The sequence below is a fragment of the Mycolicibacterium nivoides genome, assembly GCF_003855255.1.
In the GTDB taxonomy this organism is placed as follows: Bacteria; Actinomycetota; Actinomycetes; order Mycobacteriales; family Mycobacteriaceae; genus Mycobacterium; species Mycobacterium nivoides.
The window spans coordinates 1,786,240-1,901,582 of record NZ_CP034072.1; the positions used below are offsets into that span (position 1 = coordinate 1,786,240).

Sequence of the window (115,343 nt, forward strand, 5' to 3'; positions counted from 1 at the left end):
CCTCCCAGATCTACGGGACCACACCGGCATTCGCCAGCGCCCTGCGCGCGCCCGAGCACGGCAAGCTGCGAATCGACGACTCGGGCCTGCCGCCACCCGAGGTCGAGGCGACCGCGGACCTGACCGGCACCGCGGGAAACTTCTGGGTGGGCCTGGCCCTGCTGCACTCACTGTTCATGCGTGAGCACAACGCCATCTGCGACCACCTGGCCCGGGCGTACCCCTACCTGACCGGCCAACAGCTCTACGACAAGGCACGCCTGGTCAATTCCGCATTGATGGCCAAGATCCACACCGTCGACTGGACGCCGGCGATCATCGCGCACCCGACAACGGTGACGGCCATGCGCGTCAACTGGTTCGGGCTGCTCGGCGAGCGGTTGGGCCCCCGATTCCGACGAAGCTGCGGACTCATCAGCACCAGTCCGCTGCTGCACGGCATCCCCGGCTCGCCCACCACACATCACGGCGTGCCGTACTCGTTGACCGAGGAGTTCGTCGCGGTGTACCGGATGCACCCGCTGATTCCCGACGAGTTCACCTTCCGCTCGCTGGCCGACGACAGTGTCACCGCACAGCACGAGCTACCCGAATTGTCGGTGCTCAATGTGCGTGCCCGGCTGGCCGAAAGCCCCATGGCGGACCTGTTGTACTCCTTCGGTCGCGCCCATCCCGGGGCGTTGTCGCTGCACAACTTCCCGCGGCACCTGCAGCACATGCATCGCGTCGACGGCACGCTGATGGATCTGGCCACCATCGACCTGATCCGATGCCGGGAACGGGGCGTGCCGCGCTACAACGAGTTCCGGGAGCTGTTCCGGCTCAAGCGGGTCAAGACGTTCGAGGAACTGACCGGTGAGACCGCGCTGGCGGCCGAGCTGCGCGAGGTCTACGACGACGACGTCGATCTCGTCGACCTGGTGATCGGACTGTACGCCGAGCCCAAACCACCCGGATTCGGCTTCAGCGACACCGCATTCCGGGTCTTCATCCTGATGGCCACCCGCCGGCTGGAAAGCGACCGCTTCTTCACCAGCGACTTCCGTGAGGAGACCTACACCGTGGCCGGCATGAAGTGGGTCCGGGACAACGACATGCGCTCGGTGTTGTTGCGCCACTTCCCCGAGCTGACGCCGGCCCTGGCCGGTGTGACCAACCCGTTCGCCCCTTGGAACGTCGTAGTCCCCCGCTGAATCAGAAAGGCATCCGTATGACCGAAGCCATGGCCCCCGCCGACGTACGTCGCATCGCCGCAAGCCTCGACCCGGTTCGTTACCGCGACGATCTCGAGCAACCCAAGCCCGGCGAGGCCAAGGACATCGAGAAGATCGTGAAGGCACTGCGCAAGAACAACGAACGGGCCTACAAGAAGTTCAAGCACGGCCTCCGTGACGCCCATGCCAAGAGCCACGCCATCCTGCGCGGCGAGCTCATCGTCAATCCGGACCTACCCGAGGTGCTCGCCCAGGGAGTGTTCGCCTCCGAGCGCAGCTTCCCGGTCATCGCCCGCATCTCGACCACCTCCGGGGTACTGCGCAGCGACAAGAACCGCGGCGTACGCGGACTCGGCATCAAGGCCATCGGCGTGCACGGCGAGCGCGCGATGAAGGACCCGCAGGACGCACGGAACGTCACGCAGGACTTCGTGCTGGTCACGCACGAAGAATTCCTGTTCGCCGACGCTCACGCGTACCGCAAGCTGGGGATGCTGAGCGCCACCCTGCTGGCCCGGCTGTCCGACGGCTCGATGTGGGCAGTCAGCGAACTGCTCGGCGCACTCAAGAAGATCCGCCTGCCGATACCGGAGAATCTGGCCGTGTTCGCCGCGCCCAACCGCCCCATCCTGGGCGAGACCTTCTACTCCTCCGCCCCGATCCGGTACGGCGACTACGTGGCCCGTTTCAAATACGAGCCGACCTCACCGGAGGTCAAAGTGCTTGCCGATCAGACCCTTCCGCGCAACCCCGGCCAGGACGAGCACCGCGACCTGATCATGGCGTTCTTCGAAAAGCACTCCGCGGAGTACACATTCAGCGTGCAACTGTGTCTCGACAAGGACAAGATGCCGATCGAGGACGCCACCAAGCCCTGGAAATCATCCCCGTACCTGCCGGTGGCCAAGGTGGTGTTCCCCAAGCAGAACCCGTACAGCGCACTGCGCCGCGCCTATGGCGACGACGTGCTGTCCTTCAACTCATGGCGAGGCCTCGAGGCACACCGGCCCCTGGGATCCATCAACCGGCTGAAGCTCAAGGTGTACGAGGCATCGAGCGACTTCCGGCACAAGATGAACCACATCGCCCGGCACGAGCCCTCCGACATCGCCGAACTTCCGGACTGACCCCAGCGAACGGGAAATACTTGCAATGGGAAGAACATTCGCCGCCACCCCCGACAAACACCCCCCCATCGACCCCCTGTTCGGCAGCGTTCCGGCCCCGGTGCCCCTAGACTCAGGATTCATGCCTGGTCAGTGGCAGCTTTTGGACCGGCCCGCCGAGCACGAGGCCATTCGGGCCGCCCTCAGCGGGACGGACAGCTGCGGCGTCGTCCTCGTCGGAGCCGCGGGAGTCGGCAAGACCACGTTGGCGCGCACCGTCACCGCATCGTTGAGCCGCAAGGTGCACTGGACGGCATGCACCGAGTCGTCTCGGAGCATCCCGCTCGGCGCGTTCGCCCACTGGGTGTCGTCGTCGGGATCGCGAGACCCGATTGCCCTCATCGGATCCGCACGCGAATCCCTTGTGGCCGATGGTGACACCATCGTCGGAATCGACGATGCGCATCTGCTGGACCAGTTGTCGGCGACACTGCTGCACCAGATCGCCGTGGAACGCTCCGGCCACGTGGTCGCCACCGTGCGCACCGGCGAGCCGGTACCCGACGCGGTCACCTCGCTGTGGAAAGACGGCTACCTCCAGCGCTTCGAACTCAGCCCGTTCACCAAGCAGCAGAGCATCGCCCTCATCGAAACCGTGCTCGGCGGAACCCTGGAAGGGCTCAGCGCCGACGTGATGTGGGAGACCTCGGGCGGCAACCCGCTGTTCCTGCGCAACATGGTCGAGGGCGCGGTCGACGCGGGCACGTTGACCAAGGTCAACGGAGTGTGGCAGTTCCGCGGGCCCACCGTCATTCCGTCCGGGCTGGTCGAACTGCTCGACGAGCGGCTGGCGCACGCCGGTGAGGATGTGCTGCACGCGCTGAAACTGCTGGCACTGTGCGAACCCCTGGACATCGATGCCCTGGCCGAATTGGCCGGAGAGGACGCGGTGGATGCGGCCGAGATGCGCGGCCTGATCCGGATCGTCGCCGACGACGGTCAGATCAACGTTCGTTTCAGCCACCCGCTGTTCGGCGAGGCGGTGCGCCGGCGGGTCGGCACCGCGTCGGCCCGCAAGTTGCGCGGCCGGATCGCCAAGATCCTGCACGAACGCAACCTCGACTCGCCCGCCAGCCGAATCAAGTTGGCCGAGTTGGCCATCGAGAGCGACCAGGGCACCGACATCGAACTGCTGATCACGGCCGCCAAGGACGCGGTGTTCCTGTCCAACCTTCCGCTCGGCGAGAAACTGGCCCGTGCGGCCTTCGCCCACGGCGGTGGCCTGAGCGCAGCCGCACTGCTGTCCCGGGCACTGTTGTGGCAGGGCCACCCGGTACAGGCCGACGCCATCCTCGAGCAGTTCTCCCCTGCCGACCTCAACGAGATGGAGCTCGTGCAGTGGGGCATTCCCCGGCTGTCCAACCTCTTCTGGTCCATGGGCGATGTGGCGCGCGCGGATCAGGTGCTGGCGCTCCTGCGGGAGCGGGTCACCCATCCCATCCTGAAGCTGATCGTCGATGCGACCGGAGCGGGCATGGCCGTTCACCGGAACAAGATCCCCGAGGGGCTGGAGATAGCCGAACGGGTGCTGGCAAACCCTGAGGCGCCCCGGCAGGCCGTGGATTTCGCGGCGTTCGCATCCGGCCTGTCGATGCCGTTGATCGGTCGCGGCAACGATTTCCTGCCGATCGCATCGCGGTGCCGCGCCGAGCGCAAGACCACCGACGGCATGGTCCGGATCATGGTGTTCTACGGCGAGGTGCTGGCCCTGGCCTACACCGGCCGGCTGGATCTGGCCCAGCAGCGGGCCACCGAGTACGCCGAGTTCTCCTCGGCCGGCCAGTTCGCCGGCTGGGCCATCGCCAAGATCATGGAAGGCGTGGCGGCCACGCACAGCGGTCGCTTCCGTGACGCCATCCTGGCGATCGAACAGGCCCTGGCCGCACTCAACGCCGAGAGCTCCCTGCCCTGGCAGCTGCCCGGCCGGTTGCTGCTGGCCCGCGCCTACGCCGGGGTGGGCAACCCCGCCGAGGCAGAGCGGGTACTCGACGACGCCAAGGAGCACTCGGGTGAGTTCATGGCGCTGCACGAGCCCCTTCGGATGCTCGCCAAGGCCTGGCTGGCCGCCGCCAAAGGCGGGCACCGGTCGGCCATCGACCAGGCCAGGGCGGCCGCCGATGCGGCGCACTCGTCAGGCCAGTTCGCGGTCGAGGCCGAGGCTCTGCACAGCGCGGCACGCTTCGGCGACCGCAGCGTAACCCGTCGTCTGCAGGACCTGGTCGAGCGGACGGACGGTCCACTGCCCGCCCTGTACGCCCGGCACGCCGCAGCCGTGGCCGCCGCCGACCCAGTCGAACTGGACAAGGTGGCCACCGCCTTCGAGGAAGCCGGCTTGCTGCTGTCTGCCGCCGACTCGGCCGCCCAGGCGGTGCCCCTGCACGACAAGGCCGGGCATCGCCGCAACAGCACCGAATCCGCCGCTCACGCACTGCAATTGGCGTCGAAGTGCGGTGGTGCCGCCACCCCGGCGATTCGATCGGCCGCCCGCCCACTGCCGGTGACGGCGCGCGAACGCGAGGTGGCCGGGCTGGTCGCCCAGGGGCTGTCGAACCGCGACATCGCCGAACGGCTGACCGTCTCGGTCCGCACCGTGGAGGGTCACATCTACCGGGCCTGCATCAAGCTTGGTGTGGCCGACCGTGATGAGCTCGCCAAGATCGTGTGGAACGACTTGGCTCAATGACGCGAGCTCAGTAGACGTCGCGCACGTACCGCTTCTGGGCCACCAGTTCCCGTTTGTAGTCGCGCGCGGCGTCCTCGGACATCCCGCCGTGGATGCGCAGGATCGTGGTCAGCGTCGTGTCCACGTCCTTGGCCATCCGGGAGGCGTCACCACAGACGTAGAAGTGGGCGCCGTCGTCCAGCCAGCGCCACACCTCGGCACCGCGGTCGAGCATCTTGTGCTGCACGTACACCCGGTCGGCCTGATCGCGGGAGAACGCCAGGTCCAGCCGGCTTAAGAACCCATCAGCAGCCATCTCCTCAAACTCGTCGCGATAGTAGAAGTTCTCGCTGCGGTGCTGATCACCGAAGAACAACCAGTTGCGGCCGCCGTGCCCCAGCGCCCGGCGCTCCTGCAGGAATCCCCGGAAGGGCGCCACGCCGGTGCCCGGGCCGACCATGATCATCGGCGTGCCCGCATCCTCTGGCGGCCGGAAATGCGGTGAGCGTTGCACAAACACCGGCGCGGCAGCGGCCCGGTCTGCCAGGAAGGTGGAACACACCCCGCCCCTGGCCGAGCCGCCGGCCCCGCGGTAGCGCACCACCGACACCGTCAGCTGGACCTCGTGCGGGCTGACCAGCGGGCTCGACGCGATCGAGTAGTTGCGCGGGGTCAATCGGACCAGGACCTCTTGCCACTGTTCGGGTTCGGCGCGCACCGCGAACTCGCTCACGACGTCGAGACCGTTGCGGTTACGCAGCCAATTGCTGCGCCGCTCACCCGAATTACGCAAGATCTTGGCCGCGGACTTGTCGGCGCAGGAGTCCGCGACGAACCGCAGCAGGTCCGGCGTCACCCGGCAGATGTCGTAGGAAGCGATGAGGGCATCGCGCAGCGACTGCTCGACACCGTCGACCTCGATCACCGAGTCAGGGTTGAGCGCGGTGGCCGCAAGCCAGGAGTCGACCATAGCCGGATCGTTGCTGGCATAGACACCCAGTGAGTCACCGACCGAATAGCTCACGTCGTACTCGGAGATGTCGAAGCCGAACTGGCGGACCTCCTTGGCCGCGCTCGCCGTCGTCAGCAGGTCGTTGCGCGCCAGCACGGCCAGAATCGGCTTGGCCCTGGTGAATTCGTCGGGTTCGGTGGGGATGACGGTGCGGGTGCCGCCGCCGGCGATGGCAGGGACCGGCGTGGCTCCGGTGAGCGCCGTGGTGACCGAATCGACCCAGCGTCGCAACGGCTCGTCGTCGTAGGCCTCGCAGTCGGCGCGCTCGAGCAGCTTGGTGGCACCCAGATCGGCCAGCCGCTGGTCCAGGGATTTCGCATGCCCGCAGAAGTTGTCGTAGGACTTGTCACCGATGCCGAGCACCGCATAGCGAACCCCGTGCAACTGCGGGGCGTCCCGGGCCTGCAGCCGGCTCCAGAAGTCGGCGCCGTTGTCCGGTGGGCCACCATCGCCGAAAGTACTGGTGACCACCAGGATGTCGCGTGCGGCGGCCAGGTCGGCCAGCGCGAGGTCATCCATGTTGACCAACGACGCACCGTCGATGCGGCCCGCCAGCCCGGCCGCGAACTCCTCGGCGGTGCCGGTCTGTGAAGCCCACAACACCAGCGGCCCGCCTGGCACCGAAAGCTCGCTCGGCACGCCGTCGCCGGCCCGCGAGTAGCGTCCGGCCAGCACCCCGTCCACCCAGAGCCGCACCTTGTTACTGATCGGCGCCACGTCCGGAAGTACCGGCACTCCCGCCGGATCTTGCGGAAGGCCGGTGAAAAATCCGGCCAGGTAGATCTTTTCGTCCTGGCTCAGGGCCGGCTTGTGCGCGGCACTCAATCCCATTTCCGCGGCCAGCGAATGCAGCGCCGGCGTGCCGTCGACCGACCGGACCGGACGCAGGCTGACCGCGCATACCTTGAACTCAGGCTGTAACGAGTCCGGGTCGACGGCGTCGTTGGTCACGGCGTTCACGGTCAGGTACTCACCGTGTTCGTCGTTCCAGTGAAACGGCGCAAAGCAGTTGCCGGGCCGCACCCGGTCCGACAGCACCGCGGGGAGCACCGCGCGCCCCCGCCGGGACGTCAACTCGACCGGTTGCCCCTCCACGATGTCGAGTTCCAGGGCGTCCAGCGGGTGGATTTCGACGAACGGCGCGGGGTTGAGCTTGTTGAGCTTGTCCACCTTGCCGGTCTTGGTCATGGTGTGCCATTGATGTTGCAGCCGACCGGTGTTGAGCACCATCGGATAGTCGTCATCGGGCAGTTCCGCGGCATCCATGTGCGGCCGGACGTGGAAGACGGCCCGCCGCGACGGCGTCGCGAAGGCCAGCCGGGGCCGGTGGCCGTCGGCGTCGACGAACAGCTCCTGGCTGATGCCGTCGTTGAGGTAGCGGATCGGGTGCCGGTCGTCCTCCCCACCGGGGCCGTCGACCGGTGGAACCGGCCACTGCAGAGGGCTCTGGCGCAGCCTCTCGTAATCGGCGCCGCGCAAGTCATATCCGGTCTTCGGGTTGGCGAACTCGCGGATCTCGGCGAAAATCTCTTCTGCGGACTGGTAATCGAAGTGTTCGGCGAACCCCAGATGCGCGGCCACCTGGCAGATCAGCTGCCAGTCCGGCCGGGCCTGCCCCAGCGGGGCGACCGACGGAGACAACAGCGTCAGGTTTCGTTCCGAATTGACCATGACGCCTTCGGATTCCGCCCACAACGCGGCGGGCAGCAGGATGTCCGCGTAGTGATTTGTGGCCGTGGACCGGTAGGCATCCTGGACGACGACCAGCTCGGCGGCCTCCAGACCGTTGATCACCGTCTTGCGGTTGGCCACGCTGGCAACGGGATTCGTGCAGATGATCCAGCAGGCCTTGATCAAGCCCTGCTCCATCTGCTCGAACATGCCGATGGTGCCGGGACCGACCTCGGAGCGGATGGTGCCGGGCGCAAGCCCCCACCGGGTTTCGACGAACGCCCGGTCATCGGCTGCGAATACCGCCCGCTGGCCGGGCAGACCCGGCCCCATGTACCCCATTTCACGGCCGCCCATGGCGTTGGGCTGACCGGTCAACGACATCGGCCCGCTGCCCGGGCGGCAGATGGCGCCGGTGGCCAGGTGCAGATTACAGATCGCGTTGGTGTTCCAGGTGCCGTGCGTGCTCTGGTTGAGCCCCATGGTCCAGCAACTCATCCACTCCCCTGCCTCGGCGATCATCGCTGCGGCAGTGCGGATGTCGGACTCGGGGATTCCGGTGATGTCGGCGACCCGGTCCGGTGGGTAGTCGGTCAGGAACTCCGGCATCGCCTCCCAGCCCGCGGTGTGCTCGGCGATGAACTCATGGTCGATGTCGCCGCTCTCCACCAACAGGTGCAGCAGGCCGTTGAGCAGGGCCAGATCGGTTCCCGGTTTGATCTGCAGGAACAGGTCGGCACGTTCGGCGGTCGCGTTCCGCCGCGGGTCCACCACGATCAGCTTGGCGCCGGCCTTGAGCCGATCGGCCATGCGCAGGAACAGGATCGGATGGCAGTCGGCCATGTTGGCACCGGTGACGAAGAACAGGTCGGCCCGGTCGAAGTCGGTGTAGGAGCCCGGCGGCCCGTCGGAGCCGAGCGACTGTTTGAACCCGGTCCCCGCACTCGCCATGCACAACCGGGAATTCGACTCGATGTGCACGGTACGCAGGAAACCCTTGGCGAGCTTGGTGGCCAGGTACTGCGCCTCCAGCGTCATCTGTCCGGACACATACAGGGCGACGGCGTCGGGGCCGTGCTCGTCGACGATGGCCCGCAGCCGGCGCCCCGCCTCGGCTACCGCGCCGTCCACCGGTCTCGGCAGCAGTTCATCGGCACGCGTGGGCCGCAGCAAAGCTGACGTGAGCCGGTCGTCGTCGGCGGCCATCATCTCGGCTTGCATCGCCCCCTTGGTGCACAGCCGGCCGAAATTCGTGGGGTGCAGCTTGTCGCCGCTCACCCGGGCGATCACCGTGCGGCCGTCATCGACCCTGGTAGTGACCTCGATACCGCAGCCGACGCCACAGTACGAACACGCAGTCCGGTGTGTCGTGTCCGGAACCGAACCCGGAGCCGCGCCGTCCGCCATGCCCCCATCGTGCGGTGAGGGTGTTGTCGGATCTTTCCAGCGACGTTATCGCCACGAAAACTGATCCTCACCGGGCGAAGATGCGCCGTGTGAGGAGAATAATCCCAGTTCAGACCATGTTAGTGATGCTCGGGTTTGACCGCCAGAACCGGTTTGGGGCATTCCAGCAGCAGTTGTTGCGACACGCTGCCCAGCAACAGCTTGCCCACCGGGCTGCGGTGCCGGATACCGATCACCAGCAACTCCGCATCGGCGGCGTCCATCGCATCGAGCAGTTCGGTGGCCGCATCGACCCCCACCGGCTGGCGCAACTCGAACGGCACGCCGCTCTCGCGTAGCCGTTCCTCGACATCGTGGACCTGACCGGAGCGGGCGAACCGGGAATCCACATAGGCCTCGCCCGAGGTCGCGTTGATCACCAGAAGGCCGGTGCCCCGCAGGGCGGCCTCGGCGATGGCGTGCTCGACAGCGGCGATGCCGAAGACGTCCGCGGTGTAGCCGACAACGATCATGAGTTCTCCTCGCGCAAGCGCTCGTCGGTTGTCATGCTTGGGTCGCCTTCTCCTGCTGATCCGCATCATCCTCGACGATCAACAGCGTCTCCTCACTGCGGTGCATCAGCTTGAGCACCAACGGCATCAACAACAAGATGGCCATGAGTACATAGGTGACGATCGCGACGGGCTCGGTGAACAGGCTGGTCCAGTCACCGCCGCCGAGCTGCAGGCTCTGGCGCAGTTGCCGTTCGATGCGGGGGCCGAGGATCACCCCGATGATCAACGGCAGCACCGGCAATCCGAATCGGCGCATCATCAAACCGAGCAGCCCGAACACCAGCAGCAGGACCAGATCCAGGGGTTGCACGTTGACAGCGAACGCCCCCAGCGTGGCGAAGAACAGGATGCCCGCGTACAGGTACGGCCGCGGCGTGCGGAGCAGCTTGGCCCACAGCGGCGCCAGCGGCAGGTTGAGCACCAGCAGCAGGAAGTTCCCGATGAACAGGCTGGCGATCAAGGTCCAGATCAGCAGCGGTTCCTTCTCGAAAAGCGTTGGACCGGGCTGAATCCCATAGGACACGAACGCCGTCAGCATCACCGCGGCGGTGGCGTTGGTGGGCAGCCCGAGCGACAGCATCGGCACCAGGGTGCCCGCCGCCGAGGCGTTGTTGGCCGCCTCGGGTCCGGCCACACCCTCGATGGCGCCCTTGCCGAACTCCTCGGGGTGCTTGGAGAGCCGCTTCTCGGTGATGTAGGACAGGAACGTCGGCAACTCGGCGCCTCCGGCCGGCAATGCGCCGAACGGGAACCCGTAGGCGGTGCCACGCAGCCACGGTTTCCATGACCGGCCGAAATCCTCGCGGCTCATCCACGGCCGCCCCACCGGAATCACGTCCGCGGGCCGGCGGCGCAGATGCGCCGCCACCCACAGCGCCTCGCCGAGTGCGAAGATCGCCACCGCGATCACCACGATGTCGATGCCGTCGGACAACTGGGGCAGGCCGAAGGTGGCGCGCGGCTGGCCGGTGAGGAAGTCGATGCCGACCACCCCGATCGCCAGCCCGAGGAACAGCGAGATCGCACCGCGCAGCTTGGAGGAACCGAGCACGGCGGTGACCGCGACCAGGGCGAACAGCATGATCGCCAGGTAGGACGGCGCACCGAGGGTCACCGCGAACCGCGAGATCGGCGGCGCGAAGGCGGCCAGCAGCGCGGTGCCGATCGCGCCCGCCACGAAGGAGCCGATCGCTGCGGTGGCCAGCGCCTGCGCGGCTCGGCCGGCCTTGGCCATCTTGTTGCCCTCGATCGCGGTGATCACCGACGAGGATTCACCCGGGGTGTTCAGCAGAATCGAGGTGGTCGACCCGCCGTACATCCCGCCGTAGAAGATCCCGGCGAACATGATGAAGGCGGCGCTGGGGCTGACGTTGTAGGTCACCGGCAGCAGCAGGGCCACCGTCATGGCCGGGCCGATGCCCGGCAGCACGCCGACCGCGGTACCCAGCAGCACGCCGATCACGGCGTACATCAGGTTCATCGGGGTCGCGGCCTCGGCGAACCCCTGAAGCAGCCATTCGAAGTTACCCATTTACAAAATCCCGTCCAGAATGCCTGCGGGCAGCGGGATTCCGAGCCCGGAGTAGAACGCGTAGAAGCTCCCCACCGACAGCACCGCGCCGATCGCGAGGTTCCGGATGTAGTGGCGATTGCCCAGAATCGTTGCCGCCCCGGCGAACAGCAGTGCACCGGTGATGGCCCATCCCAACGGCTTGACCAGGACGATCACCAGCACGAACAGTCCGACCAGCAGTCCCACCGTGCGCCAGTCCCCCGGCATGTTCGGGTCGACGTCCTCACCGGCGTCCGCCTCACCGACCGATCCGCGCGGTATCGCGATCGCCAGGATCATCGCGAGCACGATCAGGACGATCCCGATCCCCAGCGGAAATGCCCGCGGCCCAACGGGGTCGACCTTGGCGAACCCGCCGGTCAAGGTCAGCGCGTCATAGATCAGGAATCCGCCGACGGCCACCAGGACCGCACAGACCAGATACTGGGTCTTGTCGACCTTCACAACAACCCCAATTCGTTCAGCGTCGTCGAGACGCGCTTGTCCTGATCACGCAGGAACTGTTCGAAGTCCGCGCCCGTGCTGAACGCGTCACTCCAGCCGTTCTTCACCAGCGCGTCGCGCCACTGCTGGGTGCCGTGCAGATCGGTCAGGGCCTGCACCATCGCGTCCCTGGCCTCACCGGAAATTCCTGGCGGCGCGAGTATTCCGCGCCAGTTGGTGAACGTGAGGTCGATACCGGCCTCGGTCAGGGTGGGCGCATCGATCCCGTCCACGCGTTCGGCCCCCGACACCGCCAGCACCCGGACCTGGCCGGCCTCGATCTGGTCGACGAATTCGCCGAGTCCGGTGGTGCCCGCCGCGATCTTCTTGCCCAGCAGGGCCGTCAGCAGGTCACCGCCGCCGTCGTAGGTGATGTAGTTGACCTTGCTCGGGTCGACTCCGACCGCGCGTGCGGTTTCCATCGGGAACAGGTGATCGGGTCCGCCCGGCGACGATCCGCCACCGATCGTGACCTTGGCCGGATCGGCCTTCCACGCCGCGACCAGATCGCCGATGGTGCGGAACGGCGAATCCCCCGGCACCAGAATGCCTTCCTGCTCCTCGACCATCTTGGCCAGTGCGGTGGCGTCCGAGGCGCGCGCCGAGGAGCCGTTGGTGTACACGGCTCCCACCACGCCGAGCCCCATCATCATCATGAGGTCGTCGTTGCCCTTTTCGTTCATCAGCCGGGCCATCGCGACAGTGCCGCCGGCCCCGATGACGTTGAATACCTCGATGCGCCCGGTGATATCGGTGTCTTCCATGATCTTCACCGCGGTACGCGCCGTCAGGTCGTAGCCGCCACCGGGACTGTTGGGCACCATCATGCGCAGTCGGTGCAGGCCGCGGGATTGATCGCCGCGGGTGACACCGCACGCCGTCACCAGCATCAGTGCGACCACGGCCACCATCAGCGCGGCACCTAGACGTCGAAACCTCATGTTCAGCAATACTGGACCCACGACGTGACGTAGGTCACCCATTCGGACGCAAAGGAAGTTTTGTTCGTTGAGTTCACTGGTCGGGCGTTCATCAACGTCCGCGCGGACGCGGTCGCTGCGGGGCGGCAGCCTGGCCGGTCGGTTCCTCGTGTTCCAGCTGCTGGTGGTCGCGGTGGTGCTGATCGCGGTGGCCGCGGTGTCGGTGACGCAATCCACCCGTGAGTTCCGCGATGTGCGCGGGCAGCGGATGATCGCGGTCGCCGAGAACGTGGCGTCCACGCCGATCGTCCGGGACCGGTACGACGACCCGTTCGCCGCCCAGGTCCTGGCCCCCGAGGTCGACCGCGCGGTGGCACTGTCGGGCGCCGAGCTGGCCGAGATCACCGATCCGGCCGGAGCTGTGCGGGTGTCGTCGGATCCGGCCCGCGTCGGGCAACGACTCGACCTCAGTACCACCCGGGCCGACGAAGGCCGCGCCTGGTCCGGCGACTCCGACGTCGACGGCACGCATCGCCTGGTGGGACAGGTGCCGATTCTGGCCGCCGACGGGGCGGTACTCGCGATCGTCTCCGTCAGCGAGGGCTACCCGTCGGTGTGGGAATTGTTGGGCGGCGCCGGCGAACGCCTGCTGATCTACCTTGGACTGGGCGCGACACTCGGGATGCTCGCATCGTGGTTGTTGTCACGCCGCATCACCCGCCACACCCGTGGCCTGGACATCGCCGAGATCGCCAGCCTGGCCGATCACCGGGAAGCGCTGCTGCACAGCATCCGTGAGGGCGTGGTGGCCGTGAACAACGAGGGAGTCATCACGGTGGTCAACGACAGCGCATCCGATCTGCTGGGTATCAGCGCGGATGCGGTGGGCCGCCGTGCCGACGAGGTCGGACTGGAACCGGCCGTGGTGGCATTCCTGTTGTCCGGCGGAGGAACTCGCGCCGACGATTCCGATGTGGTGATCACCACCCGTACCCGGGTGCTGGCGCTCAACCGCCGTGCGGCACGCAGCCAGGGCCAGCGCATCGGTACGGTGACCACCATGCGCGACAGCACCGAGCTCGCCGCACTGCAGGCACAACTGTCCTCACACCGCAGCGTGACCGATACGCTGCGGGCGCAGACCCACGAGTTCTCCAATCAGCTGCACACCATCTCCGGGCTGGTTCAGCTGGGCGAGTTCGATGCGGTCCGCGATCTGGTGGGCACCCTGACCCGGCGCCGCGCCGAGATCAACGAGGCTGTCACCCAACATGTTTCCGATGCCGCGGTGGCGGCTCTGCTGATCGCCAAGACATCGCTGGCTGCCGAGAGCGGAGTCACCCTCGCCCTGACCGGCGACAGCCATCTCAGCGCGCTCGACCCGGCCCTGGCGACCGACGTGATCACGCTGCTGGGCAATCTGATCGACAACGCCGTCGATGCGTCCGTCGGCTCGGCGGCAGCACAGGTGACGGTCCGCATCGACGACTCGGCCGGGCTGCTGCTGTCCGTCTCGGATTCGGGACCCGGTGTGCCCGAACATCTTCGGGAATCCATCTTCTCGCGCGGCGTCACGTCCAAGGCCCACGTACCCGGCGGCAGGGGCATCGGACTGGCCCTGGTACGCCTGGTGACCGCCCAGCACGGGGGCGACGTCGAAGTCACCGACGCCCCCGGTGGCGGCGCCCTGTTCCTGGTGCGGCTCCATGCGTGACGTACTCGTCGTCGACGACGACTTCATGGTCGCCGAGATACATCGCCGCTTCGTCGACCGCATCGACGGATACCGCGCGGTGTCCGTGGCGCGCAACGGAACCGAGGCCCTGGTAGCAGCCGCCGATCTCCGTCCCGACCTCATCCTGCTCGATGTCTACCTGCCGGACATGACCGGGTTGGAGGTGCTGCGACGTCTCCGTGCCGAGGGCAACCCCGTGGGCGTCATCATGGTCACCGCCGCCCGCGAGCTCGACACGGTACGCGGCGCGTTGGACGGCGGGGCCGCCGACTACCTGATCAAACCGTTCGACTTCGATCAGTTGCAGGCGAAACTGGCGGCCTTCGCCGCGCGCGCGGAGGCGCTGGCCGCGGCAGGCGGCGCGGATCAATCGACCATCGACGCGCTGTTCGGCGCCCCGGCCGCTGCCGTCATGCCCAAGGGGCTCGGCGCGGAAACCGGCCGGCTGGTCATGGACGCGGTACGTGCGTCAGGCGAGGTATCTGCCACGGAATGCGCTGAACTGGTTGGTATTTCACGTGTCAGCGCGCGGCGCTACCTGGAGCATTACCTGAGCATCGGGGCGCTCGAGCTGCGCTTGCAGTACGGCGCGGGCCGACCCGCGCGACGCTATCGGGCCCGTTGAGGGGCCCCCCGGCGCCGAAACTACGGGTTATGCCGAGAATTCGGCGTTTCCGCATCAACAACCGTAGTCTCGGCGCGGCCAGAACTGGGGTAGCACGCTACTCACGACCCGACCTGGCCGGGCTCACCAACCCGGCCGGGACCCGGGTCGCGGTGACCTTCGAGGCGGCCTGAAGGTCCAATAACTGGACCTGAAGTGCGGGCCGCCTCGGGCGACCGAAATAATGGCGGCGTGACATCGAAGGTTCTGTTCCTGCGCAACGACCCAACGGCCACCGAGGCCATGCTGGCCGACGTCTTCACCGAATGCGGATTCGGCATCGACACGTTCGACGTCATCGCGCCCGGGCGGGACGACGACCCCACCGGCGACGTGGCGTTCCCCGACCCGACTGACTATGACGTGATCGTTCCGCTCGGCGCTCGTTGGGCGGTCTACGACGAATCCCTGGTCAACAGCTGGGTCGGCGCCCAGATGGCCATGGTGCGCCAGGCCGTCGACGCCGGGGTCGGCGTGCTCGGGGTGTGCTTCGGCGGACAACTCATCGCGCAAGCCTTCGGCGGATCGGTCAGCAGGTCGCCGGCGCCCGAGGTGGGCTGGTACGACGTGCTCACCGACGACGAGGGGCTGGTTCCGGGTGGCCGGTGGTTCCAGTGGCATTTCGACCGCTGGACACTTCCGCCCGGCGCCACAGAGATCGCCCGGACGCCCGATGCCTCACAGGCATTCGTCCTGGGCACGGCACTGGCGCTGCAGTTCCACCCCGAGCTCGATTCCGACCTGCTGGAAGTCTGGTTGGCCCACGACCGCGACGGCGACGCGGCTGGAATCGGGCGCACCCACGACGAATTGCGCTTGCAAACAAAGGAATTGAGCGAGGATGTGGGCGCCCGGCTGAACACGCTGGTCCGCGGCTTTCTGAACCGGGTGGTCCGGGCGCAGCCGTCGACGTAGGCTGACATCAGCCGGCGAAAATGTCCCGGCGACAGCGCTGATGAACGCCTGGAGTCTGCGAGCGAGCAGAGAACGCATCTACCAGGATCGCCACGAAGCGGGCCGGGTCCTGGCAGAACAGCTGGTGTCCTACCGGGATCAACCCGACGTCCTCGTCCTGGGCCTGGCCCGGGGCGGCGTCCCGATCGCCTGGGAAGTCGCCTCCCACCTGCACGCACCACTGGACGTCTTCGTGGTCCGCAAGCTGGGCGTACCGCAGTGGCAGGAACTCGCCATGGGCGCGGTGGCCTCCGGCGGCGGCTTGGTGATCAACGACGGCCTGGTGGATCGCCTCGGCATCGACCAGGACACCATCCTCGAGACGATCCGGCGCGAGACCGCCGAAATCGAGCGCCGGGAACAGGCCTACCGCGGAGGACGTCCCGCACCCGACCTGTCCGGCCGGACGGTGATCCTGGTCGATGACGGCATCGCCACGGGCGCCACCATGCTGGCCGCGGTCCGCGCCGTGCGGGCGGCCCGGCGGGTCGTGGTGGCCGTGCCGGTCGGGCCACCGACCCTGAGCAGCCAACTACGGGATGAGGCCGACGACGTGGTGTGCGCCAGTACCCCGCCCCAGTTCGACTCGGTGGGTCAGGCGTTCGTGGATTTCCACCAGGTCAGCGACGACGAGGTTCGCCGTCTGCTGGCCGAACCCACCACGGAGCCGGGCGAGAGTTAGTTCTTGTACTTCTCTGTGGAATCGTCGGCCTCGACGTCGACGTCTGCGGCGTCGGGCTCCACAACGACATCTGATTCAGGCTCGGCGACCAACTCGTCGGGATAGTCCACCGGCTCCTCGACCGCGTCGAAGGTCTCGGTCGTTTCGGTGGCGTCGGCATCAGGCTTATCCGAGGCCGCGACAGCGTCTTGGCCGTCGCCGGCCTTCGATCCGCGCGAGCGTTCCCGCAATGCGTCGACGATCAGCAGCAGCACGCCGATCACGCTGGCACCGATACAGACCCAGGCGATCAACTCGTTACTGGTCACCACCGCGGTCACCAGCGCGGCCAGGCCGATGACGGCAAGCACGAGCGCAATGATCAACATCGTTCAACCCTAAGTGTGGTGGCCCGGGATCGGGCCGGTTCACGACAGTGTGAGGAAGTCAGCCTTGCCGGCTAGTTGTTGCCGCGGTTGAACTGGCTGAAACCACCGGCCGAGTCGTTGTTGGCGCTGGAATCCACCGGTGCGGCCGAACCGCGCTGGCCCAGCTCTTCCAGCTGAGACTCCAGGTAGGTCTTCAGACGCGTCCGGTACTCACGCTCGAACGTCCGCAGCTGCTCCAGGCGGCCTTCCAGGACCGTGCGCTGCTGGTTGATCGTGCCCATGATCTCGGAGTGCTTGCGCTCGGCGTCGGCCTGCAGGGCGTCGGCCTTCTCCTGGGCCTGACGCAGCTGGGTCTCCGAGCGGGTCTGCGCGTCGGCCAGCATGGCGTCGGCACGCGTGCGGGCCTCCGAGACCGTGGTCTCGGCGGTCTTGCGGGCGTCGCTGACCATGGCGTCGGCCTGGGCGCGGGCATCCGAGAGCAGCTTCTCCGACTCGGCCTTGGCCGTGGAGGTCAGGCGATCGGCAGTGTCCTGCGCCAGGCTGAGCACCCGGGCGGCACGTACGGCGGTGTCCTCGCTGGGCGGCGCGGCAGGGGCAACCGGCGCCGGCGGGGCCTCGTACACCGGCTGGGGCGCCGGGGTCGGCTCGGGCTCCGGCTCGTAGAGCGGGATGGACTGAGTGGACTGGGCGCCACCGCCGGCCCGCGCCGATGCCAGCTCCTGATCGAGCTCGGACACCCGCTGCCGGAGATCGGCGTTCTCCTCGATGAGCCGAGTCAGCTCGTTCTCAACCAGATCGAGAAAGGCGTCGACCTCGTCCTCGTTGTAGCCACGTTTGCCGATGGGCGGCTTGCTGAACGCGACGTTATGGACGTCCGCTGGTGTGAGCGGCATTGTCTGCCCCCTTGAAGTCTTGGACCGTCAACCGATCTCAAAGTGTAAAGCCTTGCTTGATCGCAACTGGAGTCCATCCTGTCACACCAGACCCGGCGGTTGCAGTGGAGGCCTATTTTTAAGAACGAATTTCAATCTTCTTACGCAATTGTGGACCATCCGGCAAACGGCGAGATCGCGTCTCCCCCGCCTGCTCGCGTCGACGGTCTACATGGCCGCGTTGAACGCCAGCTGCATCCCGATGAACGCCGCGAGGAGCAGCACCATGATCGACAGATCGAAGCGCACGGCGCCTATCGTGAGCTGGGGAATGAGCCGCCTCAGCAGTTTCACGGGCGGATCGGTCACGGTCATGATGACCTCAAGCACGACGACGGTCAGACCCTTGGGGTGCCAGTCGCGGCTGAACGACCGGATGAACTCGACGACGACGCGCGCGATGAGCAGCAGCCAGAAGATGAACAGCGCGAAACCGAGAATTTCGAAGAACAGCGACAACTGAGCCGACCTCACTACAGCAGGATGTGTGACATTGGATACAGGCCGCCGTAAGGCCGGACACATCTCACACAGAAGACGTGGTCAGCCGATAGTGCGACGCCGCCAGCCTACCCGGGCCCCATCCTGGGGATCAGGTAGCGCGGCGGCGGCGCCGTGCCGCGACTGGCGTCGCGGCGCTACTGGTAGGCGTAGAACCCGGCCTCGGCGATCCGGCGCCGCTGTTCGGCACTGACATCGACGTCAGCCGGCGACAACAGGAAGACCTTCGTGGCCACCTTGTCGAACGAGCCGCGCAGCGCGAACGCCAGGCCGGCGGCGAAGTCGACCAGCCGCTTGGCGTCGGCGTTGTCCATCGACACCAGGTCCATGATCACCGGCGTGCCGTCGCGGAAGCGTTCGCCGATGGTGCGCGCCTCGCTGTAGTCCTTGGGCCGCAGCGTGGTGATCTTCGCCAGCGGGCTGCCCGCCTCGAACAGTTCGGCCATCCGGCGGGGATCCATCGCGAGCGAACCGCGGGTGGATCCGGCCAGTCCACCGAGACGCGGTGCGGGACGGTCGAATTCGCGGGGGCCCCGCATCCGGGCATCGAACCGCTGCTCGTCGGCGAAACCGCCCGAGTAGCCACCTCGGTAGGCCGGCCCCTCGTCGTACTCGGGAGCCTCGTAGCCGTAGCTGTCGTCCTCGAAACGCTCGTCACGGGGACGACGGGCGTAGCTGCGGGCAGCGCCACGGTCGTCGTCCTCGTAGTACTCGTCGTCGTAGTCCTCCATCGGCGCCATGCCGAAGTAGGCCTTGACCTTGTGCAGTGTGCTCATCTCGGCGACCCTTCTGCGGACGGTGGGGGTGGTGATGTCTGTGATGAAGATGTGACTGGAGTGACTACTGCGGGTGACGTTAGCGGGCGTTGCCCCATGAGCGCGGTACCGACACGCACACATGTCGATCCGTGTTTGACCGCGCTTTCGAGATCTCCGGACATCCCCGCCGACAGTTCGAGCCGGTGCTGGTAGTCGCGCTGCACCCGGTCCCGCTCGGCGGCCAGACGTGCGAACGCGTCGTCGGGATCCCATTCCAGCGGCGGGATTCCCATCAGTCCGACGAACTCCAATGCCTCCGCGGCGTTCGCTGACGCACAGATTTCGTCGACGAGGCCCGAGGCATTCACATCGACACCGCCCCGTTCGGTATCGCCGTCCAGACTGATCTGGATATAGACGCGCAACGGCTGGGGCCGGCGGCCGGCGGCCAATGCGTCGCCGGCGGCCCGGTCCAGCGCCGTCAGCAGGCGGGTGCTGTCGACCGAGTGCGCGGTGTGTGCCCACCCCGCGACGGCCCGCGCCTTCTTGCGCTGGATGCGCCCGACCATGTGCCAGCGAATCGGCACATCCGGCAATTCCGCGCGAACAGATTCGACTTTCTCGGCGGCTTCTTGTTCGCGGGATTCACCAAATGCGAGGCACCCTAATTGATTGAGAATAATGACATCGGAGGCCGGAAAGTATTTCGTGATCGGGAGTAATTCAATTTCATTGACATTTCGCCCGACAGATTCTGCGGCGCGCGCCAGGCGCGCCCGCGCCGCTCCGAGCGCAGCGGTCAACTCGGCCGTCCGATCCGCGTCACGCCCGCGCTGCACGGTGCTCATCTCACCCTCACTCCAGACCCATCCGGGGATCGTTCACCGGCGCTGCTCCATCCACACCACACTCGCCAGGCGCCCGGTCGGTGCATCACGGCGATGACTGAACAGCGCGCGGTCGGCGACGGTGCACCGCGGGTCGACGTCGATCGCGGTGACACCCAAAGCCGTTAACTGCCGGGCGATTCCGGCCCGAAGGTCCAAGCCCGGCGTGCCACGCGAGGTGCTGGTGCGCGAGCCGGGCAGCACCGCCTCCACTTCGGCCGCCATCTGTTCTGGCACCTCATAGTTGGCGCCGCTGACCGCGGGACCGAGCAGCACCGACACGTCCTCGGCACGTGCACCGGCGGCCTGCATCACCTCCAGGGTCCTGGCCACGATGCCTTTCTGGGCGCCGACCCGTCCGGCATGGACGGCCGCAATGACCCCGGCGCGCGCGTCGCCCATTAAAACCGGGACGCAATCGGCGGTCACGACGACCAATGCCAAACCCGGGGTCGTCGTCACCAATGCGTCGGCATTATCGACCGCGGTGTCGCGCGGGCCGTCCACGGTGACGACGTGATCGCTGTGAACCTGATTCATCCAGACCAGCGCGTCGGCCCCGACGGCGGCGGCCAGCCGCCTCCGATTCTGGGCCACGGCCGCAGGATTGTCGCCGACGTGGTCGCCGAGGTTGAACGAATCGAAGGGCGGTGCCGAGACGCCGCCGGCGCGGGTTGTCGTCACCCGCCGAATACGAACACTCACAATCCCAGTATCCGAACCCGCCGCCGGGCCCGGCTCAGTGCCGCATGAACGGCGGCACGTCGACATCGTCGTCGGCGATCCCGCCGTCTCCGTCGCCACCGACGCTCACGGTGGCGCCATTCGTGTGGGCCGGGACGCTCACCGCGTCCGTCGGCTCGAACAACGACGTGGTCACCTTGCCCGCCCGCGCCGAGGCGATCGGCTGGGTCTGCGCCGCGCTCGGGCCGACCACCGGCTTTCGGCTTGGCCCGGCGCTGTCGAAGCCCGCCGCGATGACCGTGACCCGAACCTCGTCGCCGAGTGAGTCGTCGATCACCGTGCCGAAGATGATGTTGGCCTCGGGATGGGCCGCATCCTGCACCAGCGAGGCGGCCTCATTGATCTCGAACAGGCCCAGGTCACTGCCGCCGGCCACCGACAGCAGCACGCCCTGCGCGCCTTCCATCGAGGCTTCCAGCAGTGGCGAGTTGATCGCGATCTCGGCCGCCTTGAGCGCGCGACCGTCGCCGCGGGCCGAGCCGATACCCATCAGCGCCGTGCCCGCCCCGCTCATCACGCCCTTGACGTCGGCGAAGTCGACGTTGATCAGGCCCGGTGTGGTGATCAGGTCGGTGATGCCCTGAACGCCGTTGAGCAGCACCTCGTCGGCGCTGCGGAAGGCGTCCATCAACGACACCGCGGCATCGCCCATCTGGAGCAGCCGGTCGTTGGGGATCACGATCAGGGTGTCGCAGCTCTCGCGCAGCGACTGAATACCGTTCTCGGCCTGGTTGCTTCGCCGCTTGCCCTCGAACGAGAACGGCCGCGTCACGACACCGACGGTGAGCGCTCCGAGCTTGCGTGCGATCGATGCGACGACGGGTGCGCCACCGGTTCCGGTGCCGCCGCCCTCACCTGCGGTGACGAACACCATGTCGGCGCCGCGCAGCAGCTCCTCGATGTCGTCCTTGGCATCCTCGGCGGCCTTGCGGCCCACCTCGGGGTCCGCGCCGGCGCCGAGTCCACGGGTGGAGTCGCGGCCGACATCGAGCTTGACGTCGGCGTCGCTCATCAGCAGTGCTTGTGCGTCGGTATTGATCGCGATGAACTCAACGCCCTTGAGGCCCTGTTCGATCATCCGGTTGACGGCGTTGACACCGCCGCCACCGATACCAACCACCTTGATTACCGCGAGGTAGTTATGCGGGGGGGTCATCGATCGTCTTCCTCCCAGGTTGGGTGTTCTCAGTGTTCCTGACGCCGAATCTCCCCGGGGCAAACTCTCAACCTCAACCATAGGCTTAGAGTTATGTCAAGTAGTTCCGCGCAAACAGAACGGTAGGGGGACAACGCCGGTGATCGCGGCAGGCGCGCCGACGCGCCGCGCGGCAATTTTTGCCGGATCTACTTGACAGTCGGCAGATCCGGGCTGGACACGTCATAGGTGTGACCCGGCTGGGTCAGCAGGGCCGCAAGCTTCAGCGCCTTCTCATCGGTCCGATCGTTGGTCCCCCACACCACAACCCGGCCATCGGCCAACGTCAGCGCGATCGAGGCCACCGAAGGCGCGGCGATCCGGCCCACCTGTGCGACGACATCCGGCGGCAGCGCCAGCATCACCTCGAGCGCGGCCTTGGTGGCCGGATCGGTCGGCCCCGGGTTGTCGGTATCCAGATACGGCAGCGTCGGCGGTGGCGGCTCGGTGGCGAAATCCACGCCGTCGCGGTCGAACAGATGGGGACCGTCGGGATAGTCCTTGACCACCACCGGCACTCGCTCGACGACCGTGATCCGGAGGGTCGAGGGATACTCGCGCTGAACCCGGGCGGTGGCGATGCGCCGGATCGTGGCCACCCGCTCGGCGACCGCGTCGGTGTTGACCTGCAGCAGCGGGGTGTCCGGGGCCACCGCGGCGGCCGCCAGCACCTGCTCCTGAGGCACCACCGCCGCACCGCTGACCGCCACGCTGCGTACCGACATCACCGGCGTGAAATACAGCACCAGACCCAACGCCACCGCGACCACGCTGGCCAGCGCAGACCACAGCAACACCTTCAGACCACGAATAGTGCTGCGGGCCACGGCGTTCGGGGCATCCGCGGACTGCCCCACCACCCGGCGCTTGGCCTCGCGGCGGGCATGTTCGATCGCCACCGCCCGGTCCCGCGCGGCCCGGCGTTCCTCGCGCTCGCGGCGGGCGCGACGGCGTGGACCCTCGTAGTCGGCTTCCGCCGCGGGCGGCAAATTCGACGCTGCCGCGGGCGGCACATCAGGTTCCGCCGCGGGCGGCACAACCGACTCGGGGTCGGTCGGCACATCCGACCCGCCGGACTCCTCAGGAGCCGGACCTGGCTCCTCGACAGCCTCGCCGGGGCGGTCAGGACCCGGATCGGTCACGGTGAATCCGCCGACGGTCGGCCCGGTGCAGTGCGATTCTCCTTGATGCCGAGCTCGGTCAGGATCTCCTTGCCCAGCATGGTCACGTCCCCGGCACCCATCGTGAGCACCACGTCGCCCGCGCGGGCGGCAGCCGCCACCACAGCGGCGACCGCCGAGAAATCGGGAACATAGGTGACCGCAGAGCTGACATGTTCGGCGACTGTGGCGCCGCTGATGCCGGGCAGCGGTTGCTCACGCGCACCGTAGACGTCGAGTACGAAGACCTCGTCCGCGGCGCTCAGCGCCGCTCCGAACTCGGTCGCGAAAGTCGCTGTGCGCGAGTACAAATGTGGCTGGAAGGCGACGATGACGCGGCCACCGGTCTGGTCCACCACCGTTCGGGCCGCCTCGAGGGTGGCCCGCACCTCGGTGGGATGGTGGGCGTAGTCATCGAACACGCGGATGCCGCCGAGTGCACCCACCAGCTCGAAACGCCTTCGCACACCCTCGAATCCGGCCAGCCCGTCGAGCACAGTCTCCGCCGGTGCCCCGACCTCGACCGCGGCCAGCAGGGCGGCCAGGGCGTTGAGCGCCATGTGCCGGCCGGGCACCGCCAGTCGCACCGCACGCGGATGGGGCTCACCGGCGAGCTGGATGTGAGCCACCGCTCCGGTCCCCTGCTGCTCCCAGCTCAGCAAGGTGCCGGCCAGACCGTCCGCAGGCGCGCTGCCGTACCGCAACACCCGGATGCCCAGTGAGTCAGTGTGTTCGGCGAGCGCGGCGGCACCCGGATCATCGGTGCACACCACCAGGGCCCCGCCCGGCGCGATGCGGTCGACGAACGCGGAGAACACCGCGGTGTAGGCCTCCTCGCTACCGAAGAAATCCAGGTGGTCGGCCTCGATGTTGGTGACCACCGCGACATTCGGCGTGTATTCCAGCAGAGAGCCGTCACTCTCGTCGGCCTCGGCGACGAAGCACTTCCCGCTGCCGTGATGGGCGTTGGTGCCTGCCTCGCCCAGTTCGCCGCCCACGGCGAACGACGGGTCGAAACCGCTGTGCTGCAACGCCACGATCAGCATCGAGGTGGTGGTGGTCTTTCCGTGGGTGCCCGTCACCATCAGCGTGGTGTAACCGGCCATGAGCTTGGCCAGTACCACCGGACGCAGGATCACCGGGATTCCGCGGCGCCGGGCCTCGACCAGTTCCGGATTGGTCTTGGGGATCGCGGCGTGGGTGGTGACGACCGCGGTCGGCCCGCCCGGCAGCAGATCCAGTGACGACGCATCGTGTCCGATCCTGACCTCGGCACCGCGAGCCCGCAGGGCCACCACGCCGCGCGACTCCTTGGCGTCCGAGCCGGACACCAGGCCACCCCGGTCGAGCAGGATCCGGGCCACGCCCGACATCCCGGCTCCCCCGATCCCGACCATGTGTACCCGCTGAAGTTCAGCCGGAAGTGAATTACCGTTCACTGCAGCTTCTTTCGTTGAGCACGGGCGATGTCGAGGGCGACCTGCGCCACCCGCCGTGCGGCATCGGGGTGACCCGACAACAACGCGGCGGCCGTCATCGCCGTCAACCGCGCGTCGTCGGTCATCAGGCCGGCAACCGTATCGGCCACGAATCCACCGGTGAGCTGGGCATCGTCGACGACGATGCCGCCACCGGCCGACACCACCGGCAGCGCGTTGAGCCGCTGCTCACCGTTGCCGATCGGCAGCGGGACGTACACCGCGGGCAATCCCACGGCGGTCACCTCGGCAACCGTCATCGCACCGGAACGGCATATCGCCAGATCGGCTGCGGCATATGCCAGGTCCATGCGGTCCAGATACGGCACCGCGACATACGGCGGTGCGCCCGCCGCGGCCGGCGGCAGGTCGAGGGTGTTCTTCGGTCCGTGCGCATGCAGAACCGAAATACCCGCAGCACCAAGCGCTTCGGCAGCCGAGGACACCGCCCGGTTGATCGACTGCGCCCCCTGCGAGCCGCCGAACACGAGCAGCACCTTGGCGTCGGGGGCGAAGCCGAAGAAAGCCCTGGCCTCGGCGCGCAAGGCGGCACGGTCCAGTGAGGTGATGGCCGCGCGCACGGGTACTCCGACCACCTCGACCCTGCGCAGTCCCGGTTCGGGTACCGCCGAGAGCACGCGCCGCGCCGATACCGCACCGACCCGGTTGGCCAGGCCTGCGCTGGCGTTGGCCTCGTGGACCACCACAGGGACGGCGCGCCGGCGACCGTGCAGGCCGAAGCCGCCCCGGGCGGCGAGGTAGGCGGGCAGCGCGACATAGCCGCCGAACCCGATCACCACATCGGCCTCGACGCCGGCCAGCACCGAACGGGCCTGGCGGATCGCGGTGCGGACGCGCAGCGGCAACCGCACCAGATCTCCCGACGGTTTGCGCGGCAAGGGCACCGGGGTGATCAGCTCGAGGTCATAGCCGCGTTGCGGAACCAGCCGGGTCTCCAGACCTCGGGCGGTTCCGAGAGCGGTGATCCGCACCTCCGGGTCGAGTTCACGCAGCGCATCGGCCACCGCCATGGCCGGCTCGACGTGACCTGCCGTGCCACCACCGGCGAGAACTACCGATATCCCCCGGTCGCTCCGCTCCTGCCCCCGAGGACCAGATATCCAGCGGTCCGTCTTACCGTCGCTCACCCGTAACGCTGACCTTCCAAAGTTCGGGCTCGTTGCCCCTGTTTGTGCTGGCCTGCAGGATATCGGACCGAGGACCTACCGCCCCCGGCCGGCTGCTGACCGGCAGCGTGCCCGGACCGGCGCACGGGCCGGTCCCCGCTGCGCGGCGCGCGGCGGGTCCCCGCTTGTTTGGCACCTGATTGTTTGGCCCTGGCCTGCTTGCCTGCCTGCTTGGCGGCGGGCTTGGCGGTGGGCTTGGCACCGGCCTTGCCGTTGGGCTTGCCCGCGGTGCGCGAGGGCGACTTGCGGCGGTCGTGCAGCCGGTTGCGGGCGACCTCCAACCGGGTCGGGACGTACGGCTCCGGCAGCGGCAGCCGCAGCAGCCGGTTCATCCGGTCGTCGCGCCCGGCCCGCAGCGCCGCCACTGCCTCCGGTTCGTGCCGGGCCGCGTTGGTGATCAGGCCCATCATCAGAAGTGTTGTGGCCTGCGAAGATCCACCAGCCGAGATCAGCGGGAGCTGGAGCCCGGTGACGGGCAGCAACCCCACCACGTAGCCGACGTTGATGAACATCTGGCCGACCACCCACAGCGTGGTGGTGGCCGTGAGCAGACGGAGGAACGGATCGGCCGAACGCCGGGCGATGCGCATCCCGGTGTAGGCGAACAACCCGAACAGGCCCAGCAGTCCGAGCGCACCGACGAATCCCAGCTCCTCGCCGATGATGGCGAAGATGAAGTCGTTGTGGGCGTTGGGCAGGTAGTTCCACTTGGCCGTGCCCTGGCCCAGCCCGTCGCCGAAGATGCCGCCATTGGCCAGGGCGAACCGGGCCTGCCGGGACTGGTAGCCGATCCCCTGCGAGTCTGCCGTCGGGTCCAGCCAGGACTGCACCCGGTCAGACCGGTAACCGGCGGACACCGCCAGCACCCCGGCCGCCACGATGGCGGCCGCCAGCGAGGACAGGAACACCCGCAGCGGCAGGCCCGCGTACCACAGCAGGCCCAGCAGGATGATGCTCAGCGACACGGTCTGCCCGAGGTCGGGCTGAGCGACGATCAACGCCAGTGCGATCACCGCGGCAGGCACCAGCGGGACGAGCATCTCGCGCAGCGAGGCCCGTTCCATCCGGCGGGCCGCCAGCAGGTGCGCGCCCCAGATGGCGAAGGCGATCTTGGCCAGCTCCGAGGGCTGCATCGAGAACCCCGCGACGACGAACCAGCCGCGAGAACCGTTGGCCACCTTGCCGATCCCGGGGATGAGCACCAGGATCAGCAGCACGATGGTGAAAGCGAACCCGGGGAACGCCAGCCGGCGCAGGGTCCGCACCGGCATCCGCAGCGCCAGGTAGAAGGCGACCAGTCCGACGACGGTCCACATCACCTGGCGGCCGAACACCGCCCAGGGCGACCCGTCGAAATCGTAGGAGTACACGCCCGACGCCGAGAGCACCATGATCAGGCCGAGGGTGGTGAGCAGCGCGGTGACCGCGATGATCAGGTGGAACGACGTCATCGGCCGGCCCAGCCACGCCCCGAAACGGGTGCGCGGCGCAGTGGAGGCAGCCGTCGACTCGGCGGAGCCACCCGCTGAACCCGCGGCGGAATCGGCGGTTTCGCCGGTTGCGTCGCCGTCACGGCCGCGCAACCGGGCCAGAATGCTGGCCACCTCGCCTACCCGATCGCGGCGCGGACGGCACCGGCGAACGCATCGCCGCGCTGGCCGTAGCCGCTGAACTGATCGAAGGACGCTCCTGCCGGGGCCAGCAACACGGTGTCACCCGAGGCCGCCAGGCCGCGCGCGACATCGACGACCGCCGTCATGACCGCGTCGGAGACCGGACGGTCTGCGACTTCGATCACACGAGTCACATGATCACCAATAGACTCATTTGTCTCAAGCACCCCAGAATCCTCCCCCGTCACAACCTCGACGACGGGGACATCCGGGGCGTGTCGCGATAACGCATCGGCAACCATCTGCCGATCCCGCCCGATCAACACCACCGCGACCAGCCGATTCGCCACCTGGCGCACCAGCTCGTCGACCGAAGCTCCCTTCAGCAAGCCCCCGGCGATCCAGATCACGCGGTCGAACGCGGTGATCGACGCCTGCGCGGCGTGCGGGTTGGTGGCCTTGGAATCGTCGACGTAACGCACCCCGCCGGCCTCCCCGACCAGCTCGGCGCGGTGCCTGCCGACCTGGAACGACGCCAATGCGGCCGCGATCGATTCGGGGGCCACCCCGACGGCGCGGGCCAGCGCCGCAGCCGCCAGCGCGTCGAGCAGGCCGACCGGCCCGGCCACACTGATCGTCGCGGCGTCAGCCAACTCGACGTCGGCGCCGAAGGCACGGTCGACGAGCTTGCCGGCACGGACACCGAGTTCACCGTCGGCCGGTTCGCCCAGCCGGAATCCGACCCGAACCGGAGCCTGTGAGGTGGGTAGCAGACCGGCCGCCACCGGATCGTCGAGGCCCACCACGGCGACCCGGCCGGCCAGCGCCCTGGCCTTGTCGGCGGCGTAGGCGGCCATCGAACCGTGCCAGTCCAGATGGTCCTCGGCGACGTTGAGCACCACACCGGCGTCCGGGCGCAGCGAAGGCGCCCAATGCAGCTGGAAGCTCGACAACTCGACCGCCAGCAACTCCGCGGGCTGATCGAGCACCGCCAGCACCGGATCACCGATATTGCCGCACAACAGGCTTCGCCGCCCGTCGGCCAGCAGCATCTCCTGCAGCATCGAGGTGGTCGTGGTCTTGCCGTTGGTACCGGTGACCACCAGCCACCGCCGAGGCGGACCGTAGCGGCCCGCGGCGTCCAGCCGCCAGGCCAGCTCCACATCGCCCCAGATCGGCACACCGGCCTCGGCCGCGGCGGCCAGCACAGCGGAGGTTGGCGGGAATCCCGGGCTGGTCACCACCAGCGTGTACTCGGCGATGCCGGCGATCGCCGAGGCGGGATCGATGACCGCGGTGCCCTGCTCGGCGTAGGCCCGCAGGGCTTCGGCACGGTCGTCGCACAGCGTCGCAGCGACGCCGAGGGGTGCCAGCGCCGCCAATACGGCGCGTCCGGTCACCCCCGCGCCGGTGACCAACACCGAAGCTCCCGGGGTCAGCAGCGACAACAGATTCTGGTCCTCCTCGCGTGCGGGAAGATGCTGGTCCTCCTCGCGTGCGGGAAGCCCCCGGTCGTCACCGTCCACCGGGCCGGTCACGTCAGGCCCCGACTGCAGTGAGCCACTCGCTGTAGAACAGGGCCACGCCCAGACCGCAGGCGATCGCCGTCAGCAGCCAGAACCGGATGATGACCGTGGTCTCGGCCCAACCCACCAACTCGAAATGGTGATGGAACGGCGCCATTCGGAACACCCGGCGGCCCGTGGTGCGGAAGGCCAGGATCTGCACCACCACCGAGGTCACCTCGGCGACGAACAATGCCCCAAGAACCACCGCGAGGATCTCGGTACGGCTCGTCACCGACAACCCGGCGATGATGCCGCCCAGGGCCAGCGAGCCGGTGTCACCCATGAAGATTTTGGCGGGCGCGGCATTCCACCACAGGAAGCCGATACACGCGCCCGCGGTGGCGGCCGCGATGATCGCCAGGTCCAGCGGGTCGCGCACGTTGTAACAGCCCAGGCCCGGGGCAGTCGCGCACGCATTGCGGTACTGCCAGAAGGTGATCAGCACGTAGGCCGCACACACCATCGCCATCGCGCCGGCCGCCAGCCCGTCCAGGCCGTCGGTGAAGTTCACCGCGTTGGACCATGCACTGACGATCACCACGCAGAACAACACGAACACCCACGACGCCAGCGTCACGGTGGCGATCTCGCGGACATAGGACAGCTCGGGACTGCCCGGGGTGAGCCCGTCGCCGTTGCGGAACTGCAGGGCCAGGACACCGAACAGCACCGCAGCAGTCAGCTGACCGACCGTCTTGGCGGTCTTGTTCAGCCCTAGGTTGCGGGAGCGCCGCAACTTGATCAGATCGTCGATGAATCCGACCAGGCCGAGCATCGTGGCCAGTCCCAGCACCAACAGGCCCGAAGCCGACGGGCCCTCTCCGCCCAGCGCCACCCCGACCAGATGGGTGCCCAGGTAGGCCGCCCAGATACCGGCCACGATCGCCACACCGCCCATCGACGGCGTGCCGCGCTTCTTGGCATGACTGGCCGGGCCATCCTCACGGATCTCATGGCCGAGCCCACGCTTGGTGAACAGCCGGATCAACGCGGGCGTGAGCAGGATCGAGACCGTCAGCGCGATGCCGACGGCAATCAGGATGAGTTTCATCGGTCGGAGTTCCGATCGTCGGCGTCTTCAGCGGCAACCAGCGCGTCCGCCAGCGGACCCAACCCGACCGAGTTGGATGCCTTCACCAGCACCACATCCCCCGGCTGCAACTCAGCCCGCAGCAGGGCCAGTGCGGCATCGGCGTCGTCGACCATCGTGGACTCAGATCCCCACGAACCCTCCATCACCGCGCCGTGGTGCATGGCGTTCATAGTCCTCCCGGTTCCGACGACGATTAACCGAGACACATCTAAGCGCACCGCGAAGCGTCCGATGGCGTCGTGCTCGGTTATGGCGTCGTCACCGAGTTCGGCCATCTCGCCCAACACGGCCCAGCTGCGCCGCTTTCCATGCAGGTCACCGGGGCTCTGCCGGGACATCCACGCCAGTGCCTTCAGCCCGGCGCGCATCGAATCCGGGTTGGCGTTGTAGGCGTCGTTGATCACCGTCACACCATCGGCACGGGTACCCACCTGCATCCGGTTCCGCGAGACGGGACCGGCCCCCGCCAGTGCCGCGGCCACCTGATCCAGGCCGGCGCCGCACTGCAGCGCGACCGCCGCCGCGCACAACGCGTTGCCGACCTGGTGATCGCCGTGCACCGCCAGCGCCACCTCGACTTCCCCACCGTCCGCGTGCAGGGTGAACCGCGGGCGGGCCAGATCGTCGAGGGCGACCGGTCCGGCCCACACGTCGACCTCGGAGCCGGGCTCGCGCGACACCCGCACCACACGTGCCGCGGTCTTGTCGGCCATGGCCGCCACCGCGGTGTCGTCGACATTGAGAATGACCACACCCGAGGCCGGAACAGCTTGCGGCAACTCGGCTTTGGTGTTGGCAATGGCCTCACGCGAGCCGAACTCGCCGAGGTGGGCGGTACCCACGTTGAGCACCACCGCGATCTGCGGCGGGGCGATCGCGGCCAGGGCGGCGATGTTGCCCGGATGCCGGGCCGACATCTCCAGGATCAGGTAGTCGGTGTCGGGCGTGGCACGCAGCACCGTCCACGGATGCCCCAGCTCGTTGTTGAACGAGCCCGGCGGCGCGATGACCTGCCCGAGCGGATCCAGCACCGCGGCAAGCAGATCCTTGGTCGAGGTCTTACCGGATGATCCGGTAACGCCGATGATCGTCAGGCCATCGGCGACGAGCTCGGCGGCCACCGCCGCGGCGAGCTTGGCCAGGGCGGCCAGCACGGCCGCACCGGAACCGTCGGTGTCGAATTCCAAAGCGCCAGAGGAGACATCGACACCCCCATCGGCGACACCGGGCTTCTTCACGATGATCGCGGGCACCCCGACCGGGCGTGCGGCCAGCACGGCCGCGGCCCCGGACGCCACCGCCGCGGCCGCGAAGTCATGGCCGTCGGAGCGGGCGCCGGGCAGCGCCAGGAACAATCCGCCGGGGCCGATCGCGCGGGAGTCGAATTCGACGGTGCCGGTGACGCGGGTCGAGGCGGCCTCTTCGGCAGTGATGTCGGCCAGCTCGCCGCCGACGATGTCGGCGATCCTGGCGATGGTCATCTCGATCACGAGCCCGATTCCCCTGCCTTGAGTGCCTCCAACGCCGCCGCGAGCTCGTCACGGTCATCGAACGGCCGGGTCTGGCCGCCACCGGTCTGCCCGCTCTCATGGCCCTTGCCCGCGATCAGCACGATGTCGCCGGGCCCCGCCCAGGCCACCGCATGGTCGATCGCCGCCCGCCGGTCGCCGACCTCCACGACCTCGGCGCCCCCGGACGCTTCGGCGGTTCCGGCCACGATCGCGGCCCGGATCAGTGCGGGGTCCTCGTCGCGGGGATTGTCATCGGTGACCACGACGAGATCCGCCAGTTCGGCCGCGACCCGCCCCATCGGCGCGCGCTTGCCCGTGTCCCGGTTGCCTCCGGCCCCGAACACCACCGCGATGCGACGCGGGCCGGAGCTGCGCAGGCCGTCCTGCCTCGTCGCTCCGCTCGCCCTCAACGTCTCGAGCACCGCCTGCAACGCCCCGGGCTTGTGCGCGTAGTCGACCAGAGCCAGGAACGGCTGGCCGCGGTCGATCGGCTGCAGCCGGCCCGGGACTGTCGCCGTACGCAGTCCAGGAGCGGCCTGCTCGGGCGACACCCCGGCCCCGTCCAGCAGCGCGATCGCAAGGGCGGCATTGGCGATGTTGTAGCCGCCGGTCAGCCCGATCCGGAGTTGGTGGGGCACCCCGGCCGGGTCGACGAGGGTGAATTCCTGGGATCCGACGCCGACCACCGAGATGTCCCGCGCCCGCCAGTCGGCCGGCGCGCCCGTGGCACTGACGGTCGTCGCCTTCCCGACCCGCCCGGCCATCGCGATGCCCGCCTCGTCGTCGACACAGACCACCGCGGCGGCGGCGTGGTTGCGCGACGCGGGATCGAAGAGCCGGGCCTTGGCCTCGAAGTAGTCCTCCATCGTGGGATGGAAATCCAGGTGGTCGCGCGACAGGTTGGTGAACCCACCGAGCGCGAACCGGATCCCGTCGACGCGGCCGAGCGTCAGCGCGTGGCTCGACACCTCCATGACGACGGTGTCGACGCCTTCCTCGACCATCACGGCCAGCAGTGCCTGCAGATCCGGCGCCTCGGGCGTGGTCAGCGCACTCGGCAGATCGCGTCCGGCGATCCGCACGCCCACGGTGCCGATCAGTCCGGCCACCCGGCCTGCGGCCCGCAACCCGGCCTCCACCAGATACGTCGTGGTGGTCTTGCCCGAGGTTCCGGTCACCCCGATCACCGTCAGCCGCTCCGACGGACGCCCGTACACCTCGGCCGCCACCTCACCGAGCACCGAACGAGGGTCGGGATGGATCAGGATCGGGACGTCGAGGCCTCCCGATTCGGCGGCGCCGGCGGCGTCTGTGAGCACTGCCACCGCACCGGCGGCGACCGCGTCTGCCGCATAGCGCGCGCCGTGCACCGCCGCGCCCGGGAGCGCGGCGAACAGATCCCCAGGCTGGGCATCCTGACCGCGCAGGGTGACGCCTGTTACCCGAAGTTCCGGCAGGGGATTTCCGCTAGCGGGTACCGCTTGGACCTGTTCGGCGAGCGGCAGAAGGTATTGGCCGGCGGGACGGCTGGGACGCAGCTTCATGGCCATGCCACAGTACCCATCTGCGGTCCGCCGACCGCACCACCCACGACTATCGCGGTCAGGTCGCCTGCAGGGTCAACCGCGGCCCCGGATCCGCCGACAACGGTACGTTGTGGCGTTGCAGCAGCCACGACGCGATGTTGTGGAACAGCGGCGCCGCCGAGGATCCCGGTGACCCGTCGGCCGCGCGGTGCGGTGCGTCCATCATGATCCCGACGACGTAGCGCGGATCGTCGGCAGGCGCCATGCCCGCGAAGGTGATCCAGTAGACGTCGTCGTAGTAGCAACCGCATGCCGGATTGATCTGCTGCGCCGTTCCGGTCTTCCCCGCGATCTGATAGCCCTCGACCGCGGCCTGCGGGCCCGTCCCCTGCTGTGCGCCCATCGGGTCCCGCTGCACGATGGCGCGGAACATGTTTCGCACTGTGCGGGCGGTCTCCGGTGTCACCACCCGAACGCCTTCCGGCCGCGGCTCATCGGTACGGGTGCCATCCGGCGCGATGGTGGACTTGATGATGCGGGGCGGCATGCGCACCCCGTCGTTGGCGATGGTCTGGTACATCCCGGTCATCTGCAGCAGCGTCATCGAAAGACCCTGCCCGATCGGCAGGTTGGAGAACGAGCTGCCCGACCACTGATCGATGGGCGGCACCAGGCCCCCGCTCTCACCGGGCAGGCCGACACCGGTGCGCTGACCGAGCCCGAACCGGCGGACCATGTCGTAGAACCGATCCGGGCCGACCCGCTGCGCCAGCATCAGGGTTCCGACGTTCGACGACTTCCCGAACACGCCGGTCATGGTGTACGGCATCACGCCGTGGTTCCACGCGTCGCGGACTGTGACCCCGCCCATGTCGATCGAGCCGGGCACCTGCAGCACCTCGTCTGGATTGGCCAGCCCGTACTCGATCGCAGCGGAGGCCGTGATGATCTTGTTCACCGAACCGGGCTCGAACGGCGAGGACACCGGCAGGTTGCCCATCTGCCGGTGCTCCTGCCGACCGATGTCCTGGCTCGGATCGAACGTGTTGTCGTTCGACATCGCCAGCACCTCACCGGTTTTGGCATCGAGCACCACCGCGGAGACGTTCTTGGCCCCCGAGGCATCCTTGGCCTGCTGCACCTGCTGCTGGACGTAGTACTGGATGTCGTCATCGAGCGTCAGCTGCACCGTGGACCCGTTGACCGCGTCGTGCCGGTTGCGGTAGCTGCCTGGGATCACCACGCCGTCCGAACCGCGGTCATAGGTGACCGAGCCGTCGGAGCCGGCCAACGCCGCGTCGAGCGAATCCTCCAGCCCGAGCAGGCCGTGACCGTCCCAGTCGATCCCGCCGACGATGTTGGCGGCCAGCGAGCCACCCGGATACTGCCGCAGATCCTGGCGCTCGGCACCGACCTCGGGGAACTTGTCCATGATCGCGCCGGCGATCGCGGGATCGACCGCACGGGCCAGGTACACGAAAGTCTCGTTGCTCCTGAGCTTCTTGAGCACGGTCTTGAAATCGGGCCGGTTGTCCAGCCGGGTGGCGATCTCCTTGGCGATCTCGGTGAGCCGGTGATCCGGATCAGGGGCCTCGCTGGACTTGGCCTTGGCCTCGGCGAGTTGCTTGCGGACCCGGACCGGCTGGAACGTCAGCGCCTTGGCCTCGATGGTGAACGCCAGCTTGTCATCGTTGCGGTCGACGATGCTGCCCCGCATGGCCGGGTTCACATCGGTGACCTTGAGCTGACTGGCCGCCTCGGCGCGCAAACCCGCCGCCCTCGGCACCTGAAGGCTGAACAACTGCACGGCCGCAATCACCAGCACCGACAACATCACCAGGTTTCCGGCGCGGTGCCGGAACACGAAAGACGAGCTGCGCAAACCGGTTTCGGCGGCAACCCTGGTACGGCGGACCCGGGCCTCGTGCCCCGGCCCGGGCGAGGCCTTCTTTGCCCCCTGCTGCTTCGGCGACTGACCCTGGCGGCCCGGGCGGCGATTCATGCCGCGGGCGCCGGGGCGTTGACGGCAACGGCAGGGACATGTGCGGCAGGCGCCGCGGGTGGGCTGAACTGCTCCAGCGGGACGACGGGTCCTGGCGCAGCCTGTGCCGGCGCGGCCGGCGCCGGAGCGGGAGCCACCGGTTCCGGCTGAGCCGGTTGCGCCTGTGCGACTACCGGACCGGGCGCGGTCGGCACACCGGGTAGATGCATCGGTGCCGTCGCCGGTTGCGCGGGGTCAGCTACCGCCGGGGCGGGAGCCGCGAGCACATCCGGCGCGGGCGCAGCCGCCGGTACGGGCCCGGGCACCGGCGGTACGGCTCCAGGCAGGCCGTGGAGGGCATCGGCCTGCGGGACCGGAATGCCCGGTACGACAGGGGAACCCGCGCGCGGCGTCCGCACAGTCAACTCGCGCGGATCGAGCACCCGGGGTGCCGGGGGCGCAGGCGGGGCCGGTGGGGCCTCCTCGGGCAGCGGCGTGTTCAGCGGGGGCGGCGGGACGCCTTCGGCGGGCTTCGGGGTGCCGACGACGGTCCAGTTGCCGGTCGCATCCTGCACCAGGTGCGCGGTGTCGCGCGACGGGATCATGCCCAGGTTGCGGGCGGATTCGGCCAGCGCCGGAGCGGCCTGCGCTTCGAGCACATCGCGCTCCAGCGCTTCTTTCTGTTGCAGCAGACCCTGATTGACCTGGCGAGCGTGACCCAGCTGGTAGGACCGCTCGGCCGAACCGGTGGACAGCCACAGGGTGACCGCGAGTCCGAGGCCCAACGCCGCGATCACCAGAACGACGAACGGGACCCGGGAGATCAGGACCCGCGGATTGAGCTCGATCGAGGCGAGCCGGACCAGCAGGCGTTCCCGCAACCGGACCCGCAATGGCGGGCGGACGACCTTGGGAGCCTTGGCCTTACGAGCTTTCGCTCGGGCCTTGGCCTGACTGGCGCTCTTGGGGCGGGCCGGACGGGTGCCCGGCCGCTGAATCGGTCCGGTACCCGGTGCGGTGCGCGCGGGGCGCTGCTCGGAACCCGGCCGACGCTTGCGCGGCGGAGCCTGTTCGGTGCGCCGCCCGCCGCCTCGCGCGGGTTGACGCACCGGACGCCTGCGATCTGACTCACGCAGCTGCTCGGGTCGTTTCACCTTCATGAGTTGCCCCCTTCCCCCACCTTTTCCAGTGCCCGCAGCCGCACCGGAGCGCTACGCGGATTGCGATCGATCTCAGCTTGGCGGGCCTTCTCGGCACCGCGGGTCAGCGTGACGAATTCGGGTTCGTGGCCTGGCAATTCGATGGGCAGGCCCGGCGGGGTCCGCGATGCGGTGGCCGCGGCGAACGCCTGCTTGACGATCCGGTCCTCAAGCGACTGATAGGACATCACCACAATCCGTCCGCCGTCGGTCAACGCGGCCAAAGCGGCGGGCAGCGCAGCGCGCAGCGAATCCAGTTCGCCGTTGACCGCGACCCGCAGCGCCTGGAAAGTGCGCTTGCCCGGATGCCCTCCGGTGCGGCGCGCCGGTGCCGGGATCGCCTCGTAGAGCAACTCCACCAGCTCTCCGGTGGTGGAAAACGGTTGCTGTGCACGCCGTTTCACGACCTTGTCGGCGATCCGGCCGGCGAAGCGCTCCTCGCCGTAATCCCGCAGAATCCGGGCGATCGACTTGGCGTCCCAGGTGTTGAGGATGTCAGCGGCAGTCAGCGGCGCGTCGGGATCCATCCGCATGTCCAGCGGTGCGTCCGCGGAGTAGGAGAAGCCGCGCTCGGTCTGATCCAGCTGCATCGAGGACACACCGAGGTCGAACAGCACACCGTCGATCTGACGGAAACCCGATTCCGCGATTGCCCCGGCAATTCCGTCATAGCGGGTCCGCACCAGCCGCATCCGGTCGCCGAACGGCGCCAGGCGGGCGCCGGCGATGCCGAGCGCATTGGGGTCACGGTCCAGGCCGATGACGTGCAGGCCGGGAAAGTCGGTCAGAAAACGTTCGGAGTGGCCGCCCGCACCGAGGGTGGCGTCCACCAGAACAGCGTCCGCCCCGTCGGCGTGGCGGCGGGTGAGTGCGGGGGCCAGCAGCTCGACGCAGCGGTCGAGGAGTACCGGGATGTGACCGTATTCGTGGGAGTCCGCGCTGTGCGATTCCTCGCGGTCCTGGGAGTCTGGCTGATCTGGGGAATCTGGCACCGCTGAAACACCTCCGCTCGGATTGGCCCCTGCACCGGGGTCTCTGTCCGAATTAACGGACCTGGCGTTGGGGAAGTACGCCAGGGCCAATTCGGGCAGAGGCCTCGCTGCACGGGCTAGGTCCAGGCCAGCCGCCGGTTGATGGGCCGCATCAGAGGATGTCGCGCAGAGCTTCATCGGTGGCCGCGGAGAAGTTCTCTTCGTGGTTCTGCTGGTACTCCTGCCAGGCTTCTGCGTCCCAGATCTCCAGGTAGTCGACCGACCCGATCACCACGCACTCCTTGGACAGGCTCGCGTAGCGACGGTGGTCCGCCGACAGGGTGATCCGGCCCTGTGCGTCGGGATGCTGCTCATCGGTGGCGGCCGCCAAGTTACGTAGGAACGCCCGAGCGTCGGGGTTCCTGCGCGATGCGTCAGCAGCGCGCCGGGCGACCTTTTCGAACTCGTCGCGCGGATACACGGCGAGGCTGTGATCTTGGCCCTTGGTGACCATCAACCCTCCTGCCAGTGCGTCGCGGAACTTGGCGGGCAGCGTGAGCCGCCCCTTGTCGTCGAGCTTGGGCGTGTAGGTACCCAGAAACATCTGGACACCTCCCGCCACCCGGTTCGGATCTCCGAGTCGCTTGCGAGATCCAGGCCAGGCCTTCTGCCCTCCGAACGGGGCTCCGATTTCCCCGTTGGCCGCCACTTTACCCCACGATCCCCCACTTTGCTCCATTTGAGCCGTCCAGTTTGGGGTTTCTCCCCACCAACGCCCCCCAGAACCACCCACACCAACCACTCAATCGCCGGTACTGGGCAGCAGAGAACAGAAAAACCGCAGGTAGGAACCTGCGGCGAGAAGGTGGGGCGTTGTGGGGCGAAATTCCCTGAGAATCTGCCGGTGTCACCCACACCGCCCCACACCCGTGCGCGGGCGAACGGCCCCGGCGTGTCGCTGGACGACTCCGACGTCGGGCCCGGACCGGCAGAAAACACAAAAAAGGGGCAGCCCGCTACGGGCTACCCCTTGATGCCGTCGAGCGGCTCAGTCGTCGAACCGGCGACGGAACCGATCTTCCATCCGAGTGGTGAACGACCCACCGCGCTGACGACGCTGGCGCGGCGCGTTGCCGGTTCCCTGCGCCGCACGGTCACGGCCCCCGGTGACACGCGGTCCGGTGACGGCGAACACCACGCCGCCGAACATCACCACGAAACCCACCACCGACAAGATCGGGAAACCACCGATCATGGTGGCCTTCACGGCCACCCCGACAACCAGTAGTGCCAGGCCCACCACGAACAGCAGCGCACCTTGAAGCCTGCGCCGAGCCGATGGCGCCCTCAAGGTCCCACCGCGCACGCTCGACGCGAACTTGGGATCCTCGGCATAGAGCGCGCTCTCGATCTGATCGAGCATGCGCTGCTCATGATCGGAGAGTGGCATTCGTCCCTCCTAGCCGACGCCGCCGTCGCTGTTCAACATTTCACATGCCCGCAATCACGGACACCTAAGCCTAATGATACGAGGTCGATCCGAGCCGTACCACCTTGTTCACCTTCGATTGTAAGTCGTTCCGAGATAGCCCCGGCCGCTGGGACCGACAGCGTCCCGGCCGGATAATGCTGAAGATAATGAGTTCGGCAGACACCGGCGGGCGAAAGGCGAAAGCATTGGCGACGTATCTCATAGATCTGTCGCCGGACGACATGAAGCGCCGGCTCCCCGAGGCGCTGCGCGTGTACGTCGACGCCATGCGTTATCCACGCGGAACCGAGGAGCAGCGCGCCGCCCTGTGGCTCGAACACACCCGGCGTGCGGGCTGGAAATGTGTGGCCGCTGTTGAGGTGGCCGAATCCAGCACCGGCGCGGGCGCCGAATCCAGCACCGGCGCGGGCGCCGAATCCAGCACCGGCGCGGGCGCCGAATCCAGCACCGGCGCGGGCACTGAATCCGGTGCGGACCTGATCGACGCCCCGCTGCTGGGAATCGCCTACGGCTACAGCGGGGCGCCCGACCAATGGTGGCAACAACAGGTCATCTCCGGCCTGCAGCGCGTGGGCGCGAGCCCCGGACGCATCGCCGAGCTCATGGCCAGTTACTTCGAACTCACCGAGCTGCACATCGAGCCCCGCGCCCAGGGCAAGGGCCTCGGCGAGGCCCTGACCAGGCGACTGTTGGCCGGCCGGGACGAGTCGCAGGTACTGTTGTCGACCCCTGAGATCAACGGCGAGGCCAATCGCGCATGGCAGTTGTACCGGCGGCTCGGCTTCACCGACGTGATCCGCGGGTACCACTTCGCCGGTGATCCCCGACCGTTCGCCATCCTCGGTCGCCCACTGCCGCTGTGAGATCTGGCACGATGACCAGCGTGCACGTCCGACCACCGAGCCGCCGCAGCCGGACCCGCCTGCTCACGTTGGTGATGTTGCTGCTGATCCTGCCCATGGCGGTGGGCTGCGTCCGAGTCCGCACGTCCATCACGGTTTCCCCCGACGACCGGGTGTCGGGCCAGATCATCGCAGCGGCAAAGCCGCGGGACGCCGACGACAAGGGCCCGCAGCTGCTGAACAACCTCCCGTTCGCCACGAAGGTCGCGGTCTCGGAGTACAGCCGCGACGACTTCGTCGGCTCCCAGGCGGTGTTCTCCGACCTCACGTTCGCCGAGCTGCCGCAGCTGGCCGGGATGAGCCGCGATGCCGCCGGGGTCGACATATCCCTGCGCCGCGCCGGTGACCTGGTGATCCTGGAGGGCCGGGTCGACCTCACCTCGCTGTCCGATCCGCAGGCCGACGTGCTGCTGACCGTGTCGTTCCCCGGCGAAGTGACATCGACCAATGGCGACCAGGTGAGCTCCTCGATCGTGGAATGGAAACTGCGGCCGGGAATCGTCAGCACCATGAACGCCCAGGCCCGCTACACCGATCCGAGTGCCCGGTCGTTCACCACCGCGACCATCTGGCTCATCATCGGGGCGTTTCTGGTTGCTGGAGTGATCGGAAGCCTGGCGTGGATGAGCCGTGACACCTCCCCCAAGCCGGGTGACCCGGTCGCCGGCAGCGACTGACCGGGAGCACGTCCGCGGCCGAGCTCACAGCTACGCCACACTCGCTTGGTACAAAAACCGTGGCACGCTCTACGCTGAGTGCACTCGGGGACACACCGTTGACACAGAAAGGGGCGGGCGCTGAGCGTGCAAACATCGGCACCGTCAACCGTCGAGCTGGCCGGAGCCGTCACCGACCAATTGCGCGACTACCTACGCGAGCGCCGCCGCGACTGCGAGTACATCGGAACCGACTACGCCGAGCTGACCGAGGCCCTCGAGGAATTCGTCCTGCGCGGCGGCAAGCGGCTGCGCCCGGCGTTCGCCTACTGGGGCTGGCGCGCGGTGATCGATCCGGCCGACCGCCCCGCCGAGCCCGGCGTACTGAGGCTGTTCGCCGCGCTGGAGTTGCTGCAGGCCTGCGCCCTGGTGCACGACGACGTCATCGACGACTCTGCCACCCGTCGTGGCCTGCCGACCGTGCACAGGACCTTCGCCGACCGGCACCGCGACCGCAACTGGCACGGCTCGTCCAAGCAGTTCGGCCTGTCGGCGGCCATCCTGGCCGGCGACCTGGCCCTGTCCTGGGCCGATGACATCGTCGCGAACGCCGACATCCCGACCGACGGGCAGCACCGCGTCCAGCAGGTATGGCGCCACATCCGCACCGAAGTGCTCGGTGGCCAGTACCTCGACATCGTCGCGGAGGCCAGCGGCGCCGAATCGGTGGCCTCGGCGATGAACGTCAACACCTACAAGACCGCGTCCTATACGGTTGCCCGGCCGCTGCAGCTGGGCGCTGCCGCTGCTGCCGACCGGCCCGACGTACAGCAGATCTTCCACCAGGTCGGCAACGATCTCGGCGTGGCCTTCCAGCTCCGCGACGACGTCCTCGGGGTGTTCGGCGATCCGGCCGTGACCGGTAAGCCCTCGGGTGACGACCTGCGGTCCGGCAAGCGCACGGTGCTGCTGGCCGAGGCACTCGAATTGGCCGACAAGTCCGACCCTCCTGCCGCCGAGCTTCTGCGCACGTCGGTGGGCACCGAGCTGTCCGACGCGCAGGTCGGCGAACTGTGCCGGGCCATCGAATCTGTCGGCGCCCTGGCGGCGGTCGAGGCGCACATCGAGCTGCTCACCCGCCGCGCGCTGGAGACGCTGGCCGCCGCACCGATCCACGAATCGGCGAAAACCGGCCTGGCCGAGATCGCCCGGTTCGCGACGAACCGGTCGGCGTAGAAGACCGTCACCGCAACATGACATCTCCCTCATGACACCCTTGCCAACCGAGACCCCGAGCACCGGGGTCGCGCAACACATCTCGCGTCTGGCCGCATTCGCGGTGTCCGCCGAAGCCCGACCGGCCCGGCTGGGTTGCCTGGGCGCGGCCCTGCTGACCATCGGCGGGCTCGGCGCGGGCAGCACCCGGCTGCACGACCCGCTCCTGGAGTCACTGCACCTGTCCTGGTTGCGGTTCGGGCACGGCCTGGTGCTGTCCTCGATCCTGCTGTGGGCCGGCGTCGCCGTGATGCTGATCGCCTGGATCTGGCTGGGCCGACGCGTGATCGACGGCACCGCGACCGAATACACCATGGTGGCCACCACCGGTTTCTGGCTCGCGCCGCTGCTGCTGAGCGTGCCGCTGTTCAGCCGCGACACCTACTCCTACCTGGCCCAGGGAGCGCTGCTGCGCGACGGCTTCGACCCCTATGTCGTGGGTCCGGTGGAGAATCCGAACTCCTTGCTGGACAACGTGAGTCCGATTTGGACGACCACAACCGCGCCCTACGGGCCGGCGTTCATCCTGGTGGCGAAGTTCGTCACGATCCTGGTGGGCGACGACGTAGTGGCCGGCACCATGCTGCTGCGGCTGTGCATGCTGCCCGGTCTGCTGTTGCTGATCTGGGCCGCGCCACGCGTGGCCCGCCATGTCGGCGCCAACGGGGCTGCGTCACTGTGGATCTGCGTGCTCAATCCGCTGGTGATCGTGCACCTGATGGGCGGCGTGCACAACGAGATGCTGATGGTCGGCCTGATGATGGCCGCGATCGCACTGACCTTCGCCGGCCGGCCGGTGATCGGAGTCAGCCTCATCGCGATAGCCGTCGCGGTCAAAGCGACCGCCGGGCTTGCGTTGCCGTTCCTGGTCTGGGTGTGGATGCGCCAACTGCGGGAACAGCGGGACATGCCTGCGGTGCGCGCATTCGCGGCCGCCACCGCCGCTTCGGTTCTGATCTTCGTGGCGGTGTTCGCGGTCATCTCCGTGCTTGCGGGCGTTGGTCTGGGCTGGCTGACGGCGCTGGCCGGCTCGGTCAAGATCATCAACTGGCTGACAGTGCCCACCGCGGCCGCCAACCTCATCAATGCCATTGGCGGCCTGCTTTTTCCGGTCAATTTCTACGCTGTGCTCGAGGTCGCCCGCATCATCGGCATCCTCACCATCGTCATCGCGTTGCCGTTGCTGTGGTGGCGCTACCGGCACACCGACCGCGAAGCCCTGACCGGTATCACCCTGGCCATGGTGGTGGTCGTGCTGTTCGTACCGGCCGCGCTGCCCTGGTACTACACCTGGCCGCTGGCGGTGGCCGCCGCGCTGATCCAGACCCGGCCGGCCATCGCCGCAGTCGCCGGATTCTCCACCTGGATCATGGTGATGTGGAAACCCGATGGGGCGCACGGCATGTACTCGTGGGCCCATGTCCTTCTCACCACGGCGTGCGCCGTGGTGGCGTGGTACTCGCTCTACCGCGCACCCGAGGCGCCGGCTGAGGCCGAGGCTCAGAACCAGCCGTCAGTAGGCTAGCGCCTGCGCGCGGCGCAGCACCTCGCGTGCCTGGTGGGAATGCAGTGCGTCGACCGGCCGGGCATTGGGCACCCGCTCGGCGCTGCCGTCGGTGGTGACCGTCAGCGATTCGTCCGGGGTGAACAACCAGCGCACGATCTCGGTGTCGTGGTAGCCGCCGTCACGCAGGACGACCAGCAGTCCGGGCAGCGGCTTGACCACATGGCCGTTGTCATCGAAGAAGAGCTTCGGCACCACCAGGACACGGTTGCGGCGCACCGCGATCAGCTGTCCGTCGCGCAGCTGTTGGTGCACCTTGGTGACCGGAATGCCGAGCAAATCCGACACCGTCGGTAGGTCGTAGACGGCCTCGTCGGGGTCCAATACGTCATCGGCCGCTGGAATACTGCTCACCGCACTGATTCTAGGGCCACGGCCGCAACTCGTAACATGTGTCCGGTGGAGCAGCAATCGGATCCACTCGTCGGCGCCATGCTCGACGGGCGCTATCGCGTGGACACGCCCATCGCCACCGGTGGCATGTCCACGGTCTACCGTGGCCTCGACGTCCGTCTGGACCGTCCCGTGGCGCTGAAGGTGATGGACTCCCGCTACAGCGGTGACAGCCATTTCCTGACCAGGTTCGGCCGCGAGGCCAAGGCCGTGGCCCGGTTGAAGGATCCCGGTTTGGTGGCGGTCTACGACCAGGGCGGAGGAGGCCCTGGTGGTCAGCCGCCGTTCCTGGTGATGGAACTGATCGAGGGCGGCACACTTCGCGAACTGCTGGCCGAACGCGGCCCCATGCCCCCGCACGCGGTCGCCGCCGTCCTGGCACCGGTGCTCGGCGGCCTCGCGGTGGCCCACCGGGCCGGGCTGGTGCACCGCGATATCAAGCCCGAGAACGTGCTGATTTCCGATGACGGCGAGGTGAAGATCGCCGACTTCGGTCTGGTGCGTGCCGTCGCCGAGGCCAAGATCACATCGACCAGCGTGATCCTTGGCACGGCCGCCTACCTGTCCCCCGAGCAGGTCAGCACCGGCGATGCCGACCCACGCAGCGATGTGTACGCCGTCGGCATCCTCACCTACGAACTGCTCACCGGCGCCACGCCGTTCACCGGCGACTCGGCACTCACGGTGGCCTACCAGCGCATGGACAATGACGTGCCCGCACCCAGTTCGGTAATCGCTGGGGTGCCAACACAATTCGACCGGCTCGTGCGCCGGGCCACCGCACGCGACGCGGGGCAGCGATTCGCCGACGCCAACGACATGCGGGCCGAACTGCTCCAGATCGTCGACGACCTCGGCCTGCCCGCGTTCCGGGTGCCCGCACCGCAGTATTCGGCGCAGCACCTGGCCGCCACCCGCGTGCATGATCTCGGGGAACCTGACGGTGCCGGTGTCGAGGCCACCACGCTCGTGACGGCCGCACCGACCTCCCCGCCGGCACCCCCGGTGGCCCCTGCGCCGCGCCAGCCCACTCGTGAGATCACCCGGGACCAGCACGACTGGGCACCGGTCCCAGCCGATCCCGCTGAATACTCTCTCGGCGCAGGCCAATTCGCCGGTATCGAGCTGAGCGAGTTCTACTGGGCCCGCCAGCGCGCCAAACGGGTGCTCGCATTCTGGGTGATCGCGATACTCACGTTGACCGGCCTGGTCGCGGCCGCAGCCTGGACGCTCGGCAGCAACGTCGGCGCGCTGTTCTAGCCGGCCGATCCGCCCGAAATCGCGCTAGCTGCGCAGCATCTCGGCGACGAGGAACGCCAGCTCCAGGCTCTGCTGGGTGTTGAGCCGCGGATCGCATGCGGTCTCGTAACGGCCGGCCAGGTCGTCATCGGAGATGTCCTGCGCCCCACCGAGACATTCGGTGACGTTCTCGCCGGTGATCTCGACGTGGATGCCGCCGGGGTGGGTGCCCAGCGCGTGATGCACCTCGAAGAACCCCTGCACCTCGTCGACGATGCGATCGAAGTGACGGGTCTTGTACCCGGTCGAGGACTCGTGGGTGTTGCCGTGCATGGGGTCGCACTGCCAGATCACCTGATGGCCCGTCGCCTGGACCTTCTCGATGATCGGCGGCAGTAGGTCGCGGACCTTGTTGTTGCCCATCCGCGTCACGAGCGTCAGCCGGCCCGGCTCGTTGTTGGGATCCAGCCGCTCGACGTACTCGACGGCGAGTTCGGGCGTCGTCGTCGGCCCCAGCTTGATGCCGATCGGGTTGGCGATCACCTCGGCCAACGCCACGTGGGCGCCGTCGAGCTGACGCGTCCGTTCGCCGATCCACAGGTAGTGCGCCGACTGGTCGTACAGCTTGGCCGGTCCGTCCGGGTTCTCGGCCGGGTCGGACAGCCGCAGCATCGCGCGCTCGTAATCGATCACCAGCGCCTCGTGGCTGGCGAAGATCTCGGCGGTCTGCAGATTGCGGTCGGCCACCCCACACGCGGACATGAACTTCAGGCCCCGGTCGATCTCCCCGGCCAACGCCTCGTAGCGGGCGCCCGCGGGCGAGGTCCGGACGAATTCACGGTTCCAGTCGTGCACCAGGTGCAGAGATGCCAATCCGGACGAGGTCAGCGCGCGGACCAGGTTCATCGCGGCGCTGGCGTTGGCGTAGGCGCGCACCAGCCGCGACGGATCGTGCTCACGGACCGAGGCGTCGGGAGCGAAGCCGTTGACCATGTCACCGCGGTAGGACCTCAGTCCCAGCGCGTCGAGATCCGACGACCGCGGCTTGGCGTACTGGCCCGCGATACGCGCCACCTTCACCACCGGCATGCTGGCGCCGTAGGTCAACACCACAGCCATCTGCAGCAGCGTGCGAATGTTCGCCCGGATGTGCGGCTCGGTGTTGTCGACGAAGGTCTCGGCACAGTCACCGCCCTGCAGCAGGAACGCCTTGCCCTGCGCGACGTCGGACAGCAGGCCCTTCAGCTTCTCGATTTCCGAGGGCACGGTGACCGGCGGCACGCTCTCCAGCACGGTGCGCATGGCCTTGGCCGCCTCGGGGTCCCAGCTGGGTTGCTGGACGGCCGGCTTGGCCAGCGCCACATCGAGCCGTTGACGCAGCTCGTCGGTCAGCGGAGGAAGTGGCGGCAGCTGGTCGATGGGGATGTCGACGGTCCAGTTCACCCGTTCATGGTAGCCGCCGGTGAACGGCGGTTTTCAGGGCTGTGTTATGCCACGATCTCGCGCGGGTGTGAGGTCCACACCCGTCATCAGCTGGAACCGGTGCAGGTTGTGCCGCGCGTCGACCAGCGCATCGTGCGCTTCGGTCGGCCGGGCGGGCATCCGCGGCGATCCGCGCTCCTCCCAGAACTGGCGCAGCTCACGGGTGAACCGCGGCATCGCCGGAGGCAGATCGGTCATCGGGCCCCACAGCTGGCACAGCACCACATGGTCGTAAGCGCCGACCCAGGCCCACAACTCGATCGGCTCGTCGCCGTCGATGTCGAAGAAGTCCTCCAGCTCCGACCGGATCTGCCGGCGTGATCGCCACAGCTGCGAGGACGGAGACGGAAGTTTGGGCAGCACGTGCTTGCGCACCCAGCGACCCGCCCGGTCCGGATTGAACTCTGTCGAGATCGCGTAGTACTCGCGGCCGTCCTCGGCGGCCACGCCGATCGAGATCAGCTCGATGGTGCGACCGTCGTCGATGAACTCGGTGTCATAGAAGTAGCGCATCAGGCGATCTGCTCTGTCTTCGCGGCCGGCGATGTGATCGGGGCCGGGGCCGCATGGATCTCCCGGTCGAGCTGCGCGTCGACAGCGGCGTCGTCAGGGATCTTCGGCATGCCGGTGATCGCATCCTGCAACCACAGCTTGGCCTGCACGACGGGCCGGCGCAGCCAGCGCTCCCGTTCCAGCGCACGGTGCATCTTGCGGGGGCGGCTGGTGTAGCGCCAGCGCGCCCACGGCGCATGCGGCCGCGACAGCCGCACCGCCCCGACGAACAACAACGGGGTTATGAACATGCCCACCAATCCAGTCCACACCTTGCCTTTGAGCAGGACGACGACCGCCAGCGCCAGGGTCAGCACCGCCACCGCGACCACGAATGCGCGCACGGCCAGAGACTGGTCCTCGCGCCAGATACCGATATCAAAGAATGACAGCGGGTTAAAACCCAGGATCAGCAGCCCCGCCACCGCCACCGCGGCGAACACCGCATCCACCGAGGTGCGGCCGTCCTCGGCCCAGTACACATCCGACAGGTGCAGGATCAGCGCGAACTCGTCGAGCACCAGGGCCGCGCCGATGCCGAAGAACACCGCGGCCGCGGTGAACTCCGGTACCCCGCCGTTGACCGCGAGCGTCACCATCGTCACCCCCGACACCATCACCAACACCACGCCGATCACCATGTGGTGGATGTGCACCGAACCGTGGCCCATGTTGCGGGGCTGCCACCACCTGGGCGGTCGTTCGCTGCCGGCGTTCCTGCGGATGTAACGCACCACGATGCGGGTCACGAAGAAGGTGAGGATGAACGCCACCAGGCAGCACAGCAGCGGCAGGCGATCGCGCGTGAGGAAATCGAGGTGAACGGTCGCGTGCACGCACAGAGAACTTACGCCGACCTGCGCGCGTCGCGAGTGCGGATGCGCCCACACGGGGTTGCCCCCGATAGTCTGTTGAGGACATGAGTAAGCGGCAGTCGCCCGGCGGGGCTGGTTGGGCACCGACGATCGGGTGGCGGCTTTTTCAGTTGCTCACAGTGGCCGGGTTGATCCTGGTCGGCTGGCGGCTACTGGGCAACGTGCCTTATCGCATCGACATCGACGTGTACCGGATGGGCGGACGGGCCTGGTTGGACAACCAGGCGCTGTACGCCGACGGCGCGATTTTCCACACCCAGGGCGGCCTCGACCTGCCGTTCACCTATCCCCCGCTCGCGGCGATCATGTTCGCGCCGTTCGCCTGGCTGTCGTTGCCCGCAGCGAGTGTGGCGATCACCGCCACCACGCTGGCGCTCCTGGTCGTCTCGATCGTCATCGTGCTCACCCGGCTGAACGTGTGGCCGGAGACCACGATCACCTCGGAGCCGGCCTGGCTGCGTCGCTGCTGGCTGGCGACCGCGCTGGTGGTGCCGGCGGTCTTCTGGCTGGAGCCGATCCGGTCGAACTTCGAGTTCGGCCAGATCAACGTGGTGCTGATGACGCTAGTGGTCGCCGATTGCGTACCGCGCCGGACGCCGTGGCCACGCGGTGTGCTGCTGGGCCTGGCGATCGCCCTCAAGCTCACTCCCGCGGTCTTCCTTCTGTACTTCCTGCTGCGCCGCGACGTCCACACTCTGCTGCGGACCGCCGCGGCCGCAGTGGTGGCGACCATCGCCGGATTCGTGCTGGCCTGGACCGACTCGATCGAGTACTGGACCGAGACGGTGCGCAACACCGACCGGATCGGGACTGCCACGCTCAACACCAACCAGAACATCGCGGGCACGCTGGCCCGGCTCGGCCTGTCCGAGGGGCCGCGGTTCCTGTTGTGGGTGGCCCTCTGCTTCGCGGTGCTGGCCCTGACGGTCTGGGCGGCCCGGCGGGTCCTGCGCTCCGGAACCGATGAGGCCCCTGTGGTCGCACTGATCTGTGTGGCGATGTTCGGCCTGGTGGTGTCGCCCGTGTCGTGGTCGCATCACTGGGTCTGGTCACTGCCCACCCTGTTGGTGACCGGTGTGCTCGCCTACCGGATGCGCCAGACGCACCTGGCGTCGCTGTATCTGGCCGCGGTGACGGTGATCGGCCTGGCCTTGATGGTGTGGACGCCCATCGCGCTGTTGACCCCCCATCACGAGACCGCGGCGTCGGTGGTGCGGCAGCTGGCCGGCGATTCCTACCTGTGGTGGGCGCTGGCGGTCATCGTCGTCATCGGCGCCGTGTCGACTTCCAAGGCCGCCAACACGACCCCGGTGACCGCTACCCCGCTGGTGCCGCTCAGCGGCGGCGAAACGTCCTAACCCGCTGCGGCGTGCGGCAGCCGGGACGCGGGCTTGCTCGCGTCGACCGACTGGCCGTTGGTCTGCTGGGCGCTCTCTTTGATCGCGGCCGCGTAGATGTCGACGTACTCCTGGCCGGACAGGTCCATCAGGTCGTACATCACCTCGTCGATCACCGCGCGCTCGATGAAGCGGTTACCTGCCAGGCCGTCGAACCGGCTGAAGTCCATGGGCTTGCCGAACCTGACCTCGACCCGGCCGAACCGCAGCCCCTTCGACCCCGGCGGGTTGACGACGTCGGTGCCGACCATGGCCACCGGGATCACCGGCACACCGGTCTCCAGGGCCAACCTGGCCAATCCGGTCTTGCCCTTGTAGAGGCGGCCGTCCGGTGAGCGGGTGCCCTCGGGGTACATGCCGAGCAGCTTGCCCTCGCCCAGGATGCGCTTGGCGGTGGTCAGAGCCGCCTGCGCCGAATCCGCGTCGGTGCGGTCGATCGGCACCTGGCCGACGACGGTGTAGAACCAGGCCAGGAACCGGCCCTTGATCCCGGTACCGGTGAAGTACTCCTGTTTGGCCAGGAAGGTGATGCGGCGGCTGACCACCAGCGGCAGGTAGAAACTATCCATCACCGCCAGGTGATTACTGGCCAGGATCGCCGGACCGTCGGTCGGAACATGTTCCAGCCCAGTGATTTTGGGCCGGCCGAGGACGGCCAGCACGGGGCCCAACAGGATGTACTTGAACAGCCAATACCACATGGACCCTCCACCTTGTGCGCACCGCGCAATGCTCTGCGACAACTGTACCCAGGCCATGTTGTGGCTACCACAGCAAGCCCTGGATGCCTGCTGAGTCTCAGCGACGCCTCAGTCTTCGACCGTGACCGGGATGTGCTGGTAGCGACCGGGAGGAGGCGGCGGCGGGTAATCGTCCGGCGGCGGTGCGTCCGGCCCACCGTCAGGTGGCGGGCTATCTCCGCCGGGACCGCTATCCCCACCACTGCCGGACCCATCGGCTCGGCCATCGTCCAAAAGCGCGCGGATCACCGTCAGCAGAGCCACACTGTGCTCGGCGATCACCGACAGCAGCGGATGCTGCTCACCGTTTACTGCCGCGGCCAGTGCACACACGGGGCACCACACCTGCTGGCACTTGCCCGGGCTGTCGCCGGCCGACGCCGCGAAACTGGCCGCAGCCAACCGCACCGCCGGATCCAGCCGATCCAGAATGTCCTGCGCCAATTGCCGCAGCTCCGAACCCAGCTCGGGATGAGACCCCGTCATGCCGGCCACACCTCCGGATTCGGACGAAAACGTACCGTCAGCTCGCTACCCCGCAGTTGCGCGTCTGTCACGATGCACCGACGCAGGACAGAGGCCAACCGCACCCGGCGCCGCATTCCCGCGACACCGATGATCAAGTCATCATCTACGCGACCGAGCGTGAGGCCGGCCGAATCGATCTGCGGCAACTCTAGCCGCATTCGGTACACAGCTTCGAGTCCAGACCCCGACTCGCGGTCGACGATGGGACGCAGCGGACCCGGAGGCGGCGACCCGTCACGCCGTCGCGCACTGTCGATCAGCTCCCCCAACGCCTTGGCGCCGATCGGTTCCCCCGGCACGTGCGGCACGAGCACCAGCTGCACATCGCCGATCGCGGCATCGAGTTCGTCGAGCACCGTCTGCTGCTCGGCGATCCGCTCGGTGTACCAGTCGAACGCCGGGTGCGCCGGAAGATTCTGGTACTCGAACGAATCATCCTGCACCAAAATCTGATTGACGATGATCTCGGCGACCTCGACGCCCATCAGGGCAAGCGATCCCAGGGTTCTCGAGGCCTCGGCCGCCACCACCCGCTCGGGGGTGAGCACCAGATGCGCACTCACCCGGGACCCGTCGGTGAGCAAGGTGCCGAGCCGGCGGATACCGGAGTCGACGCGTTCGATCAGGGTCACGATGGCCGCACTCACCGCATCCTGGGAGCCCGACAGCCGGCGGTGCCGCGGCCAGGCCCGCTCCAGGTACAGGCCGAAGGTCTCCGGAAGCGTCAGCATCCGCAGGGCATCGGCGGTCGAGGCGCAGTCCACCACCACGTGATCCCAACGCCCGGATTCGGCGAGCTCGCCCACCTCGTGCAGCCCGAGCACTTCCTGGATGCCCGGTAGCGCCGAAAGTTCTTCGGGGGCAACATCTCCCAGATCAGACTCGGGGAAACGGGCCGCCAGCGGGCCGGCCGTCTCGACCCAGCGCGCGCCGAGCAGGGCCAGGGTGTCGAGTGCGAGCGCGTCCAGGACACCGCCCGCGTCGGTCAGTCCGGTTTCAAGATCGCTGAGCACCCGGGTAGGGGCCCGCTGACCTGTGGGAGCGAGCGTGATCCCGAGGACGTCGCCCGTGGAATGGGCCTGATCGGTGGACACGATCAGCACCCGCCGGCCGGACGCGGCGTCGCGAACCGCGGTGGCTGCCGCCAGCGTCGACTTACCTACTCCGCCCTTGCCGACGAACAGGCTGATCCTCGCAGGAGTCGAGGACGTCACTCAGCCTCGGCACGTTTCTTGAGGTCTTTGAGCGCGGTGTCGGTGAGCCTGCGCTCAGCCTTGCGCTTGAGCAGCCCGATCATCGGGATGACGAGGTCGACCGACAACTCATAGGTGACCTCCGTGCCGGATCCCTTGGGCGCCAACCGGTATGCCCCCTCCAGCGACCGCAGCAGCGAACTGGACACCAGCGACCAGGTCACCGAGGTGCGATCCGCGGGCCACACGTAGGTCAGCACCATCGTGTCCTTGAGCACCGCGGCGTCGAGCACCAGCCTGGCGGTCTTGGGATTGCCCTGCGCGTCGGCCTCCAGGACCTCGGCTTCCTTGTATTCGGCGACCCATTCCGGATACGAGGCGATATCGGCGATGACATCCATCACCGTCACCGGGTCGGCGTCGATGTAGATGGTCTGTGTCGTTTTGTCGGCCACCGCATCGCCCTATCTCCCCGCACGCGGGGGTCCCCTACTTCCCCCGCCCCGCGGGGGTGCCCTGGCTCTCGCCGAGAAATCTACCCTCCCGCAGATAGACCCGGTCAAACATGCCAGAGGTCAGGCCAGTCGGGACACCCCGACAGGGCGAGCCGACTCCAACCGCTGCTTGATGCCGAAGGACATCGCCTTGCCCGCCACCCGGCGTTCGTGGTTCATCTTTGCCAGATCCATCTCGGCCAACTGCTTGGCCGTGGCGCCGGACGGTTCGGCGTGCAGGAAGTAATGCAGCACCACACCATCCATCACCTCCTCCAGCCAGACCTCCATCGTGCCGGTCAACGCACCGGTCACATTCCAGCGGTGGCCCTTGTCGGCGCGGTCCTCGACGACCTTGAGCACCAGGTCGGGCCACCACCGCCGCCAGCTGACGGGATCGGCGACCGCGGCGCCCACGGCGACCGGATCGGCGCAGACGAATGTCTCGTCGGCGATCTGAATGCTGTTCATCGCGGACTAGCTTCACATATGCGTGATCGCCTGCCTACCGGGGCCGACTAGGCTGACGCGCAAAGCCGGTACCACAAGCCTGGAGGGCAAGATCGTGCCTGAGTTCATGCGGGAGTACAGCGTGCCCGCGTCATTTGCCGTCGACGAGCACGACAGCATCGTCAGCTCGGTATCCGCGCACGCGGCAGACAACCCCGACCACGTCATCTTCCGGCGCCTGGTCGACGGCGCCTGGACCAACGTGACCTGCGCCGAAGCGGCCGACCAGATTCGTTCGGTCGCCCTGGGCCTGATCGCCGAGGGAATCCAGCCCGGTGATCGCGTGGCGATCCTGTCGGCCACCCGCTACGAGTGGCCGATCATCGACTTCGCGATCCTGTCGGTCGGCGCGGTGACCGTGCCGATCTACGAGACCTCCTCTGCCGAACAGGTGCGGTTCGTCCTCGACAACTCCGCGGCGCGCATCATCTTCGCCGAGACCGACGGCCACGCCGAGACCGTGGAACAGCTCCGCGGCCAGCTGCCCGAGCTGCGCAAGGTGCTGCGGATCGATGGCACCGGCACGCCCGCGCTGGAAGCCATGGCCGAAGCCGGTAAGTCAACCGACGCCGCCGAACTCGACAAGCGGCTGGCCGGAATCCGTTCGGCCGACCCGGCGACCCTGATCTACACCTCCGGAACCACCGGTCAGCCCAAGGGCTGCCAGCTGACCCACTCGAACCTGCTCTACGAGATCCGGGGAGCCAAGGCGTGCTTCCCCACTGAGCTGGCCCCGGGTGAGCGGATGCTGGTGTTCCTGCCGCTGGCCCACGTGCTGGCCCGGGCCATCACCATCGCGGCCTTCACCAACAAGGTCACCCTCGGCTTCACCAGCGACATCAAGAACCTGGTTCCGACGTTCGGCGTGTTCAAGCCGACGCTCGTTGTCTCCGTGCCCCGCGTGTTCGAGAAGGTCTACAACACCGCCGAGCAGAACGCCCGCAACGACGGCAAGGGCAAGATCTTCTCGATCGCCGCCGACACCGCGATCGAGTGGAGTAAAGCTCAGGACACCGGTGGCGCCGGCCTGCTGCTGCGCGCCAAGCATGCGCTGTTCGACAAGCTGGTCTACGGCAAGTTGCGGGCGGCCCTCGGCGGTGAATGCCGGGCGGCCATCTCCGGCGGCGCACCGCTGGGTGCACGGCTGGGCCACTTCTATCGCGGTGTGGGGCTGAGCATCTACGAGGGCTACGGCCTCACCGAGACCAGTGCGGCCATCACCGTGAACCGGGTCAACGACCTCAAGGTCGGCTCGGTCGGCAAGCTGATGCCGGGCAACAGCATGCGTATCGCCGAGGACGGCGAGCTGCTGGTCAAGGGCGGTGTGGTGTTCAGCGGCTATTGGGGCAACGAGTCCGAGACCAACGCGGTGTTCTCCGACGGCTGGTTCCACACCGGTGATCTGGGTGCCATCGACGACGACGGCTTCCTGACCATCGTCGGGCGCAAGAAGGAGATCATCGTCACCGCGGGCGGCAAGAACGTCGCACCCGCGCTGCTCGAGGATCGGCTGCGGGCCCACCCGTTGATCAGCCAGGCCATGGCCGTGGGTGATCAGCAGCCGTTCGTCGCCGCGCTGATCACCATCGACCCGGAGGCGTTCCCCGGGTGGAAGCAGCGCAACGGGAAGGACGCCGGCGCCTCGGTCGGCGATCTGTCCGACGACCCGGACCTGCTGGCCGAGATCGACCTGGCGGTCAAGGAGGCCAATCAGGCGGTGTCGCATGCCGAGTCGATCCGCAAGTTCCGGATCCTGCCCGTCGATTTCACCGAGGACACCGGTGAACTGACCCCGACCCTGAAGGTCAAGCGCAAGGTGGTGGCCGAGAAGTTCGCCACCGACATCGCGGCGCTCTACGGCTGATCCCGCGGGCTCAGCCCGAGAGCAGCCCGGTCAGCCGGGCGCCCTGCGAGCGCCACTGCCAGTTCTCGACTGCCCAGTGGCGTCCTGCCACCCCCATCGCGGCAGCGCGGCCGGGATCGGCCAGCACGTCGCCCACGGCCGTCGCCACCGCTGCCACATCGGTGCCGTCCACCACGGTGCCGGTGTGGCCGTCCAGCACGGTTTCCGGTGCACCGCCCGAGGTTCCGGCGATCACCGGCACGCCGCAGGCCGAGGCCTCCAGGTAGACGATGCCGAGTCCCTCGACGTCCAGACCCGCCCCTCGGGTACGGCACGGCATGGCGAACACGTCCGCCATCGCATGGTGGGCGGGCAGCTCCGCCGCGGGCACCGCACCGGTGAAGGTGACGTCGGCGGCCACATCGTGCGTGTGCGCGAGTTGTTGCAGGCTCTGTAGATACGGTCCTCCGCCGACGATGACCAACGCCGCATCGGGAACGCGGCGCCGGATGGCGGGCCAGGCACGGATGAGCATGTCCTGGCCCTTGCGCGGCACCAGCCGGGACAGGCACACCACCACCGGGCGCTGCCCCAGCCCGTAGCGAGCACGCAACTCGGCCCGGGCCACCGCATCTGGCACGAAACGGTCGGTGTCGACCCCCGGCGGCAGATGCTCCAGCGCCGCGCAGGGACCGAACGCCGAGGCGAACCTGCCGCGGGTGTAGCGGCTGATGAACGTCACGACGTCGGCGTCATCTCCGATGCGGCGCAATGCGCTGCGCGCCACCGGCAGCATCGACCAGCCGACCTCGTGGCCATGGGTGCTCGCCACGACGCGCCTGGCACCGGCTCGCCGGGCCAGCGGGCCCAGCAATGCCAGCGGCGCGGCCGCCCCGAACCACACCGTCTCGATGTCGTTCTCGGCGATCAACCGCTGCATGCGGGCCGCCACGGTCGGCTCGGGCACCATCAGCGAAGTGGGATGCCGCACCACGCGGTACCCGGCGGCGGCATCGTAGTCAGCGCTGCCCTTCCATTTCGGCGCGTACACCGTGAGCTCGTGCGAGCCGGCACGCACCAACTCACCGACGAACGCCTCCAGGTACGACTGGATACCGCCGCGACGCGGTGGAAAGTCGTTGGTGACCAACAAAACCCGCGTCATCGCGGCTGACTGTCCTTGCGCGATCCGGCTGCGCTCCGTGTGCTCCCCATCGGCGACAGGCTATCCGGTCAGCCAGTGCCGCCAACCGGCAACCACTGCGTCGAGGTCGGCGCCCAGCGTCTCCCGTACCGCGGTGGCCACATCCGGGTGACCGGCTCCGCAGGTGCGCAGGTACAGCTCACGCAGCTTCGGAACCCCGTAGGCGTCGGCCACGTAGCGGCTGAACCACCACGCCCGGTCGTAGGCCAGACTGCGGGCGGCACCGGGGGTGTCGAGGTCCGCATCGGTGGGCAGCTGGGCCAACTCCGCGGCCTGCGCCGGTGCAGCTGTGGGCGGCCGGCCGACGTAATCGGCCACGCCTTCGGTGAGCCAGCGCGGTGCATCGGCCGCGGTCGCCGACCGGGCGGCGTAATGGAACAGCTCGTGGCGCAACACAATTCGCAACGCGGCCGGGCTCATGTCGGCGGCGCCGGGGGCGAACATGATCCGCTGCGCGGTGGTGGTCGCGGCGATGTCGGGGGCTCCTCCGGCCAGCACCCGGAACTGTTGATCGGACCCCGCGACCGCGATCTCGATGTTTTGCGGCCAGTCCGGACCCCAGAATGCGGTCACCGTGGCGGCCGCCTCACCGAGTTCGGGGCCGAGGCGGTTCAGCAGGGCCTGCGACTGCGGTCCGCCCAGGGCCAGCAGCCGGGCGGTCCGCCCGTCGGGCAGCACCAGCACGGTGACCGGGTCAGGTTGTGGGACGGCAGGTACACCGGAGATGTTCGACGACGCGGCCGGAGGCGGTGACGGACGTGGGACCGGCGAGGATCTCCACAACAGCGCCATTGCCAGCGCCAGCTCGACCAGGAGTACCGCCACCAGCAGACGCCGGTAAGGCGTCAGGGTGAAACCCGCCCCACTGTCGGGGCGCTCAATACCGACGGACTTCTCAGTAACGACGGACGTTGTAGATCGGCGCATTGTTGACCGGGGCGACCCGAACCGGGGTGCCGTAGGTCGACGCGTGCACCATCATTCCGTCGCCGATGTAGATGCCCACGTGGGAGGCGTCGGAGTAGTACGTCACCACATCGCCGGGCTGCATCGAGTCAGCCGAGACCGGCTGGCCGCCGCGGGCCATGGCCTGGCTCGAGTGCGGCAGCGAGATGCCGGCGTGCTGGAACGCCCACATCACCAGGCCGGAGCAGTCGAAGGAGCTGGGACCGGCCGCACCCCAGGAGTACGGCGAGCCGATCCGGCTCAGCGCTGCCTGGATGACGGTGCCGGAATGGCCACCGCCCCCATCCGGGAGGGCGCCCTCCGGCGGGGCGACATCGCCGGGCGGAATCCCGTTCGGCGGGTCAGCCAAAATAGCGGGGTCCTGCGCCGGCGGCAACGCCTCGGGCGCGGGCACCGGCGGGGTCGGCGGCAGCGCCGTCATAGCTTCCCGCTGGGCCGGGCTCAGCGCCTGGTACTGCGACTTGACGATCGCGATCTGTACCTGGAGCTGGCTTTGCTTGGATTGCAGGTCGGCGCGCACCGCGGCTGCCTGCTCTGCGGCGGTCTTGGCGTCGGCGGCCGATTTCGCCGACTCCTTCTCGGCCAACGCGGCCTTTTCGCCCACCGAACGGAAGCTCTTCATCTGCGCCGACATCTCGGTCGCCATCACCCGCTGCACCGCGAGTTGCTCGATCAGCTGCTGCGGCGAGCCTGCCGTCAGGATCGCGTCCACACCGGAGGTGCGACCCCCCATGTACTGGGCGGCAGCTACTTTGTTCACCGAAGTCTGAAAGATTGCCAGCTGCGACTTGGCGTCATCGACGGCCGCGGTGTCGTCAGCATGCTTCTTCTCCGCACTCTCCTGTGCGGCAAGCTTGTTGTTCAGATCCAGCTGCGCGGAGTGCATCGCCTCGGTGGTCTGCTCGGCCTGCCGGGACAGCTCATTGAGCTTTGCCAGGGCATCATCGCCGGGATCGGCCTGCGAACTCACCGCCAGGAACCCTGGTATCAAGATCAAGCCCGCTATTGCACCCGCAATGGATCGCTTGACACGACTTGTGGGCCGGTGCGCGCGCTCGTGCCTCAAGTTTTTGTCCTCACAACTGGCGATGGCGAGCCGCCTCGAACTGCTCTTAGGTCTCAGATAGGTTACGAAACGGCATCGGGCTTGTCCAACAGAAGGTGCAAATTTAACAGCCCACCCGGAATATTTTCCTGTGCACGAAGCGTCGCGTGTCGTCAGGCGACTCCGGATCTGCCGTTCCGGTGAATCGGCACGAGTCGCAGTCGTGGAGCAAGGCCCACGTCAGCGAGCACTTCCAACGCCTGACGCTCGTCATCCAGCAAAGTTTCCGGGATGCCGAGCAACACGCTGACGACGCAGTCCTGACACCCGGGCCCGCGTACCGCGCAATCGTCGCAGTCGATGGTCACGCTGCCGGTGTCCGGCTCGTCGGGGCAGGGTTCGTCGGCATAGGACCAGTTGTCCCGCCACACTCCGCTCATCTTGACCGTCCTCTCGATCGGTGTTGCGCGCACCGTATCGCCGCGTACCGACAAGACCCGGCGAGCCCGGGCGTGGCGACCCGAGGTTGTCGGTGCCGGTACCTACCGTCATCGCCATGGGCCAGCGCAACATCGCCGACTCCGAGCAGCTGGCCTTCGGCTTCGGCGCACAGGACGGGGCCCTGGACGCCGTCTCGCTCGCCGACACCACTTTCGTGGTGGTGGACCTGGAGACCACCGGGGGCCGGGCCACCGCGAAGGCGCCGGGCGACGGCTACGACGCCATCACCGAGATCGGCGCGGTCAAGATTCGCGGCGGCGAGATACTCGGCGAGCTGGCCACCCTCGTCGATCCCGGCCGCGCCATCCCACCGCAGATCGTCGAGCTCACCGGCATCACCACGGCGATGGTGCGCGACGCGCCGAAGATCGACAGCGTCCTGCCCGCGTTCCTCGAATTCTCGCGGGGCGCGGTACTGGTCGCCCACAACGCCGGGTTCGACATCGGGTTCCTGCGCGCGGCCGCGCAGCGGGCGGAGCTCGGATGGCCCCGGCCGCCGGTGCTGTGCACGGTGAAACTCGCCCGGCGCGTGCTGACCCGGGACGAGGCGCCCAGCGTGAAGCTGTCCGCACTGGCCCGGCTGTTCGGTGCATCCACCACACCCACGCACCGCGCCCTCGACGACGCCCGCGCCACCGTCGACGTCCTGCACGGCCTGATCGAGCGGGTCGGCAACCAGGGCATCCACACCTTCGCCGATCTCAAGAACTACCTGCCCGACGTCACGCCGGCCCAGCGCCGCAACCGCTCACTGGCCGACCGGCTGCCGAACCGGCCGGGCGTCTACCTCTTTCGCGGCCCCTCCGACGAGGTGCTCTACGTCGGCACTGCGGTCGATCTGCGGCGGCGGGTCCGGCAGTACTTCACCGGCGCAGACCCTCGGGCGCGGATGAAGGAGATGGCCTCGCTGGCGCGCGTCGTCGACCATGTCGAGTGCGCCCACGATCTGGAGGCCGGGGTGCGTGAGCTGCGACTGCTCGCGGCCCACGCACCGCCGTACAACCGGCGGTCCAAGTCCCCACAGCGATGGTGGTGGGTCGCCCTCACCGACGAGGCCTTCCCGAGGTTTTCGGTGGTGCGAAACCCCGGTCGCCGCACCGCTTTCGGCCCGTTTTCGGCCCGGGCCGACGCCGTACAGTCGGCCATCCTGCTGGCCCGGTTCACCGGCGTGCGGACCTGCACGGCCCGCTTCGGCGCGGCCGCCATCCACCGCTGCCCCGAAATGGAACTGTCCCCGTGCCCGGCCCCGCAGGACATCGGGGCCGCGCCGTACGCGGCCGCCGTGCAACGTGCCACCGCGCTGATCGACGGCACCGACCACACCGGCCTGGCGGCGGCATTGGCCCATATCGGCGAACTGGCGGCGGCCCGCCGCTACGAGACCGCCGCCAGGATGCGCGATCACGCCGCGGTGGCCATCGAGGCGCTGTGGCGAGGGCAGCGGTTGCGCGCCCTGGCCGATCTGCCCGAACTCGTGGCCGCACGCGGGGACGGCAACGGCGGCTGGCATTTCGCGGTGATCCGCCACGGCCAGTTGGCCGGGGCGGGCACGGCCAAGCGCGGCGTGCCGCCGATGCCGGTGGTCGACGCGATCTGCGCGGCCGCACAGGTAATCCTGCCCACCGCAACGCCTTTGGGCGGCGCGCTGGTGGAGGAGACGGCGCTCGTCGCCCGCTGGCTGGCCGCACCCGGAGTACGCATCGTGCGTACCGACGGCCCGGACGGGGACGCCGGCACCGGCTACACGACGCCGATCGGGGCGGCGGGCCGCTATGCGCAGTGGGCCGCCACGGCCCGCTCGGCCCGACTGGCCGCGGCCCAGCAGCAGAACTCAGAACTGGAGGCTGAACCGCACCCAACGCGCGAGCAGTTGTTCGGCCGCACCCGAGTCGATGGCCTCGGTGGCCCGCGCCAGACCGGCCTCCCACGCCGGCACCCACTTGGCGTCGCTGGCTAGCCCGGCATGCGCGACCATCGCGCCTGCCGCGTTGAGCACCACCGCGTCACGCACCGGCCCCTTGGCCCCGCCCAGCACCGCGCGTGCCTCGGCGGCGTTGGCGGTGGCGTCACCGCCGACCAACTCACTGATGTCGGCACGCTTGAAGCCGAAGGCAGCGGGATCGAACTTCAGCCGGTCCACCGTGCCGGCCTGCACGCGCCAGATGGTGCTGGTGGTCGTGGTGGTCAGCTCGTCGAGGCCGTCGTCGCCGTGCACCACCAGGACACTGGAGCCGCGGGCCGCGTACACCCCGGCCATCACCTCGGCCAGGTCGTCGAACGCGCAGCCGATCAGCCCGGCCCGGGGCGCGGCCGGATTGGTCAGCGGTCCAAGCAGATTGAAAACGGTCGGAACGCCGATCTCCCGGCGCACCACCGAGGCGTGCCGATACGACGGGTGGAACTGGGGCGCGAAGGCGAACCCGATACCGATCTCGGCGACACTGCGCGCCACCTCGTCGGGGCCCAGGTCGATCCGTACCCCCAGGGCCTCCAGGGTGTCGGCACCGCCCGACAGCGAGGACGCCGCCCGGTTGCCGTGCTTGATCACCGGGACACCGCAGGCCGCCACCACGATGGCCGCCATGGTCGACAGGTTCACCGTGTTGGCCCCGTCGCCACCGGTACCGACGATGTCGACGGTCTCGTGACCGATCTGATCGGTCGGCACCCGACGGGCGTGCGACAGCATGATGTCGGCCAACTCCCCGACCTCTGCCGACGTCGGTCGCTTCATCTTCATCGCCACCGCGAAGCCGGCGATCTGAGCCGGGGTCGCCACCCCGGTCATGATCTGGTCCATGGCCCATCCCGCATAGCCGTTGGGCAGGCTCTGCTCCGTGGTCAGGCGCCCGAGAATGAGCGGCCAAGACGGCGCGGCCACAGAGCCGGACGCGGATGGGGAAAGCGGAGAAGATGCAGGAGCCACGGCAGAATGCTATCGCTGCGCGGGTCTGACACCGGAGCCGTGGCGCCGCACAGCCGTCCCCGAGGCGACACGTTTCCGATCAATTGCTCGACCCGGGTGGAGTTCGACAACTACAAAGCGTCATACTTGCGGATGTGACGAGCGCTGTAGGTACCTCGGGAACGGCAATCACGTCGCGCGTTCATTCGCTGAACCGGCCGAACATGGTCAGTGTCGGCACCATCGTGTGGCTTTCCAGTGAACTCATGTTCTTTGCTGGACTCTTCGCGATGTATTTCACGGCGCGCGCGCAAGCCGGCGGCAACTGGCCGCCCGAGCCGACCGAACTCAATTTGGCCCTTGCTGTTCCGGTGACGCTGGTTCTGATCGCGTCATCCTTCACCTGCCAGATGGGCGTGTTCGCCGCTGAGCGCGGCGACGTGTTCGGGCTGCGCCGGTGGTATGTGATCACGTTCCTGATGGGCCTGTTCTTCGTACTGGGCCAGGGATACGAGTACATCCACCTGGTCGAGCACGGCACCACCATCCCGGGCAGTGCCTACGGATCGGTCTTCTATCTGGCGACCGGTTTCCACGGCTTGCACGTGATCGGCGGACTTGTTGCGTTCATCTTGCTGCTGGCCCGCACCAAGATGAGTAAGTTCACGCCCGCGCAGGCCACCGCGGCGATCGTCGTCTCGTACTACTGGCACTTCGTCGACATCGTCTGGATTGCGCTGTTCGCCACCATCTACTTTGTCCGATGATCGGCCGGCCGATGATCGACTCGATGAGAAGGGGTTCGATGACCAGCAAGTCGCGCCGACGACTTCGCCGACGACTGTCAGCAGGTCTCCTGCTGTTGGTCGGCCTGTCAGTCGCAGGTGGCGTTGCCGCCACGCTGACGCCCACACCGCAGGTCGCAGTCGCCGACGAATCTCAGTCGGCGCTGCTGCGCACGGGTAAGCAACTGTTCGACACGTCGTGCGTCTCGTGCCACGGCGCCAACCTGCAGGGTGTGCCCGACCGCGGGCCCAGCCTGATCGGCACCGGCGAGGCCGCGGTGTACTTCCAGGTGTCGACCGGTCGTATGCCCGCGATGCGCGGTGAGGCCCAGGCACCATCCAAGCCCGAGCACTTCGACGAGAACCAGATCGACGCCCTCGGTGCGTTCGTTCAGGCCAACGGTGGCGGCCCGACGGTGATCCGTGACGAGAACGGCGCCGTGGCCCAGGAATCGCTGATCGGGTCCGACGTGGCCCGTGGTGCGGACCTGTTCCGGCTGAACTGCGCGTCCTGCCACAACTTCACCGGCAAGGGCGGCGCGCTGTCCTCCGGTAAGTACGCGCCCGACCTCGGTGAGACCAAGCCGGCGCAGATCTACACCGCGATGCAGACCGGCCCGCAGAACATGCCCAAGTTCTCCGACCGGCAGCTCTCACCGGAAGAGAAGCGCGACATCGTCGCCTACGTCCGCGAATCGGCTGAGACTCCCAGCTACGGCGGCTACGGGCTCGGCGGCTTCGGCCCCGCTCCCGAGGGCATGGCGATGTGGATTATCGGAATGGTCGCCGCTATCGGCGTGGCAATGTGGATCGGGGCACGAGCATGACCGACAACACCCCGCAGATTCCCAGCGACGACGAGCTCGCCTCGATGTCGCGCGAGGATCTCGTCGAACTCGGCGGCAAGATCGACGGCGTCGAGACCATCTTCAAGGAGCCGCGCTGGCCGGTCCCCGGCACCAAGGCCGAGAAGCGCACCGAGCGGCTGGTCGCGTACTGGCTTCTGCTCGGCGGGCTTTCGGGCCTGGCCCTGCTGCTGGTCTTCCTGTTCTGGCCGTGGGAGTACCAGCCCTTCGGTTCGGAGGGCGAGTTCCTCTACTCCCTGGCCACCCCGCTCTACGGCCTCACCTTCGGCCTGTCGATCCTGGCGATCGGCATCGGTGCGGTGCTGTTCCAGAAGAAGTTCATCCCCGAGGAGATCTCGGTCCAGGACCGTCACGACGGACGCTCCCCCGAGCTGCACCGCAAGACCATCGCGGCCAACCTGACCGACGCCCTCGAGGGCTCGACCGTCAAGCGCCGCAAGCTGATCGGCTTGTCGCTGGGCATCGGCCTCGGCGCGTTCGGCGCCGGCACCCTGGTGGCCTTCATCGGCGGGTTGATCAAGAACCCGTGGAAGCCTGTAGTGCCTACCGCGGAGGGCAAGAAGGCCGTGTTGTGGACCTCGGGCTGGACGCCCCGGTTCCACGGCGAGACCATCTACCTGGCCCGCGCGACCGGGCGGCCCGGCTCCTCTCCGTTCGTCAAGATGCGGCCCGAGGATCTCGATGCCGGTGGCATGGAAACCGTCTTCCCCTGGCGCGAGTCTGACGGCGACGGGACCACGGTCGAGTCCGAGCATCACCTGACCGAGATCTCGATGGGTGTCCGCAACCCGGTCATGTTGATCCGCATCAAGCCGGCCGACATGTCCCGCGTGGTCAAGCGGAAGGGCCAGGAGAGCTTCAACTTTGGTGAGCTGTTCGCCTACACCAAGGTCTGCTCGCACCTGGGCTGCCCCTCGTCGCTGTACGAGCAGCAGACCTACCGCATTCTTTGCCCGTGCCACCAGTCGCAGTTCGACGCGTTGCACTTCGCAAAGCCCATATTCGGTCCGGCTGCGCGCGCGTTGGCGCAGCTGCCCATCACTATTGACAAAGACGGCTACCTGGTCGCCAACGGCGACTTCGTCGAGCCCGTCGGACCGGCATTCTGGGAGCGCAAATCATGAGCCCTGACCTTGCCAAGATCGCAGCGGCACAAGGCGATGCGATCGATTCCCGTTACCACCCCTCGGCCGCGGTACGCCGCCAGCTGAACAAGGTGTTCCCCACCCACTGGTCCTTCCTGCTGGGTGAGATCGCGCTGTACAGCTTCATCGTGCTGTTGATCACCGGTGTCTGGCTGACGTTGTTCTTCGATCCGTCGATGGCGCACGTCACCTACGACGGTGTGTACCAGCCGCTCCGCGGTGTGCAGATGTCGCGGGCCTACGAGTCCGCACTCGACATCAGCTTCGAGGTCCGCGGCGGTCTGTTCGTCCGCCAGATCCACCACTGGGCCGCACTGATGTTCGCCGCGTCGATCATGGTGCACATGGCGCGCATCTTCTTCACCGGTGCGTTCCGCCGCCCGCGTGAGGCCAACTGGGTGATCGGCTCGCTGCTGCTCATCCTGGCGATGTTCGAGGGCTACTTCGGCTACTCGCTGCCCGACGATCTGCTGTCCGGTATCGGTCTGCGCGCTGCGCTGTCCTCGATCACCCTGGGCATGCCGATCATCGGAACCTGGCTGCACTGGGCGCTGTTCGGCGGGGACTTCCCCGGCGAGATCCTGATCCCGCGCCTGTACGCGCTGCACATCCTGCTGATCCCGGGCATCATCCTGGCCCTCATCGGCGCGCACATGGCGCTGGTGTGGTTCCAGAAGCACACCCAGTTCCCCGGCCCCGGCCGCACCGAGCACAACGTGGTCGGCGTGCGCGTCATGCCGGTGTTCGCGGTGAAGTCCGGTGCGTTCTTCGCGATGATCACCGGTGTGCTCGGCCTCATGGGCGGCCTGCTGACGATCAACCCGATCTGGAACCTGGGCCCCTACAAGCCGTCTCAGATCTCGGCGGGTAGCCAGCCCGACTTCTACATGATGTGGACCGAAGGCCTGGCGCGTATCTGGCCGGCCTGGGAGTTCTACCCCTTCGGCCACACCATCCCCGCGGTGGTCTGGGTCGCGTTGATCATGGGCGGTGTCTTCGGCCTGCTGATCGCCTACCCCTTCATCGAGCGCAAGGTGACCGGCGACGACGCGCACCACAACCTGCTGCAGCGTCCGCGTGACGTTCCGGTGCGTACCGCGATCGGTGCCATGGCGATCGCGTTCTACATGGTGCTGACACTGGCCGCGATGAACGACATCATCGCGCTCAAGTTCCACATCTCGCTGAACGCGACCACGTGGATCGGCCGTATCGGCATGGTGGTGCTGCCGGGCATCGTGTACTTCATCGCGTACCGGTGGGCAATCTCGTTGCAGCGCAGCGACCGTGCGGTGCTGGAGCACGGCATCGAGACCGGCATCATCAAGCGCCTGCCGCACGGTGCCTACGTCGAGCTGCACCAGCCGCTGGGACCGGTCGACGACCACGGCCACCCGATCCCGCTGGAGTACCAGGGTGCTGCTCTGCCGAAGCGGATGAACAAGCTCGGATCGGCCGGCTCGCCGGGCACCGGCAGCTTCCTGTTCGCCGATCCGGCGGTCGAGCACGATGCGCTCACCGAGGCCGCACACGCCTCCGAGCACAAGGCACTGACCGCCCTGCGCGAACAGCAGGAGCGAAATGGCAACGGGGAGACCAACGGTCACCACTGACCACTCCCCTACCCCAAACAATCGCCGCAGCCTCGTGAAAGAGGTTGCGGCGATTGTTTTATGTGGAGGTCCCGAGCCCGGCGGCGATGACGGCTACGGCCAGGTGCCCTTGGGTCCTGAACGCGGTGCGGGCCCGGCGGGCGGATAGGTCGTCTGCAACGCCGAACCCGGAACGGAATCGGCCTGTTCTGCAGAGCGCCGAGACACAGGACCAAACGCCCGGGCAGACAAGGGATGTTGCCCGAACCGCCCAGACTGTTGCTCGGGCTGTTCTCCGAGCGATGGCGATGATGGCCGGTGGATCGGCCGGATCCGCCGGCTTGCCGTAGACGATGGCACCGCGTCTTGCCCCCGCGCTACTCCGGTCCGGTGGGAACGGGAAGTCGAAATCCGGTGGGCCGGGATCGTTGGGCTTGAACGGTGTCTCGGCGATCTTGTTCTCGGTGATGTAGTCGTTGATCGCCTTGTGCGGACCGGTGATGTTCGGCCGCTCCGCCGCGGCACCCGGCCTCGCGCGGGTTCAGGACCGCAACGCGTCGAGCTGTCGCAGCGCGACGATCGGCAGCGCGACGATGCCCGCGGTGACCAACCCGGCCAGGCCGTAGAGGCACCAGGCCGCCACATTGCTGCCGGTCGCCATCAGATAGGTGGCCAGCCCGATGGCCGCGGTACCCAGACCGATGGCGCAGGTGACCGCCAAGGTGAACCGCAGCCACACCGCTTCGGTGGCGGCGGTCGCCGCACCGGTGCCCGCGGTGTAGCGACTCATCGCGACCGGGGCGGCCCGGTAGCTGCCCCCGATCGGGCGCGGTGACCGGGCGGGCGGCAGGGGTCGCCGTCCACCGGGCTGGCGGTTGTCGGCCTGGGCCCGGGCGCGCAGCAGCAACGGCACCGCCCCGGCGATCACCAGCACCGACAGGCCGATCACGGTGTAGAGCACCCACGGGGTGTCAGCACTCTCAGATCCCTGCGGATGACTGCGGCCGAGATCCACCAGGGCGACGACAGCGGCCACCCCGGCACCCAGCGCAGCGAGCCAGACCGCGGCGCATGCGCCCAGCAAAACCCGGTCGGTGTTGTCGAGTTCGCTGCTTGGCCCGGACATCAGCAGGCAGTCTGCGCGGAGTTGTTGGCGTTCGACGACAACACGGTGCCGTCGCTGGCCGTGATCGAGCAGTTCAATCTGCTCACCAGGAACAGGCTGGATGCCTCGACCGAACCCACGTCCGAGTTGGAGATCGGGGTCATCGTGAAGGTCCACGGGATGTAGACGTTGCGCAGAGTGCGCCGGTTTCCGTTCCCGTCGACGTAGGTGATGGTGATGATGTCACCCGGGGCCTTGGTGCCCGTCACCGAATAGGTGACCTGGCGGGGTCCGGCATGCGTCGTGGTGGTGGTCGGCGGCGCCGTCGTGGTGCTCGGGGCCGGCGCGGGCCTGCACCGGCGGCGCCGACGTGGTGGTACTCGGCCGCGGGGTCGCCAGGTTGCTGGTGTCGTCGTCCCGGGTGACCAGGACGGCCACCGAAGCCACCAGGGCGACCGCCGCGATGATGGCGGTGATACCGACCACCCACGGCCAGCGCGGCGGTGGGGAGGTGTCGACCAGCTCCGTCGACGCGTCGTAATCGTCGTAGTCGTAGAGCGCCACATCGGAAGGCACGTACGGCCCGCTGGTGAACTGCTCGGACTCGGGCGCGGAGTACGCCTGTGAGTAGAACTCCGTCTCGCCGCCATCCGCGTCGGCGCCCGCGACCTCCGTGGGCTCCTCGGGTGCGGAGTGCTTTCCGGGTTGATCCGGCAAATCAGAACCGGAGGCACCCGGTTCCGGGGGATTCGGCCCGCTCATCTACGCCTATCCTTCTCGACAACTTCACTGCCACGCGGAGCGAGACGAAACCGTTCGCTGGTGACAGTGCCCCGGCAACATTACCCAACGAGGGGAAGCCGGCGAGTCCGGCGCTGCCGGTGGCGGATGAAGTGACGGCCCGATTGTGACCTTGACCAGGCCACAATCGGCACGTCCGGACGGGTCAGTGCTTCTCAGGTCCCCAGTAGTACTCGAAGACCAGGCCGCCGACAGCTGTCAGCACGAAGCAGACGCCTGCGACGATCAGCCAGGGAAGCCACAGGGCGGCGCCCACAGCGGCGACCGAGAAAGACAGCGCGATCAGGATGGGCCACCAGCTGTGCGGCGAGTAGAAGCCCAGTTCCCCTGCGCCGTCACTGATCTCGGCGTCTTCGTAGTCCTCGGGGCGGGTGTCGAGACGACGCGCCACGAAGCGGAAGAAGGTGCCGGTGATCAAGGTCAGGCCGGTGGTGAGCACGAGCGCGGTGGTACCGGCCCACTCGACGCCACCGGTGGCGAACATCGCCGTCAGCACGCCGTACAGCACCGCCGACAGGGCGAAGAAAGCCGTGAGGATCTCGAACAGTCGAGCTTCAATATGCATTGCGTGTAGCCCCTACTTGCTCGCCTGCGGTGCCTGCTCACCGCGTCGGGTGTCAAACGGGTGGGTCGTGACAGCCAACGGCTCCTGGTTGATCGCCGCCAAAGCCTCGGCGTTGGTCTTGCCTGCCGTGCGCTGATCCATGTAGGCCTTGAAGTCATTGGGTTCGACGACCCGGACCTCGAAGTTCATCATCGAGTGGTAGGTACCGCACATCTCGGTGCAGCGTCCGACGAACGCACCGGTCTGCTCGATCTTGCTGACCTGGAAGATGTTGTCCGAGTTGTTGGCCTTCGGCTCCGGCATCACGTCGCGCTTGAAGAGGAACTCCGGCACCCAGAAACCGTGGATCACGTCCGCGGAGTTGAGCTGGAACTCGACGCGCTTGCCCGCCGGGAGCACCAGCACCGGGATCTCCGTGGAGGTGCCCAGCGTCTCGACCTTGTCGAAGTTCAGGTAGGTGCGGTCCTCGGGGTTGAGGCCGCGCACCGCGCCCACGCGCTCCTGGCCGTGCTCGTCCTTGCCCTCCGGCTTGGACGTCATCGCGGCCTTGCGCTCGGCGTCGACACCGTCGTAATCGAATGTGCCGTCGGCGTAGTCGATCTTCTGGTAGCCGAACTTCCAGTTCCACTGGAAGGCGGTCACGTCGATGACGACCTCGGGGTTGGGGTCCTTGTGGAGCATGCGCTCCTGGACCACCACGGTGAAGTAGAACAGCACCGAGATGATGAGGAACGGGATGACCGTCAGCACCAGCTCCAGCGGCATGTTGTAGCCGAACTGGCGCGGCAGCTCGGTGTCGCCCTTCTTCTTCCGGTGGAATGCACTGGACCAGAAGATCAGGGCCCACACGATGGCGCCCACCACGAAGGACGCAATCACGGAGCCGATCCACAGCTCTCGGTTGAGTTTGCCCTCTGGGGTGATTCCGGTCGGCCAACCGAGCGCGAGTGCGTCCTGCCAGCTGCAGCCGCTCAGCAAGAGGGCTGAGCCACCCAGGACAATGGTCAACAACGCCGCTCGGGCCACCTTCTTAAGCCCGCGAGGTGTCACGTTGGCGCCTCCTAGATCGGTATTTCGCGACCGCGACCGGTCGTTGTTTTGCGAATACTACGCAGCGTAGACCACGCCGGTCCACGGGAGCGAAGCGACTCGGGAATGGCGTCGCGACGGGACCGGAGCGACTGGCGCAACGGCCCGGGTGGTGGTCTCGCGGACCCGCCGGATCAGACATACTGGCGCGGTGTGCGGACTGCTCGCCTTGGTAACTGCCCCTACCGGATCCAACCCGGGTGACGCCTCCCCCGACGCCGGATCTCGGCTGGTCGACGCGGTGGCGAACGCTTCCCACCTGATGCGGCACCGGGGCCCCGACGAGCCCGGCACCTGGGCCGACACGACCGGCGACGGGCCCGACGGCACCGTGGTGCTCGGCTTCAACAGGCTCTCGATCATCGACATCGCGCACAGCCACCAGCCACTGCGGTGGGGACCTGCCGACGCACCGGACCGGTACGTGCTCGTGTTCAACGGCGAGATCTACAACTATCTGGAACTTCGTGAGGCCCTGCGGTCCGAGTTCGGTGCTGTATTTCACACCGACGGCGACGGCGAGGCCATCGTCGCGGCCTACCACTACTGGGGTACCGACGCGCTGAATCGGCTCCGCGGCATGTTCGCGTTCGCATTGTGGGACACCGTCGAGCGCGAATTGTTCTGCGCCAGGGACCCGTTCGGCATCAAGCCGCTGTTCATGGCCACCGGGCCGGGCGGCACCGCGGTGGGTAGCGAGAAGAAGTGCCTGCTCGACCTCGCCGGCCCGCTAGGACTGGATCTGGGCATCGACGAACGGGCGGTGCAGCACTACACGGTGCTGCAGTACGTACCCGAACCCGAGACGCTGCATCGCGGCATCCGCAGGCTGGAGTCGGGCAGTTACGCCCGCCTGCGGCCCGGCGGCCGGCCCGAGGTGACCCGCTACTTCGTGCCGAAGTTCAACGCTGTGCCGTTCGTGAAGGGGTCCGAGCAGTCCCGGTACGACGAGATCACCGCCGCGCTTGAGGATTCTGTCGCCAAGCACATGCGCGCCGATGTCACGGTGGGTGCCTTCCTGTCCGGCGGCATCGACTCGACGGCGATCGCGGCGCTGGCGATGCGTCACAACCCCCGGCTGATCACCTTCACCACCGGCTTCGAGCGTGAGGGCTTCTCGGAGGTCGATGTCGCCGTGGCTTCCGCCGAGGCGATCGGCGCCCGGCACGTCGCCAAGGTGGTGAGTCCGGCAGAGTTCGTCGAGGCGCTGCCCGAGATCGTCTGGTATCTGGACGAACCGGTGGCCGACCCGGCCCTGGTGCCGCTGTTCTTCATCGCCCGTGAGGCGCGCAAGCACGTCAAGGTGGTGCTGTCCGGCGAGGGGGCCGACGAGCTGTTCGGCGGCTACACGATCTACCGGGAACCGTTGTCGCTCAGGCCGTTCGACTACCTGCCGCGGCCCGTACGCAAATCACTGGGCAAGGCGTCGAAGCCGCTGCCGGAGGGCATGCGGGGCAAGAGCCTGCTGCACCGCGGTTCGCTGACCCTTGAGGAGCGCTACTACGGCAATGCCCGCAGCTTCTCCGACGAGCAGCTGCGCGCGGTGCTGCCGGGCTTCCGGCAGGAATGGACGCACACCGACGTCACGGCCCCGGTGTACGCCGCGTCGCAGGGCTGGGATCCGGTGGCGCGGATGCAGCACATCGACCTGTTCACCTGGCTGCGCGGCGACATCCTGGTCAAGGCCGACAAGATGACGATGGCCAACTCGCTGGAGCTACGGGTGCCGTTCCTGGACCCCGAGGTGTTCGCGGTGGCTTCCCGGCTGCCGGTCGACCAGAAGATCACCCGCTCGACGACCAAGTACGCGCTGCGGCGCGCCCTGGAGCCGATCGTGCCGGCCCATGTGCTGAACCGGCCCAAGCTGGGCTTCCCGGTGCCGATCAGGCACTGGCTGCGCGCCGGTGAGCTGATGGACTGGGCCTACGCCATGACGGCGTCCTCAGGAGCCGGGGAGTACGTCGATCTCGCCGCGGTCCGCACCATGCTCGACGAACACCGCAGCGGCGTCAGCGATCACAGCCGCCGGTTGTGGACCGTGCTGATCTTCATGCTGTGGCACGCCATCTTCGTGGAGCACAGCGTGACCCCGCAGATCAAGGAACCGCACTACCCGGTACAGCTCTAGGCGGCTCGCCGCCGTGCAGCTCTAGGCGGCTCGCCGCCGTGCAGCTCTAACCGCGAACAGAAGCAGAAATTGCCCCGAAACCGTGGTTTCGGGGCAATTCCGCGTCGGTTCGGTCAGGCCAGAGCTTTGGCGATCTCGGCGCCCGCTTCTGCCCCGTAGGCATCGGTGAGGCGCTGCACGGCCTCGGCCGCGTCCCAGGTCCATTCCTGCGGACCCGTCGACTCCAGGACCAGCACCGCGACCAGCGACGCCAGTTGGGCGGAGCGCTCAAGGCCCAGTCCGGCGCTGCGTCCGGTCAGGAAGCCGGCGCGGAACGCGTCGCCGATTCCGGTGGGGTCGGCCTGATGCTTCTCGGGCACCACGTCGACGTGCACGAACGTGCCGTCCGAGCTGACCAGGTCGACACCCTTGGCGCCGAGCGTGGTGACGCGCAAACCGATCTGGCTCATCACCTGGGCCTCGCTCCACCCCGACTTCTGCAGCAGCAGATCCCACTCGTAGTCGTTGGTGAACAGGTAGGCGGCGCCGTTGATGAGCTTGCGGATCTCCTCGCCGGAGAGCCGGGCCAGCTGCTGCGAGGGATCGGCAGCGAAGGCCAGGCCGAGCTTGCGGCACTCCTCGGTGTGCAGGAACATCGCCTCGGGATCGTTGGCGCCGATGATCACCAGTTCCGGCTTGCCGACGCGATCCACCAGGTCGGCCAGCGCGATGTTGCGCGCCTCCGACATGGCACCGGGGTAGAACGAGGCGATCTGGGCCATGTCCTCGTCGGTGGTGCAGACGAAGCGTGCGGTGTAGGCGCTCTCGGAGATCAGCACGCTGCCGCAGTCGACACTGGCGCCCTCGAGCCAGGTCCGGTATTCACCGAAATCCTGACCGGCGGCGCCGACCAGCGCGACGTCGCCGCCGAGGATGCCGATCGCGAAGGCCATGTTGCCCGCCACTCCCCCGCGATGGATCACCAGATCGTCGACCAGGAAGCTCAGCGACACCTTCTGCAGGTGGTCGGCCAGCAGTTGCTCGGAGAATTTGCCCGGGAACCGCATCAGGTGGTCGGTAGCGATAGATCCGGTAACTGCGATGGTCACGTGGTGTCACCCCTCATTTCGTTAAGTCGGCTACATAACAGTACCCGCGCTGCCCGTCGGCGATCTGCGCACACGGTCGCACTTCGGCGGTTGCGCTAACCTGCGTATAACCGTATTCCCGGTCACCGTAGACGGCTGACCAACCTCCAGATCACGCGGGGAGCGCCCTTCAATGACTGGTTCTTACCAGTACCCCGAGCAGATTCCGCCTCAGCCGTATCCCGAGCAGGTGACGTCCGGGCCGTCGGCGTATCCCGGGACGCTCCCGCCGCCGGTGCCTTACCCGACGCGGCGCCGCTGGCCCAAGATCGTGGCAGGGCTGTTGGTGGTGGCCGCGCTCGCGGGTGTGTTGACCGCGGTGCTGGTCGCGGGCCGGCGCGGACCTGCGGCGCCGGTCGTGGTCTCCGACGCCCGCGCCCAGGCGGCGATCCAGGAATATCTCAATGCGCTGCTCGACGGGGATGACGAAGCCGTAGCGCGCCACACGCTGTGCGGGCTGTACGACGGGGTCAGGGACCGCAAGGCCGATCTGGCGGTGGCAGGCCTGGCCAGCGACGCATTCCGCAAGCAGTTCAGCCAGGTCGAGGTGACGGGGATCGACGCGAACGTGCCGTGGTCCACCACGCAGGCTCAGGTGCTGTTCACCATGCGCGTCGCGCCGGCCAGCGGCTCCACCCGCGGACAGCGCCCCGTCGACGAGCAACAACAGGGCGTGGCACAGCTACTGGTGAAAAGGAACGGGAGAGACGAGCAGGTTCTCGTGTGCTCGTACGTGCTGCGCACCAGCGGTCAATACTGACCGCCGGCCGTCAGCTCACCTCAGTTGAATCAGTTGAAGGAGTCGCCGCAGGCGCAGGAGCCGGTGGCATTCGGGTTGTCGATCGTGAAGCCCTGCTTCTCGATCGAGTCGACGAAGTCGATGGTGGCGCCCTGGACGTACGGCGCACTCATCCGGTCCACGACCAGCCTGACGCCGCCGAACTCGGCGGTGAGGTCGCCATCGAGGGTGCGGTCGTCGAAGAACAGGTTGTAGCGCAGGCCGGCGCATCCGCCCGGCTGGACAGCGATCCGCAGCGCGAGGTCGTCGCGACCTTCCTGGTCCAGCAGCGCCTTCGCCTTCGTCGCCGCAGCGTCGGACAGGGTCACACCGTGGGTTTCGGTGGAGGTGGCGTCCTGAACAGTCATAGCTCTCCCTAAGCATCCCTGGGCATCTCTGATGCCGGTACAGCTGAAGTACATAGGAAACGCGTGGACGTGCCGCGCGTCTACTACCTCAACGGTACCTTGTTCCGCCGCTATTCCCGACTTATCCACAGGCCGGGGCATGTGGCCAGGCCACCTGCGGCGGGCAGTAACCTGGCTGGCGTGAAGCTGCTGGGCCGTAAGAAGGACAACGAAGGCGAACCCGCCGTGACCGACCAGGTCACGAATGTCGACGGGGCCGCCGGATCGACAGCCGGCGGCGCCCCGGGCACCGCCCCCAAGGGCAGCGCGCCCAAGGGCAGGCCGACGCCCAAGCGGAGCGAGGCCACCAAGCGGCGCGGCCCGGTCGCGCCCGCACCCCTGACGTCCGCCGAGGCACGTCAGCGCCGCAAGGAGCTGCGCGGGCCGAAGCTGTCCAAGGAAGAGCGCAAGATCGAGCGGCTCACCCGCCGCGCGGACATGGCCGACCGCCGCGAGAAGATGATGGCCGGCGACGAGTCCTACCTGCTCCCCCGCGACAAGGGTCCGGTCCGCCGCTATGTCCGCGACGTCGTCGATTCCCGCCGCAACGTGCTGGGCCTGTTCATGCCCGCCGCCCTGGCGATGATCTTCTTCATGCTGGCGCTGCCGTCGCTGAAGTTCCAGCAGATCCTGTCCTACGCGATGCTGATCCTGGTCGTCATCATGCTGATCGACGGGTTGATCGTCGGCCGCAAGGTGAACCACATGGTGGACGAGAAGTTCCCCGGCAACACCGAAAGCGGTTGGAAGCTCGGCCTTTACGCGGCCAGCAGGGCGTCGCAGCTGCGCCGGATGCGGGCGCCGCGGCCGGTGGTCAATCGCGGCGACAAGATCTCTTGATGCCCTTTCAGGTGGCCTGACCGGTGCGCACACTGGTGCTCGGCGGCATCCGCTCCGGCAAATCCCAGTGGGCCGAAGCGGCCGTGTCGCGCGCCGCCGGGGACGGCACGCCGGTGCGTTACCTGGCCACCGGGCCCGCCGCCGACAGCGATCCGGCCTGGGCCCGCCGCGTGGGTGCGCATCAGGCCCGTCGTCCCGCGCACTGGCAGACCGTGGAGACCTGGGATCTTGTGGCGGCTCTGACTGCCGGCCCGCAGGCGCCGCGCACCGCGACACTCGTCGATGACATCGGCGGCTGGCTGACCGCGACGATGGACCGCCTCGGCGCCTGGACCGGAACACCCGTTGGCCCCGAGGTCGACGCGCTCGCCCAGGCGGTGGACGCGTTCACCGCTCCCCTGGTGCTGGTCAGCCCGGAAGTCGGGCTGACCGTGGTCCCCGCCACCGAGGCGGGACGCCGGTTCGCCGACGAACTGGGCACGGTCAACCAGCGCCTGGCCGCGGTGTGCGACCACGTGGTGCTGGTGGTGGCCGGCCAACCGCTCACGGTGAAGGAGCCGTCATGACCGAATTCGATGCGGCCTTCCCCCCGGTTGCCGCACCGGATGCCGACGTCGCCGCGGCGGCGCGGGCCCGGCAGGCCCGGCTCACCAAACCGCCCGGCTCACTGGGCCGTCTCGAGGAACTCTCGATCTGGGCGGCCTCGTGCCAGGGCGAATGTCCGCCGCGCCCGCTCACCCGGGCACGCGTGGTGGTTTTCGCCGCGGACCACGGAGTCACGGCCGCGGGGGTATCCGCGTTCCCGTCCGCGGTGACCGGCCAGATGGTGGCCAACTTCGACGCCGGCGGTGCCGCGATCAACGTGCTGGCCGAGGTGTCCGGAGCCACCGTGCGGGTGGCCGACATCGCCGTCGACTGCGACGAGCCGCTCTCCCCCGCGATCGGCGCCCACAAGGTGCGCCGCGGCTCGGGCAACATCGCGGTGGAAGATGCACTCAGCGCCGAGGAGACAGCGGCGGCGGTCGACGCGGGGCGCCAGATCGCCGACGACGAGGTCGACGCCGGTGCCGACCTGCTCATCGCGGGCGACATGGGAATCGGAAATACCACGGCTGCAACGACTTTGGTGGCCGCGCTGACGGGCGCCGAGCCGGTTGCGGTGGTGGGCCGCGGCACCGGCATCGACGACCTCGGCTGGATGCGCAAGGCGGCCGCCGTCCGTGACGCGCTGTACCGGGCCCGCGAGGTGACACGCGATCCGCTGGGGTTGCTGCGCGTGTGCGGCGGTGCCGACCTGGCTGCCATGGCGGGATTCCTCGCCCAGGCCGCCGTCCGGCGCACCCCGGTTCTCCTGGACGGCTTGGTGGTGACGGCCGCGGCCCTGGTGGCCGAGGAGTTGGCGCCGGGCGCGCGGGCCTGGTGGCAGGCCGGGCACCGGTCGACCGAGCCGGCACACAGCCTGGCGCTGTCACACCTGAGGCTGGAGCCGATCGTCGACCTCGGCATGCGGCTGGGCGAGGGTACCGGCGCCGCGGTGGCATTGCCGATCGTGCGGGCCGCCATCGCCACCCTGGCCTCGATGGCAACCTTCGACGAAGCCGGAATCTCCGAAGAGACACCATGATTGCCGCTCTCGGCGGGGCGTTCGCTTTCGGCACGGTGCTGCCGGTCCGGACCTCGGCCGGCGTCGGTCGGGGTGCGCTCACGGCGCTGCCGGTGGTCGGGCTGGCGCTCGGCGGACTTGCGGCCGCGGTCGTGGCCGGTGGCCAGTGGGCGTTCGGCACCGGCAATGCACTGCCCGGTCTGCTCGCGGTTGCCGTCCTGCTGCTGGCCACCCGCGGGCTGCACATCGACGGGTTCTGCGACACGGTCGACGGCCTGGGTTGTTACGGCCCGCCGGAGCGGGCACTGGCCGTCATGCGCGATGGCTCGGCCGGGCCCTTCGGCGTCGCCGCGGTTATCGTCGTGATCGGTTGTCAGACATTCACATTCGCGGACCTCAACGCGATCGCCATCGTCGTCGCCGTCACCGCGGGCCGGGTCGCGGCGGTGCTCGCCTGCCGGCGTACCGTGCCCGCGGCTGCGGGCAGCTCACTGGGCGGTGCCGTGGCGGGCACCCAGCCGGTCGCCGTGGTGACGGGCTGGGTCATCGCCGTCGCCGCGTTGGCCGCATGGGCGAGCCCGCGGATGTGGCAGGGCCCGGTCGTGGTGTTGGTCGCGGTGGGTTGTTCGGCTCTGCTGGTGGCTCACTGCGTGCGACGATTCGGCGGCATCACCGGCGACGTGCTCGGCGCGGCCGTCGAGGTGACGACGACGATTGTCGCGCTCGGTTTGGCGATTGGCTGACCTCTAGCCCCTGTGGGCGCATCGCATCCACAGCGTCCCGCACGGCTTGCCACTGCTCCCGCAGTTCGGCACGTCCCACTGCCGGCGGGGGCAGCTGCGGGATTGCACCCAACCGCTTCTCGGCGCGCTTTCGATCGGCGGCCCACGCCGCACGAAGCACCCGCCGGGCCCTGCTGACGTACCCGATCAGCTTCTGTCCGGACACCTGGCCCAGGTCGGCGGGCAGCCGCCCGGCCCAGTCGCTCAGTTCCGGCGGGACCACCTCGGCGACCCGGGCGGGTGGGGCCGGATGCAGTGCCACCGCCTTGCGCCCGAACAGTTCGGGATGCAGGTACGTGCCCCGCTCACCGTCGGGCTTGCGGTGCTCGGGGGTGACCCGATTCGCTTCCGCCCAGGCGTCTTTGCGCACCCCGGTGACCTGCCAGCACACCTTCACCCGACCGGTGTCGGTCGCGATGGTGAACGAGTTGTCGGAGATCTCCTCGGAGATCACCGCCTGGCTGAATGTGCCGATCACGGTGAGCTGGTAGCGGAAGTCCCGGTTGAGCGCCTCGAAGTACGACGGCAGCTTCACCCGTGCCTTGCCGGACCGGTCGGTGGTCACGGTGCCGCTGTAGACGTTGAGCATGTCCGGCGACTCGACGAAGGAATGCGACAGATACCGGTTAGCCGGATCGGCCGGGTGGTCGACGGTGAACCCGCCGCCGCTCTTGCTGAGGAAACCCGTCACCCGCACCCGTCCCACGAACAGCCCGGCGAAGCCGTTGGCACTTTGGCCGCGGACCGCTGCCACGTCGGGGTTTCGCCGGGTGTCGGCGAAGGTGAAGCCCTCGACGCCGTTGCCGACCACGCTGAGACCTGAGACCCCACCGCCGGGATCAGCCGAGAAGTGCACGCCGGACACCCCGTGGCCGGAACCGGTGGTGAGGCCGGCGGTGCCATCGGAGGACAGGCTGACACCGCGCACACCGACCCGGTCGTCGCTGCTGCCCCGCACTCCCGTTCCGCTGTGGCTGTGTCCGGAGACACCGGACCCGGTCGAGTCCGTGACGACGTGCAGTCCGGACACCCCGGAGACTCCGACGCCGTAGGTGAGACCGGCGATCGCATCGGTGGCCTGGCTGACGCCGTACACACCCGGACCGTTGCTGCTGGTGCCCAGCACTCCCATCGTGTTGTCGCCGGTGCCGAACACGCCTGGGGCGCTACCGCCGTCGGCGAAGCTGATGCCCATGACGCCGGCATTTTCACCACTGGTGCCGCGCACCCCGAACCCACGGACACTGCTGCCGATCGTCCCGGTCGCGCCACCCACGAAGCCGGTGACCCCGTTGCCGCCGGTGGTGCTGGAACCGAATACCCCGTGTGAATCGTCGGTGGGGCTGAAGGTCACCCCGAGCAGTCCCGACGCGGTTGAGCTGCGCGCCAAAACTCCTGGCGCCTGCAAACTCTCGCCCACCACACCGTTGCCGGCGGGGCTGCGGCCCACCACACCCGGGCCGTCGGCGCCGTGCCCCTCGACACCGGCCGGTGGATCGATGAACACGGTGGTGCCGCTCGGCAGCACCCCACTGCTACCGAACACGCCGCCGCCGACGTCGGAATCCCCCCAGACGCCGACCGGCACCGGGTCACCGTTCTCGTCGACTGGTTGCTGCCCACTGGCGGCCGGATCGAATCCCGCTACGAGTGCCATGACGGCCTCCCTCGATTGATTTGCGCAGGTCAGATCAATTCTGCGCGCGCCGCAAATCGTTCGGGGAGAAACGGCTAGTTCAGCCGGGCCATCCAGCCGTGCGTATCGGCGAAGGTGCCCCGCTGGATTCCCGTCAGGGTGTCGCGCAGGGCCATGGTGATCTCGCCCGGTTGCCCGTCGGCGATGGTGAACTCGCCGTCCGCGTACTTGACGTGTGAGACCGGGGTGATCACCGCGGCGGTGCCGCAGGCGAACACCTCGGTGATCTCGCCGGCCGCGGCCTTCTTCTGCCATTCGGCGACGTCGATCCTGCGCTCTTCGACAGCGAAGCCGGCGTCGGTGGCCAACTGCAGCAAGGAATCTCGTGTGATACCCGGCAACAGCGAACCGGACAGCTCAGGCGTGACGAGCCGGGCCGAACCGCCGCTGCCGAAGACGAAGAACAGGTTCATCCCGCCCATCTCCTCGACGTAACGACGCTCGAGCGCGTCCAGCCACACCACCTGATCGCATCCGTTGTCGGCGGCCTGCGCCTGCGCGAGCAGCGAGGCCGCGTAGTTGCCGCCGAACTTGGCCGCACCGGTGCCGCCCGGTGAGGCGCGCACGTACTCGTGCGACAGCCACACGCTCACCGGCTTGATGCCGCCCTTGAAGTACGCCCCGGCCGGCGAACCGATCACCAGGTACCGGTACTCGTTGGCCGGGCGCACGCCCAGTCCCGGCTCGGTGGCGATCACGAAGGGCCGCAGGTACAGCGACTCCTCACCGCCGGCCGCGGGCACCCACTTCTCGTCGACCGCGATGAGCTGGCGCAGCGATTCGATGAACACGTCCTCGGGAAGCTCCGGGATGGCCAGCCGCCGCGACGAGGCCTGCAGCCGTGCCGCGTTGGACTCCGGCCGGAACGACACGATCGAGCCGTCCGCCCAGCGGTAAGCCTTGAGCCCTTCGAACACTTCCTGCGCGTAGTGCAGGACAATGGCCGAGGGATCGAGTTCGATCGGCCCGTACGGAATCACCTGCGGGTCGTGCCAGCCCTGCCCGGCGGTGTAGTCGATGGCCACCATGTGGTCGGTGTGGAACTTGCCGAAGCCGGGGTTGGCCAGAATGGATTCGCGTACCGCATCGGTCGCCGGATTCGCATTGGCTGAAACCGTGAACTCGAGATGGCCGCTAGTCATGCAGCGATTGTATCGCCCGAGGCTAACGTGTTTTCGGGGCCACGAACGGTGGCTTGACCACTTCGCATTCGACGGCGCGGCCACGCACGTCCACGCTCACCCGCTGCCCGTCGGCGATGTCGTCGGCGGTGTCGATGAGTGCCAGCGCGATACCGACTTTCAGTGACGGCGAGAACGTCCCCGACGTCGTGGTGCCGATCCGGGTGTCCCCGTCGAGCACCGCGAGATCGGCGCGCAGCACCCCGCGGCCGACGGCCTTGAGGCCACGCAGCACCCGGGCCGGGCCGGTCTCCTTCTCGGCCAGCAGCGCATCCCGCCCCCAGAACGCCTCCTTCTTCCACCCGATCGCCCAGCCGCAGCGGGCCTGCAGCGGCGAGATGTCGAGGGACAGCTCGTGACCGTGCAGCGGGTAGCCCATCTCGGTGCGCAGGGTGTCGCGGGCACCCAGCCCCGCGGGCTCGCCGCCGGCCGCGCGCACGGCCGCCACCAGGGCGTCGAACACCACGCCGGCGCGGTCCCAGGCCGGCAGCAGCTCGTAACCGTGTTCACCGGTGTAGCCGGTGCGGCACACCCGCACGAACACGCCGTCGTACTCGGCGTCGGCGTAACCCATGTAGTCCATCTCGGTGGGCAGCCCCAGCGCCGCGAGCACCTCGGCGGATTTCGGCCCTTGCACCGCCAGCACGGCATACGAGCGGTGCTCGTCGGTGATGGTCAGCCCCTCGGGGGCGTTCTTCTGCAGTTCGGCCACGACGGCCGCGGTGTTGGCGGCGTTGGGCACCAGGAAGATCTCGTCGTCGGAGACGTAGTAGGCGATCAGATCGTCGATCACACCGCCGGACTCGGTGCAGCACAGCGTGTACTGCGCCTTGCCCGGTCCGATCCGGTTCAGGTCGTTGGTGAGGGCCGAGTTGACGTAGGCCGCCGCACCTGGCCCTTTGACCAGAGCCTTTCCGAGGTGGCTGACGTCGAACAGGCCGACGGTGTCGCGCGTGGCATTGTGTTCGGACACGGTCCCGGCGTAGGACACCGGCATCAGCCACCCACCGAATTCGGCGAAACTGGCTCCCAGTTCGCGGTGGCGGTCTTCCAGCGGTCCGTGCAGCAGGTCGTCAGTCACGGATTCACCCTAATCCGCATGCCGGAACGGGCCGCCGAATTGCACACTGGTCTGGTGGTCGATTTCGATGCACTGGCCGCCGCCGGGATCACCGATGCGCGGGACCGTGCCCCGCTCATCGAGTACCTCGCTGGGCTGGGTTTCACCGCCGAGCAGATGATCGAGGCCGAGTCCCGCGGCCGGTTGTTCGGGCTGGCCGGCGATGTCCTGCAGTGGTCGGGGCCGCCGGAATACTGTCTGGCCGATGTGGCCGCCGAGATCGATGTCCCGCTGGAGGATGTGCAGCGGGCGTGGGCCGCGCTGGGCCTGACCGTGGCCGGCTGCGATGTGAAGACCCTCAGCCGGGCCGATCTGGAGACCTTGCGCACCTGGGCGGAGTTGCGGGTGCTCGTCGGCGACGTCGAGGCCACCGGCCTGCTGCGGGTGATCGGTTCCGGCATGGCTCGTCTGGCCGAAGCTCTGTCGGCGATGAGCCGGGCCAGCACGCCCGACATCCAGCTCAATGTGAGCCACGACGAGCTCACTACCGCCAGGGCATACCGCGCCGCCGCCGGGTTCATCCCGCGGATCGGCTCGATGATCGATGCCGTACACCGCCACCATGTGATGAGTGCGCGCAGCTACTTCGAGCACGTCGTCCGCGATGACTCGTCGAATGTGGTGTGCGGCATCGGTTTCGCCGATCTGTCCGGGTTCACCGCGCTCACCCAGATGTTGACGTCCGCCGAACTGTCGGCGCTGCTCAACGAGTTCAGCGCCACCAGCACCGAGATCGTGCATGCCGCAGGGTGCCGCGTCGTCAAGTTCATCGGGGACGCCATCATGTGGGTCGGCTCCGAACCCGCCGAACTGCTCCAGGTCGCCGTCAACCTGGTGACCCACCCCCGTGCCGCCGAGACCCACCTGCAGGTGCGCGCCGGACTCGACTTCGGCGAGGTGCTGGCCATCGGCGGCGACTATTTCGGCAATTCGGTGAATCGGGCGGCCCGGCTCGTCGCTGCCGCCGACCCCAGCGAGGTCCTGGTGTCCGAGCCGCTGCGTGAACTCCTCGACGGGCAGGCGTTCGCGCCGCCTCGCTCGCTCACTCTCAAGGGTTTCGCCGCGCCGGTCACGGCGTATCCGCTGCGCCTGCCGCACTGAGATGCCGAGGACGGCGACGACCCGGTAGCGGCGTACCCGGTGAGCCCGCGACAGCCTGACTAGGGTGGTCGGGGTGAGCTCCGCAAATCCCGGTTACCAGGTTCCCAACGTCACCGTCAGTGCGTCGCTGCCCAAACGCAAGAGCGACGCCGTGCTGATCGTTCCCGTGGTCAGCGGGCAGGATGACGACGCAACAGCGACCGTCGTCGGCAATCCGTTCCTCGACGCCGAGTCGGTCGGCGAGATCGAGGTCGCGCTCGAAGCGCTCGGCGCGAAGGGCGGCGCCGACCAGGTCACCAGGGTGCTCGCGCCGTCACTCCCGGTCGCCAGCGTGCTGGCTGTCGGCCTGGGTAAGCCGCGCGACGAGTGGCCCGCCGACGTGATCCGCCGGGCTGCCGGCACCGCCGCGCGGTCACTGAACGGCACCGAGACGGTTATCACCACGCTGTCCGACATCGATCTGGAAGCCGCCGTCGAGGGTCTGATCCTGGGTGCCTACCGCTTCAGCGACTTCCGCAGCGCCAAGACCGCGCCCAAAGACGCCGGCCTGACCGCGATCACCGCACTGACCGCCGACACCAAGGCGGCAAAGGCGCAGGTACAGCGCGCGCAGGACATCGCTTCGGCCGTCGCGATTGCCCGGGACTTCGTCAACACCCCGCCCAGCCACCTGTTCCCCGACGAATTCGCCAAGCAGGCAAAGGCTTTGGGTGAGGCCGCCGGGCTTGAGGTCGAGGTACTCGACGACAAAGCCCTGGCCAAGGCGGGCTACGGCGGCATCGTGGGCGTCGGCAAGGGATCCTCGCGCCCGCCGCGTCTGGTGCGGTTGATCCACCGGGGCGCCGGCAAGAAGAGCAAGCGCGTCGCGCTGGTCGGCAAGGGCATCACATTCGACACCGGCGGCATCTCGATCAAGCCGGCCGCCAACATGCACCACATGACCTCGGACATGGGTGGCGCGGCGGCGGTCATCGCCACCGTGGTGCTGGCCGCCAGACAGAAACTGCCGATCGAGGTCATCGCGACCGTGCCGATGGCCGAGAACATGCCCTCGGCGACCGCGCAGCGCCCGGGCGACGTGCTCACCCAATACGGCGGGATCACAGTCGAAGTGCTCAACACCGACGCCGAGGGCCGGCTGATCCTGGCCGACGCGATCGTACGGGCCTGCGAGGACGACCCGGATTACCTGATCGAGACCTCGACCTTGACCGGTGCGCAGACCGTCGCACTGGGTTCCCGCACGCCGGGCGTGATGGGCAGCGAAGAGTTCCGCGACCGGGTCGCGACGCTGTCGCAGTCAGTCGGTGAAAACGGTTGGGCGATGCCACTTCCCGAGGAACTCAAGGACGATCTGAAGTCCACGGTGGCCGATCTGGCCAACGTCAGCGGGTCCCGCTATGCCGGGATGCTCGTGGCAGGCACGTACCTGCGCGAGTTCGTCGCCGACGGTGTCCAGTGGACGCACATCGACATCGCCGCGCCGGCCTACAACACCGGGGGCCCATGGGGTTACACCCCCAAGGGCGGCACCGGTGTGCCGACGCGCACGATGTTCGCGGTCCTGGAGGACATCGCCGCGAACGGCTGATCGAGCCACGGCTGCGGAGGGTTGGACAGTGAGCGCGCCCGACGTGAACACAGCGGCGAGATTCCTTCACAATCTCGCGATCCTGTTCACGTCGGGCGCCGTGCTCGCCGGATGTTCCGGGTCATCGAGCCCGCCGCCCGCCGCTCCCCCGAGCACGACCTCGGCGACGGCCGCGACGACGGCACCTACCACCACACCGGCCACCCCGGCCGGTGTCCAACCGCGCCTGGCTCCGGACCCCGTCCGGCTGGCGGAGGATCTCGTTGCCGATGAGCGGGCGCTGCGCGACCCGTCGGCACCGGAGCCGGCGCTGACACAGGCCGCCCGCCGCCAACAGGTGGCCTACCGCGCGATCGGCCGTCACCCCGAATGGGACGGGATCATCCGGCCGCGCATCCCGGCCGAACTGATCGCGTTCTACGACCGCAACGTCGATGCGCGGCGGCAACTCGCCACGCTGGCCGAACCGCGGGGCGCCCTACCCGCGTGGCGGATCAACTCCCCGCCGCCGGTTGAGGAGCTGCTGGCCGCCTACCGTGACGCCGAAGTCGCCTCCGGTGTCGGCTGGAGCCACCTCGCCGCGATCAACCTGATCGAGACGCACTTCGGCAGCGTGACCGGTGACAGTTCGGCCGGCGCCCAGGGTCCAATGCAGTTCATGCCGTCGACGTTTGCGGCCTACGGCATGGGCGGCGATATCCACTCGCCCCGGGACAGCATCATGGCGGCAGGTAATTACCTGGCCGCCAACGGTTTTGCGAACGATCCGGATCACGCCCTGTTCCGGTACAACAACGCCGACGCGTACGTGCGGGCGGTCAACGACTACGCCGCCGCGATGGCCGCCGATCCGGCGGCCCTCCGCGCGTTCTACCGCTGGGACGTGTACTACGTCTCCACCGCCGGTGATGTGCTGCTGCCCATCGGGTACGCCGCCGCATCGCCGATACCGGTCGGCGACTACCTGGCGGCGCACCCGCAGTAAACGGCTAGAGCGAACCCGACCGTGCCGCCCGGCGCAACGCCGACGGCACCAGTCGCGACACCCCGTAGGCCGCATAGGCCTCGGGGGTGACGGGGCGGATCGCCTTGCCCTTGGCGACGGACGCGACGATGGCCTTGGCCACCTTGTCCGGCCCGTAGCGTCGCGCGGCGAAGGCCTTCTTGGTCTGGGCCCGCAACTGCTCGACCTGCCCCTGCTTCTCGGCGGGGACGTCGAACCGGGTGGTGTCGATGATGTTGGTGTCGATCACGCCGGGGCAGATCGTGGTCAAACCGACTCCCGCCGAGACCAATTCGGCGCGCAGGCAGTCGGAGAACATGAAGACCGCGGCCTTGCTGGTGGAGTAGGCGTTCATCGACGCCGACGGCGAATAGGCGGCCATCGAGGCCACGTTGACGATGTGACCGCCGGTTCCGCGCTCGACCAGGCGTCGGGCAAATGACCTGCAGCAGTTGACGACTCCGCCGAAATTGACGTCGAGCACCCGATCGTACTGGTCGGCCGGGGTGTCGAGGAACTTACCGCCGTGGCCGATTCCGGCGTTGTTGACCACCACGTCGGGCACGCCGTGGGCGCTGCAGATCTGCTCGACGAAATTCTCCACCGCCTCGGCGTCGGACACGTCGAGGCCGTAGGCATGCGCCACTCCGCCGCGCGCGGCGATCTCATTGGCGGTGGACTTGGCGGAGGCTTCGTCGATATCGCTGACCACGATCTCGGCGCCCTGCGCCGCGAAGGCCAGCGCGGTGGCACGGCCGATGCCGCTGCCGGCACCGGTCACCGAAACCAGGGTGTCGCCGAAGGTTTCCCGCGATCGGCCGACCTGCGCGCGCCGCAGCGCACGCGATGCCGGGGCGCCCTCGATGTGATCGATCAGCTCGCCCGTCGCGTTGGCGATGGCGCGCCAGTGCGAGAACGGGGCCCAGTGCCCGGCCTTCAGGTCACGACGCCACAGCAACGGCACCCACTTCGACGCTTCGTCATAGCCGTGCCCGCGTACCACGGGATCGTGGTCGTTGCAGATCAACTGCACGGGCACCGTCACATAGTGGTCACTCCGCAACGTCGTGAATGAGCGAATCGCGTTGGCGCGGTAGATCTTCAGCCCGTTCGCCGCATCGATGTCGAGCGTCTCGGACTGGAATTTGGGGCCCGCGGTGTCGATGGCCTGCAGTCGGCGAGCCGCACCACGCCGCATCAGTGCGGGCGCGACGACGGGAACCGAGAACGGGATCCAGTAGCTGAACCGCGATGCCAGGTTCACCGCCTTGGCGAACCGGATGGGCCGGTACGGACGGGCCAAGCGACCGCGCACGAACGAGCCGTAGTGGTCGGTGCTGGGTCCCGATACCGACGTGAAGGACGCCACTCGCTCGGAGGCCTCGGGGCGGCTCAGGTACTCCCACACCCCCACCGATCCCCAGTCGTGGGCCAGGATGTGCACGGGGCGGCCGGGGCTGACGGCGTCGATCACCGCAGACAGGTCGTCGGCGAAGCGGTCCATGCGGTAGGCGGCGACGGCTTTGGGCACGTCCGAGGCGCCGGCACCGCGGTTGTCGTACCGCACGATGTGGAAGCGGTCCCCCAGTTCACCGGTCACGCCGTTCCACAACACGTGCGAGTCCGGCCATCCGTGCGCCATCACCAGCGTGGGGCGCTGCCGATCCCCTTGTTCGTAAACCGCGATGCGGGTTCCGTCCGAGCTGACGACGAAGCGCTCCATAGTCCACCCCTCCACGAGGTATCTGTAACGAACAGTATCCAATACCGGAGGTATCGGCTGCTTCGACTCTAGCGGTCGCCGAGTTCCTGACGCACGGCGCGCTCCCGTTCGATGCGCCGCCGCGCGTCGTGGTCGCGCATCCGTTGCGGATACCCGACCTTCTGCACGTCGTACACCGGGATCTGCAGCCGGTCGCTGAGCCGGCGTGCCCCGGCCTCACCACCGGCGCGGCGACGGGTCCACTCGCCGTCGGCAGCAACCAACACGACAGTCACCTCGGTGACGGTGGTGCGGGGTTCCACGAATGCCTCGACACCGACGTGCTCGGCGACCCAGCGCTGCAGATACCGCAGATCCTGGCCCGTGTCGCCGCCGGATCCGCGCGCCGAGCGACCCTGACGGAACGTATCGAACAACCCCAACGGAACGATCTCCTCAGCTCTGGGGAAGTTCGGCGAACTGCCCTGCAAACCCTCACTCGATAGTGCCAGAGCTCGGAGCAACCCTGAGTGAGTGCGAATGGTGCTGCAGTGACAGGATGGTTCCGACAATCCACCTAGGTGCCGTACCCAGTGCACCTAGCTGTGGTAAGCCAGAGTTCGAGTCGTCACAAGTGACCGTCCGAGGAGTCAATACATGGCCATCTCCGTCCAGATGCCCGCGCTAGGTGAGAGCGTCACCGAGGGGACCGTCACCCGCTGGCTTAAACAGGAGGGTGACACCGTCGAGATCGACGAGCCGCTGCTGGAGGTGTCCACGGACAAGGTCGACACCGAGATCCCGTCGCCCGCCGCAGGCGTCTTGACGAAGATCGTCGCCCAGGAGGACGACACCGTCGAGATCGGTGGCGAGCTCGCGGTCATCGGTGAGGCTGGCGAAGCCCCTGCTGCCGCCGCCGCACCGGCCGCCTCGTCGGAGTCAGCCACTTCTGTGGTGATGCCCGAGTTGGGCGAATCGGTCACCGAGGGCACGGTCACCCGCTGGCTCAAGAAGGTCGGCGAGTCCGTCGGCGTCGATGAGCCGCTGGTCGAGGTGTCCACCGACAAGGTCGACACCGAGATCCCGTCCCCGGTCGCCGGCACCCTGCTGTCGATCACCGCGCAGGAGGACGACACCGTCGCGGTCGGCGGCGAGCTGGCCAAGATCGGGGACGCTTCCGCCGCGCCGGCCGCTGCGCCCGCTCCCGCTCCGGCGGCACCCGCTCCGGCCCCGGCGGCTCCTGCCCCGGCGCCCGCACCCGAACCCAAGCCGGAACCGAAGCCCGAGCCGAAGCCTGAGCCTGCACCCGCAGCCGCCCCGGCGCCCGCAGCCGCTCCGGCCGCACCGGCACCTGAAGCTGCCCCCGCCGCTGAGGACGGTTCGCCGTACGTCACCCCGCTGGTGCGGAAGTTGGCCGCGGAGAACGGTGTCGACCTCGCAGAGGTGAAGGGCACCGGCGTCGGCGGTCGGATCCGCAAGCAGGATGTGCTCGCGGCCGCCGAGGCCAAAAAGGCTCCCCCGGCCCCGGCTCCCGCAGCACCGGCAGCCCCGGCCGCCGCGCCCGCTACCTCGGCGGCGCCCGCTCCGGCCTTGGCGCATCTGCGCGGAACGACGCAGAAGGCCAATCGGATTCGCCAGATCACCGCGAAGAAGACGCGTGAATCGTTGCAGGCGACCGCACAGCTGACCCAGACCCACGAGGTCGACATGACCAAGATCGTGGCATTGCGGGCCCGGGCGAAGGCGGACTTCGCCGAGCGCGAGGGTGTCAACCTCACCTATCTGCCGTTCATCGCCCGCGCCGTCATCGACGCGCTGAAGATCCACCCGAACATCAACGCCAGCTACAACGAGGACACCAAGGAGATCACCTACTACGACGCCGAGCACCTCGGCTTCGCGGTCGACACCGACCAGGGTCTGCTGTCGCCGGTGATCCACAACGCCGGTGACCTGTCGCTGGGCGGGCTGGCGCGCGCCATCTCCGACATCGCGGCGCGGGCCCGTTCGGGCAACCTGAAGCCCGACGAGTTGTCCGGCGGCACGTTCACCATCACCAACATCGGTAGCCAGGGCGCGCTGTTCGACACGCCGATCCTGGTGCCGCCGCAAGCGGCGATGCTGGGCACCGGGGCGATCGTCAAGCGGCCGCGGGTGATCTCCGACGCATACGGCAACGAGTCGATCGGTGTGCGTTCGGTGTGCTACCTGCCGCTGACCTACGACCACCGACTCATCGACGGCGCCGACGCCGGCCGATTCGTGACCACCATCAAGCGCAGGCTCGAAGAAGGTGCTTTCGAGGCCGACCTCGGGCTGTAAGAGCCGTTAGGAGGGGCTCCCCACTGTGGCGGATGCCGTCATCGCGATAGCGGGATCATCCGGTCTGATCGGTTCGGCGCTGGTGTCAACGCTGCGTGCCGCCGATCGCCGGGTACTCCGGATCGTACGCAGGGCACCATCGAACGGCGACGAGCTGTTCTGGAACCCCGACACCGGAGAGTTCGACGCAGGCGCGCTGCAGGGCGTGGACGCGGTGGTGAATCTCTGCGGCGTCGGCGTCGGCGACAAGCGGTGGTCGGGCGCCTTCAAGCAGAGCCTGCGGGACAGCCGGATCGGGCCCACCGAGGTACTCGCCGGCGCCGTGGCCGACGCCGGGGTGCCGGTGCTGATCAACGCGAGCGCGGTCGGCTATTACGGCGACACCAGGGACCGGGTGACCGACGAGTCCGCGCCCGAGGGTCGCGGGTTCCTGGCCGGGCTGTGCGCGGACTGGGAAGCGGCCACCGCGCCGGCCGTCGCGGCCGGCGCGCGGGTGGTGCTGTTGCGCACCGGGTTGGTGATGGCCCCGTCCGGGGGCATGGTGAACCGGCTCAAGCCGTTGTTCTCACTGGGCCTGGGCGCCCGGTTGGGCAACGGCAGGCAGTACATTCCGTGGATCAGCCTGGAGGACGAGGTCCGCGCGGTGCTGTTCGCGATGGCGACCGAAAGTCTTTCGGGCCCCGTCAATCTCACCGGTCCGGCCCCGGTGACCAACGCCGAGTTCACCGCGGCGCTGGGCCGTGCCGTCAACCGCCCCACGCCGGTGATGGTTCCGGGGTTTGCGCTGCGCACGCTGCTGGGCGAGATCGCAGACGAAGGACTGCTCATCGGTCAGCGCGCCATCCCCGCCGCACTGGAACGCGCCGGCTTCACGTTCCACCACAACACGGTGGGCGAGGCGCTGGCCTACGCCACCGCACCCAAAGACCTGTGACCGGCATCCGGGAGCAGCCGGGGCGTACCGTCGACGCTGTGACATCCATCCGCTCTGCCGCGGTTCCCGTCGAGGTGCGGCGCGTGGGCACGCTCGACTACGAAGCCGCCTGGGAGCTACAGCGCGAGATCGCCGACGCCCGGGTGGCCGGCGGTCCTGACACGCTGCTGCTGCTCCAGCACCCGGCCGTCTACACCGCGGGCAAGCGCACCGAGCCGCACGAGCGCCCGGTGGACGGCACGCCCGTCGTCGACACCGACCGCGGCGGCAAGATCACCTGGCACGGCCCCGGTCAGCTGGTGGGCTACCCCATCATCGGGCTGACCGAACCGCTCGATGTGGTGAATTTCGTTCGGCGTCTTGAGGAAGCACTCATCACCGTGTGTGCGGATCTCGGATTGCAGACCGGTCGGGTCGAGGGACGCTCGGGCGTGTGGGTTGCCGGGGACGGACTTCGGCCGGCCCGCAAGGTCGGGGCGATCGGGATCCGGGTGTCCCGGGCGACGACGCTGCACGGGTTCGCGCTGAACTGCGACTGCGACCTGTCCGCGTTCACGTCGATCGTGCCGTGCGGGATCGCCGATGCCGGCGTCACGTCACTGACGGCCGAACTCGGCCGCCGCATCACCGTCGAGGACGTCACCGACCGCGTCGCCGCTGCGGTGTGTGACGCGCTCGACGGCCGACTCGAAGTAGCTCTGAACGTAGGATGAATCTGTGACTGTTGTGCCCGAAGGCCGGAAGCTGCTGCGTCTGGAAGTGCGGAACGCGCAGACGCCCATCGAACGCAAACCGCCGTGGATCAAGACCCGGGCCAAGATGGGTCCGGAGTACACCGAACTCAAGGGCCTGGTGCGCCGCGAAGGCCTGCACACGGTATGCGAGGAGGCCGGCTGCCCCAACATCTTCGAATGCTGGGAGGACCGGGAAGCGACATTCCTGATCGGCGGCGAGCAGTGCACGCGGCGGTGCGACTTCTGCCAGATCGACACCGGTAAGCCCGCCGAGCTGGACCGCGATGAACCGCGCCGGGTCGCCGAGAGCGTTCAGGCGATGGGGCTGCGCTACTCCACCGTGACCGGCGTGGCCCGCGACGACCTGCCCGACGGCGGGGCGTGGCTCTATGCCGAAACTGTCCGCTACATCAAGCGGCTCAACCCGACCACGGGTGTGGAGTTGCTGGCCCCGGACTTCAACGGCAACCCGGACCAGTTGGCCGAAGTGTTCGAGTCACGCCCAGAGGTATTCGCGCACAACGTCGAAACGGTGCCGCGCATCTTCAAGCGGATTCGTCCGGCGTTCCGCTACGAGCGCAGCCTCGAGGTGATCACCGCCGCCCGTAACTTCGGCCTGGTCACCAAGTCCAACCTGATCCTCGGGATGGGCGAGACCATCGACGAGGTGCACACCGCGCTGCGCGACCTGCACGAGGCGGGCTGCGACATCGTCACCATCACCCAGTACCTGCGGCCCTCCCCGCGCCACCATCCGGTGGAGCGCTGGGTGCACCCCGACGAGTTCGTCGCGTTGTCCGGCTATGCCGAGGGCCTCGGATTCGCCGGCGTGCTGGCCGGACCGCTGGTGCGCTCGTCCTACCGCGCGGGCAGGCTCTATGCCCAGGCCGCGCGGGTTCGGTTCGCCGATCGGCCCCCCGTATCCTGATGTAATGGCGAAATCCCGCAATGCCGCAGAAACGAAGGCGGCAAAGGCCGAGGCGAAGGCTGCCCGTAAGGCGGCCTCCAAGCAGCGGCGCAGTCAGTTGTGGCAGGCATTCCAGATCCAGCGCAAAGAGGACAAGCGCCTGCTGCCGTACATGATCGGCGCGTTCGTGCTGATCGTGGCCGCAGCGGTGGTTGCCGGTCTGCTCATCGGCGGGTTCACGATGTACACGCTCATCCCGCTGGGTGTGGTGCTGGGCGCGCTCGTCGCCTTCATCATCTTCGGCCGGCGGGCTCAGAAGTCGGTGTACCTCAAGGCCGAGGGCCAGACGGGTGCCGCGGCTTGGGCGCTGGACAATCTTCGCGGCAAGTGGCGGGTCACCCCCGGTGTCGCGGCGACCGGTCATTTCGACGCCGTGCACCGCGTGATCGGCCGCCCCGGCGTGATCTTCGTCGGCGAGGGTTCGGCCACTCGGGTCAAGCCCCTGCTGGCGCAGGAGAAGAAGCGTACGGCGCGTCTGGTCGGCGACATCCCGATCTACGACATCGTGGTCGGCAACGGCGAGGACGAAGTGCCGCTGTCCAAGCTGGAGCGCCACCTGAACAAGCTGCCGGCGAACATCACGGTCAAGCAGATGGACTCGATCGAGTCCCGGCTGGCGGCGCTGGGCACCAAGACCGGCCCGGCCGGCATGCCCAAGGGCCCGTTGCCCGGCGGTGCGAAGATGCGCGGTGTGCAGCGCACCGTCCGCCGGCGCTGACGAGCGCTTGCGCGAAGAACACTTGGCCCTGATGCCATTGCTCGTGCGTAACGCCATGGCGGTCTGACGGCAGACAGACGTGGCGTTACGTACGCGACAGGACCGACGCCGCTAGCGCCGCACGACCGCGGTGAACGTCAGCCGGTCGTGCAGGCCGCGCAGGTCACTGTCGGAGACCAGCGGCGGGATCACCAATGCGATCAACACCACACGCAGGAACGCCCGCACGATGCCGATCCGATCGCGCCCGTCGGCCGGCACCACGGCCAGGCCGACAGCAAGCTGCCCCGGGGTGAACGAGAACAGCCGCACCGCGACCGTCCCCAGCACCATCCAGATCACCAGCACGGCCGTGGACAGCATCGGCAGCGAAATCAGGCCCAGGGCCATCACCAGACCGGCCAGCCCGTAGGCCACCAGCCAATCGATGCACAGCGCACCGAGCCGCCGGCCCATCCGGGCCAGCGAGCCGGGTCCGGACTCGGGCAAGCCGAGGCGCTCACCGGGGTATTTCCCCCGGCCATCCAGCGCGTCCTCGCCGTCGCCGGCGTCGAAAGGTCCCGGTCCGGACAGCCAACTTCCCATCGTGCGCGCCATAGGGCAAGAATAGGCGGGGCCGGTTGAGAGACGGTCAGTAGCTCACGTCACAAAGAACGGTCATCGCGTAACTTGCGCGCAACATATGGTTGACGACTGCGCAACATCGTGTCCTTAGCGTCAACCCGCGGGTTACCAGTAAAGGAGAACACTCAGTGGCAGAAAAGACGTCCGACGACATCTTCAAGCTGATCAAGGACGAGAACGTCGAGTATGTCGACATTCGCTTCTGCGATCTGCCCGGCGTCGTCCAGCACTTCTCGATCCCGGCGTCGGCGTTCGACCAGAGCGTCTTCGAGGACGGCCTCGCGTTCGACGGCTCGTCGGTCCGCGGCTTCCAGTCGATCCACGAATCCGACATGATGCTGCTGCCGGACCCCGACACCGCGCGCATCGACCCGTTCCGCGCCGCCAAGACGCTGAACCTGAACTTCTTCGTGCACGACCCGTTCACCCGTGAGGCGTACTCCCGCGACCCGCGCAACGTGGCCCGCAAGGCGGAGAACTACCTGGCGAGCACCGGTATCGCCGACACCTGTTACTTCGGTGCCGAGGCCGAGTTCTACATCTTCGACTCGGTGAGCTTCGACTCCAAGATGAACGGCACCTTCTACGAGGTGGATTCCGAGTCGGCGTGGTGGAACACCGGCGAGCCCTTCGAGGCCGACGGCAGCGCCAACCTCGGTTACAAGGTCCGCCCCAAGGGCGGCTACTTCCCCGTCGCCCCGTACGACCACTACGTCGACCTGCGCGACGAGATGTCGACCAACCTGATCAACGCCGGGTTCACCCTGGAGCGCGGCCACCACGAGGTGGGCACCGCCGGCCAGGCCGAGATCAACTACAAGTTCAACACGCTGCTGCACGCGGCCGACGATGTGTTGCTGTTCAAATACATCATCAAGAACACCGCGTGGGCCAACGGCAAGACCGTCACCTTCATGCCCAAGCCGCTGTTCGGTGACAACGGGTCGGGCATGCACGCCCACCAGTCGCTGTGGAAGGACGGCAAGCCGCTGTTCCACGACGAGTCCGGCTACGCGGGCCTGTCCGACATCGCCCGCCACTACATCGGCGGCATCCTGCACCACGCCCCGTCGCTGCTGGCGTTCACCAACCCCACGGTGAACTCCTACAAGCGTCTGGTGCCCGGCTACGAGGCCCCGATCAACCTGGTCTACAGCCAGCGCAACCGCTCGGCCTGTGTCCGTATCCCGATCACCGGCAACAACCCGAAGGCCAAGCGCCTCGAGTTCCGTTGCCCGGACAGCTCGGGTAACCCGTACCTGGCGTTCGCGGCGATGCTGATGGCCGGCATCGACGGCATCAAGAAGAAGATCGAGCCGCTGGCCCCGGTCGACAAGGATCTCTACGAGCTGCCGCCGGACGAGGCCGCCAACATCCCGCAGGCCCCGACCTCGCTGGCCGCGGTGATCGACCGCCTCGAAGAGGACCACGAGTACCTCACCGAGGGTGGCGTGTTCACCGAGGACCTGATCGAGACCTGGATCTCCTACAAGCGGGAGAACGAGATCATGCCGATCCAGATCCGGCCTCACCCGTATGAGTTCTCGCTCTACTACGACGTTTAGTCGGCACCGCCGACGCGACGTTTAAGTCGGCACCGCCGACGCGACGTTTAAGTCGGCACCGCCGACGCGACGTCTAAGTCGTTCACGTCGTGTAGTTGAGTTCAGACTGTGGCCCCCGGCTCTTGCCGGGGGCCACAGTTTTAGGCTAACCTAACTACCGCGAGCACAACCGCTCGCGGTGCTGACAACCTCACAGGTCAACGGAGAGATTCGTTGGCCTTTTCGTTTCTCTCCAGCCGTATTCACTTATGAGAGAACGAGGTTCGCCATGTTCACGGTTTTCATGCTGGTCAAGACCAATCCGGAATGGCTCGGATTCCCGGTGGCCAAACGCTTCGACGAGTTGGCCCGGCACCTGCAGCCGATACTCGATCGCCATCCCGCGGTGAATTTCCGTTGGTACGACACGGAGTTCTACACCGCCAGGGTCACCGACCTCCTGCTGTGGGAGACCACCGATCCGCACGAGTATGAGCTCGCGGTCGAGGAGCTCCGCGAAACACCACTGTGGGACCGCTATTTCACCATCGTCGAGATCCTCCCGGGGGTGGCCAACGCGTACGCGGACAACTACGGCAGATCCGCCCTCGGGTAGGCACCCGGCCGGCGGCCTGCGCAGCGCCGAAAGCACAATGGACCGATGCGTGTTCTGGTGCAGCGGGTGACGTCGGCGAGTGTGACGGTCGACGGCGAAGTCGTCGGTGTCATCGAGCCGAACCCGCAGGGGCTGCTCGCCCTCGTCGGGGCGACCCATGGCGACGACGCCGCCAAGGCGCGGCGAATGGCCGAGAGGCTTTGGCAGTTGCGGATTCTGGACGGCGAGAAATCCGCATCTGACGTTGCCGCCCCCATCCTGGTGATCAGTCAGTTCACGTTGTACGCGAATACCGACAAGGGCAGGCGACCGTCGTGGAATGCGGCGGCGCCGGGCCCTCTCGCGGAACCACTGGTGGCCGAATTTGCCGACGCGCTCGCGAAGCTGGGCGCGGTTGTGGAAACGGGAGTTTTCGGTGCGGATATGCGGGTGGAACTGGTCAATGACGGACCGGTAACGGTGTTGCTCGAGCTGTGAGTTTTCTACGAGCTGCGCGTATTGTCAGGACATGACGACCAAATTGGACACTCGACTGGGCTCGCTTTCGCCCGCTGTGATCAGCTTGTTCCGTGTCGTGTTCGGTTTCCTTTTCACCATCCACGGCGCATCGAAACTCTTCGCCTGGCCTGTTGATTCGGGAAGCGGCGCCGTGCCCGTCGGCACCTGGCCGTACTGGTACGCCGGTGTTCTGGAACTGGTGCTCGGCCTGCTCATCATGGTGGGGCTGTTCACCCGTATCGCCGCATTCATCGCCTCGGGCCAGATGGCGTTCGCCTACTTCACCCAGCATCAGCCCACCGGCCTATGGCCGATCGAGAACGGCGGCGAACTCGCCGTGCTGTACTGCTTCGGCTTCCTGCTGCTGGCCGCAATCGGTGGTGGCGCTTACGCGTTGGACGCGGCGCGCAGTAGGCGCACCTAGTCCAGCGCGAGGTCCTTGCGGAACCGTTTCAGTCCGTCGATCTTCTCGGCGAGTGTGGCGGCGGGCCCGGAGTAGAACATCCAGGGCATGGTGATGATGCCCTGGATACCACCGGCTTCGGCGCGCGCGTAGTGCTCGGGGGCGAAGGCGTCGGTCAGCGGTGTGATGACGGTGAAATCATCCATCGTCAAACCCTTTTCGGCGCGCAGGTCACGTAGCCGGTCGACTCGCTGCAAGGCGGCTTCGGTGGAGATCAGATCGCCGATCCAGCCGTCGTGCCGCGCCGCCCGGCGCAGCGCGATATCGGACAGCCCGCCGACATAGATCGGGATCCGCGGCGGCGTGGGCTCCATCTCGAGGCGTGGCGTGGAGTAGAACTCGCCGGAGAACTCGGTCCACCCGGGCTCCCACAGCTGCTTCATCAATTCGAGCATCTCGTCGGTGCGCTTGCCGCGTCGCGCGAACTGCTGCCCCAGCAGCTCGAACTCCTCCTCGCACCACCCGACCCCGATGCCGAGTTCCAGCCGTCCGCCGGCCAGATAGGCCGCGGTGCCAATGGCTTTGGCAGCCGAGTACGGGTCGCGCATCGCGGGCAGGTAGACCGTGGTGACGAACTTCAGCCGGGTGGTGACCAGAGCCAGTGCCCCGATCATCACCCACGGGTCCGGCCAGTCGGTGAACGCCTCCCAGCGGCGCTTGCCGTCCTTGGTGTACGGATACGGAGTCTTCAGCGTCTCAAGGTTGACCACATGATCCGGGATGCCCATCCCGTCGTAGCCGAGATCGTCTGCGGCCCTGGCCACCTCGACGGCCTCCCGGGTGTCCATGAAGGCCATGCTCACGTAGATCTTCATCCGGCATCCCGCGCCCACGCCGGCGTGATGAAGACCCCTTCAGCCTCGACGGTGATTCCGTCGGCGTCGCTGATATGGCCCCGCGCAAAGGTTTTGACGCCCTCGGTCCGGTCGATGTAGGCCTCGGCGCGCAGCGGCCCCAGCGGCGTGCCCCGGCGATATCGGCACGTGATGGTCCCGGTGTAGCGCGGCTCGTGTAGTCCGCCGCTGGCCACCTCGCCGAGAATGTGGTCGAGTACCAACGCGCAGATGCCACCGTGCACCCAGCCCAGCGGCCCCTCGTAGGCGGCGCCCAGCACGAATTCACTCCAGCAGCTGCCGTCCTCGGCGTGCTCGATCACCAGCGGCGGGGCCAGCGCGTTGCGTAATCCGACGACCGGATTCGCCCACACGACCGGCCGGTTCGTCTCGGCATGCAGCACGGCGTGCGGCCCGTCGCGCTGTTCGCGGCGCAGTGAGGCGGTGACGGCTTCGACGGCCGCGGTCGCCTCGGCAATGGTCTGTGGGTCCACCTCGGTGCGCACTCCGGCGTCGACGAGTTCGCGCATCGCCTGGGCGAAGGGCTCATAAAGGGCTTCGAGCCGATCGTGCTCGGCCGCGGTGATGACGTCGAACGTGTGCTTCATCCGGACTCCCAGTGAATTGGTTATACGCCCTTATTAACACCACCCACTGTGACGTCCCGCACGCGGGGCACTACTCGCCGCCGAAAATCTTCCGGACCACACCCTTCGCCCGCCGCGTCACCCGCAGATAGTTGTCCAGGAACTCCCCGCCGTCGTCGCTGCCCCAGCCGGCCGCCAGGGCCACCGCATTGAGCTGGCGGCCCGGTCCGGGCAACTGGTCGGTGGGCTTGCCGCGCACCAGCACCAGGGCGTTGCGCGCCCGCGTGGCCGTCAGCCAGGCATCGCGTAACAGCGCGACATCGCTCTCGGCGACCAGCTCGGCCGCACCGATCGCGTCGAGGGTCTGCAATGTCGAGGTGTTGTGCAGCGCGGGGAACCTGTGCGCGTAGCGCAGTTGCAGCAGCTGCACGGTCCACTCGATGTCGGCCAGGCCGCCACGGCCCAGCTTGGTGTGCGTGTTGGGGTCCGCGCCGCGCGGGAGACGTTCGGCGTCGACGCGGGCCTTGATGCGGCGGATCTCCTGGACGGTATCGGCCGATACTCCGCCGGCGGGGTAACGGGTCTTGTCGGCCATGAGCAGAAAGCGCTCACCGAGATCCAGATCGCCGGCCACCCGGTGGGCTCGCAACAGCGCCTGGATCTCCCACGGCTGGGCCCACTGCTCGTAATAGGCCGCATACGAGGCCAGCGTGCGCACCAGCGGTCCGTTTCGCCCCTCTGGGCGCAGCCCGGTGTCGACCTCCAGCGGCGGATCGGCGCTCGGCGTCCCCAGCAGGGCCCTGACCTGTTCGGCGATGCTCACCGACCAGCGCACGGCCACAGACTCCTCGACGCCCGAGACGGGTTCGCATACGAAAATCACATCGGCGTCGGAGCCGTAGCCGAGCTCGCCGCCGCCGAGGCGTCCCATCCCGATGACCGCGATGCGCGCGGGCACACCGGATTCCGGTGTGTTGGCCCGGATCACCGCGTTCAGCGCGGCCTCCAGCACCGCGACCCACACCGCGGTCAGTGCCTTGCAGACATCCGTCACGTCGAGCAGGCCCAGCACGTCAGCCGAGGCGATGCGGGCCAGTTCCCGCCGGCGCAGCGTGCGTGCGGCCGCGATGCCGCGCACCGGGTCCGGGTGCCGACCGGCAGAGGCCACGAGTGCGCGAGCCACGCTGTCGGGATCGCCGTCGAGCAGTTTCGGCCCGCTGGGGCCGTCGGCGTACAGCTGGATCACCTCGGGGGCCCGCATCAGCAGTTCCGGGATGTAGGCCGAGGTGCCGAGCACGCGCATCAGCCGCTTGGCCACCGCTCCCTCGTCGCGCAGGGTCGACAGATACCAGCGCTGCTCGGCCAACTCCTCGCTGATCCGGCGGTAGGCCAGCAGGCCGGCGTCGGGGTCCGGCGTGTCCGAGAGCCAGTCCAGCAGCGTCGGCAACAGCACCTGTTGCACCCGAGCACGGCGTCCGCCCTGGCCGGTGAGCGCCGCCAGGTGCGTCAGCGCGCTCTGCGGTCCCTCGTAACCCAGTGCGGCGAGCTGACGTTCGGCCGCCTCGGTGCTCATGCCGGTACCGATACCGACCGCCGGCTGGCCCACCGATTCCAGCAGCGGCTGGTAAAAGAGCTTGGCGTGCAACCGCGACACCCGCATGCTCTGCCGTTTGAGTTCCTCGCGCAGCACCCCCGCCGCGTCGTGGCGTCCGTCGGGGCGCACGTGCGCGGCCCGGGCCAGCCATCGGTAGGCCTCGTCGTCGCTGTCGTCGGGCAGCATGTGGGTGCGCTTGAGCCGCTGCAGTTGCAGCCGGTGTTCGAGCAGCCGCAGGAATTCGTAGGACGCGGTCATGTTGGCGGTGTCGTCGCGACCGATGTAACCGCCCTCGCCGAGGGCCGCCAGCGCATCGACGGTGGACGCCACATGCAGTGAGTCGTCGTTGCGTCCGTGCACCAATTGCAGGAGCTGGACGGCGAATTCGACGTCACGCAGGCCGCCGGTGCCGAGCTTGAGCTCGCGGGCCCGTACCCCGGCCGGGACGAGTTCCTCGACGCGGCGACGCATCGCCTGCACCTCGGGAACGAAATCCTCACGCTCGCAAGCGGTCCACACCATGGGCATCAGGGCATCGATGTAGGCCTTGCCGAGTTCGGCGTCGCCCGCGGCGGGACGCGCCTTGAGCAGTGCCTGGAATTCCCAGGTTTTCGCCCAGCGCTGGTAGTAGGCGACATGGGAGTCCAGCGTCCGGACCAGTTGGCCGCGTTTGCCTTCCGGGCGCAACGCGGCATCGACCTCGAAGAAGGCATCGGCGGCGAATCGCATCATCTCGCCGGCCACCCGGGTTGCGGTCGCCAGGTTGTCGTCGCCATCTCCGTCCGGGACGGGCTCCCCCACGAAGATGACGTCGACGTCGCTGACGTAATTGAGCTCGCGCGCACCGCATTTACCCATGGCGACGACGGCCAGCCGGGGCTCCACCCCGTCCTCACACACGACCCTGGTGGCCACCGTCAGGGCGGCACCCAGTGCGGCGTCGGCCAGATCGGACAGGTGAGCGGCGACCTCGACGAACGGCAGCACCGGCTCGTTCTCGACGGTCGAGGCCACGTCGAGCGCGGCCAGGACCAACAGGTGGTCACGGTAGAGATCTCGCAGCGCGGGCACGGCACTGCTTGTGCCCCTGTCGATCTCGGCATTGCGGGCGGCAGCGGTGAAGACGCGGTGCAGCTCCTCGACACCGGGGAGTACGACGTCGCCGATCAACAACCGCCACGACTGCGGGTGGGCGACGACGTGGTCACCGAGGGCCAGGGATGATCCCAACACACCGAACAGCCGGCCCCGCAAGGCCCGGTCGGTCAGCAGTTGGCGGTTGAGCTCGTCCGCGTCCGCCCCCAGCGCATCGGCCAGTCGCACCATGGCCAGCAGCGCTACGTCGGCGTCGGGAGCGCGCGACAGCGACCACAGCAACTCGACGTACGCCTCGGTGTTCCAGCCGAGCTGTTCGAGGTGGGCCGACGCCTGCGGATGGACCAGACCGAGCCGACCGACGCTGGGCAGTTTCGGGCGATCGGTTGCAGGCTTGGGCACGTTCACGACGGTAGCGCACGAAGCTCGGGCGCCGCCCCCGACTCAGAGCGACAGGTAGTTCTTCAGCTCGTAGGGCGTGACGTGGCTGCGGTAGTTCTCCCACTCCGCGCGCTTGTTGCGCAGGAAGTAGTCGAATACGTGCTCCCCCAACGCTTCCGCCACGAGCTCGGAGTTCTCCATGGCTTCCAGCGCGTTGCCCAGGCTGGACGGCAGCTCGCGGTAGCCCATGGCGCGCCGCTCCTCGGGCGTCAGGCTCCACACGTTGTCCTCGGCCTGCGGGCCGAGGACATAGCCCTTCTCGACGCCGCGCAGACCGGCGGCCAGCAGGACCGCGAAGGTCAGGTACGGGTTGCATGCCGAGTCGGGGCTGCGGACCTCGACGCGCCGCGACGACGCCTTGCGCGGGGTGTACATCGGGACCCGCACCAGCGCCGAGCGGTTGGCCGCGCCCCACGAGGCGGCGGTGGGTGCCTCGCCGCCGTGCACCAGACGCTTGTAGGAGTTCACCCACTGGTTGGTGACCGCACTGATCTCGCTGGCGTGCTCCAGGATGCCCGCGATGAAGGACTTGGCCACATCGGACAGCTGCAGCGGGTCGTCGGGGCTGTGGAAGGCGTTGGTGTCGCCCTCGAACAGGCTCATGTGCGTGTGCATGGCCGAGCCGGGGTGCTCGCCGAACGGCTTGGGCATGAACGACGCCCGCACGCCGTCGGCCAGGGCGACCTCCTTGACCAGATACCGGAAGGTCATCACGTTGTCGGCCATCGACAGCGCGTCGGCGTAGCGCAGGTCGATCTCCTGCTGGCCGGGCGCGCCCTCGTGGTGGCTGAACTCCACCGAGATGCCCATCTGCTCCAGCGCCTCGATGGCGTGGCGGCGGAAATTCGGGGCCGAATCGTGCACGGCCTGGTCGAAATAGCCGCTGTTGTCGGCAGGCACGGGCACCGACCCGTCGTCCGGGCCGGGCTGCAGCAGGAAGAACTCGATCTCGGGGTGCACGTAGCAGGTGAAGCCCAGGTCGCTGGCCTTGGCCAGCTGGCGGCGCAGCACGTGCCGGGAGTCGGCCCACGACGGTGAGCCGTCCGGCATGGTGATGTCGCAGAACATGCGGGCCGAGTAGTGCTTGCCCGCGCTGGTGGTCCAGGGCAGCACCTGGAAGGTGGACGGGTCAGGCCGGGCGACGGTGTCGGATTCCGAGACGCGGGCGAAGCCCTCGATCGAAGAGCCGTCGAAACCGATGCCCTCCTCGAAGGCGCCTTCGAGCTCGGCGGGGGCGATCGCTACCGATTTGAGGTAGCCGAGGACGTCGGTGAACCACAACCGAACGAACCGGATATCGCGTTCCTCCAGGGTGCGCAGCACGAATTCCTTCTGGCGGTCCATGCCCGCAGCGTAGGCATCGGCTGTTAAATCTGTGTTACAGCCCTGGAAGACTTAGCAGGAGAGGTCGCCCGGGGAGGTTCCGTTGACGAAGAAACCCAGCACGGCGGTGTCCACGCAGGCGTCCCCGTTGAACACCACGGTGTGTTGGGTGCCGCGGAAGGAGATCAGGGACGCGCCCATTTGCCGGGCCAAGTCCACGCCGGCCTGATACGGCGTGGCGGGGTCTCCGGTGGTGGACACCACCACGACCTTGCCCGGTCCGGGCCCGGTGACCGGGTGCGGCGCAGAGGTCGCGGGAACCGGCCACAGGGCGCAGATGTCGCGGGGCGCGTATCCGGTGAACTCGCCGTAGGCCATGAACGGTGCCTCGGCGCGGATTCGCTGATCCGCGTCGGCCCACACCGCCGGGTCGGTCGGGAACGGCGTGTCGACGCAGCGGATCGCGGTGAAGGCGTCCTGCATGTTCTTGTAGTGACCGTTTTCGTCGCGGCGCCAGTAGTCGTCGGCGAGCAGCAGCAGGTCACCGGCGTCGGTGCCGCGCGTCAACCCGAGCAGCCCGCTGGTCAGGTAGGGCCAGTACCGCGCCGAGTAGAGGGCGTTGCCGGTACCGGTGATCGCGTCGGCGTAGCCGAGTCCGCGCGGGTCCGAGGTGGTGGCCGGCGTCGTCGTCAGCGGATCCACCAGTCCCTTGAACCGGCCGACGAACTGCGCCGGATCGGTGCCCAGCGGGCAGTCTGCCGATTGCGCGCAGTCCGCGGCGTAGGTGTCGAAAGCCCTCTGGAAGCCGGCGAGCTGGCGGATGTTCTTGGTGACGGGATCCAGGCTGGGGTCGATCGCCCCGTCGAGCACCATGGTGCGCACCCGGTCGCCGAACTGTTCGGCGTACGCGCCGCCGAGTTCGGTGCCGTAGGAGAAGCCCAGATAGTTGATCTGGTCTTCCCCCAGCGCGGCCCGCACCGCATCCATGTCCCGCACCGCCGAGGCGGTGCCCACGTTGGCCAGGAACGGTGCGCCCATGCGGTCCAGGCACTGCTGGGCGAACTGACGGTAGACGTCTTCGATGTGGGCCACCCCGGCCTGGCTGTAGTCGGTCAGCGGCTCGCGGCGATAGGCGTCGATCTCGGCGTCGGTGCGGCAACGCAGCTCCGGGGTGGAATGCCCGACACCGCGCGGGTCGAAGCCGACGAGATCGAAATGGTCGGTGAGTGGTGAGCCGGCCAGCGCGGCGCCCATGCCGGCGACCGTGTCCACCGCCGAGGCGCCTGGGCCGCCGGGGTTGATGAACAAGGCGCCGATCCGGTCACCGGTGGCCGGTATCCGGATGACCGCCAATTGCGCTTGCGCGCCTTGAGGATCCGGGGAATTCCAGTCCAGCGGTACCGGGACGGTGCTGCATTGTGCGGTCGGGATCGCGGCCGGATTCTGCACCCAGCTGGCGCAACTCCCCCATTCCGGCCCCGATTCCGGAGCAGCCTGCGCGACCGGGCAGACCACGGCGGTGGCACCGAGCAGCACCGCCGCCAAAAATCGTCCCGCCCCGCCCGCCCACCACACGGCAGTCATGGTCGCACGGCGGTCGGTACCGGGTCTGTGCCTGAGGCCGACCAGAGATCGGCCGGAGACCATCCGGTGACCTTTCCGGCCGGATCGGTCAGCAGCGGGTCCCGGGCGGCGGCACCGTCACGTCGACGAGGTAGGTGGCGGCGATGTCGTCGATGCACTTGTTTCCCTGGAACACCACGGTGTGCTGGGTGCCCTCGAAGGTCACCAGGGTGCCGCCGAGCTGACGGGCCAGGTCGACACCGGCCTGGTACGGCGTCGCCGGGTCGTTGGTGGTCGACACGATCAACGTCGGGGGCAGCCCCTTCACCGAGATCTCGTGCGGCTTGCTGGTCGGCGGCACCGGCCAGAACGCGCAGGTGCCCAGCGGGGCGTGCCCGGTGAATTCGCCGTAGCTCATGAACGGCGCCACCTCGCGGGCCCGTCGGTCCTCGTCGACGACGGTGGCTCGGTCGGTGATGGCCGGCTTGTCCACACAGTTGACCGCGACGCGCACGTCGGTCGAATTGTTGTAGTGGCCCTTGGCATCCCGGCCCATGTAGAGGTCGGCCAGCGCCAGCATCACATCGCCGTTGCCGTTCTTCAGCCCGGTCAGGCCCTCGGTCAGGTGCCGCCACAGATTCGGCGAGTACAGCGGCAGGATGGTGCCCACGGTGGCGTCGCTGTAGCTCAGCCCGCGCGGATCCCGCGTCTTGGCCGGATGTTCCACCAGCGGGTCGACCAGGCTCTTGTACACCTCGACGGCCTTGGCCGGATCCGTGCCCAGCGGGCAGTCGGGGTTCTTGGTGGCGCAGTCGGTGGCGTAGTCGTCGAAGGCCTTCTGGAATGCCGCGGCCTGACGGATGTCCTCTTCGACCGGATCCGCATTGGGGTCGACGGCGCCGTCGAGGATCATCGCGCGGACCTTGTCCGGGAACTGCTCGGCGTAGGTCGCACCGATGCGGGTGCCGTAGGAGTAGCCCAGGTAGGTCAGCTTGTCGTCGCCGAGCGCGACCCGGATCGCGTCGAGATCCTTGGCGACGTTCTCGGTGCCGACGTTTTCCAGGAACTCTTTGCCCATCTTGTCGACGCAGCGCTGGACGAAGTCCTTGGTTTCCTTCTCCAGGTGCTCGACGCCTTCCGGGGTGTATTCCACCGTCGGATCGGCGCGCAGCCGGTCGTTGTCCTCGTCAGAGTTGCACCACACCGCGGGGGTCGAGGACCCGACGCCGCGCGGGTCGAACCCGACGATGTCGAAGCGGTCCTTGACCGACTGCGGCAGGCCGGACAGCAGGGAGACGGCTGATTCGACCCCGGACTCGCCGGGGCCGCCGGGGTTGATCACCAGCGAGCCGATCTTCTGGCCCGCGGCCGGGAAGCGGATCATCGCCAGGCGGGCGATCTCACCCTCTGGCTTTGAGTAGTCGACCGGCACCGACAACAGCCCGCATTCGGCGTTGTCGGGGATTTGCACGTGGTCACCCGAACCGGCGTTGCACGGGAGCCATTGCACCGGCGTGCCGGGCCGTGGGACCGCTATCTGTGCTTCCCCGTCGACCACCTGGGTGCAGCCCGCCGCGGCGACCGCCGTCGCCGCCAGCAGCGCGCCGAACCTCATCCTGAACTTCATGGCTGACCATGCTGCCATGGCACGACATCGCCGCAGGCCCGGCCTGGTCGCGACGCGCGGTGGCACTATCGGGTAGCGGCGAGGAGTTCTTCGAGCGCCACGTGGAAATCGTCGGCCATGTCCCACAGGTCAGGCAGCAGATCCGGGCAGGACATGATGCCGACGTCGAGCATGCCGGTCAGCGACATCACGGTGATGTTGAGACCCGATCCGTGGAAGATCGGGCCCAGCGGGTACATGGCCTTGACCTCACAGCCCAGCATGTACAGCGGCTCCTGCGGCCCGGGCACGTTGGAGATGACGAGATTGTGGACCGGTTTGGCCCCGGACAGCCGGCTGGCCGCGTACACCCGCATCGCGGCGCCGAACACCGCAGGCGCGGCGAACTGTGTCCAGTCCTGGAGCAGCGTCGCACCGATCGCGGAACTGTGTTGCTTGGCAACCGAATTCGACGCGGCGATGGCCATCAGCCGCTGGGCCGGATCGTCGATGTTGGTTTCGAGCTTGGAGAACATCCCCGACACCTGATTGCGCCCGGGCCGGTCGGAACGGTCGTGCACGGACACCGGCACCATCGCGACCAGGGAGCTGTCCGGTAGTTCGCCGCGGTCGTGCAGGAAGGTACGCAGGACGCCGGACACCAGCGCCATCACCACGTCGTTGACCTTGACGTCGAAGTGGTTCTTGACGGTCTTGATGTCCTCGAGATCCAGCTGGGCGAATGCGACGCTGCGCTGACCGGTGATGTTGGTGTTGAACGCGGTCTTCGGTGCATTGAACGGGGCGGCCATCGCCTGGCCGTTGAAGGCCCGGCGCACGGTATCGATGACGGTGCTCGCAGTGGAGGGCAGCACGTTGGCCAGCTTCAGTGGGCGGGCCGCGAACCTGAGTGCACCGCTGATGGCGATCTCTGCGCCGGTGGCGCCGCCCACCCCGTCGACCGGCTCCGGCGGCGGTGCGTCCGCCTCGGTGGTGCACAACTGCGACATCAGGTTGGCACCGGTCACCCCGTCCACGCCGGAATGGTGCACCTTGGTCATCAGCGCCAACCGGCCGCCCGCATGGGCATCGGTGCCCGCCACGTTCTCGATGACCCACATCTCCCACAGCGGCCGAGTCCGGTCCAGCGGCAGCGAGGCGATGTGGCCGCAGATCTCGGACAGCTCGGCCCGCCCGCCGGGGGCGGGTAGGCCGATCCGGTGCAGGTGCCGGTTGACGTCAAAGTCCTTGTCTTCCACCCGCACCGGATGGTCGAGATTGAACCGGCTGTCGGCCAGTTTCTCCCGGAATTGCGGCATCGCCTTGATGGTCAGCGCCAGCGCGTCACGCAAGCGGTCGAACGTGTAGCCGCCCGGCATGGTCGAGGTATCCAGTTCGAGCACCGAGCACACGTGCATCGGCTGCGCCGCGGTTTCGAGGTACAGGAAACTGGCGTCGAGTCCGCTGAGCCGTTGCATGCCGCTGATGTTAGGTCCCGACGCTGAAACTGTGAGGAAATCCACTCGAACGTCGCTTTTGCCTTCATTCCCCGCGGTGGCAGACTGGCAGAGTCCGTCGAACCCGGGGACCGCAACGCGGCCTCGAGGATCGAACCGACCATCACAAGGGACGACGATGTCTGAACAGTCTGTTTATGGTGCTTCCGGAACCGCCGCAGAGTCGGCGGAGTCCAAGCCACGTACCAAGGTCCGCACGCTCACGCTGCAGAAATGGAAGTCCGAAGGGCACAAGTGGGCGATGCTCACCTGTTACGACTACTCCAGCGCGCGCGTGTTCGACGAGGCCGACATTCCGGTGCTGCTCGTCGGCGACTCGGCGGCAAACGTCGTGTACGGCTACGACACGACCGTGCCGATCACGATCGACGAGCTGATCCCGTTGGCCCGCGCGGTCGTCAAGGGCGCCCCGCATGCGCTGGTCATCGCCGACCTGCCGTTCGGCAGCTATGAGAGCAGTCCGGCCCAGGCACTGGCCACCGCGACCCGCTTCATGAAGGAGACCGGCGCGCAGGCGATCAAGCTCGAGGGCGGCGAGCGGATGGCCGATCAGATCGCGACGCTGTCGGCCGCCGGCATCCCGGTGGTGGCGCACATCGGCTTCACCCCGCAGAGCGTGAACGGGCTGGGCGGGTTCCGCGTCCAGGGTCGGGGTGACGCAGCCGAGCAGACGATCCACGACGCGATCGCCGTGCAGGAAGCCGGTGCGATCGCGGTGGTGCTGGAAATGGTGCCCGCCGAGTTGGCGACCCAGATCACCGGCAAGCTGACGATCCCCACGGTCGGCATCGGCGCCGGCCCCAATTGCGATGCCCAGGTGCTGGTCTGGCAGGACATGGCCGGACTCACCAGCGGCAAGACCGCGAAGTTCGTCAAGCGTTTCGCTGACGTGGGCGGCGAACTGCACCGCGCGGCAGCGCAGTACGCCCACGACGTGGCGACCGGGGTTTTCCCGGCCGAAGAGCACAGCTATTGATGTCGGCTTCAGGCCAGCGCGTCACCGAGTTTGACGAGTAACCGGGTCAGCGCTGTCTTGTCCTCACTGGTGAGGCCGGCGAACATCTCGTGTGCAGCGGCGATGTAGTCGGCCCGCCAGTGTCGGGCTTGCTCCTGCCCCTCGGCTGTCGTCGTCAATCGCACTGCCCGGCGGTCGTTTTCATCGGGTGCACGGACTACCAGCCCTTCCCGCACCAGAGCCTCGACGAGGGTTGACGCGGTGGCTTGGGTGATACCGACGGCCCTGGCCACCTCGGCTGAGCGGACCGGTTGCATCCGTTCGATCTCGGCGAGCAGCTTGGACCGTGGGGTCGACACCCCACGGTCGCCGAGGCGCTCGTCGAATGCGCGGACAACGGACTTGGCAGCGCGCCCGAAGGCATCGGCCAGTTCCGCCGCGCTCCGTTGCTCGTCGTTCACGACGGTTCTCCTCTGATTCGTTGACAGAGAATATCAGTGCTCATATAGTTTGATCTCATATAGTTAGAGATCTAACGAAAGGTCCGCCATGACCTCCCCACAGACATTCTCGCTAGGGTCGCTGGTCGTCCGACGTGTCGGATTCGGCGCCATGCAGTTGCCCGGGCCCGGAGTGTTCGGCCCGCCGCGTGACCACGACCAGGCGCTCGCGGTGTTACGCCGCGCGGTCGAACTCGGTGTCGACCACATCGATACCGCCCAGTTCTACGGGCCGGATGTCGCCAACGAACTCATCCGGGAGGCGCTGTACCCCTACCCGCAGAACCTGGCTCTTGTCACCAAGGTCGGTGGCAGGCGCGACGCCCAGGCCAACTGGCTGCCGGCGCAGCAACCCGCCGAACTGCGGCACAGCATCGAAGAGAACCTGCGCACCCTGGGGGTCGACCAGCTTGCCGTGGTGAACCTGCGGCTTTTCGGGGGCGACATCGGAGGTCCCGCCGAGGTCGACCACGGGTTGTTCGAGCAGCAACTGGACACCCTGATCACGGCTCGCGACGAAGGCCTCATCGCCGGCATCGGGCTGAGCAGCGCCTCACGCGAGCATGTTGAGATCGCGCTGGAGCGCACCGAGATCGCCTGCGTGCAGAACGCCTACAACCTCGCCGACCGCACCTCGCAGCCCGTGCTCGACCTGTGCATCGAACGCGACATCGCCTTCGTCCCGTTCTTTCCGCTGGGTTCGGCGTTCGCCGCGGACAATCCGGTCCTGGGCCATCCGACGATCCGGCGGGTGGCCACCGAACTGGGCCGTACGCCGGCGCAGATCGCGTTGGCGTGGACGTTGAATGTCGCGCCGAACGTGCTGCTGATTCCCGGGACGTCCTCGGTTGCCCACCTGGAGGAGAACCTGGCCGTCGCAGATATCGAGCTGCCGGCTGATCTCACCATCGAACCGGCTGCTGCCGGCCCGGCGGCCGGCTAGGCGAACTCGGGCCGGCGCTTGCCCAGGAACGCGTCGACGCCTTCGCGGCCGTCGGCGGAGTTGGCCCGCTCGGCGATGAACCGGCCTTCGGCTGCCATCTGCTCTTCGAGGCTGTTCTTGAACGAGGACACCAGCAGCGACTTGACCGCGCCGTTGGATCCACCGGAGCCTGCCGCGACTTCCTCGGCCAGTTTCGTGGCCCGGGCGGCCAGGTCGTCGCCGGCGACAACCTCGGTGATCAGTCCCCAGTCCAGCGCCTCGGCGGCCGAGAGCGTGCGGTTGGTCAGGATGAGCTCCTGCGCCCGGCGCAGTCCGACCAGTCGCGGCAGGTGGTAGGACGCGCTGCCGTCGGGGCTCAGCCCGACCTTGGTGTAGGCCATGGTGAAGGTGGCCGATTCGGCGGCCAGCACCAGGTCGCCGGCCACCGCGAGGCTGAAACCGGCGCCGGCGGCGGTGCCGTTGACCGCGGTGATCAGCACGGCGTCCATCCGGGCGAACGACGAGATGGCCTGGTGCAGGTCGTCGGCGACGCCCTTGATGAACCGGCCGCGGTCGGGCGCGGTGGCGAACGACTTCAGGTCGCCGCCCGCGCAGAAGAATCGGCCCGCACCGGTCAGCACCACGGCCTTGGTACCGGGCGTGTCGCAGCGCCGGGCGGCGTCGGCCAGTTCGCGAGTCATGGTGTCGTTCATGCCATTCGCGGCATCCGGGCGGTTCAGCGTGATGTGCGCGACGGCGCCGGACTGCTCGAACGAGATGGCTTCATAGGTGGGCTCGGTCACGGCCCGAACTCTAGCGGGCCGGGGTTTGCGGTGGCCGCAGCCCCAGCCGGGCGGCGGTGGCGTCCTCCAACGGGCCGAAATCGCCGTCGAACCCGAGGATCCGCAGCGCCCCCTCCCCGATCGCCCAGGGCTGCGCGGGCGCGCTCTCGACATCGTCGGAACGGCTGTTGACCACCGATTCCACCAATCGGAACGGCAGGTCAGCGGCGTCGGGCGGACCTGCGCATTCGGTGATCACCGCCTCCGACAGCCTCCGGTACACCTCCCGCAGCTCGGCGCGGCGGCGGCGGAACGGTTCGAACCGGTCGGTGCGCAGCTCGGGAAGCAGATACAGGGCACCCAGATTCCACCGGCCCGCGCACAGCTGATGCGCATCGGCGACCGCGAGCGTGTGCAGGTGCTGCGCCGCCGGCCCCGCGCTGTCGAGCAGCTCGGCGCCCAGGCGAAGGGCATCGTCGACGGTGCCGGCCAGCAACGCGTCGAGAATGTCGTCCTTGGTCGCGAAATGGTGATACAGCGAGGCTTGCCGGACCCCGACTTCGTCGGCGATGCGCCGCGTCGAGGTGCTGGCGTAGCCGTGGGTGGTGAACAGCTCGGCGGCGGCATCGAGAATCTGTTCACGGGCAGTCGCGCCCGGTCGGCGTGGCCGCTCCAGCCGCGGGCGTCCGCGCCCGGCAGCGGCGTTCGCCGGTGTCGTCTCAGCCGCCATGTCAGCAACAGTAGGAGACTCCCACCGACATCACCGACAGCGCGGTGGGGACAGCGGCAAGTCTTGATGTTGCTGTGACCGGACACCGGTCGTGACACCCACCTGGATATGGCACGCTGGTCCCATCCGATCTCCCGCCTCCGGTGCACAGCGAAGGTGACTATGGCCCCCGGCAAATCCAAGACCGCGAGGTACACCGAAATCGAGCGGAAGTTCGCGGTCACCGAGAACACCGTCTCGCCGTCGTTCGAGGGGCTGTCGGCCATCGCCGAGGTCGCACGCGTGGAAACCCAGCACCTGGATGCGGTGTACTTCGACACCCCGAATCGCGACCTTGCCGCGCACCGCATCACGCTGCGGCGCCGCACCGGCGGCAGCGACGCGGGCTGGCACCTGAAGCTTCCGGCCGGCGTCGACACCCGCACCGAGGTCCGCATGCCGCTGGGCACAGCAACCGACACCGTGCCCGAGGATCTGCGCGACATCGTGCTTGCGATCGTCCGGGACCGGCCGCTGTCCCCGGTGGCCCGGATCAGCACCGAGCGCAACGTGGCGGTGCTGCGCGGAGCCGACGGCGTCGGCCTGGCCGAGTTCTGCGACGACCGGGTGACCGCTTCGGTCACCGGCGAGGTAGCCGATGCACAGAGCTGGCGGGAGTGGGAGCTGGAGCTGCTCACCGCCGATGTGCCCGACGACCTGATGGACCGGCTGTCGAACCGGCTGGCGGATGCCGGCGCGGAACCGGCAGGGCACGGTTCGAAGCTGGCCAGGGTGCTCGGAACGGATGCGGCCCCGGCTCCTGCTCCCCCTGCCGATCCGGTGCACCGGGCCATCGCCGAGCAGATCGAGGCGCTGCTGGTGTGGGACCGCGCGGTCCGCGCGGACGCCTACGACTCGGTACATCAGATGCGGGTGACCACCCGCAAGATCCGGAGTCTGCTGCAGGAGTCCAAGGGCGCCTTCGGCCTCGACGACGACGGCTGGGTACTCGACGAGCTGCGCGCGCTGGCCGCGGTGCTGGGTGTGGCCCGCGATGCCGAGGTGCTGGCCGAGCGCTATCAGCGCGCGCTCGACGAGATGCCCGCCGAGCTGGTCCGCGGACCCGTTCGCCAGCGGCTGGTCGAGGGCGCCAACCGCCGCTACACCGCGGGCTGGCGGCGTTCCCTGCTGGCGATGCGCTCGGAGCGCTACTTCCGGCTGCTGGACGCGCTCGAGGAGCTGGTGCGTGCCGAGCAGCCGGAATCCGCCGACGCTGCAACGAAATCGGTGAACATCGACGCTGCGTACAAGAGGGTTCGCAAGGCCGCCAAGACCGCTGCCGCGGCCGACAGCGATGCCGAGGCCAGTGCCGAGGAGAAGGACGAGGCGCTGCACCGAATTCGCAAGGGCGCCAAGCGGCTTCGCTACACCGCGGCGGCCACCGGAGCGGAGAAGGTCTCCGAGCGCGCCAAGACCATCCAGACGTTGCTGGGCGACCATCAGGACAGCGTGGTGAGCAAGGCTCATCTGAGCACCCAGGCGGATGCCGCACATGCCGCGGGCGAGGACACCTTCACCTACGGGCTGCTGTATCAGCAGGAGCACGACACCGCCCAGGAGTCTCGGGCGCAGCTGCAGGATGCACTCAAGAAGCTGGACAAGGCGGTGCGCAAGTCCCACTAGGGACCTGGGCCGGTTGCGGAGCGAGGGCGAACGAGCTCACCGCGTCACGAACCTGCAGGTGATCGAGAGTTGTACCTGTTCACACCGTTGTTGAGCTTGCTGTAGACGGACCGCAGACGGCCGTAGAGTGCTATGCGGGGATCGCCATTGCGTTGGTATCCATTGTGGTACCGCTCCTCCGCTCGCGGTGGCAACGGATCGAAGCCCGATGCCACCACAACAACCACCGCATCGGCGGCCGACACCATTCCCCGCATATCGCCGGTTCCGATCCCGGTCCCCACGAGCGCACGCGCGCCGCACCCCGCACGCACAGGACGGCCTGATGCGAGGAAGCACCCGCCCGCGCGGATCGTCGGCATGATCAACGCCGCCTTCACGAATGACGAGCACCTCGAAAAAACGCGAACGGTTACGAGCCGGTCTGGCATGGTCATCATCGGCGGCAACATCGTCCACCCGACGGGTGCACGAGTATCAAGCGCGGACTCGTGGGTGATGTCCGGCAGGTCGGTCCATGAGTTAGGCAGTGATGCCCGGAGGCACGCCCTTCTGATAGACGGCCGCGGCATCATCCCGGCAGCGCCTCGAACGACTCGCCACCCGCGCTCCCTAGACATTCTCTAGGCCAGTTCGCTATTGGCGAAATGGCAACCGGCATGTCGCGGGACAGCATCCGGCACTGTCGGCAGTAGCGTCGCGCTATGGCGATCTACCACTCACCGTCGAACAAAGTGCATCGAGGTTTCGCCTACCTCGACGACGAGACGGTCATCAACAGCCTTTCGGCCGTCGAGTCCGGAAAGATCGACGAAGTCGTGGCGAAAGTGAATTCAGCCCGTGAAGGTGGCTTCGGCGGCGGGGTCAGCATTTATGGCGCAAAGGTCGACGGTGCCAAAAAATCCACATCAGCTTTTGAGGAGGAGATGGTGCGGACGCGCACCAGGTTTTCGATCTTTGAGCTTTGGTATCAGAGTCTCCGGGAAGGTAAGGCCCTCGGGAGTTTCGACGGGTGGGGACCAGCCGCACTGGACGGAGTGAAATCCGGTGACACGGTGGAATTTCGCGCGCACCTCGAAGCCGCGCCGATACAAACACTCCTACGTCTTTATCTGTGGTTTGCCGATAAGGCGAAATCCCAAGGCCATTTCTTCAGCCAGAAGGGCGAGGAACTGAAGACCACGAAAGAAACCGAAAGAATCATCAGCATGATCCTCGCTCAGGACCAACAAAACGATGAAGACCAAGAGATCATTGTCGAAGCAGTGCCACTAGGTGATGCCGGTCCTGGTATCGCTATGCCAATTAAGAAGAAGTGGGTAATCGGCAATCTCGGACGGTTCGGAGGCGAGTATACGGTAGTCGCACAAGTCGACCGTCTAATTGCGTCTAACGACGAACTGCCCGCGCTCCGATTGACGCACGACGTCGCCGCCACACCGTTAGAGATCGACACGCTGAAAACAGCATTGGACGCGTTCAAGGAGTCGGCGGAATCATTTGGTCTTGATCTTGCGGACGCGGCGACGATTAAGGGTCCGGCGTTATGGCTTGAGCCCATCGCGGTCTTTCGCTGACGAGGTACCGCCGACACACGACCAGCTGGACGTGTTGGGACGCATTGAGAGATGCGCGGCCATACGCTAGCGGCCCGGTACGGGGATGTGGGACTGCGAGCGTTTCGGCGTCACGGTCGACCGCGTGCGGTTCCTCGAAAGCGCGGTGAAGTGGGCCGGCAGCCGATTACGTTACAGGTACAGGCCGCGATGTTGGGGCCGCCGAAGACGCAAGCGAGCAACTGGACGGTCCCGCTCCCCAGGATGGTCGTAGAGGCCCGCGGCACACCTCGCGGCATTTCCCGCAAAACCCGAACAGGCTTGTTTCCCCTCTTTGGGAAGCCGATCACCCGGCAGTCGTTCGGATGCAAGTGGCGGTTGGCAGTCGAGACGGCGGCGCTCCCGACCGGAACCGGGTTCCACCCACTTCGCCACTACAACGCGAGCCTGCCAATCCGGCCAGGCGAGAGCGTGAAATCTGTCCAGGCCGGGCTCGGACACGCGAGCGCGGTCGAAACCCTGGGCACAGACAGCCACCTCGGCCTGACTCCGAACTCCGAACGTGGGACGCGATTGATTCGGTCCTCGGATCTACTGCGGACGCACTGACGACGACATCCGCTCAGGCGCGCTAGACGCACAGATCATCCGGCTGGGGCGAACGAGCTGGCCTCTAAGCCGGATTCTGTGCCTGGCCCTCCTGTTACCAGGAGGGCCAGTGGCGACCATCCATCTGGACACACCGTCGCCGGGTGCCTCAAGCGGCCTACCCGCAGGCTCGGGCGAGCAGCCCTCAGGCGCCTGCGCGACCGCAACCAGGTTGCGGCCTTCTTGGCCTTGCTTCGGGTGGGGTTTGCCTAGCCACCCCGGTCACCCGGGGTGCTGGTGCGCTCTTACCGCACCGTTTCACCCTTACCATTTCTGGCGGTCTGTTTTCTGTGGCACTTTCCCGCGAGTCACCTCGGATTGCCGTTAGCAATCACCCTGCTCTGTGAAGTCCGGACTTTCCTCGACCCCGGTTTCCACCGGTGCCGCGGCCGCCCAGCCAACTCGTTCGCGCTGATCACCGTACCCTTAATCGCATGGTCCAGGTGCCACCGGCACGATATTTGCTCCGTGCGAAGGATCTCGCGGACGCCCGTTACGCGGATCCGATCACCGTCGACGACCTCGCGGCGGCCGCCGGATTGTCCCGAGCGCACTTCAGCCGGATGTTCACCCGCACCTTCGGTGAGTCTCCCCGTGCCTACCTGCAGAGTCGGCGCCTCGAGCGGGCCGCGGCACTGCTGCGCAACACCGACCGTTCGGTCGCCGACATCTGCGTGATGGTCGGCCTGCAGAGCGTCGGCTCGTTCACCACGAATTTCGCGCGGGCGTACGGCAAGCCCCCGGCCGCCTACCGGGCGAGCCTGCCGCCGGCCATGCTCCGCGCCCCGGTGCCCAGTTGCATCCTGGCGCGCGACACCCGGCGTCCCCACGCCGGCCGGCCCAAGACAGCACAAACGGAGAAGACGGCCGGACCGGACCGCACGTAGCGTCGTGCCATGATGAAAATCGCATACACGCACTTGTGGGTTCACGATCAGGAAGTCGCGCTGAAATTCTGGACCGAGAAGGTGGGAATGGAAGTGCGCGAAGATGTTTCGTTCCCCGAAGAGATGGGCGCATTCCGGTGGCTCACGGTCGGCCCGCCCGGACAAGACGAGGTCGGCATCGTGCTGATGGCCGTGCCCGGCGAGCCCGTGATGGATGAGCAGACGCAGAAGCAGGTCCAGGACCTGACCGCAAAGGGCTTCGCCGGCACGGTGTTTCTGACCACCGAGGACTGCCAGAAGAGCTACGACGAGCTGACCGCGCGCGGCGTCGAGTTCACCGAACCGCCGAACCAGATGCCCTACGGCATCGATTCCGGCTTCCGTGATCCGTCGGGCAACAGCATCCGGCTGACGCAGCGCACGGACATCCCCGCCACGGCATCTGGCACCGCATAGCCACTGGCCTGCGGCGGCGGGGGCTGCCCGTCAACGCCGCCGCAGCACCATCACGTTGTCGATCAGGATGCCGGGCTGCCCGTCGGGCCCCGTCGCCTCCCGCTCGTCGGTTCCCACCCGGATCCGTTCCCATT

104 protein-coding genes, 1 other RNA gene and 2 pseudogenes (1 of these 107 running past the window's edge) are annotated in these 115,343 nt (G+C 67.9%); 43 read left to right on the forward strand and 64 right to left on the reverse strand.

Annotated features, from left to right (window positions below; all coding sequences use genetic code 11):
• The 3 genes from EH231_RS08535 to EH231_RS08545 all read left to right on the forward strand — a co-directional run.
• On the forward strand, window positions 1-1,193 hold a 1,193-nt coding region (locus tag EH231_RS08535; RefSeq protein WP_277425625.1), incomplete at its 5' end, for a peroxidase family protein.
• A gap of 29 nt (window positions 1,194-1,222) precedes the next feature.
• Window positions 1,223-2,341 (forward strand): catalase family protein, encoded by a 1,119-nt coding sequence (locus EH231_RS08540; RefSeq protein ID WP_090432094.1) that lies wholly within the window; start codon window positions 1,223-1,225, stop codon window positions 2,339-2,341.
• A gap of 121 nt (window positions 2,342-2,462) precedes the next feature.
• Complete coding sequence (locus tag EH231_RS08545) at window positions 2,463-5,063, forward strand: LuxR C-terminal-related transcriptional regulator (RefSeq protein ID WP_124712219.1); 2,601 nt, start codon at window positions 2,463-2,465, stop codon at window positions 5,061-5,063.
• Between the two features lie 7 nt (window positions 5,064-5,070).
• Here the strand turns inward: EH231_RS08545 and EH231_RS08550 are convergent, their stop codons facing one another.
• From EH231_RS08550 to EH231_RS08570, 5 genes are all read right to left on the reverse strand, one after another.
• Window positions 5,071-9,132: a bifunctional nitrate reductase/sulfite reductase flavoprotein subunit alpha gene (locus EH231_RS08550; RefSeq protein WP_124712220.1), complete on the reverse strand. Its 4,062-nt coding sequence runs from the start codon at window positions 9,130-9,132 to the stop codon at window positions 5,071-5,073.
• A 119-nt stretch (window positions 9,133-9,251) separates the two neighbouring features.
• The gene (locus EH231_RS08555) at window positions 9,252-9,644 is read right to left on the reverse strand and encodes a universal stress protein (RefSeq protein ID WP_090431171.1); all 393 of its coding nucleotides are present in this window, start codon (window positions 9,642-9,644) and stop codon (window positions 9,252-9,254) included.
• A gap of 31 nt (window positions 9,645-9,675) precedes the next feature.
• A complete protein-coding gene (locus tag EH231_RS08560) occupies window positions 9,676-11,217 on the reverse strand; it encodes a tripartite tricarboxylate transporter permease (RefSeq protein ID WP_124712221.1) in 1,542 nt (513 codons plus the stop codon).
• Complete coding sequence (locus tag EH231_RS08565) at window positions 11,218-11,703, reverse strand: tripartite tricarboxylate transporter TctB family protein (RefSeq protein WP_206429640.1); 486 nt, start codon at window positions 11,701-11,703, stop codon at window positions 11,218-11,220.
• Window positions 11,700-12,683 (reverse strand): Bug family tripartite tricarboxylate transporter substrate binding protein, encoded by a 984-nt coding sequence (locus EH231_RS08570; protein ID WP_124712223.1) that lies wholly within the window; start codon window positions 12,681-12,683, stop codon window positions 11,700-11,702. The genes EH231_RS08565 and EH231_RS08570 overlap by 4 nt, the downstream gene beginning before the upstream one ends.
• A 67-nt stretch (window positions 12,684-12,750) precedes the next feature.
• Here EH231_RS08570 and EH231_RS08575 point away from each other — a divergent pair, with 67 nt between their 5' ends.
• From EH231_RS08575 to EH231_RS08590, 4 genes are all read left to right on the forward strand, one after another.
• Window positions 12,751-14,376: a sensor histidine kinase gene (locus tag EH231_RS08575; protein WP_409544673.1), complete on the forward strand. Its 1,626-nt coding sequence runs from the start codon at window positions 12,751-12,753 to the stop codon at window positions 14,374-14,376.
• Entirely contained in the window at window positions 14,369-15,022 is a 654-nt protein-coding gene (locus tag EH231_RS08580) for a response regulator (protein ID WP_124712224.1), read from the forward strand. The genes EH231_RS08575 and EH231_RS08580 overlap by 8 nt, the downstream gene beginning before the upstream one ends.
• 231 nt (window positions 15,023-15,253) lie before the next feature.
• The gene (locus tag EH231_RS08585; RefSeq protein WP_090431183.1) at window positions 15,254-15,976 is read left to right on the forward strand and encodes a type 1 glutamine amidotransferase; all 723 of its coding nucleotides are present in this window, start codon (window positions 15,254-15,256) and stop codon (window positions 15,974-15,976) included.
• A gap of 40 nt (window positions 15,977-16,016) precedes the next feature.
• Window positions 16,017-16,697, forward strand: a complete 681-nt coding sequence (locus EH231_RS08590; RefSeq protein ID WP_124712225.1) for a phosphoribosyltransferase — start codon at window positions 16,017-16,019, stop codon at window positions 16,695-16,697.
• On the opposite strand, the gene EH231_RS08595 is transcribed toward EH231_RS08590, so the two are convergent.
• The 20 genes from EH231_RS08595 to EH231_RS08695 form a co-directional block, all read right to left on the reverse strand.
• Window positions 16,694-17,065, reverse strand: coding sequence for a hypothetical protein (locus EH231_RS08595; protein ID WP_124712226.1), 372 nt, complete (start codon window positions 17,063-17,065; stop codon window positions 16,694-16,696). The two genes, EH231_RS08590 and EH231_RS08595, sit on opposite strands and share 4 nt — an antisense overlap.
• A gap of 71 nt (window positions 17,066-17,136) precedes the next feature.
• Entirely contained in the window at window positions 17,137-17,958 is an 822-nt protein-coding gene (gene wag31, locus EH231_RS08600; RefSeq protein WP_090431189.1) for a DivIVA-like cell division protein Wag31, read from the reverse strand.
• Between the two features lie 207 nt (window positions 17,959-18,165).
• Window positions 18,166-18,456 (reverse strand): YggT family protein, encoded by a 291-nt coding sequence (locus tag EH231_RS08605; protein WP_029108797.1) that lies wholly within the window; start codon window positions 18,454-18,456, stop codon window positions 18,166-18,168.
• 179 nt (window positions 18,457-18,635) lie between these two features.
• Complete coding sequence (locus EH231_RS08610; protein WP_124712227.1) at window positions 18,636-19,274, reverse strand: cell division protein SepF; 639 nt, start codon at window positions 19,272-19,274, stop codon at window positions 18,636-18,638.
• The gene (locus EH231_RS08615; protein WP_124712228.1) at window positions 19,271-20,104 is read right to left on the reverse strand and encodes a YggS family pyridoxal phosphate-dependent enzyme; all 834 of its coding nucleotides are present in this window, start codon (window positions 20,102-20,104) and stop codon (window positions 19,271-19,273) included. Before EH231_RS08615 ends, EH231_RS08610 begins: the two co-directional genes overlap by 4 nt.
• A gap of 33 nt (window positions 20,105-20,137) precedes the next feature.
• Window positions 20,138-20,848, reverse strand: coding sequence for a peptidoglycan editing factor PgeF (gene pgeF / locus EH231_RS08620; RefSeq protein WP_090431193.1), 711 nt, complete (start codon window positions 20,846-20,848; stop codon window positions 20,138-20,140).
• Window positions 20,849-20,882: 34 nt separating this feature from the next.
• Window positions 20,883-22,043 (reverse strand): cell division protein FtsZ, encoded by a 1,161-nt coding sequence (gene ftsZ, locus EH231_RS08625; RefSeq protein ID WP_124712229.1) that lies wholly within the window; start codon window positions 22,041-22,043, stop codon window positions 20,883-20,885.
• Between the two features lie 188 nt (window positions 22,044-22,231).
• Window positions 22,232-23,095 carry a cell division protein FtsQ/DivIB gene (locus EH231_RS08635; protein WP_241178147.1) on the reverse strand — a complete coding sequence of 288 codons (864 nt, stop codon included), beginning with the start codon at window positions 23,093-23,095 and terminating at the stop codon, window positions 22,232-22,234.
• A gap of 125 nt (window positions 23,096-23,220) precedes the next feature.
• Entirely contained in the window at window positions 23,221-24,681 is a 1,461-nt protein-coding gene (gene murC, locus EH231_RS08640) for a UDP-N-acetylmuramate--L-alanine ligase (protein WP_090431197.1), read from the reverse strand.
• Window positions 24,678-25,868: an undecaprenyldiphospho-muramoylpentapeptide beta-N-acetylglucosaminyltransferase gene (gene murG, locus EH231_RS08645; RefSeq protein ID WP_420891957.1), complete on the reverse strand. Its 1,191-nt coding sequence runs from the start codon at window positions 25,866-25,868 to the stop codon at window positions 24,678-24,680. The genes murC and murG overlap by 4 nt, the downstream gene beginning before the upstream one ends.
• Window positions 25,865-27,511, reverse strand: coding sequence for a putative lipid II flippase FtsW (gene ftsW, locus EH231_RS08650; protein WP_090431200.1), 1,647 nt, complete (start codon window positions 27,509-27,511; stop codon window positions 25,865-25,867). The genes murG and ftsW overlap by 4 nt, the downstream gene beginning before the upstream one ends.
• Window positions 27,512-27,516: 5 nt before the next feature.
• Window positions 27,517-28,971, reverse strand: a complete 1,455-nt coding sequence (gene murD / locus EH231_RS08655) for a UDP-N-acetylmuramoyl-L-alanine--D-glutamate ligase (RefSeq protein ID WP_124714219.1) — start codon at window positions 28,969-28,971, stop codon at window positions 27,517-27,519.
• 88 nt (window positions 28,972-29,059) lie between these two features.
• Window positions 29,060-30,139: a phospho-N-acetylmuramoyl-pentapeptide-transferase gene (gene mraY / locus EH231_RS08660; protein WP_090431202.1), complete on the reverse strand. Its 1,080-nt coding sequence runs from the start codon at window positions 30,137-30,139 to the stop codon at window positions 29,060-29,062.
• Complete coding sequence (locus EH231_RS08665) at window positions 30,136-31,671, reverse strand: UDP-N-acetylmuramoyl-tripeptide--D-alanyl-D-alanine ligase (protein ID WP_124712231.1); 1,536 nt, start codon at window positions 31,669-31,671, stop codon at window positions 30,136-30,138. Before EH231_RS08665 ends, mraY begins: the two co-directional genes overlap by 4 nt.
• On the reverse strand, window positions 31,668-33,242 hold the full coding sequence (locus tag EH231_RS08670) for a UDP-N-acetylmuramoyl-L-alanyl-D-glutamate--2,6-diaminopimelate ligase (protein WP_124712232.1): 1,575 nt from the start codon (window positions 33,240-33,242) through the stop codon (window positions 31,668-31,670). Before EH231_RS08670 ends, EH231_RS08665 begins: the two co-directional genes overlap by 4 nt.
• Before the next feature lie 52 nt (window positions 33,243-33,294).
• The gene (locus EH231_RS08675; protein WP_090431208.1) at window positions 33,295-35,220 is read right to left on the reverse strand and encodes a peptidoglycan D,D-transpeptidase FtsI family protein; all 1,926 of its coding nucleotides are present in this window, start codon (window positions 35,218-35,220) and stop codon (window positions 33,295-33,297) included.
• Window positions 35,217-36,359 carry a cell division protein FtsL gene (ftsL, locus tag EH231_RS08680; protein WP_090431210.1) on the reverse strand — a complete coding sequence of 381 codons (1,143 nt, stop codon included), beginning with the start codon at window positions 36,357-36,359 and terminating at the stop codon, window positions 35,217-35,219. Before ftsL ends, EH231_RS08675 begins: the two co-directional genes overlap by 4 nt.
• Window positions 36,356-37,567 (reverse strand): 16S rRNA (cytosine(1402)-N(4))-methyltransferase RsmH, encoded by a 1,212-nt coding sequence (rsmH, locus tag EH231_RS08685; RefSeq protein WP_234927192.1) that lies wholly within the window; start codon window positions 37,565-37,567, stop codon window positions 36,356-36,358. Before rsmH ends, ftsL begins: the two co-directional genes overlap by 4 nt.
• Complete coding sequence (gene mraZ / locus EH231_RS08690; RefSeq protein ID WP_090431211.1) at window positions 37,542-37,973, reverse strand: division/cell wall cluster transcriptional repressor MraZ; 432 nt, start codon at window positions 37,971-37,973, stop codon at window positions 37,542-37,544. The genes rsmH and mraZ overlap by 26 nt, the downstream gene beginning before the upstream one ends.
• Window positions 37,974-38,417: 444 nt before the next feature.
• Window positions 38,418-38,819 (reverse strand): SCO2097 family morphological protein, encoded by a 402-nt coding sequence (locus tag EH231_RS08695; protein ID WP_090431213.1) that lies wholly within the window; start codon window positions 38,817-38,819, stop codon window positions 38,418-38,420.
• 227 nt (window positions 38,820-39,046) lie between these two features.
• On the opposite strand from EH231_RS08695, the gene EH231_RS08700 reads away from it, so the two are divergent.
• The 4 genes from EH231_RS08700 (at window position 39,047) to EH231_RS08715 (ending at window position 43,219) form a co-directional block, all read left to right on the forward strand.
• Window positions 39,047-39,724, forward strand: a complete 678-nt coding sequence (locus EH231_RS08700) for a GNAT family N-acetyltransferase (protein ID WP_164481176.1) — start codon at window positions 39,047-39,049, stop codon at window positions 39,722-39,724.
• An 11-nt stretch (window positions 39,725-39,735) separates the two neighbouring features.
• Window positions 39,736-40,440: an LppM family (lipo)protein gene (locus EH231_RS08705; RefSeq protein ID WP_164480813.1), complete on the forward strand. Its 705-nt coding sequence runs from the start codon at window positions 39,736-39,738 to the stop codon at window positions 40,438-40,440.
• 126 nt (window positions 40,441-40,566) lie between these two features.
• Entirely contained in the window at window positions 40,567-41,655 is a 1,089-nt protein-coding gene (idsA2, locus tag EH231_RS08710; RefSeq protein WP_090431216.1) for a bifunctional (2E,6E)-farnesyl/geranyl diphosphate synthase, read from the forward strand.
• A gap of 31 nt (window positions 41,656-41,686) precedes the next feature.
• A complete protein-coding gene (locus tag EH231_RS08715) occupies window positions 41,687-43,219 on the forward strand; it encodes an alpha-(1->6)-mannopyranosyltransferase A (protein WP_124712235.1) in 1,533 nt (510 codons plus the stop codon).
• Here EH231_RS08715 and EH231_RS08720 read toward each other — a convergent pair.
• Complete coding sequence (locus EH231_RS08720) at window positions 43,208-43,612, reverse strand: Rv2175c family DNA-binding protein (protein WP_090431221.1); 405 nt, start codon at window positions 43,610-43,612, stop codon at window positions 43,208-43,210. The two genes, EH231_RS08715 and EH231_RS08720, sit on opposite strands and share 12 nt — an antisense overlap.
• Before the next feature lie 36 nt (window positions 43,613-43,648).
• Here EH231_RS08720 and EH231_RS08725 point away from each other — a divergent pair, with 36 nt between their 5' ends.
• Entirely contained in the window at window positions 43,649-44,911 is a 1,263-nt protein-coding gene (locus EH231_RS08725) for a protein kinase domain-containing protein (protein ID WP_164480814.1), read from the forward strand.
• Window positions 44,912-44,935: 24 nt separating this feature from the next.
• Here EH231_RS08725 and EH231_RS08730 read toward each other — a convergent pair whose 3' ends face one another.
• From EH231_RS08730 to EH231_RS08740, 3 genes are read right to left on the reverse strand one after another with little or no spacing between them, the layout of a single operon-like run.
• Window positions 44,936-46,333, reverse strand: a complete 1,398-nt coding sequence (locus EH231_RS08730; protein ID WP_090431223.1) for a class II 3-deoxy-7-phosphoheptulonate synthase — start codon at window positions 46,331-46,333, stop codon at window positions 44,936-44,938.
• A gap of 33 nt (window positions 46,334-46,366) precedes the next feature.
• Window positions 46,367-46,885: a polyadenylate-specific 3'-exoribonuclease AS gene (locus EH231_RS08735; RefSeq protein ID WP_090431225.1), complete on the reverse strand. Its 519-nt coding sequence runs from the start codon at window positions 46,883-46,885 to the stop codon at window positions 46,367-46,369.
• Window positions 46,885-47,760: a hypothetical protein gene (locus EH231_RS08740; protein WP_124712237.1), complete on the reverse strand. Its 876-nt coding sequence runs from the start codon at window positions 47,758-47,760 to the stop codon at window positions 46,885-46,887. Before EH231_RS08740 ends, EH231_RS08735 begins: the two co-directional genes overlap by 1 nt.
• Before the next feature lie 83 nt (window positions 47,761-47,843).
• Between EH231_RS08740 and EH231_RS08745 the strand changes: the two genes are divergently transcribed.
• Window positions 47,844-49,157, forward strand: a complete 1,314-nt coding sequence (locus tag EH231_RS08745; RefSeq protein WP_124712238.1) for a glycosyltransferase 87 family protein — start codon at window positions 47,844-47,846, stop codon at window positions 49,155-49,157.
• On the opposite strand, the gene EH231_RS08750 is transcribed toward EH231_RS08745, so the two are convergent.
• From EH231_RS08750 to EH231_RS08770, 5 genes are all read right to left on the reverse strand, one after another.
• A complete protein-coding gene (locus tag EH231_RS08750; RefSeq protein ID WP_090431231.1) occupies window positions 49,154-49,897 on the reverse strand; it encodes a lysophospholipid acyltransferase family protein in 744 nt (247 codons plus the stop codon). The genes EH231_RS08745 and EH231_RS08750 overlap by 4 nt on opposite strands.
• A 108-nt stretch (window positions 49,898-50,005) precedes the next feature.
• The gene (locus EH231_RS08755) at window positions 50,006-50,422 is read right to left on the reverse strand and encodes a hypothetical protein (protein ID WP_090432111.1); all 417 of its coding nucleotides are present in this window, start codon (window positions 50,420-50,422) and stop codon (window positions 50,006-50,008) included.
• Complete coding sequence (locus EH231_RS08760; protein ID WP_090431233.1) at window positions 50,419-51,678, reverse strand: ArsA family ATPase; 1,260 nt, start codon at window positions 51,676-51,678, stop codon at window positions 50,419-50,421. Before EH231_RS08760 ends, EH231_RS08755 begins: the two co-directional genes overlap by 4 nt.
• Complete coding sequence (locus EH231_RS08765; RefSeq protein ID WP_090431235.1) at window positions 51,675-52,112, reverse strand: SRPBCC family protein; 438 nt, start codon at window positions 52,110-52,112, stop codon at window positions 51,675-51,677. The genes EH231_RS08760 and EH231_RS08765 overlap by 4 nt, the downstream gene beginning before the upstream one ends.
• A 120-nt stretch (window positions 52,113-52,232) precedes the next feature.
• Entirely contained in the window at window positions 52,233-52,622 is a 390-nt protein-coding gene (locus EH231_RS08770; RefSeq protein ID WP_090431237.1) for a polyketide cyclase / dehydrase and lipid transport, read from the reverse strand.
• Between the two features lie 106 nt (window positions 52,623-52,728).
• Between EH231_RS08770 and EH231_RS08775 the strand changes: the two genes are divergently transcribed.
• Window positions 52,729-54,525: an AMP-dependent synthetase/ligase gene (locus tag EH231_RS08775; RefSeq protein WP_124714220.1), complete on the forward strand. Its 1,797-nt coding sequence runs from the start codon at window positions 52,729-52,731 to the stop codon at window positions 54,523-54,525.
• Between the two features lie 10 nt (window positions 54,526-54,535).
• On the opposite strand, the gene pimB is transcribed toward EH231_RS08775, so the two are convergent.
• The 4 genes from pimB to EH231_RS08795 form a co-directional block, all read right to left on the reverse strand.
• The gene (gene pimB / locus EH231_RS08780) at window positions 54,536-55,669 is read right to left on the reverse strand and encodes a GDP-mannose-dependent alpha-(1-6)-phosphatidylinositol monomannoside mannosyltransferase (RefSeq protein ID WP_090431239.1); all 1,134 of its coding nucleotides are present in this window, start codon (window positions 55,667-55,669) and stop codon (window positions 54,536-54,538) included.
• A gap of 60 nt (window positions 55,670-55,729) precedes the next feature.
• Entirely contained in the window at window positions 55,730-56,635 is a 906-nt protein-coding gene (locus EH231_RS08785) for a peptidase (protein ID WP_206429641.1), read from the reverse strand.
• Window positions 56,604-57,740, reverse strand: a complete 1,137-nt coding sequence (gene ripC / locus EH231_RS08790; RefSeq protein WP_090431241.1) for a peptidoglycan hydrolase RipC — start codon at window positions 57,738-57,740, stop codon at window positions 56,604-56,606. Before ripC ends, EH231_RS08785 begins: the two co-directional genes overlap by 32 nt.
• 152 nt (window positions 57,741-57,892) lie before the next feature.
• A complete protein-coding gene (locus EH231_RS08795; RefSeq protein ID WP_234927193.1) occupies window positions 57,893-58,159 on the reverse strand; it encodes a hypothetical protein in 267 nt (88 codons plus the stop codon).
• 116 nt (window positions 58,160-58,275) lie between these two features.
• Here EH231_RS08795 and EH231_RS08800 point away from each other — a divergent pair.
• Window positions 58,276-60,114 (forward strand): annotated as a pseudogene (locus EH231_RS08800) (DEDD exonuclease domain-containing protein); the annotation flags it as partial.
• Here the strand turns inward: EH231_RS08800 and trpD are convergent.
• Complete coding sequence (trpD, locus tag EH231_RS08805; RefSeq protein ID WP_084622267.1) at window positions 60,052-61,146, reverse strand: anthranilate phosphoribosyltransferase; 1,095 nt, start codon at window positions 61,144-61,146, stop codon at window positions 60,052-60,054. The pseudogene EH231_RS08800 and the gene trpD sit on opposite strands and share 63 nt — an antisense overlap.
• A gap of 134 nt (window positions 61,147-61,280) precedes the next feature.
• Between trpD and ctaE the strand changes: the two genes are divergently transcribed.
• The 4 genes from ctaE to qcrB are packed head-to-tail and all read left to right on the forward strand — an operon-like array spanning window position 61,281 to window position 65,534.
• Window positions 61,281-61,892, forward strand: a complete 612-nt coding sequence (gene ctaE, locus EH231_RS08810) for an aa3-type cytochrome oxidase subunit III (RefSeq protein WP_082940089.1) — start codon at window positions 61,281-61,283, stop codon at window positions 61,890-61,892.
• A gap of 38 nt (window positions 61,893-61,930) precedes the next feature.
• Window positions 61,931-62,737, forward strand: coding sequence for a cytochrome bc1 complex diheme cytochrome c subunit (qcrC, locus tag EH231_RS08815; protein ID WP_090432119.1), 807 nt, complete (start codon window positions 61,931-61,933; stop codon window positions 62,735-62,737).
• A complete protein-coding gene (gene qcrA, locus EH231_RS08820) occupies window positions 62,734-63,900 on the forward strand; it encodes a cytochrome bc1 complex Rieske iron-sulfur subunit (protein WP_164480815.1) in 1,167 nt (388 codons plus the stop codon). Before qcrC ends, qcrA begins: the two co-directional genes overlap by 4 nt.
• Window positions 63,897-65,534, forward strand: coding sequence for a cytochrome bc1 complex cytochrome b subunit (gene qcrB, locus EH231_RS08825; RefSeq protein WP_044523629.1), 1,638 nt, complete (start codon window positions 63,897-63,899; stop codon window positions 65,532-65,534). Before qcrA ends, qcrB begins: the two co-directional genes overlap by 4 nt.
• A 58-nt stretch (window positions 65,535-65,592) precedes the next feature.
• On the opposite strand, the gene EH231_RS08830 is transcribed toward qcrB, so the two are convergent.
• The 5 genes and pseudogenes from EH231_RS08830 to ctaC form a co-directional block, all read right to left on the reverse strand.
• Window positions 65,593-66,015 (reverse strand): LpqN/LpqT family lipoprotein, encoded by a 423-nt coding sequence (locus EH231_RS08830; RefSeq protein WP_090432120.1) that lies wholly within the window; start codon window positions 66,013-66,015, stop codon window positions 65,593-65,595.
• 39 nt (window positions 66,016-66,054) lie between these two features.
• Complete coding sequence (locus tag EH231_RS08835; protein WP_090431248.1) at window positions 66,055-66,639, reverse strand: DUF2561 family protein; 585 nt, start codon at window positions 66,637-66,639, stop codon at window positions 66,055-66,057.
• Window positions 66,639-67,380, reverse strand: a pseudogene (locus tag EH231_RS08840) (MmpS family transport accessory protein). The gene EH231_RS08835 and the pseudogene EH231_RS08840 overlap by 1 nt, the downstream one beginning before the upstream one ends.
• Before the next feature lie 184 nt (window positions 67,381-67,564).
• The gene (locus EH231_RS08845) at window positions 67,565-67,984 is read right to left on the reverse strand and encodes a cytochrome c oxidase subunit 4 (protein WP_090431251.1); all 420 of its coding nucleotides are present in this window, start codon (window positions 67,982-67,984) and stop codon (window positions 67,565-67,567) included.
• Window positions 67,985-67,996: 12 nt separating this feature from the next.
• Complete coding sequence (gene ctaC / locus EH231_RS08850) at window positions 67,997-69,034, reverse strand: aa3-type cytochrome oxidase subunit II (protein ID WP_124712240.1); 1,038 nt, start codon at window positions 69,032-69,034, stop codon at window positions 67,997-67,999.
• Between the two features lie 190 nt (window positions 69,035-69,224).
• Between ctaC and asnB the strand changes: the two genes are divergently transcribed.
• A complete protein-coding gene (gene asnB / locus EH231_RS08855) occupies window positions 69,225-71,201 on the forward strand; it encodes an asparagine synthase (glutamine-hydrolyzing) (RefSeq protein WP_090431255.1) in 1,977 nt (658 codons plus the stop codon).
• A 113-nt stretch (window positions 71,202-71,314) separates the two neighbouring features.
• On the opposite strand, the gene EH231_RS08860 is transcribed toward asnB, so the two are convergent.
• Complete coding sequence (locus EH231_RS08860) at window positions 71,315-72,289, reverse strand: carbohydrate kinase family protein (protein WP_124712241.1); 975 nt, start codon at window positions 72,287-72,289, stop codon at window positions 71,315-71,317.
• Between the two features lie 172 nt (window positions 72,290-72,461).
• On the opposite strand from EH231_RS08860, the gene EH231_RS08865 reads away from it, so the two are divergent.
• Window positions 72,462-73,088, forward strand: a complete 627-nt coding sequence (locus EH231_RS08865) for an Rv0361 family membrane protein (RefSeq protein ID WP_090431260.1) — start codon at window positions 72,462-72,464, stop codon at window positions 73,086-73,088.
• 29 nt (window positions 73,089-73,117) lie between these two features.
• Here the strand turns inward: EH231_RS08865 and EH231_RS08870 are convergent, their stop codons facing one another.
• Window positions 73,118-73,474: a HesB/IscA family protein gene (locus EH231_RS08870; RefSeq protein ID WP_090431262.1), complete on the reverse strand. Its 357-nt coding sequence runs from the start codon at window positions 73,472-73,474 to the stop codon at window positions 73,118-73,120.
• A gap of 180 nt (window positions 73,475-73,654) precedes the next feature.
• Between EH231_RS08870 and EH231_RS08875 the strand changes: the two genes are divergently transcribed.
• The 4 genes from EH231_RS08875 to EH231_RS08890 are packed head-to-tail and all read left to right on the forward strand — an operon-like array spanning window position 73,655 to window position 76,699.
• Complete coding sequence (locus tag EH231_RS08875; protein WP_124712242.1) at window positions 73,655-74,353, forward strand: DUF3043 domain-containing protein; 699 nt, start codon at window positions 73,655-73,657, stop codon at window positions 74,351-74,353.
• A 23-nt stretch (window positions 74,354-74,376) separates the two neighbouring features.
• Window positions 74,377-74,919 carry a bifunctional adenosylcobinamide kinase/adenosylcobinamide-phosphate guanylyltransferase gene (locus tag EH231_RS08880; RefSeq protein ID WP_090431266.1) on the forward strand — a complete coding sequence of 181 codons (543 nt, stop codon included), beginning with the start codon at window positions 74,377-74,379 and terminating at the stop codon, window positions 74,917-74,919.
• A complete protein-coding gene (gene cobT, locus EH231_RS08885) occupies window positions 74,916-75,977 on the forward strand; it encodes a nicotinate-nucleotide--dimethylbenzimidazole phosphoribosyltransferase (protein ID WP_090431269.1) in 1,062 nt (353 codons plus the stop codon). Before EH231_RS08880 ends, cobT begins: the two co-directional genes overlap by 4 nt.
• Window positions 75,974-76,699: an adenosylcobinamide-GDP ribazoletransferase gene (locus EH231_RS08890; RefSeq protein ID WP_124712243.1), complete on the forward strand. Its 726-nt coding sequence runs from the start codon at window positions 75,974-75,976 to the stop codon at window positions 76,697-76,699. Before cobT ends, EH231_RS08890 begins: the two co-directional genes overlap by 4 nt.
• Here EH231_RS08890 and EH231_RS08895 read toward each other — a convergent pair.
• From EH231_RS08895 to gcvT, 3 genes are all read right to left on the reverse strand, one after another.
• Complete coding sequence (locus EH231_RS08895; RefSeq protein ID WP_090431273.1) at window positions 76,626-78,395, reverse strand: autotransporter outer membrane beta-barrel domain-containing protein; 1,770 nt, start codon at window positions 78,393-78,395, stop codon at window positions 76,626-76,628. The genes EH231_RS08890 and EH231_RS08895 overlap by 74 nt on opposite strands.
• 74 nt (window positions 78,396-78,469) lie before the next feature.
• On the reverse strand, window positions 78,470-79,576 hold the full coding sequence (locus tag EH231_RS08900) for a branched-chain amino acid aminotransferase (protein ID WP_090431275.1): 1,107 nt from the start codon (window positions 79,574-79,576) through the stop codon (window positions 78,470-78,472).
• A gap of 22 nt (window positions 79,577-79,598) precedes the next feature.
• Window positions 79,599-80,696, reverse strand: coding sequence for a glycine cleavage system aminomethyltransferase GcvT (gene gcvT / locus EH231_RS08905; RefSeq protein ID WP_124712244.1), 1,098 nt, complete (start codon window positions 80,694-80,696; stop codon window positions 79,599-79,601).
• Window positions 80,697-80,714: 18 nt separating this feature from the next.
• Here gcvT and EH231_RS08910 point away from each other — a divergent pair, with 18 nt between their 5' ends.
• From EH231_RS08910 to EH231_RS08920, 3 genes are all read left to right on the forward strand, one after another.
• Window positions 80,715-81,836 (forward strand): adenylate/guanylate cyclase domain-containing protein, encoded by a 1,122-nt coding sequence (locus tag EH231_RS08910; RefSeq protein ID WP_090432124.1) that lies wholly within the window; start codon window positions 80,715-80,717, stop codon window positions 81,834-81,836.
• A 73-nt stretch (window positions 81,837-81,909) separates the two neighbouring features.
• Window positions 81,910-83,427 carry a leucyl aminopeptidase gene (locus EH231_RS08915; protein ID WP_124712245.1) on the forward strand — a complete coding sequence of 506 codons (1,518 nt, stop codon included), beginning with the start codon at window positions 81,910-81,912 and terminating at the stop codon, window positions 83,425-83,427.
• A 79-nt stretch (window positions 83,428-83,506) separates the two neighbouring features.
• The gene (locus EH231_RS08920; protein ID WP_124714222.1) at window positions 83,507-84,412 is read left to right on the forward strand and encodes a lytic transglycosylase domain-containing protein; all 906 of its coding nucleotides are present in this window, start codon (window positions 83,507-83,509) and stop codon (window positions 84,410-84,412) included.
• Between the two features lie 4 nt (window positions 84,413-84,416).
• Here the strand turns inward: EH231_RS08920 and EH231_RS08925 are convergent, their stop codons facing one another.
• Window positions 84,417-86,153 (reverse strand): SDR family oxidoreductase, encoded by a 1,737-nt coding sequence (locus EH231_RS08925; protein WP_124712246.1) that lies wholly within the window; start codon window positions 86,151-86,153, stop codon window positions 84,417-84,419.
• A gap of 68 nt (window positions 86,154-86,221) precedes the next feature.
• Window positions 86,222-86,575, reverse strand: a complete 354-nt coding sequence (locus EH231_RS08930; protein ID WP_124712247.1) for an oxidoreductase — start codon at window positions 86,573-86,575, stop codon at window positions 86,222-86,224.
• Window positions 86,576-86,789: 214 nt separating this feature from the next.
• On the opposite strand from EH231_RS08930, the gene sucB reads away from it, so the two are divergent.
• The 5 genes from sucB to EH231_RS08955 are packed head-to-tail and all read left to right on the forward strand — an operon-like array spanning window position 86,790 to window position 91,807.
• Complete coding sequence (gene sucB / locus EH231_RS08935) at window positions 86,790-88,454, forward strand: 2-oxoglutarate dehydrogenase, E2 component, dihydrolipoamide succinyltransferase (protein ID WP_124712248.1); 1,665 nt, start codon at window positions 86,790-86,792, stop codon at window positions 88,452-88,454.
• Window positions 88,455-88,479: 25 nt separating this feature from the next.
• On the forward strand, window positions 88,480-89,388 hold the full coding sequence (locus EH231_RS08940) for a TIGR01777 family oxidoreductase (RefSeq protein WP_124712249.1): 909 nt from the start codon (window positions 88,480-88,482) through the stop codon (window positions 89,386-89,388).
• Window positions 89,389-89,426: 38 nt separating this feature from the next.
• Entirely contained in the window at window positions 89,427-90,101 is a 675-nt protein-coding gene (gene lipB, locus EH231_RS08945) for a lipoyl(octanoyl) transferase LipB (RefSeq protein WP_090432130.1), read from the forward strand.
• Window positions 90,102-90,105: 4 nt separating this feature from the next.
• Entirely contained in the window at window positions 90,106-91,050 is a 945-nt protein-coding gene (gene lipA / locus EH231_RS08950) for a lipoyl synthase (RefSeq protein ID WP_124712250.1), read from the forward strand.
• 4 nt (window positions 91,051-91,054) lie between these two features.
• Window positions 91,055-91,807, forward strand: coding sequence for a DUF4191 domain-containing protein (locus tag EH231_RS08955; RefSeq protein ID WP_090431289.1), 753 nt, complete (start codon window positions 91,055-91,057; stop codon window positions 91,805-91,807).
• Between the two features lie 111 nt (window positions 91,808-91,918).
• Here the strand turns inward: EH231_RS08955 and EH231_RS08960 are convergent, their stop codons facing one another.
• The gene (locus tag EH231_RS08960; protein WP_170856403.1) at window positions 91,919-92,404 is read right to left on the reverse strand and encodes an RDD family protein; all 486 of its coding nucleotides are present in this window, start codon (window positions 92,402-92,404) and stop codon (window positions 91,919-91,921) included.
• Window positions 92,405-92,559: 155 nt separating this feature from the next.
• Between EH231_RS08960 and glnA (EH231_RS08965) the strand changes: the two genes are divergently transcribed.
• The 4 genes from glnA (EH231_RS08965) (at window position 92,560) to EH231_RS08980 (ending at window position 95,513) form a co-directional block, all read left to right on the forward strand.
• Window positions 92,560-93,996: a type I glutamate--ammonia ligase gene (gene glnA / locus EH231_RS08965; protein WP_090431291.1), complete on the forward strand. Its 1,437-nt coding sequence runs from the start codon at window positions 92,560-92,562 to the stop codon at window positions 93,994-93,996.
• A gap of 268 nt (window positions 93,997-94,264) precedes the next feature.
• Window positions 94,265-94,591, forward strand: coding sequence for a darcynin family protein (locus tag EH231_RS08970; RefSeq protein ID WP_064884186.1), 327 nt, complete (start codon window positions 94,265-94,267; stop codon window positions 94,589-94,591).
• Between the two features lie 45 nt (window positions 94,592-94,636).
• Entirely contained in the window at window positions 94,637-95,068 is a 432-nt protein-coding gene (dtd, locus tag EH231_RS08975) for a D-aminoacyl-tRNA deacylase (RefSeq protein ID WP_124712251.1), read from the forward strand.
• Between the two features lie 31 nt (window positions 95,069-95,099).
• Window positions 95,100-95,513 (forward strand): DoxX family protein, encoded by a 414-nt coding sequence (locus EH231_RS08980; RefSeq protein WP_090431295.1) that lies wholly within the window; start codon window positions 95,100-95,102, stop codon window positions 95,511-95,513.
• Here the strand turns inward: EH231_RS08980 and EH231_RS08985 are convergent.
• The 7 genes from EH231_RS08985 to EH231_RS09015 form a co-directional block, all read right to left on the reverse strand.
• Entirely contained in the window at window positions 95,510-96,367 is an 858-nt protein-coding gene (locus tag EH231_RS08985) for a TIGR03619 family F420-dependent LLM class oxidoreductase (protein WP_124712252.1), read from the reverse strand. The two genes, EH231_RS08980 and EH231_RS08985, sit on opposite strands and share 4 nt — an antisense overlap.
• On the reverse strand, window positions 96,364-96,993 hold the full coding sequence (locus EH231_RS08990; protein WP_044523548.1) for a PaaI family thioesterase: 630 nt from the start codon (window positions 96,991-96,993) through the stop codon (window positions 96,364-96,366). The genes EH231_RS08985 and EH231_RS08990 overlap by 4 nt, the downstream gene beginning before the upstream one ends.
• A gap of 70 nt (window positions 96,994-97,063) precedes the next feature.
• The gene (locus EH231_RS08995; RefSeq protein ID WP_124712253.1) at window positions 97,064-100,069 is read right to left on the reverse strand and encodes a bifunctional [glutamine synthetase] adenylyltransferase/[glutamine synthetase]-adenylyl-L-tyrosine phosphorylase; all 3,006 of its coding nucleotides are present in this window, start codon (window positions 100,067-100,069) and stop codon (window positions 97,064-97,066) included.
• 36 nt (window positions 100,070-100,105) lie between these two features.
• Window positions 100,106-101,446, reverse strand: coding sequence for a type I glutamate--ammonia ligase (glnA, locus tag EH231_RS09000; RefSeq protein ID WP_036449413.1), 1,341 nt, complete (start codon window positions 101,444-101,446; stop codon window positions 100,106-100,108).
• Between the two features lie 51 nt (window positions 101,447-101,497).
• Window positions 101,498-103,009 carry an alpha/beta hydrolase gene (locus EH231_RS09005; RefSeq protein ID WP_124712254.1) on the reverse strand — a complete coding sequence of 504 codons (1,512 nt, stop codon included), beginning with the start codon at window positions 103,007-103,009 and terminating at the stop codon, window positions 101,498-101,500.
• Window positions 103,010-103,097: 88 nt separating this feature from the next.
• Window positions 103,098-104,615, reverse strand: coding sequence for an alpha/beta hydrolase (locus tag EH231_RS09010; protein WP_241177916.1), 1,518 nt, complete (start codon window positions 104,613-104,615; stop codon window positions 103,098-103,100).
• Window positions 104,616-104,680: 65 nt separating this feature from the next.
• Window positions 104,681-106,072, reverse strand: a complete 1,392-nt coding sequence (locus tag EH231_RS09015) for a WS/DGAT/MGAT family O-acyltransferase (protein ID WP_090431303.1) — start codon at window positions 106,070-106,072, stop codon at window positions 104,681-104,683.
• Between the two features lie 157 nt (window positions 106,073-106,229).
• Between EH231_RS09015 and panB the strand changes: the two genes are divergently transcribed.
• Window positions 106,230-107,087, forward strand: a complete 858-nt coding sequence (panB, locus tag EH231_RS09020) for a 3-methyl-2-oxobutanoate hydroxymethyltransferase (protein WP_124712255.1) — start codon at window positions 106,230-106,232, stop codon at window positions 107,085-107,087.
• A gap of 8 nt (window positions 107,088-107,095) precedes the next feature.
• On the opposite strand, the gene EH231_RS09025 is transcribed toward panB, so the two are convergent.
• Entirely contained in the window at window positions 107,096-107,527 is a 432-nt protein-coding gene (locus EH231_RS09025) for a MarR family winged helix-turn-helix transcriptional regulator (RefSeq protein WP_124712256.1), read from the reverse strand.
• Window positions 107,528-107,615: 88 nt separating this feature from the next.
• On the opposite strand from EH231_RS09025, the gene EH231_RS09030 reads away from it, so the two are divergent.
• Window positions 107,616-108,509, forward strand: coding sequence for an oxidoreductase (locus EH231_RS09030; RefSeq protein ID WP_124712257.1), 894 nt, complete (start codon window positions 107,616-107,618; stop codon window positions 108,507-108,509).
• Here EH231_RS09030 and EH231_RS09035 read toward each other — a convergent pair.
• Both EH231_RS09035 and EH231_RS09040 read right to left on the reverse strand, forming a co-directional pair.
• Complete coding sequence (locus tag EH231_RS09035) at window positions 108,506-109,291, reverse strand: enoyl-CoA hydratase/isomerase family protein (RefSeq protein WP_124712258.1); 786 nt, start codon at window positions 109,289-109,291, stop codon at window positions 108,506-108,508. The two genes, EH231_RS09030 and EH231_RS09035, sit on opposite strands and share 4 nt — an antisense overlap.
• A 10-nt stretch (window positions 109,292-109,301) precedes the next feature.
• Entirely contained in the window at window positions 109,302-110,000 is a 699-nt protein-coding gene (locus EH231_RS09040; RefSeq protein WP_124712259.1) for a TetR/AcrR family transcriptional regulator, read from the reverse strand.
• 162 nt (window positions 110,001-110,162) lie between these two features.
• Here EH231_RS09040 and EH231_RS09045 point away from each other — a divergent pair, with 162 nt between their 5' ends.
• The gene (locus tag EH231_RS09045) at window positions 110,163-111,662 is read left to right on the forward strand and encodes a CYTH and CHAD domain-containing protein (RefSeq protein WP_124712260.1); all 1,500 of its coding nucleotides are present in this window, start codon (window positions 110,163-110,165) and stop codon (window positions 111,660-111,662) included.
• Window positions 111,663-112,366: 704 nt separating this feature from the next.
• The gene (locus tag EH231_RS09050) at window positions 112,367-113,239 is read left to right on the forward strand and encodes a DUF6414 family protein (RefSeq protein ID WP_124712261.1); all 873 of its coding nucleotides are present in this window, start codon (window positions 112,367-112,369) and stop codon (window positions 113,237-113,239) included.
• A 637-nt stretch (window positions 113,240-113,876) separates the two neighbouring features.
• On the opposite strand, the gene rnpB is transcribed toward EH231_RS09050, so the two are convergent.
• Window positions 113,877-114,271: RNase P RNA component class A (gene rnpB, locus EH231_RS09060), an RNA gene on the reverse strand.
• Between the two features lie 29 nt (window positions 114,272-114,300).
• Between rnpB and EH231_RS09065 the strand changes: the two genes are divergently transcribed.
• Together EH231_RS09065 and EH231_RS09070 are read left to right on the forward strand one after the other, a co-directional pair.
• The gene (locus EH231_RS09065) at window positions 114,301-114,753 is read left to right on the forward strand and encodes a helix-turn-helix transcriptional regulator (protein ID WP_090431317.1); all 453 of its coding nucleotides are present in this window, start codon (window positions 114,301-114,303) and stop codon (window positions 114,751-114,753) included.
• A gap of 9 nt (window positions 114,754-114,762) precedes the next feature.
• Window positions 114,763-115,209 (forward strand): VOC family protein, encoded by a 447-nt coding sequence (locus tag EH231_RS09070; RefSeq protein ID WP_090431319.1) that lies wholly within the window; start codon window positions 114,763-114,765, stop codon window positions 115,207-115,209.
• 30 nt (window positions 115,210-115,239) lie between these two features.
• Here the strand turns inward: EH231_RS09070 and EH231_RS34700 are convergent, their stop codons facing one another.
• Window positions 115,240-115,343: the 3' end of an FAD-dependent oxidoreductase gene (locus tag EH231_RS34700; RefSeq protein WP_124712263.1), read on the reverse strand. Its footprint extends 1,447 nt past the window's final position; only the last 104 of its 1,551 coding nucleotides appear in the window; its start codon lies beyond the right edge, outside the window; the stop codon is at window positions 115,240-115,242.

Coding starts and splice junctions, on each gene's coding strand:
- EH231_RS08540 (WP_090432094.1), top strand. CDS start 1,223: ATGGCCCCCGCCGACGTACGTCGCATCGCCGCAAGCCTCGACCCGGTT.
- EH231_RS08545 (WP_124712219.1), top strand. CDS start 2,463: ATGCCTGGTCAGTGGCAGCTTTTGGACCGGCCCGCCGAGCACGAGGCC.
- EH231_RS08550 (WP_124712220.1), bottom strand. CDS start 9,132: ATGGCGGACGGCGCGGCTCCGGGTTCGGTTCCGGACACGACACACCGG.
- EH231_RS08555 (WP_090431171.1), bottom strand. CDS start 9,644: ATGATCGTTGTCGGCTACACCGCGGACGTCTTCGGCATCGCCGCTGTC.
- EH231_RS08560 (WP_124712221.1), bottom strand. CDS start 11,217: ATGGGTAACTTCGAATGGCTGCTTCAGGGGTTCGCCGAGGCCGCGACC.
- EH231_RS08570 (WP_124712223.1), bottom strand. CDS start 12,683: ATGAGGTTTCGACGTCTAGGTGCCGCGCTGATGGTGGCCGTGGTCGCA.
- EH231_RS08580 (WP_124712224.1), top strand. CDS start 14,369: ATGCGTGACGTACTCGTCGTCGACGACGACTTCATGGTCGCCGAGATA.
- EH231_RS08590 (WP_124712225.1), top strand. CDS start 16,017: ATGAACGCCTGGAGTCTGCGAGCGAGCAGAGAACGCATCTACCAGGAT.
- EH231_RS08595 (WP_124712226.1), bottom strand. CDS start 17,065: ATGTTGATCATTGCGCTCGTGCTTGCCGTCATCGGCCTGGCCGCGCTG.
- wag31 (WP_090431189.1), bottom strand. CDS start 17,958: ATGCCGCTCACACCAGCGGACGTCCATAACGTCGCGTTCAGCAAGCCG.
- EH231_RS08610 (WP_124712227.1), bottom strand. CDS start 19,274: ATGAGCACACTGCACAAGGTCAAGGCCTACTTCGGCATGGCGCCGATG.
- EH231_RS08615 (WP_124712228.1), bottom strand. CDS start 20,104: ATGAGCACCGTGCAGCGCGGGCGTGACGCGGATCGGACGGCCGAGTTG.
- ftsZ (WP_124712229.1), bottom strand. CDS start 22,043: ATGACCCCCCCGCATAACTACCTCGCGGTAATCAAGGTGGTTGGTATC.
- mraY (WP_090431202.1), bottom strand. CDS start 30,139: ATGAAACTCATCCTGATTGCCGTCGGCATCGCGCTGACGGTCTCGATC.
- EH231_RS08670 (WP_124712232.1), bottom strand. CDS start 33,242: ATGGCCATGAAGCTGCGTCCCAGCCGTCCCGCCGGCCAATACCTTCTG.
- EH231_RS08675 (WP_090431208.1), bottom strand. CDS start 35,220: ATGAATCGCCGCCCGGGCCGCCAGGGTCAGTCGCCGAAGCAGCAGGGG.
- ftsL (WP_090431210.1), bottom strand. CDS start 36,359: ATGAAGGTGAAACGACCCGAGCAGCTGCGTGAGTCAGATCGCAGGCGT.
- rsmH (WP_234927192.1), bottom strand. CDS start 37,567: ATGAAGCTCTGCGCGACATCCTCTGATGCGGCCCATCAACCGGCGGCT.
- mraZ (WP_090431211.1), bottom strand. CDS start 37,973: ATGTTTCTGGGTACCTACACGCCCAAGCTCGACGACAAGGGGCGGCTC.
- EH231_RS08695 (WP_090431213.1), bottom strand. CDS start 38,819: ATGCCACTCTCCGATCATGAGCAGCGCATGCTCGATCAGATCGAGAGC.
- EH231_RS08705 (WP_164480813.1), top strand. CDS start 39,736: ATGACCAGCGTGCACGTCCGACCACCGAGCCGCCGCAGCCGGACCCGC.
- EH231_RS08715 (WP_124712235.1), top strand. CDS start 41,687: ATGACACCCTTGCCAACCGAGACCCCGAGCACCGGGGTCGCGCAACAC.
- EH231_RS08725 (WP_164480814.1), top strand. CDS start 43,649: ATGTGTCCGGTGGAGCAGCAATCGGATCCACTCGTCGGCGCCATGCTC.
- EH231_RS08735 (WP_090431225.1), bottom strand. CDS start 46,885: ATGCGCTACTTCTATGACACCGAGTTCATCGACGACGGTCGCACCATC.
- EH231_RS08745 (WP_124712238.1), top strand. CDS start 47,844: ATGAGTAAGCGGCAGTCGCCCGGCGGGGCTGGTTGGGCACCGACGATC.
- EH231_RS08750 (WP_090431231.1), bottom strand. CDS start 49,897: ATGTGGTATTGGCTGTTCAAGTACATCCTGTTGGGCCCCGTGCTGGCC.
- EH231_RS08755 (WP_090432111.1), bottom strand. CDS start 50,422: ATGACGGGGTCTCATCCCGAGCTGGGTTCGGAGCTGCGGCAATTGGCG.
- EH231_RS08770 (WP_090431237.1), bottom strand. CDS start 52,622: ATGAACAGCATTCAGATCGCCGACGAGACATTCGTCTGCGCCGATCCG.
- EH231_RS08775 (WP_124714220.1), top strand. CDS start 52,729: ATGCGGGAGTACAGCGTGCCCGCGTCATTTGCCGTCGACGAGCACGAC.
- pimB (WP_090431239.1), bottom strand. CDS start 55,669: ATGACGCGGGTTTTGTTGGTCACCAACGACTTTCCACCGCGTCGCGGC.
- EH231_RS08785 (WP_206429641.1), bottom strand. CDS start 56,635: ATGCGCCGATCTACAACGTCCGTCGTTACTGAGAAGTCCGTCGGTATT.
- EH231_RS08795 (WP_234927193.1), bottom strand. CDS start 58,159: ATGAGCGGAGTGTGGCGGGACAACTGGTCCTATGCCGACGAACCCTGC.
- qcrC (WP_090432119.1), top strand. CDS start 61,931: ATGACCAGCAAGTCGCGCCGACGACTTCGCCGACGACTGTCAGCAGGT.
- qcrA (WP_164480815.1), top strand. CDS start 62,734: ATGACCGACAACACCCCGCAGATTCCCAGCGACGACGAGCTCGCCTCG.
- qcrB (WP_044523629.1), top strand. CDS start 63,897: ATGAGCCCTGACCTTGCCAAGATCGCAGCGGCACAAGGCGATGCGATC.
- EH231_RS08835 (WP_090431248.1), bottom strand. CDS start 66,639: ATGTCCGGGCCAAGCAGCGAACTCGACAACACCGACCGGGTTTTGCTG.
- EH231_RS08845 (WP_090431251.1), bottom strand. CDS start 67,984: ATGCATATTGAAGCTCGACTGTTCGAGATCCTCACGGCTTTCTTCGCC.
- EH231_RS08865 (WP_090431260.1), top strand. CDS start 72,462: ATGACTGGTTCTTACCAGTACCCCGAGCAGATTCCGCCTCAGCCGTAT.
- EH231_RS08870 (WP_090431262.1), bottom strand. CDS start 73,474: ATGACTGTTCAGGACGCCACCTCCACCGAAACCCACGGTGTGACCCTG.
- cobT (WP_090431269.1), top strand. CDS start 74,916: ATGACCGAATTCGATGCGGCCTTCCCCCCGGTTGCCGCACCGGATGCC.
- EH231_RS08890 (WP_124712243.1), top strand. CDS start 75,974: ATGATTGCCGCTCTCGGCGGGGCGTTCGCTTTCGGCACGGTGCTGCCG.
- EH231_RS08895 (WP_090431273.1), bottom strand. CDS start 78,395: ATGGCACTCGTAGCGGGATTCGATCCGGCCGCCAGTGGGCAGCAACCA.
- EH231_RS08900 (WP_090431275.1), bottom strand. CDS start 79,576: ATGACTAGCGGCCATCTCGAGTTCACGGTTTCAGCCAATGCGAATCCG.
- EH231_RS08910 (WP_090432124.1), top strand. CDS start 80,715: ATGCCGGAACGGGCCGCCGAATTGCACACTGGTCTGGTGGTCGATTTC.
- EH231_RS08925 (WP_124712246.1), bottom strand. CDS start 86,153: ATGGAGCGCTTCGTCGTCAGCTCGGACGGAACCCGCATCGCGGTTTAC.
- sucB (WP_124712248.1), top strand. CDS start 86,790: ATGGCCATCTCCGTCCAGATGCCCGCGCTAGGTGAGAGCGTCACCGAG.
- EH231_RS08955 (WP_090431289.1), top strand. CDS start 91,055: ATGGCGAAATCCCGCAATGCCGCAGAAACGAAGGCGGCAAAGGCCGAG.
- EH231_RS08960 (WP_170856403.1), bottom strand. CDS start 92,404: ATGGCGCGCACGATGGGAAGTTGGCTGTCCGGACCGGGACCTTTCGAC.
- EH231_RS08970 (WP_064884186.1), top strand. CDS start 94,265: ATGTTCACGGTTTTCATGCTGGTCAAGACCAATCCGGAATGGCTCGGA.
- dtd (WP_124712251.1), top strand. CDS start 94,637: ATGCGTGTTCTGGTGCAGCGGGTGACGTCGGCGAGTGTGACGGTCGAC.
- EH231_RS08980 (WP_090431295.1), top strand. CDS start 95,100: ATGACGACCAAATTGGACACTCGACTGGGCTCGCTTTCGCCCGCTGTG.
- EH231_RS08985 (WP_124712252.1), bottom strand. CDS start 96,367: ATGAAGATCTACGTGAGCATGGCCTTCATGGACACCCGGGAGGCCGTC.
- EH231_RS08990 (WP_044523548.1), bottom strand. CDS start 96,993: ATGAAGCACACGTTCGACGTCATCACCGCGGCCGAGCACGATCGGCTC.
- glnA (WP_036449413.1), bottom strand. CDS start 101,446: ATGGACCGCCAGAAGGAATTCGTGCTGCGCACCCTGGAGGAACGCGAT.
- EH231_RS09005 (WP_124712254.1), bottom strand. CDS start 103,009: ATGACTGCCGTGTGGTGGGCGGGCGGGGCGGGACGATTTTTGGCGGCG.
- EH231_RS09010 (WP_241177916.1), bottom strand. CDS start 104,615: ATGAAGTTCAGGATGAGGTTCGGCGCGCTGCTGGCGGCGACGGCGGTC.
- EH231_RS09015 (WP_090431303.1), bottom strand. CDS start 106,072: ATGCAACGGCTCAGCGGACTCGACGCCAGTTTCCTGTACCTCGAAACC.
- panB (WP_124712255.1), top strand. CDS start 106,230: ATGTCTGAACAGTCTGTTTATGGTGCTTCCGGAACCGCCGCAGAGTCG.
- EH231_RS09030 (WP_124712257.1), top strand. CDS start 107,616: ATGACCTCCCCACAGACATTCTCGCTAGGGTCGCTGGTCGTCCGACGT.
- EH231_RS09040 (WP_124712259.1), bottom strand. CDS start 110,000: ATGGCGGCTGAGACGACACCGGCGAACGCCGCTGCCGGGCGCGGACGC.
- EH231_RS09045 (WP_124712260.1), top strand. CDS start 110,163: ATGGCCCCCGGCAAATCCAAGACCGCGAGGTACACCGAAATCGAGCGG.
- EH231_RS09050 (WP_124712261.1), top strand. CDS start 112,367: ATGGCGATCTACCACTCACCGTCGAACAAAGTGCATCGAGGTTTCGCC.
- EH231_RS09065 (WP_090431317.1), top strand. CDS start 114,301: ATGGTCCAGGTGCCACCGGCACGATATTTGCTCCGTGCGAAGGATCTC.
- EH231_RS09070 (WP_090431319.1), top strand. CDS start 114,763: ATGATGAAAATCGCATACACGCACTTGTGGGTTCACGATCAGGAAGTC.